108 protein-coding genes and 5 tRNA genes (2 of these 113 running past the window's edge) are annotated in these 115,343 nt (G+C 34.5%); 51 read left to right on the forward strand and 62 right to left on the reverse strand.

Translation table 11 applies throughout. The features are described 5' to 3' along the window. The 7 genes from BW983_RS13390 to BW983_RS13425 form a co-directional block, all read left to right on the forward strand. Positions 1 to 236, forward strand: the 3' end of a protein-coding gene (locus tag BW983_RS13390; RefSeq protein WP_076552418.1) for a cupin-like domain-containing protein. It extends 646 nt beyond the left edge of the window; only the last 236 of its 882 coding nucleotides appear in the window; the start codon falls outside the window, past its left edge; the stop codon is at positions 234 to 236. Between the two features lie 88 nt (positions 237 to 324). Further along, the gene (locus BW983_RS13395) at positions 325 to 1,047 is read left to right on the forward strand and encodes a hypothetical protein (protein ID WP_076552419.1); all 723 of its coding nucleotides are present in this window, start codon (positions 325 to 327) and stop codon (positions 1,045 to 1,047) included. A gap of 390 nt (positions 1,048 to 1,437) precedes the next feature. Further along, positions 1,438 to 4,050, forward strand: coding sequence for a beta strand repeat-containing protein (locus BW983_RS13400; RefSeq protein ID WP_076552420.1), 2,613 nt, complete (start codon positions 1,438 to 1,440; stop codon positions 4,048 to 4,050). 638 nt (positions 4,051 to 4,688) lie between these two features. Then, complete coding sequence (locus BW983_RS13410; RefSeq protein ID WP_139329276.1) at positions 4,689 to 4,988, forward strand: hypothetical protein; 300 nt, start codon at positions 4,689 to 4,691, stop codon at positions 4,986 to 4,988. Between the two features lie 375 nt (positions 4,989 to 5,363). Continuing rightward, positions 5,364 to 5,900, forward strand: a complete 537-nt coding sequence (locus BW983_RS13415; RefSeq protein WP_076552422.1) for a TetR/AcrR family transcriptional regulator — start codon at positions 5,364 to 5,366, stop codon at positions 5,898 to 5,900. A 59-nt stretch (positions 5,901 to 5,959) separates the two neighbouring features. Continuing rightward, positions 5,960 to 6,802 carry a tail fiber domain-containing protein gene (locus BW983_RS13420; protein WP_167369988.1) on the forward strand — a complete coding sequence of 281 codons (843 nt, stop codon included), beginning with the start codon at positions 5,960 to 5,962 and terminating at the stop codon, positions 6,800 to 6,802. 93 nt (positions 6,803 to 6,895) lie between these two features. Then, a complete protein-coding gene (locus BW983_RS13425) occupies positions 6,896 to 12,538 on the forward strand; it encodes a hypothetical protein (protein ID WP_076552424.1) in 5,643 nt (1,880 codons plus the stop codon). Here BW983_RS13425 and BW983_RS24250 read toward each other — a convergent pair. Next, positions 12,468 to 13,220 carry a hypothetical protein gene (locus BW983_RS24250; RefSeq protein ID WP_076552425.1) on the reverse strand — a complete coding sequence of 251 codons (753 nt, stop codon included), beginning with the start codon at positions 13,218 to 13,220 and terminating at the stop codon, positions 12,468 to 12,470. The genes BW983_RS13425 and BW983_RS24250 overlap by 71 nt on opposite strands. 261 nt (positions 13,221 to 13,481) lie before the next feature. Here BW983_RS24250 and BW983_RS13435 point away from each other — a divergent pair, with 261 nt between their 5' ends. The 5 genes from BW983_RS13435 (at position 13,482) to BW983_RS13455 (ending at position 19,189) form a co-directional block, all read left to right on the forward strand. Continuing rightward, positions 13,482 to 13,865 carry a hypothetical protein gene (locus tag BW983_RS13435; RefSeq protein ID WP_076552426.1) on the forward strand — a complete coding sequence of 128 codons (384 nt, stop codon included), beginning with the start codon at positions 13,482 to 13,484 and terminating at the stop codon, positions 13,863 to 13,865. 120 nt (positions 13,866 to 13,985) lie between these two features. Continuing rightward, a complete protein-coding gene (locus BW983_RS13440) occupies positions 13,986 to 16,796 on the forward strand; it encodes a TonB-dependent receptor (protein ID WP_076552427.1) in 2,811 nt (936 codons plus the stop codon). A gap of 1 nt (position 16,797) precedes the next feature. Beyond that, positions 16,798 to 17,835 carry a phytase gene (locus BW983_RS13445; protein WP_084184490.1) on the forward strand — a complete coding sequence of 346 codons (1,038 nt, stop codon included), beginning with the start codon at positions 16,798 to 16,800 and terminating at the stop codon, positions 17,833 to 17,835. Between the two features lie 273 nt (positions 17,836 to 18,108). After that, positions 18,109 to 18,870: a hypothetical protein gene (locus BW983_RS13450; protein WP_076552428.1), complete on the forward strand. Its 762-nt coding sequence runs from the start codon at positions 18,109 to 18,111 to the stop codon at positions 18,868 to 18,870. A gap of 37 nt (positions 18,871 to 18,907) precedes the next feature. Then, positions 18,908 to 19,189, forward strand: a complete 282-nt coding sequence (locus BW983_RS13455; protein WP_076552429.1) for a hypothetical protein — start codon at positions 18,908 to 18,910, stop codon at positions 19,187 to 19,189. Between the two features lie 265 nt (positions 19,190 to 19,454). Here BW983_RS13455 and BW983_RS13460 read toward each other — a convergent pair whose 3' ends face one another. The 9 genes from BW983_RS13460 to BW983_RS13500 all read right to left on the reverse strand — a co-directional run bounded on the left by BW983_RS13460 (position 19,455) and on the right by BW983_RS13500 (position 31,006). Further along, on the reverse strand, positions 19,455 to 20,177 hold the full coding sequence (locus BW983_RS13460; protein ID WP_076552430.1) for a sterol desaturase family protein: 723 nt from the start codon (positions 20,175 to 20,177) through the stop codon (positions 19,455 to 19,457). A 67-nt stretch (positions 20,178 to 20,244) separates the two neighbouring features. Next, entirely contained in the window at positions 20,245 to 20,517 is a 273-nt protein-coding gene (locus BW983_RS13465; RefSeq protein WP_076552431.1) for a hypothetical protein, read from the reverse strand. A gap of 33 nt (positions 20,518 to 20,550) precedes the next feature. Continuing rightward, positions 20,551 to 21,891: a S41 family peptidase gene (locus BW983_RS13470; protein WP_084184492.1), complete on the reverse strand. Its 1,341-nt coding sequence runs from the start codon at positions 21,889 to 21,891 to the stop codon at positions 20,551 to 20,553. A 6-nt stretch (positions 21,892 to 21,897) separates the two neighbouring features. After that, positions 21,898 to 22,638 carry a hypothetical protein gene (locus tag BW983_RS13475; protein WP_228409006.1) on the reverse strand — a complete coding sequence of 247 codons (741 nt, stop codon included), beginning with the start codon at positions 22,636 to 22,638 and terminating at the stop codon, positions 21,898 to 21,900. Between the two features lie 167 nt (positions 22,639 to 22,805). Next, positions 22,806 to 23,720, reverse strand: a complete 915-nt coding sequence (locus BW983_RS13480; protein ID WP_076552433.1) for a T9SS type A sorting domain-containing protein — start codon at positions 23,718 to 23,720, stop codon at positions 22,806 to 22,808. A gap of 79 nt (positions 23,721 to 23,799) precedes the next feature. Beyond that, positions 23,800 to 25,098: a hypothetical protein gene (locus tag BW983_RS13485; RefSeq protein ID WP_076552434.1), complete on the reverse strand. Its 1,299-nt coding sequence runs from the start codon at positions 25,096 to 25,098 to the stop codon at positions 23,800 to 23,802. A gap of 298 nt (positions 25,099 to 25,396) precedes the next feature. Continuing rightward, a complete protein-coding gene (locus BW983_RS13490) occupies positions 25,397 to 26,692 on the reverse strand; it encodes a hypothetical protein (RefSeq protein WP_076552435.1) in 1,296 nt (431 codons plus the stop codon). A gap of 45 nt (positions 26,693 to 26,737) precedes the next feature. Continuing rightward, positions 26,738 to 30,019 (reverse strand): TonB-dependent receptor, encoded by a 3,282-nt coding sequence (locus tag BW983_RS13495; protein ID WP_076552436.1) that lies wholly within the window; start codon positions 30,017 to 30,019, stop codon positions 26,738 to 26,740. Positions 30,020 to 30,055: 36 nt separating this feature from the next. Further along, positions 30,056 to 31,006 carry a FecR family protein gene (locus BW983_RS13500; RefSeq protein WP_076552437.1) on the reverse strand — a complete coding sequence of 317 codons (951 nt, stop codon included), beginning with the start codon at positions 31,004 to 31,006 and terminating at the stop codon, positions 30,056 to 30,058. Between the two features lie 241 nt (positions 31,007 to 31,247). Between BW983_RS13500 and BW983_RS13505 the strand changes: the two genes are divergently transcribed. Then, positions 31,248 to 31,874, forward strand: coding sequence for an RNA polymerase sigma factor (locus BW983_RS13505; RefSeq protein ID WP_076552438.1), 627 nt, complete (start codon positions 31,248 to 31,250; stop codon positions 31,872 to 31,874). A 32-nt stretch (positions 31,875 to 31,906) separates the two neighbouring features. On the opposite strand, the gene hxpB is transcribed toward BW983_RS13505, so the two are convergent. Beyond that, positions 31,907 to 32,548, reverse strand: coding sequence for a hexitol phosphatase HxpB (gene hxpB / locus BW983_RS13510; protein WP_076552439.1), 642 nt, complete (start codon positions 32,546 to 32,548; stop codon positions 31,907 to 31,909). Between the two features lie 16 nt (positions 32,549 to 32,564). Beyond that, positions 32,565 to 33,185, reverse strand: coding sequence for a helix-turn-helix transcriptional regulator (locus tag BW983_RS13515; protein ID WP_076552440.1), 621 nt, complete (start codon positions 33,183 to 33,185; stop codon positions 32,565 to 32,567). 192 nt (positions 33,186 to 33,377) lie between these two features. On the opposite strand from BW983_RS13515, the gene BW983_RS13520 reads away from it, so the two are divergent. The 6 genes from BW983_RS13520 (at position 33,378) to BW983_RS13545 (ending at position 36,981) form a co-directional block, all read left to right on the forward strand. After that, positions 33,378 to 34,004, forward strand: coding sequence for a superoxide dismutase (locus BW983_RS13520; RefSeq protein ID WP_076552441.1), 627 nt, complete (start codon positions 33,378 to 33,380; stop codon positions 34,002 to 34,004). Between the two features lie 31 nt (positions 34,005 to 34,035). Further along, a complete protein-coding gene (locus BW983_RS13525; protein WP_076552442.1) occupies positions 34,036 to 34,536 on the forward strand; it encodes a DUF2480 family protein in 501 nt (166 codons plus the stop codon). A 6-nt stretch (positions 34,537 to 34,542) separates the two neighbouring features. After that, entirely contained in the window at positions 34,543 to 35,112 is a 570-nt protein-coding gene (locus BW983_RS13530) for an NADPH-dependent FMN reductase (RefSeq protein ID WP_076552443.1), read from the forward strand. A 1-nt stretch (position 35,113) separates the two neighbouring features. After that, positions 35,114 to 36,166 carry an NAD(P)/FAD-dependent oxidoreductase gene (locus tag BW983_RS13535; protein WP_076552444.1) on the forward strand — a complete coding sequence of 351 codons (1,053 nt, stop codon included), beginning with the start codon at positions 35,114 to 35,116 and terminating at the stop codon, positions 36,164 to 36,166. Then, positions 36,166 to 36,495: a 2Fe-2S iron-sulfur cluster-binding protein gene (locus BW983_RS13540; RefSeq protein WP_228409007.1), complete on the forward strand. Its 330-nt coding sequence runs from the start codon at positions 36,166 to 36,168 to the stop codon at positions 36,493 to 36,495. Before BW983_RS13535 ends, BW983_RS13540 begins: the two co-directional genes overlap by 1 nt. 135 nt (positions 36,496 to 36,630) lie before the next feature. Then, entirely contained in the window at positions 36,631 to 36,981 is a 351-nt protein-coding gene (locus BW983_RS13545; RefSeq protein WP_065394100.1) for a 4Fe-4S dicluster domain-containing protein, read from the forward strand. 121 nt (positions 36,982 to 37,102) lie between these two features. Here BW983_RS13545 and BW983_RS13550 read toward each other — a convergent pair whose 3' ends face one another. The 3 genes from BW983_RS13550 to BW983_RS13560 form a co-directional block, all read right to left on the reverse strand. Further along, the gene (locus BW983_RS13550; protein ID WP_076552657.1) at positions 37,103 to 38,038 is read right to left on the reverse strand and encodes a ketopantoate reductase family protein; all 936 of its coding nucleotides are present in this window, start codon (positions 38,036 to 38,038) and stop codon (positions 37,103 to 37,105) included. Between the two features lie 341 nt (positions 38,039 to 38,379). Continuing rightward, positions 38,380 to 38,898, reverse strand: coding sequence for a Crp/Fnr family transcriptional regulator (locus BW983_RS13555; RefSeq protein ID WP_228409008.1), 519 nt, complete (start codon positions 38,896 to 38,898; stop codon positions 38,380 to 38,382). Positions 38,899 to 39,099: 201 nt separating this feature from the next. After that, the gene (locus tag BW983_RS13560; RefSeq protein ID WP_076552658.1) at positions 39,100 to 39,894 is read right to left on the reverse strand and encodes a class I SAM-dependent methyltransferase; all 795 of its coding nucleotides are present in this window, start codon (positions 39,892 to 39,894) and stop codon (positions 39,100 to 39,102) included. Between the two features lie 246 nt (positions 39,895 to 40,140). On the opposite strand from BW983_RS13560, the gene BW983_RS24050 reads away from it, so the two are divergent. From BW983_RS24050 to BW983_RS13625, 13 genes are all read left to right on the forward strand, one after another. Then, positions 40,141 to 40,317 (forward strand): hypothetical protein, encoded by a 177-nt coding sequence (locus BW983_RS24050; RefSeq protein WP_167369989.1) that lies wholly within the window; start codon positions 40,141 to 40,143, stop codon positions 40,315 to 40,317. Positions 40,318 to 40,401: 84 nt separating this feature from the next. Further along, positions 40,402 to 40,971, forward strand: a complete 570-nt coding sequence (locus BW983_RS13570; RefSeq protein ID WP_076552447.1) for a GNAT family N-acetyltransferase — start codon at positions 40,402 to 40,404, stop codon at positions 40,969 to 40,971. Between the two features lie 319 nt (positions 40,972 to 41,290). Then, entirely contained in the window at positions 41,291 to 41,674 is a 384-nt protein-coding gene (locus BW983_RS13575) for a hypothetical protein (protein WP_139329277.1), read from the forward strand. A 97-nt stretch (positions 41,675 to 41,771) separates the two neighbouring features. Beyond that, positions 41,772 to 42,125, forward strand: a complete 354-nt coding sequence (locus tag BW983_RS13580) for a hydrogenase maturation nickel metallochaperone HypA/HybF (RefSeq protein ID WP_076552449.1) — start codon at positions 41,772 to 41,774, stop codon at positions 42,123 to 42,125. A 1-nt stretch (position 42,126) separates the two neighbouring features. Continuing rightward, complete coding sequence (gene hypB / locus BW983_RS13585) at positions 42,127 to 42,843, forward strand: hydrogenase nickel incorporation protein HypB (RefSeq protein ID WP_076552450.1); 717 nt, start codon at positions 42,127 to 42,129, stop codon at positions 42,841 to 42,843. Position 42,844: 1 nt separating this feature from the next. Further along, entirely contained in the window at positions 42,845 to 43,321 is a 477-nt protein-coding gene (locus BW983_RS13590; RefSeq protein WP_076552451.1) for an urease accessory protein UreE, read from the forward strand. Beyond that, positions 43,311 to 44,315 (forward strand): ABC transporter substrate-binding protein, encoded by a 1,005-nt coding sequence (locus tag BW983_RS13595; protein ID WP_076552452.1) that lies wholly within the window; start codon positions 43,311 to 43,313, stop codon positions 44,313 to 44,315. The genes BW983_RS13590 and BW983_RS13595 overlap by 11 nt, the downstream gene beginning before the upstream one ends. 2 nt (positions 44,316 to 44,317) lie before the next feature. Further along, the gene (locus tag BW983_RS13600) at positions 44,318 to 45,325 is read left to right on the forward strand and encodes a FecCD family ABC transporter permease (protein WP_076552659.1); all 1,008 of its coding nucleotides are present in this window, start codon (positions 44,318 to 44,320) and stop codon (positions 45,323 to 45,325) included. Beyond that, entirely contained in the window at positions 45,322 to 46,092 is a 771-nt protein-coding gene (locus tag BW983_RS13605; RefSeq protein WP_076552453.1) for an ABC transporter ATP-binding protein, read from the forward strand. The genes BW983_RS13600 and BW983_RS13605 overlap by 4 nt, the downstream gene beginning before the upstream one ends. Positions 46,093 to 46,097: 5 nt before the next feature. Then, the gene (locus BW983_RS13610) at positions 46,098 to 46,619 is read left to right on the forward strand and encodes a GNAT family N-acetyltransferase (protein ID WP_076552454.1); all 522 of its coding nucleotides are present in this window, start codon (positions 46,098 to 46,100) and stop codon (positions 46,617 to 46,619) included. Between the two features lie 24 nt (positions 46,620 to 46,643). Beyond that, positions 46,644 to 49,079: a TonB-dependent receptor gene (locus tag BW983_RS13615; RefSeq protein ID WP_076552455.1), complete on the forward strand. Its 2,436-nt coding sequence runs from the start codon at positions 46,644 to 46,646 to the stop codon at positions 49,077 to 49,079. Between the two features lie 494 nt (positions 49,080 to 49,573). Continuing rightward, a complete protein-coding gene (locus BW983_RS13620) occupies positions 49,574 to 50,329 on the forward strand; it encodes a helix-turn-helix domain-containing protein (protein WP_076552456.1) in 756 nt (251 codons plus the stop codon). A 25-nt stretch (positions 50,330 to 50,354) separates the two neighbouring features. Next, complete coding sequence (locus tag BW983_RS13625) at positions 50,355 to 51,518, forward strand: FAD-dependent oxidoreductase (protein WP_076552457.1); 1,164 nt, start codon at positions 50,355 to 50,357, stop codon at positions 51,516 to 51,518. A 670-nt stretch (positions 51,519 to 52,188) separates the two neighbouring features. Here the strand turns inward: BW983_RS13625 and BW983_RS23725 are convergent. Beyond that, a complete protein-coding gene (locus BW983_RS23725; RefSeq protein WP_084184494.1) occupies positions 52,189 to 53,616 on the reverse strand; it encodes a tetratricopeptide repeat protein in 1,428 nt (475 codons plus the stop codon). 109 nt (positions 53,617 to 53,725) lie between these two features. Further along, a complete protein-coding gene (locus BW983_RS23870; RefSeq protein WP_139329278.1) occupies positions 53,726 to 55,168 on the reverse strand; it encodes a helix-turn-helix transcriptional regulator in 1,443 nt (480 codons plus the stop codon). A gap of 349 nt (positions 55,169 to 55,517) precedes the next feature. Between BW983_RS23870 and BW983_RS13640 the strand changes: the two genes are divergently transcribed. Next, positions 55,518 to 55,994: a GNAT family N-acetyltransferase gene (locus BW983_RS13640; protein WP_076552458.1), complete on the forward strand. Its 477-nt coding sequence runs from the start codon at positions 55,518 to 55,520 to the stop codon at positions 55,992 to 55,994. A gap of 39 nt (positions 55,995 to 56,033) precedes the next feature. Here the strand turns inward: BW983_RS13640 and BW983_RS13645 are convergent. From BW983_RS13645 to BW983_RS13655, 3 genes are all read right to left on the reverse strand, one after another. Beyond that, positions 56,034 to 56,106, reverse strand: a tRNA-Lys gene (locus tag BW983_RS13645). A 75-nt stretch (positions 56,107 to 56,181) separates the two neighbouring features. Further along, a tRNA-Lys gene (locus BW983_RS13650) sits at positions 56,182 to 56,254 on the reverse strand. 76 nt (positions 56,255 to 56,330) lie between these two features. Then, a tRNA-Lys gene (locus BW983_RS13655) sits at positions 56,331 to 56,403 on the reverse strand. Between the two features lie 412 nt (positions 56,404 to 56,815). Here BW983_RS13655 and BW983_RS13660 point away from each other — a divergent pair. Continuing rightward, positions 56,816 to 57,850, forward strand: coding sequence for a S66 family peptidase (locus BW983_RS13660; protein WP_076552459.1), 1,035 nt, complete (start codon positions 56,816 to 56,818; stop codon positions 57,848 to 57,850). Positions 57,851 to 57,933: 83 nt separating this feature from the next. Here BW983_RS13660 and BW983_RS13665 read toward each other — a convergent pair whose 3' ends face one another. The 5 genes from BW983_RS13665 to BW983_RS13685 all read right to left on the reverse strand — a co-directional run bounded on the left by BW983_RS13665 (position 57,934) and on the right by BW983_RS13685 (position 63,833). Further along, the gene (locus tag BW983_RS13665; protein WP_076552460.1) at positions 57,934 to 58,548 is read right to left on the reverse strand and encodes a DJ-1/PfpI family protein; all 615 of its coding nucleotides are present in this window, start codon (positions 58,546 to 58,548) and stop codon (positions 57,934 to 57,936) included. Between the two features lie 102 nt (positions 58,549 to 58,650). After that, positions 58,651 to 59,637, reverse strand: a complete 987-nt coding sequence (locus tag BW983_RS13670; protein WP_076552461.1) for a GlxA family transcriptional regulator — start codon at positions 59,635 to 59,637, stop codon at positions 58,651 to 58,653. A gap of 218 nt (positions 59,638 to 59,855) precedes the next feature. Then, the gene (locus BW983_RS13675; protein WP_076552462.1) at positions 59,856 to 61,448 is read right to left on the reverse strand and encodes an efflux MFS transporter permease; all 1,593 of its coding nucleotides are present in this window, start codon (positions 61,446 to 61,448) and stop codon (positions 59,856 to 59,858) included. Then, positions 61,448 to 62,506, reverse strand: coding sequence for an HlyD family secretion protein (locus BW983_RS13680; RefSeq protein WP_076552463.1), 1,059 nt, complete (start codon positions 62,504 to 62,506; stop codon positions 61,448 to 61,450). Before BW983_RS13680 ends, BW983_RS13675 begins: the two co-directional genes overlap by 1 nt. Before the next feature lie 4 nt (positions 62,507 to 62,510). Continuing rightward, entirely contained in the window at positions 62,511 to 63,833 is a 1,323-nt protein-coding gene (locus BW983_RS13685; RefSeq protein ID WP_076552464.1) for a TolC family protein, read from the reverse strand. A gap of 131 nt (positions 63,834 to 63,964) precedes the next feature. On the opposite strand from BW983_RS13685, the gene BW983_RS13690 reads away from it, so the two are divergent. After that, positions 63,965 to 64,777, forward strand: a complete 813-nt coding sequence (locus BW983_RS13690) for a helix-turn-helix domain-containing protein (RefSeq protein WP_076552465.1) — start codon at positions 63,965 to 63,967, stop codon at positions 64,775 to 64,777. Positions 64,778 to 65,057: 280 nt separating this feature from the next. Here BW983_RS13690 and BW983_RS13700 read toward each other — a convergent pair whose 3' ends face one another. The 9 genes from BW983_RS13700 to BW983_RS13740 form a co-directional block, all read right to left on the reverse strand. Further along, on the reverse strand, positions 65,058 to 68,543 hold the full coding sequence (locus BW983_RS13700) for a glycosyltransferase family 117 protein (protein ID WP_076552467.1): 3,486 nt from the start codon (positions 68,541 to 68,543) through the stop codon (positions 65,058 to 65,060). A 143-nt stretch (positions 68,544 to 68,686) separates the two neighbouring features. Further along, positions 68,687 to 69,475: an SDR family oxidoreductase gene (locus BW983_RS13705; protein WP_076552468.1), complete on the reverse strand. Its 789-nt coding sequence runs from the start codon at positions 69,473 to 69,475 to the stop codon at positions 68,687 to 68,689. A gap of 82 nt (positions 69,476 to 69,557) precedes the next feature. Continuing rightward, positions 69,558 to 70,271, reverse strand: a complete 714-nt coding sequence (locus tag BW983_RS13710; RefSeq protein WP_076552469.1) for an SMI1/KNR4 family protein — start codon at positions 70,269 to 70,271, stop codon at positions 69,558 to 69,560. Between the two features lie 48 nt (positions 70,272 to 70,319). Beyond that, entirely contained in the window at positions 70,320 to 70,910 is a 591-nt protein-coding gene (locus BW983_RS13715) for a hypothetical protein (protein ID WP_076552470.1), read from the reverse strand. A gap of 106 nt (positions 70,911 to 71,016) precedes the next feature. Continuing rightward, on the reverse strand, positions 71,017 to 71,505 hold the full coding sequence (locus BW983_RS13720; RefSeq protein WP_076552471.1) for an SMI1/KNR4 family protein: 489 nt from the start codon (positions 71,503 to 71,505) through the stop codon (positions 71,017 to 71,019). A gap of 64 nt (positions 71,506 to 71,569) precedes the next feature. Next, positions 71,570 to 72,118 (reverse strand): hypothetical protein, encoded by a 549-nt coding sequence (locus BW983_RS13725; protein WP_139329279.1) that lies wholly within the window; start codon positions 72,116 to 72,118, stop codon positions 71,570 to 71,572. 32 nt (positions 72,119 to 72,150) lie between these two features. Further along, on the reverse strand, positions 72,151 to 72,732 hold the full coding sequence (locus BW983_RS13730; RefSeq protein WP_076552473.1) for a TlpA family protein disulfide reductase: 582 nt from the start codon (positions 72,730 to 72,732) through the stop codon (positions 72,151 to 72,153). Between the two features lie 346 nt (positions 72,733 to 73,078). Then, the gene (locus tag BW983_RS13735; protein WP_076552474.1) at positions 73,079 to 73,792 is read right to left on the reverse strand and encodes a DUF6796 family protein; all 714 of its coding nucleotides are present in this window, start codon (positions 73,790 to 73,792) and stop codon (positions 73,079 to 73,081) included. 38 nt (positions 73,793 to 73,830) lie between these two features. Then, positions 73,831 to 74,649 carry a siderophore-interacting protein gene (locus BW983_RS13740; RefSeq protein ID WP_076552475.1) on the reverse strand — a complete coding sequence of 273 codons (819 nt, stop codon included), beginning with the start codon at positions 74,647 to 74,649 and terminating at the stop codon, positions 73,831 to 73,833. 210 nt (positions 74,650 to 74,859) lie between these two features. Here BW983_RS13740 and BW983_RS13745 point away from each other — a divergent pair, with 210 nt between their 5' ends. The 4 genes from BW983_RS13745 (at position 74,860) to BW983_RS13760 (ending at position 79,990) form a co-directional block, all read left to right on the forward strand. Further along, entirely contained in the window at positions 74,860 to 75,843 is a 984-nt protein-coding gene (locus BW983_RS13745) for a helix-turn-helix transcriptional regulator (RefSeq protein WP_076552476.1), read from the forward strand. A 472-nt stretch (positions 75,844 to 76,315) separates the two neighbouring features. After that, a complete protein-coding gene (locus BW983_RS13750; RefSeq protein WP_076552477.1) occupies positions 76,316 to 78,646 on the forward strand; it encodes a TonB-dependent receptor in 2,331 nt (776 codons plus the stop codon). 3 nt (positions 78,647 to 78,649) lie between these two features. Further along, positions 78,650 to 79,462, forward strand: a complete 813-nt coding sequence (locus BW983_RS13755) for a DUF4249 domain-containing protein (protein ID WP_076552478.1) — start codon at positions 78,650 to 78,652, stop codon at positions 79,460 to 79,462. A gap of 129 nt (positions 79,463 to 79,591) precedes the next feature. Further along, positions 79,592 to 79,990, forward strand: coding sequence for a VOC family protein (locus tag BW983_RS13760; RefSeq protein WP_076552479.1), 399 nt, complete (start codon positions 79,592 to 79,594; stop codon positions 79,988 to 79,990). A gap of 682 nt (positions 79,991 to 80,672) precedes the next feature. Here BW983_RS13760 and BW983_RS13765 read toward each other — a convergent pair. The 7 genes from BW983_RS13765 to BW983_RS13790 all read right to left on the reverse strand — a co-directional run bounded on the left by BW983_RS13765 (position 80,673) and on the right by BW983_RS13790 (position 85,754). Further along, a complete protein-coding gene (locus tag BW983_RS13765; RefSeq protein WP_076552480.1) occupies positions 80,673 to 81,326 on the reverse strand; it encodes a response regulator transcription factor in 654 nt (217 codons plus the stop codon). Continuing rightward, positions 81,326 to 82,963, reverse strand: a complete 1,638-nt coding sequence (locus BW983_RS13770) for a sensor histidine kinase (protein WP_228409014.1) — start codon at positions 82,961 to 82,963, stop codon at positions 81,326 to 81,328. The genes BW983_RS13765 and BW983_RS13770 overlap by 1 nt, the downstream gene beginning before the upstream one ends. A 395-nt stretch (positions 82,964 to 83,358) precedes the next feature. Next, on the reverse strand, positions 83,359 to 83,502 hold the full coding sequence (locus BW983_RS24055; RefSeq protein WP_167369990.1) for a hypothetical protein: 144 nt from the start codon (positions 83,500 to 83,502) through the stop codon (positions 83,359 to 83,361). Next, the gene (locus tag BW983_RS24570) at positions 83,474 to 83,599 is read right to left on the reverse strand and encodes a LytTR family transcriptional regulator DNA-binding domain-containing protein (protein WP_084184506.1); all 126 of its coding nucleotides are present in this window, start codon (positions 83,597 to 83,599) and stop codon (positions 83,474 to 83,476) included. The genes BW983_RS24055 and BW983_RS24570 overlap by 29 nt, the downstream gene beginning before the upstream one ends. Positions 83,600 to 83,908: 309 nt before the next feature. Next, a complete protein-coding gene (locus BW983_RS13780; protein WP_076552482.1) occupies positions 83,909 to 84,493 on the reverse strand; it encodes a YdeI/OmpD-associated family protein in 585 nt (194 codons plus the stop codon). Positions 84,494 to 84,805: 312 nt separating this feature from the next. Then, positions 84,806 to 85,042 carry a hypothetical protein gene (locus BW983_RS13785; RefSeq protein WP_076552483.1) on the reverse strand — a complete coding sequence of 79 codons (237 nt, stop codon included), beginning with the start codon at positions 85,040 to 85,042 and terminating at the stop codon, positions 84,806 to 84,808. A 13-nt stretch (positions 85,043 to 85,055) separates the two neighbouring features. Next, positions 85,056 to 85,754: a hypothetical protein gene (locus BW983_RS13790; RefSeq protein ID WP_076552484.1), complete on the reverse strand. Its 699-nt coding sequence runs from the start codon at positions 85,752 to 85,754 to the stop codon at positions 85,056 to 85,058. 210 nt (positions 85,755 to 85,964) lie between these two features. Here BW983_RS13790 and BW983_RS13795 point away from each other — a divergent pair, with 210 nt between their 5' ends. Continuing rightward, positions 85,965 to 86,198: a hypothetical protein gene (locus BW983_RS13795; RefSeq protein ID WP_076552485.1), complete on the forward strand. Its 234-nt coding sequence runs from the start codon at positions 85,965 to 85,967 to the stop codon at positions 86,196 to 86,198. Positions 86,199 to 86,252: 54 nt separating this feature from the next. Here BW983_RS13795 and BW983_RS13800 read toward each other — a convergent pair whose 3' ends face one another. Then, positions 86,253 to 87,182, reverse strand: a complete 930-nt coding sequence (locus BW983_RS13800) for an IS1595 family transposase (RefSeq protein WP_076552486.1) — start codon at positions 87,180 to 87,182, stop codon at positions 86,253 to 86,255. A 483-nt stretch (positions 87,183 to 87,665) separates the two neighbouring features. Between BW983_RS13800 and BW983_RS13805 the strand changes: the two genes are divergently transcribed. Together BW983_RS13805 and BW983_RS24060 are read left to right on the forward strand one after the other, a co-directional pair. Further along, positions 87,666 to 88,037, forward strand: a complete 372-nt coding sequence (locus BW983_RS13805; protein WP_076552487.1) for a hypothetical protein — start codon at positions 87,666 to 87,668, stop codon at positions 88,035 to 88,037. Positions 88,038 to 88,083: 46 nt separating this feature from the next. Further along, positions 88,084 to 88,686, forward strand: coding sequence for a hypothetical protein (locus BW983_RS24060; protein ID WP_076552488.1), 603 nt, complete (start codon positions 88,084 to 88,086; stop codon positions 88,684 to 88,686). Between the two features lie 99 nt (positions 88,687 to 88,785). Here BW983_RS24060 and BW983_RS13815 read toward each other — a convergent pair whose 3' ends face one another. From BW983_RS13815 to BW983_RS13845, 7 genes are all read right to left on the reverse strand, one after another. Further along, positions 88,786 to 88,983, reverse strand: coding sequence for a hypothetical protein (locus tag BW983_RS13815; RefSeq protein ID WP_076552489.1), 198 nt, complete (start codon positions 88,981 to 88,983; stop codon positions 88,786 to 88,788). A gap of 227 nt (positions 88,984 to 89,210) precedes the next feature. Then, the gene (locus BW983_RS13820; RefSeq protein ID WP_076552490.1) at positions 89,211 to 90,155 is read right to left on the reverse strand and encodes a 3',5'-cyclic-nucleotide phosphodiesterase; all 945 of its coding nucleotides are present in this window, start codon (positions 90,153 to 90,155) and stop codon (positions 89,211 to 89,213) included. 57 nt (positions 90,156 to 90,212) lie between these two features. Next, positions 90,213 to 90,297, reverse strand: a tRNA-Ser gene (locus BW983_RS13825). Between the two features lie 375 nt (positions 90,298 to 90,672). Then, positions 90,673 to 94,635, reverse strand: a complete 3,963-nt coding sequence (locus BW983_RS13830; RefSeq protein ID WP_076552491.1) for a hypothetical protein — start codon at positions 94,633 to 94,635, stop codon at positions 90,673 to 90,675. Beyond that, positions 94,635 to 95,654, reverse strand: coding sequence for a hypothetical protein (locus tag BW983_RS13835; RefSeq protein WP_076552492.1), 1,020 nt, complete (start codon positions 95,652 to 95,654; stop codon positions 94,635 to 94,637). The genes BW983_RS13830 and BW983_RS13835 overlap by 1 nt, the downstream gene beginning before the upstream one ends. Positions 95,655 to 95,668: 14 nt before the next feature. Further along, positions 95,669 to 96,508 (reverse strand): hypothetical protein, encoded by an 840-nt coding sequence (locus tag BW983_RS13840; protein WP_076552493.1) that lies wholly within the window; start codon positions 96,506 to 96,508, stop codon positions 95,669 to 95,671. Positions 96,509 to 97,330: 822 nt separating this feature from the next. Continuing rightward, positions 97,331 to 97,415, reverse strand: a tRNA-Ser gene (locus BW983_RS13845). A 184-nt stretch (positions 97,416 to 97,599) separates the two neighbouring features. Here BW983_RS13845 and BW983_RS13850 point away from each other — a divergent pair. The 4 genes from BW983_RS13850 to BW983_RS13865 all read left to right on the forward strand — a co-directional run bounded on the left by BW983_RS13850 (position 97,600) and on the right by BW983_RS13865 (position 100,958). Further along, entirely contained in the window at positions 97,600 to 98,745 is a 1,146-nt protein-coding gene (locus BW983_RS13850; protein ID WP_076552494.1) for an AAA family ATPase, read from the forward strand. Between the two features lies 1 nt (position 98,746). Beyond that, positions 98,747 to 99,361, forward strand: a complete 615-nt coding sequence (locus BW983_RS13855) for an HNH endonuclease (protein WP_076552495.1) — start codon at positions 98,747 to 98,749, stop codon at positions 99,359 to 99,361. Positions 99,362 to 99,494: 133 nt separating this feature from the next. Then, positions 99,495 to 99,707, forward strand: a complete 213-nt coding sequence (locus tag BW983_RS13860) for a hypothetical protein (RefSeq protein WP_076552496.1) — start codon at positions 99,495 to 99,497, stop codon at positions 99,705 to 99,707. Between the two features lie 399 nt (positions 99,708 to 100,106). Then, a complete protein-coding gene (locus BW983_RS13865; RefSeq protein WP_076552497.1) occupies positions 100,107 to 100,958 on the forward strand; it encodes a pepsin/retropepsin-like aspartic protease family protein in 852 nt (283 codons plus the stop codon). 80 nt (positions 100,959 to 101,038) lie between these two features. Here BW983_RS13865 and BW983_RS13870 read toward each other — a convergent pair whose 3' ends face one another. The 4 genes from BW983_RS13870 to holA form a co-directional block, all read right to left on the reverse strand. After that, entirely contained in the window at positions 101,039 to 102,712 is a 1,674-nt protein-coding gene (locus BW983_RS13870) for an alpha/beta hydrolase (protein WP_076552498.1), read from the reverse strand. Between the two features lie 176 nt (positions 102,713 to 102,888). Continuing rightward, positions 102,889 to 103,266, reverse strand: coding sequence for a VOC family protein (locus BW983_RS13875; protein ID WP_076552499.1), 378 nt, complete (start codon positions 103,264 to 103,266; stop codon positions 102,889 to 102,891). Between the two features lie 496 nt (positions 103,267 to 103,762). Then, complete coding sequence (gene trxB, locus BW983_RS13880; protein WP_065394018.1) at positions 103,763 to 104,704, reverse strand: thioredoxin-disulfide reductase; 942 nt, start codon at positions 104,702 to 104,704, stop codon at positions 103,763 to 103,765. Positions 104,705 to 104,983: 279 nt separating this feature from the next. Continuing rightward, positions 104,984 to 106,021, reverse strand: coding sequence for a DNA polymerase III subunit delta (gene holA, locus BW983_RS13885; RefSeq protein WP_076552500.1), 1,038 nt, complete (start codon positions 106,019 to 106,021; stop codon positions 104,984 to 104,986). Positions 106,022 to 106,028: 7 nt separating this feature from the next. Between holA and BW983_RS13890 the strand changes: the two genes are divergently transcribed. From BW983_RS13890 to BW983_RS13900, 3 genes are all read left to right on the forward strand, one after another. Then, the gene (locus tag BW983_RS13890) at positions 106,029 to 106,460 is read left to right on the forward strand and encodes a type I restriction enzyme HsdR N-terminal domain-containing protein (protein WP_076552501.1); all 432 of its coding nucleotides are present in this window, start codon (positions 106,029 to 106,031) and stop codon (positions 106,458 to 106,460) included. A gap of 27 nt (positions 106,461 to 106,487) precedes the next feature. Further along, on the forward strand, positions 106,488 to 107,099 hold the full coding sequence (locus tag BW983_RS13895) for an HAD family hydrolase (protein WP_076552502.1): 612 nt from the start codon (positions 106,488 to 106,490) through the stop codon (positions 107,097 to 107,099). Positions 107,100 to 107,209: 110 nt separating this feature from the next. Then, a complete protein-coding gene (locus BW983_RS13900; RefSeq protein WP_076552503.1) occupies positions 107,210 to 107,953 on the forward strand; it encodes a dienelactone hydrolase family protein in 744 nt (247 codons plus the stop codon). 96 nt (positions 107,954 to 108,049) lie between these two features. On the opposite strand, the gene BW983_RS13905 is transcribed toward BW983_RS13900, so the two are convergent. From BW983_RS13905 to BW983_RS13935, 7 genes are all read right to left on the reverse strand, one after another. Continuing rightward, positions 108,050 to 108,427, reverse strand: coding sequence for a peptidase associated/transthyretin-like domain-containing protein (locus BW983_RS13905; RefSeq protein WP_076552504.1), 378 nt, complete (start codon positions 108,425 to 108,427; stop codon positions 108,050 to 108,052). 250 nt (positions 108,428 to 108,677) lie between these two features. Further along, complete coding sequence (locus BW983_RS13910; RefSeq protein WP_076552505.1) at positions 108,678 to 109,040, reverse strand: cupin domain-containing protein; 363 nt, start codon at positions 109,038 to 109,040, stop codon at positions 108,678 to 108,680. Continuing rightward, complete coding sequence (locus BW983_RS13915) at positions 109,037 to 109,564, reverse strand: GNAT family N-acetyltransferase (protein ID WP_076552506.1); 528 nt, start codon at positions 109,562 to 109,564, stop codon at positions 109,037 to 109,039. The genes BW983_RS13910 and BW983_RS13915 overlap by 4 nt, the downstream gene beginning before the upstream one ends. Before the next feature lie 3 nt (positions 109,565 to 109,567). Next, positions 109,568 to 110,170, reverse strand: a complete 603-nt coding sequence (locus tag BW983_RS13920; protein WP_065394149.1) for a DUF2911 domain-containing protein — start codon at positions 110,168 to 110,170, stop codon at positions 109,568 to 109,570. 29 nt (positions 110,171 to 110,199) lie between these two features. Continuing rightward, positions 110,200 to 110,712, reverse strand: a complete 513-nt coding sequence (locus BW983_RS13925) for a methylated-DNA--[protein]-cysteine S-methyltransferase (RefSeq protein ID WP_076552507.1) — start codon at positions 110,710 to 110,712, stop codon at positions 110,200 to 110,202. A 42-nt stretch (positions 110,713 to 110,754) separates the two neighbouring features. After that, positions 110,755 to 111,303, reverse strand: coding sequence for a DinB family protein (locus BW983_RS13930; RefSeq protein WP_076552508.1), 549 nt, complete (start codon positions 111,301 to 111,303; stop codon positions 110,755 to 110,757). Positions 111,304 to 111,356: 53 nt separating this feature from the next. Continuing rightward, the gene (locus BW983_RS13935; RefSeq protein ID WP_076552509.1) at positions 111,357 to 111,875 is read right to left on the reverse strand and encodes a Crp/Fnr family transcriptional regulator; all 519 of its coding nucleotides are present in this window, start codon (positions 111,873 to 111,875) and stop codon (positions 111,357 to 111,359) included. 67 nt (positions 111,876 to 111,942) lie between these two features. Here BW983_RS13935 and BW983_RS13940 point away from each other — a divergent pair, with 67 nt between their 5' ends. After that, entirely contained in the window at positions 111,943 to 112,797 is an 855-nt protein-coding gene (locus tag BW983_RS13940) for a hypothetical protein (RefSeq protein ID WP_076552510.1), read from the forward strand. A gap of 31 nt (positions 112,798 to 112,828) precedes the next feature. Then, positions 112,829 to 113,833: a hypothetical protein gene (locus BW983_RS13945; RefSeq protein ID WP_076552511.1), complete on the forward strand. Its 1,005-nt coding sequence runs from the start codon at positions 112,829 to 112,831 to the stop codon at positions 113,831 to 113,833. 158 nt (positions 113,834 to 113,991) lie between these two features. Here the strand turns inward: BW983_RS13945 and BW983_RS13950 are convergent, their stop codons facing one another. Together BW983_RS13950 and BW983_RS13955 are read right to left on the reverse strand one after the other, a co-directional pair. Beyond that, complete coding sequence (locus BW983_RS13950) at positions 113,992 to 115,047, reverse strand: alpha/beta hydrolase (protein ID WP_076552512.1); 1,056 nt, start codon at positions 115,045 to 115,047, stop codon at positions 113,992 to 113,994. Continuing rightward, positions 115,031 to 115,343 carry the end of a PepSY-associated TM helix domain-containing protein gene (locus BW983_RS13955; RefSeq protein WP_076552513.1) on the reverse strand. It continues 962 nt past the right edge of the window, so only the last 313 of its 1,275 coding nucleotides appear in the window; its start codon lies off the right edge, out of view; the stop codon is at positions 115,031 to 115,033. The genes BW983_RS13950 and BW983_RS13955 overlap by 17 nt, the downstream gene beginning before the upstream one ends.

The following is a 115,343-nucleotide window of genomic DNA, read 5'->3' on the forward strand; positions in this document are numbered from 1 at the left end:
TTATGCCTACCGGATGGTGGCACTGGATGAAATACCTTGATGGTTCATTCTCTATTTCACTTCGTGCATGGGATAAAAGCTGGGCTGTAAAAGCACATTCTCTTTGGAATCTGGCTGTTCAGCGTAATTTTGACAACTTCATGAAAGGGAGATACAAAAAAAGATATATGGACTGGAAGGAAAGAAAAGCAGTAGAAAATGCCAATATTGCTTTAAAGAAAGGACTTCCAAGATAAAGCTCTCTAATTCACCGGTTTTTATAATCTATGCAATCTAAAAATTATTTAAATTGCATAGTAAACTTGTTCCCTTAACTTCCGGTGTATGTTCGAAAAATTAATTGATAGCTTTGAGAAGCTTTGTCTACAGATAATTATTGAAATATTGCTGGTTCCTGTTACAATTTTTAAACTGTTTCAGGATCCAAAACGTTGTTATGATCTATCCGTTCATGAAATGGAAAAGGAAGAAACGGATCGTTTTCATGATTATCTTTCTCCTATCAAACTGTCTGTATATACTTCCGTGATTGTTTCCGTTCTCTTAATGGATTACAGCGGGGAGCAAAGTTTTATTTCCAAAATCAAGGGGCTAAGCATGGTAGAAAAAGCCTTGTTTATCTTTCTGATGAATAATTTCACTGCCGTAGTTTTCAGTATCTTATTATTAGGGTACAAAAAAGAAAAGGTAAATACAATAACTTTTAGAACATTATTGTTTTCTTTTATTTATACTACTGTGTACACATCTACTCCGTTCTTTATCCTTATCCTTTCTGCAATGTTTTTAGGGCAGACAGTGAACGTGCAATCTTATTTGGATCATCTTGATAAAATTACTATATCGGGAGCTTACAGTGTAAGAGATTATATCTTTTTTATTATTTTCATTGTATTTATTATTTTGGGGGTCATGGGATTGATAAAATTATTCAAAGCTCTTCATTATATTCTCAAGGAAAATTTTCGTTATCATCCTTATGTTGTAGGATTCTTTACGCTGTTATTTTTTATTATACAGGTTTACTATGCAAGAGGTTTCATATAAACCAGCATAAGCTTCTCTTCTTTTACTGACTTTATATTAACTTGAAAAATCATTTATGGATTGAATTTTAATCCATAAAAAACTATATAACCTGAATTTTAAAAATTCAGGTTAAAATATTTAAGAAAATATAACTATTATGCTATCTTAAATATTTTATTTCCTTTTAAATTATTTTCTGCTTTAAAAACCACTTATCAATTTCTCTAAAAACATCAATGCTTCTTCTTTTTATCAGAATAGATAAAAACCACTAATAAACAATGAATTAAACATCAAAAACAATCAAACTGTATACAAATAGAAACATATATGTATACAATTAGTAGCCTCTATTTTTACTTCTTGGGGATGAAAACTTTTTAATATTGTAGCACTAACTACACAATTATGAAATACAATTATTTGTCTTTAGGATTACTTGCTTTATCAGCTAGTGCCTTTGGTCAGGTGGGTGTTGGAACAACAACCCCTGCAGCTACTTTACATGTAGCAGGTAAACCTACAACTGCATCGTCAGCAGATGGAATTATTCCACCGATTATTTCCAGAACAAATTTAATGGCAAAAACAGGATATGCAGCCAGCCAAAAGGGAGCTATTCTATATGTGGATGATATTTCAGGAACAGCTCCTGTTGCAGGCTCTCCTACTGAATTCGTTAATGGGATTGGATATTATTACTTTGATGGCGGAAAATGGATAAAACTAGGCAACCCTGTTAATGTGTATAATACAGATGGATCCTTAACCAGCAACAGAATTGTAACACAAGGTGCTAATACATTAGCTTTTAATAGTACCGCTGTAAATGGTTTTTCTGTAGATGGTACTACTCTCTCTGTAGATGGAGCCAATAACAGAGTTGGATTAGGAACTGCTGCACCAACTAATGCTTTACATGTAACAGCTGCTACTAATCCTGTAAAACTGGAAGGCTTACAAGCTGATGCGACAGCTTCAAATATTGTAATGGCAGATGCTGCAGGGGTTTTAAAAACGATTCCTAAAACAAGTTTAGCATCAACTAATATTTATAATACGGATGGTTCCTTAAGTGCTAACAGAACGGTAACACAAGGTGCTAATACATTAGCCTTCACAAGTACTGCGACAAACGGTTTTTCTGTAGACGGAACCACTTTATCTGTAGATGCAGCGAATAATAGAATTGGGGTAGGAACTGCTGCTCCTACTAATGCTTTACACGTGAATGCAACAACGGATCCTGTAAAATTATCAGGATTACAAGCGGATGCTACGGCTGCAAACATTGTAGTAGCTGATGCTACAGGTACTTTAAAGACTTTACCTAAAGCTACTTTCTCTACCTCAAACATATACACAGCTGATGGATCTCTAGGCGGGAACAGAATTATAACACAAGGTAACAATACTCTAGCATTCACCAATACTGCTGTAAATGGTTTTTCTGTAGATGGTACAACTCTTTCTATAGACGGAGCGAATAACAGAATTGGGGTAGGAACCGCTGCGCCAACTAATGCTTTACACGTGAATGCAACAACGGATCCTGTAAAATTAACGGGACTTCAGGCAGATGCGACGGCTGCAAACATTGTAGTGGCAGATGCTACAGGTACTTTAAAGACTTTACCTAAAGCTACTTTCTCTACTTCAAACATATACACAGCTGATGGATCTTTAGGTGGGAACAGAATTGTAACACAAGGTAACAATACTCTAGCATTTAACAGTACTGCTGTAAACGGTTTCTCTGTAGATGGAACTACTCTATCTGTAGATGCCGCGAATAATAGAATTGGGATAGGAACTGCTGCTCCAACTAATGCTTTACACGTTAACGCAACAGCGGATCCTGTAAAATTATCAGGGCTTCAAGCTGATGCTACAGCAGCAAACATTGTAGTAGCTGATGCTGCAGGAGTTTTAAAAACGATTCCTAAAACAAGTTTAGCATCAACTAATATTTATAATACCGATGGATCTCTAGGCGGGAACAGAATAGTAACACAAGGTAACAATACTCTAGCATTCACCAGTACTGCTGTAAACGGTTTTTCTGTAGATGGTACAACTCTTTCTATAGACGGAGCGAATAACAGAATTGGGATAGGAACCGCTGCGCCAACTAATGCTCTACACGTTAACGCAACAGCGGATCCTGTAAAATTATCAGGGCTTCAAGCTGATGCTACGGCTGCAAACATTGTAGTAGCTGATGCTACAGGTACTTTAAAGACCTTACCTAAAACTACTTTCTCTACCTCAAACATATACACCGCTAATGGATCATTAACTAGTCCAAGAACAGTAACACAAGGTGCCAATACATTAGCATTCACAAGTACTGCTACAAATGGCTTTTCCGTAGATGGAACCACGTTATCTGTAGATGCAGCGAATAACAGAGTGGGGATTGGAACAACAACTCCTACAACTACATTAGATGTACAAGGTAATGTTCGTGTTGCCACAATGCCAAACCAATCTGCGGGAGCTACACCTGTATACTGGAATCCTACTTCCGGGAATTTAGAAGCTCTTACAGGAACACAAAAGTTATTTAACTCCTACAGATATACAATAAATTTGACAAATTCTGATTGGGTAAGCTCTTTGGATACCAACATTCCTATTAATAATTATACTGTTATCGTTACTGCTGCTAATTTCTCGGCCTCAGCTGATGGTGCTACAAACGGAGTGGGCATTAATACTTCTTCCATTGAGAGTACTTTGCCATCTACAACCTTTAATTCTAATCCATCGGTGTATAAAAATGACATAAAAGATCTTGTGATATCTGACAAACAGGTTTCTGCAGATAAAAGTAATGGTACTACCTGGGTTCTAAAAGCCGATTATCCATCCACCGGACCAGTGGTTAATGGTTCATATATGTGGACTATTGATGTACTTGTCATTAATAATTCTGTGGTAAAAGTTGGAACACCTCAGACTGCTACTATACCAAATGGAGGTAATACAGCTTCGGTACCAATGCCTACTGATTTATAACAATAGTATTGATTAATTTCAACATCTATATTGATAAAAATGACAGTGGATTTCACTGTCATTTTTCATTTTATTAAAACATAGAAAGATTTTTTAACAAATACACCAATTTGTTGAATTATCTAAAATAAAACTAATTCCTCTTAAACAGGATAGAAAAGAGAAGACATTCATATGGTACAAGATAAGATATTCCTCAGCATGTTTAGAAAGTACTTGTATATCTTCTATGTAAAATAACAGAGTAAATACTCAATATGTATACAAATAGAAACACTCATATATACAATTAGTAGCCCTTCTTTTTACTTCTTAAAGACAAATGCTTTCTAATATTGTGGCGCTATTTACACAATTATGAAATACAATTATTTGTCTTTAGGATTACTTGCTTTATCAGCTCGTGCTTTTGTCACATGGATGTGGAAACAGCAACTCCAGCCACCCCTTTACACATTACAAGAAAGCCAATAACAACAACAACAACAACAACAACAACAACAACAACAACAACAACAACAACAACTGTGGAAGCAATTCCCTCCTATTTCCCCAGAACAAATTTAATGGCAAAAACAGTTATGCAGCCAGTCAAAAGGGAGCAAACAACAATTCTATGATTACAAAAATTATAATAAATGATGAAAAATTATTTTAAGACTTTTGCAGCCGGAAGTTTGCTTTTCCTATTTTCTCTTCAGGCTTGTATGCATGAACCCTTAGAGACTGAAGTTACTAATATTCAGCAGGACCCCGTGTTTTATATTAGAAATGAATATATGAGGGGAAAGGATATGGTTGCCGGAAAACCCATAGAATGGGATAAAGCCAGGAAATATAAAAATGAGCATGATATTATTTTTATTACAGTGCCTGTGAGAAGCCAGGGAAATAACTTAAAGTATCAGGACACCTTTGGAAATTTAAAACAGATATAACATTTTCTTCCGATGATTATAAACTTACAGCCTATGAGATTATGAACAATATGACCGGTACAGTATCGTATATTGATTCAAAATCCGGAATTTTTGTTTGTAAAGAATAGTAAGTCGGTTTAAACTTTTCGATAAAGAGAATCTGGAATTCAAAAGAAGATAAACTGAAAAAAAAGAAGTTTACCTTATTCAAACAAAAGTAAACAAAGGCTTTCTACTAGACTTGACTATATATAATTACATTGATATAAATGACAGTGAAATTCACTGTCATTTTTTTATTTTATTAAAGCATAAAAAATATTTTTTAAGATTTTTTTAACAAACGTACCAGTCTGTTCATATTTTATTTACATTTGTGAAAAACATAAACCTATGCCTCGACCTCGCGAAAGAATATTAAGCACTTCCCTGCTTTTGTTTCACAGACAGGGTTATAACCGTACCGGTATCAATCAGATTATTGAAGATGCTAATGTATCAAAGGCTAGTTTTTATCAACATTTCAGGTCAAAAGATGATTTATGCATTGAGTTTCTCAACAGAAGATATGAGTATTGGGTATCTGAACTGGAAAAATTTATATCGGGAGCTCAAAACCTTGAGGAAAAAATATTAAAGTCATTTGATTTTCTTATTTACATGAACGAGAAAGAGGATTTTCGGGGGTGCAGCTTTCTGAATATTTTATCTGAAATACCAGCTGAACAGGTAGAAATTCATCATGTTCTCCGCTATCATAAAAATAAACTTCGGGATTTTTTTATGAATGAGATCAAAGATGAGGTCTTATCGGATCATATCTATCTTCTCTTTGAAAGTTCAATATTAACAAGCCAACTTTATAGATCCAATGAATTAATTGAGAAATCGAAAAGCATTATAAAAAGTATACTCACCTCTTCACACTAAGGAAATTAACTATACTCATTTAAAAAGCAATTAAAAAAACTATGCAAAACTCTACTTTCTTGCAGAAAACTCATTCTGCAGTGTTCAGGCTATGCCTAATCGGAAGCACATCTATCAGTTCATTTTTCTACGCTCAAGCAGGCAGAATCGGGATCAATACGCCTGATCCGAAAGCTACTCTAGACATTACAGCCAAAACGGACGGAACGAGACAGGCTGAAGGTCTGATGATTCCCCGCCTTACAGGAGATCAGATCCAAACGATGACGGCAAACATCCAACCCGGAACAGAATCTTTAATGATCTATGCTACTGCTACCCCAGCTTCTCCTACTTCAAAAGTGGCAAAAATTACTCAACCAGGATATTATTTCTGGAATGGAAATAACTGGGAAAGTGTAGGCTTAAATTCTAATCTTTACACCGCCGATGGCTCTATCAACACTCCTTTAGCAGCAAGAAATGTAGATCTTAATGGTAAAAATCTTGTTTTCTCCGGAACTGGAAGTGTTGGAATTGGTACTACTCCATCTGCAACTGCCAAACTGGATGTTGCCGGAACAGTGAAGGCAAGTGCTATAGATTATAATTCTGATGAACGATTAAAACAAAATATCACCGCAATAAAATCTTCCAACGAAATCATCAATAAACTACGACCTGTCTCTTATTTTTGGAATGAAACTGGGAAAAAGAAAGGGGGAAATGCACAGCTTCAATATGGTTTGCTGGCGCAGGAAGTGGAAAAGGTACTTCCAAACATTGTAAGTACAGACAATGATGGGTATAAATCCGTCAACTATAATGAGCTAATTCCTTTATTATTACAAACCGTACAGGAACAAGGAAAAAAAATTGAAGAGTTACAAAAAGAGCTATATCAGTTGAAAAAAACAAAATAATGTCTTGCTGGCAACCTCAGTTCGGGGTTCGTTGTGTTTCGTAAAGGTTGGGATTTTCATCTTAATCTCTTATCAATTTGTAATTCAAATAACATGAAACTTAAATTATACTTCATCCTACTCTTTCTCATCAGTCAGAGTATTTTCGCCCAAAATAATTATTACTGGGTAGGCGGCGCCGGTAGTTGGAGTGACCTGAATCACTGGCGAATAGGCTCAGCATCAGGACAGGCTGCCACGATTATCCCTTCACGGTATGACAATGTTTATATTACTTCAGGGAGTGGCTTTCCTGCCAGTGGAGGTACGCTTGCTATTCCATCATCAGCTACCTGTAAGGATTTTATTATAGACGACTCATTTACGACTAAACTAAGCTTCCCATCAGCAAGTGTTTTTAATGTATATGGAAATCTGAAATGGAAGTCTAATGCCTCTGCATTATATAATATTACCATGAATCTGTTCTCAGACAGTTCTAACCCGACTCCCAACCTGATTGATGTTCCTGATAATATGATTGATCCATCCTATGTAAGTGGCAGCTATCCATCTTATTTCAATCTTAATGGAAACGGAACCTTCAAACTTGTTAAAAACTTTGCCAGTAATGGATTTTTCTTTTTTAACATCAATGAAAATGCTTTTTTAGATACTGATAATAAGAATGTTAATACTATGGTATTTACCCATAGTTCTTCAGCAGCCTCAAATTTCAGATCTTCAACGGTGACTACTACGAGCACAATGACATTAAACTCAGCAGCTAATCTTACCCAAGCTACCATTTCATTTCCTGTTCTGAACATACAGACTACCCAGAATATCAAAAAAATAGTCTTAACTGCTTCTGGCTATTCTCAAATATCAGGAGGTAATCTTCTGACGGTGGATGAAGTAGCAGGAGTAGGTACTGCAGGCGGTAGTTTTACCGGAACTCAGTTTAACTTCAATAAAGTTAATTTATATGCTTGTAGCATTAATGCTAATTTATATAAAGCCAATGATATGGTATTGGGTGATGGAAGTGCTGATCTACAGGGAACCAGATTTGAAGTAAAAAACTTGACTCTCGGGAAGGGAAATAATATCCTTAGAACAACACAGTTTGATATTAATAATCTTACTTTGAATGGTGGACAATACAGCTTCCGACAGACGACTTCCAATCCTTATTTTCAGGTGAACCAAACCCTTATTGCCAATAATTCATGTAACGGAATCATTCCAAAATTTGCAGCTGTAGAACCTACATTACCACTAAACCTGATTCTCCCGGCATCTATTAATGGAAATGGGAAAGCGTCTTTTAATGGTTATAATTTAGCTTCTGTAAGGCTTACAGGAGGAGCTTCTATAACAGCAGGTATAGATGGAGGAACTAATACCGGCAATATTACCTACCCTGGAATCACAGCAAAAACATATTACTGGATAGGCGGTGGTGGTAATTGGAATGATCCGGCACATTGGTCGTTCACATCAGGAGGTCCTTCTGCCAACTGTATTCCTATCATGTATGATGATGTAGTCTTTAATGAAAATTCAGGTTTTACTTCAGGGAATAATATCATTAATAATGGCGGAACAGTTGCTTCAATAAGAAATATGACCTGGAATAATGCTCCAGCCAACCCTGTTTTGAATATCAACACCACTTTGTATGGTAATCTTTATCTACAGAAAGATATGTCTCTTCCTGCGGCGGTTAATTTTATTAAATATAATGCAGGAGATCCGGCAGTCAATCGTTATATGAGTTTTGAAGGTCAGAAAGTCTATCAATTGACTATTTATGGAAATGATAACTTTTATCTCATGCCCTCTAATTCAGGGACTCCTTATGATGTAGAAGTGGGTGGTGTTTTCAATTTTGATAACAATGCTTTGACGAGTAACCTGTATGCTGATGGAAGAAAAATAAAAGCCGGTGAACTTTGGCTTGGGGGTAACAGTGTTAATATAGATAATGCTTTGCTAAGCCAGACTATATTAAATATCTTAACAAAACAGACCATTACCGCACCTAATACCACTGCATACTTCCAAAATTACAACGGACGTTATTATAGCTCTGGAAGTACGAATCATTTTTTTGGTAAAACCTATAAGGAAGGAACCATTACTGGATCTATACAGTATTTGAATACTGAAACTTTTCAAGTGAATAGTGGTGATATCAGATTTTTTGGAATCAATAAGACAAAAAATGCAGTCATTAATGCATCTTCTAATATTACGATGTTTGATGTTACGGCAAAACTGACTATAACTGACAGTTGGCTATTCAATCGTACAGATTGTGATTTGATCCTTAATTTAACAGGTCAGGGTGGAAATAACCTGATCCTGGGAAACAGTATTAATGGTAATGGTTTTGTTGAACTGAACAGGATGAATATTTCAGGAATTAACGCTGGTTATATCACTCCTGTAGCAGGTGCTAAACCCATCAATGCAAACAATTCTATTGACAATGGAAATAATTCCGGAATAAATTTCTTAGCAGCTGCTTCTAAAAACTTTTACTGGAAAGGAGGATATGGAAGCTGGAATGACCTCAGTCATTGGTCTCTAGATCCTTCAAGCGCGAGAACAACAGCAAACTGTGGTCTTCCTACTATCAATGATAATGTTTTCTTTGATCAGCATTCAGGGTTCTTTACCACTGGAATTACAGCTATACAGATGACCAATGATGTTTCAGTAAACGATATTACATTCAGTGGATTAGCTCCCGGAGCAAGATCTTATTTTGCAGGAAATAATAATTACTACAAAATGAATGTTAACGGAAATATGGTGCTACATCCGGGATACTATGATGCCGGATACTTCAGTGGGTTTACGTTTGTTAACATTAATAAACCTGCAGGTACTTTAAAAAATGTAACTCCCAATGGAGCTGCAACTTCTTTAAATTTTTCCGGTGATGCTCAATGGAAAATGAACAGAGGAACGTCACAGTATGATCTTAGTAATAACTCAAATATCTCCCAAGCGGATATTTTAGGTAACATCCTGGATATAAGTGGTACTGTAATGAGTATCTCCAATTTAAATTTAAACGGTTCAAAATTGATAATGGATAATGCTGATCTTACAGTGAACAACAGCTTTGCAATCAATACCAAACAACCCGTTGTAAATACTACTAATAGTGTGATTAAATTATTCAGATCTAGTGGCGGTTCTGATTTTGATATTGCATTCAGTAATCAAAACCATTATTTTGAAAAAATAGAATACACCAATACGACAACTAATACAGATTATATTATTTCTTTTAACTTTCCTGGTGGAGTCATTAATAATTTTATCATCCACTCAGCAATAGCTTCAAGACTTGACAAGGTAAATCCTTCCATTCTTCTCAAAACATCGATGTCTGTCAATAATCTGACTATTGAAAAGAATAACAATGTTTCTTTGGAAGGCAATCTACAGGTAAACCAATCATTGAAAATACTGGGTGATTGTTTAGATCGTATTACTTTAGCATCATCACCCGCTCAGCCGCGAACTTTAACCCTTCCTAATTACAGTACCAATCCATCTAATTACGTAATAGATAAAGTACAGATAAAATCCATCTCTTCTTCTGGTGGACAAACGTATACTGCTACATCAAGTACAGATCTTGGAGGGAATAGTGGAATTAATTTTCAGGATGCAATTCCTTCTGTATCAAGAAATCTTTACTGGATTGGAGGACAGGGATTATGGAGAGATCCTCAACACTGGTCATTAACTTCAGGCGGCATTCCGGTGTCTGCATGTGATATTCCAACTGCAATTGACAATGTATTCTTTGATCAGAATTCAGGGTTTACATCCACTTTGAATAAAATACAGATCAGGGGAGCATATCTTTCAAAAGCCAATAATATCACCTTCAATAATGCAACTAACCAGCCGGTTCTTGATTTTACTACAGATGGCGGGAACCCTTGTTACCTTAGTGTTTATGGAAATCTTACCTTACAAAGTGATGTAAAAGTAGTAGTTCCAATGTCTAGTTTTGGATTGACCCGTAATATCATTATGTTTCCGGGAACTTCTATAGGAAGAACACGATATATTGATACAAAAGGTGCCTTTATTCACCTGAATATTAATGCCCAGGATTATTTTGAACTGAAAAGCCCATATCAGGGAGACATTAATTTTCTGAATGCAGCAGGATTTAAGACCAATAACCATCCTATGACGCTGGTGAATTTCAGCTGGAATCAATCCATCAATAATAATCCGGTTGTAGATCTTGGACAGTCTGTCATTACAGGGACCAGAACTAACAGCGTGGGAACTCCAAACTATTACATGCCTTCCCTTCCTTATTATAATTTTTACAGTCCTTATTTCTTTATCTCTTCTGGCAATAATCCGCTCACTGTAAATGCTGAAACAGCGAAAGCAGATATAGGATATTTTACTACCAATACTCCTACTGGTTTCAATTTTGGAGATTTGACGGTTTGGAAAGACGGAATTGTAAATACAGGAACAAGAGTGTGGAATTTCAACAAAATGACTTTCCTTGGAAGCACCACTGCCAATAGTGTAAGTACATTGAGCTCTTCAGGAAAATACAAAACATTGTATTTCAATCCAGGGTCTTATCAGATAGAAAACAGCCAGACGGTTACTGAGAATTTGTTTATGACAGGAACTCCATGTAACAGAATTTCTGTCATCAAATCAACAGCTGGGCAGAATAATATCAATCTTGATCCTACGGCTACTTACACAATGTTCTATGCGTCTATCAGGGATATGAATTTCTCACGTCCGGTAAGTGCTTTTGGAAACAGTCAGGATCTGGGAAATACAGTCAATCTTTCTATAGTTCCTACAGATGTTCAGGCAGCAGGTTTCGGAGGAAATAAAGTATTATGTGCTTCAGAATTCCCAAAAACCTATGATGCTTCAACGTTATATGGAACAGATCCAAATGCAACTTATACATGGACAAAACTAAATGTTCCTAATGCAGGAGTAATAAGCACTGGTCCCCTAGTTACATTTACACAACCAGGCGATTACAGAGTGAGCGTTACCTACAGCCAGGACGGATGTAATATAACAGAGAATTTTACAATTTCTTCGGTTGCACTACCGGTAGACAGCAGTACATCTTCAGCAACAAGTGTTGTAAAGCAACCATCAGGAGATGTACAGGTAAAATTTAAAGGTTCTCTAGCTCAAAACTATATTTTCACATACAGTGTGAATGGAGGTCCTGATCAAAATATTACTTCCGCAGCTAATGGTGAAGCTATTATTCTTCATCCAAAAGACCAGATTGGAACATTTGTTTATCGTCTGAAAAACATCTTGTTTGCCACAGGAAAATCTTGTCCGGCTGAAATTAATAATAAAGAAATTTCAGTGAATGTAAACCCTGACTGCCCTACTCCAGGTGTCATGATGCTGATGGATAATGTACTAAGAGGCTGTACCGCATCTACGGGAGCAAGACGTTTGACAGAGCTTATGCCTACCATTATATCCAACCCTCCGACGGATATAGGAGTAACCAGACTTATTTCAGGAACGGGAATTGTAGTAAAGGAGAATAATGATGTATTTATGATTCGAAATACCAATGCTTTACCTGAAATCCTTACACTACCAAGCAATAAACCACATATTCAGGGAGCCATTATTTACCATAACGATCATTTCTATGAAGGTATAGAAAACGGTAAATGGATCCGAATAGACAATGACTAGGTGATTTGCACTTTATAAAAACAGACTGACGATGCCGCATTGGATTTATTTCAATGCGGTTTTTTATTGGGAGAAACTTTCTATATATTTTATTTTCATCAAAAAAAGCCCTGATCATTTTTGAACTTTCAACAGGTGTTCTCAAATGAACAAAATTCCCAGCTTCATCTATTGTAAAGTGTCCTTTAAAAGCAGCCGGCATTCTCTCATATTGTTCATTTACCTGTTGTAATATATCCTTGAGACAAGCATAATTATATTTTTCAATTAAGAACGGAAATGCATTCTTCCCTTTTAACAGCTCATATTCCTGATAGTTATAAGGCGTTGTCTGCTCACGTTTCGCCAGGGTAATTTTAAACTTGCTGATCAGTTTCTCAATACTCTTTTTATCTGAAAACTGAGTGAGTTCACGTAATGCATACACTTTCATATCCAGATACCTTTCTTTTTTAAAAGCAAGTTCAAAAAATGAATGAAGCTTAGGATCATTTTGATCATAAAGAAGCTTTAAAATCTTATTCCGATAGTCAATTTGCTTCGTTGTTGTATAAATTTTAATTAGACTGTCAACATTTTCAGGACTGACATCTTTACTTTCAAGACTAAACAAAGCATTTCTAAAGTCTGGATGTTTCTCTTTTGCGTTTTCGTCTGATAAAATTTCCGGAAATTGGCTCATATCCTGATTACTATTAGTGTTGGTTGTTTTCTTGATGCAATTTGGGGAAATAATTTAAAAACAACCTTACAAAAGCTTATAATTTTAGGTTTCAGCTAAAGCTCATTCCTATTGATTTGGATGTACACATGTAAAGATTTCTTACAACAGACATAAACCTATAAGGCTTTTACAATAAATATTTTCTCAGAAAACTGTTTACAAATGTTATCGTTTTTTCCTAAAACATGAATGTAATTTTGTCCTTATAATAATAAACCTATGAAACATTTTATCCAACAGCTTTTCCGTGATGTATTAGAAAATCCTGTATTTGACCAGTTATTGATAGAAAAGTATTTCTCAAAAGAATACCTTCAATTGGTAGATCACCAACAGTTAAATTATGAAGAGTTTATTTTACATATAAAAAAGCTCAAAGAAAAGGTCGCTAAACAAAATATAGAAATCCTCAGCTATGCTGAAAACAAAAATATTATTTTCACTAAACATATTGCAAAATCAGTTTTAAAAGATGGCAGTATTGTTCGCCATAAAGTATTGGCAGAGTTTACCATTGAAGATGAGAAGGTTATAAAATGTGATGAATTAACCTTATTGATTGAAGGAAATATAACAGCAAAAGACCTCGGTTCTGAAATTTAATCTGCTATTGATGTTTTCGTTCATGTATTAACAAATCTTAAAACAATGTTAATTTTTACTTCAAACCTTTTTCCAAACAGTCGTTTAATTTTGTTAAGATTTTAATCTAATCAAAAGAAAGTGAAGAAAATTTTTACATCTGTTTTATTTTGTGCTTCTCTATTTTTCTATGCACAAACCGGTACTCTCTCCGGAAACATCAATGACGACACCAGAATAGCCCTGCCAGGAGCTAAAATCTCCCTGAGCCCAGGAAACATCTATACAACTTCCGATGACCACGGAAATTTTGTTTTCCTGAATGTTCCTCCCGGGAACTACACCATGAAAATTGATTATCTCGGCTATGGAACGCATGAATACAATGTAATTGTAGAACCTGAGAAGAACACAAGGCAAAACATTGTTTTTGATAAAAAAGAAAATAGTATTGCTGAAATTGTGGTTTCAGGAGCTACTTTAAAAAATCAGGCGAGAGCTTTGAACAAGCAGAAAAACAATTCCAATATCACCAATGTAATTTCCTCAGACCAAATAGGACGTTTCCCCGATGCCAATATCGGAGATGCTTTGAAAAGAGTTCCGGGAGTTACCATACAAAATGATCAGGGGGAAGCGAGAAATCTTATCATCAGAGGACTTGCTCCCAACTTGAATTCTGTGACTCTGAATGGTGACAGAATTCCTTCAGCTGAAGGAGACAACCGTAATGTTCAGATGGATCTTATTCCTTCTGACATGATTTCAACCATTGAGGTGAATAAAACTCTGACGCCGGATATGGATGCAGACGCCATCGGAGGTTCTGTAAACCTTATTACAAGGGCTTCTCCTAACGGGCAGAGAATTTCGGCAACACTTGCAGGAGGCTATAACCCGATCCGTGAAAAGGGAAATTATACAGCCGGATTTGTCTATGGAAACCGTTTTTTAGATAAAAAACTGGGTGCTGTATTCAGTTTTTCTTATAACAACAATAATTTTGGCTCAGATAATATAGAACCTGTATGGAGCCAGGCTAATGATGCTGCGAAAACAGTTTATATAAGTAAAATGGGCGTTCGCCATTATAACGAGCATCGTATCAGGCATAGTTTTGATTTGAATATGGATTATGAATTCAATTCCAGAAATAAAATCTATGCTTCAGCCATGTACAACTTCAGAAATGACAAAGAAAATCGTTTTGCGCTGGGATATAAAATAAAGCCTGTTTATAATACTGATGAATCTGAAATCACAGGCTGGAAAGGCAGTATTACAAGGCAAAACAAAGGCGGAGATGCTGATAATGATAATACCCGACTTGAAAAACAAAAGGTTCAGAATTATGCTTTAAGAGGAGAACATTTATTAGGTTCTAAAGTAGATCTTGACTGGTCTATGAATTATGCTATAGCAAGCGAAGATAAACCTCATCAGCGTTATATAGAGTTTGAAAACAGTAAAATGACTTTCTCTCCGGACCTTAGCGACCCGAGAAAACCAATAATCAATCTTCTTGCAACGGATAATTTAGGAAGCTATAAACTAAGTGATCTTTCGGATGCCAACAGTTTTACACAGGAAAAAGAATTTGGAGCTAAAGTAAATATACGTTTTCCTTTCTCTGTGATTGAAGACCAAAAAGGAAGACTTCGTACTGGTTTCCGTATGCGTTTAAAAGAAAAGGAAAGAGATAATGATTTTTATGCTTTCGAGCCTATCAATAATATGGGAAGTCTACTCTCTGTGCCTACAGTGAATCTTGACGGAAAGAATTTCCAGGCACGAAACTATGTTCCGGGAGCATTTGTAGATCCTGCATATTTAGGAGGTCTTGATTTATTTAATTCAGGTTTATTTAAAGGAAAATCGAAGCCATCAAAATTCCTTTCCAATAATTATAGTGCAAAAGAGCAGATCTATGCAGGATATATCCGTTGGGACCAGGATTTCAATGATAAGTTATCCATGATTGTGGGAGCGAGAATTGAATCTACCACCATTGATTATACAGGAAATTATGTTTTGAATGAAAGTGACCTTGTTGGAAAAATCAACAATACCAATACCTATACAAACGTACTTCCAAATGTATCTTTTAAGTATGTTCCGGTTCAGGATCTGGTACTTCGTGCAGCATTTACAACAGCTCTTGCCCGTCCGAATTACTATTCACTGGTTCCTTATCTTAATGTAATTTCTGAAGACGAGGTTATTTCAGCAGGAAACCCGAATTTGAAAGCTACTTATGCTTATAATTTTGATTTTATGGCTGAAAAGTACTTTAAATCTGTAGGTATTCTTTCAGGAGGTATTTTTTATAAAAACTTAAAAGACTTTATTTATACTTTCTCAAGAAGAAACTATACCGCCAATGACTTTGCCAATGATTTTGCAGGGCAATCCAACCCTATTCCGACGGGTGAAAGCAACTGGAAATTTATGCAGCAACGTAATGGAGACAATGTAGATATTTACGGATTTGAAGTAGCTTTACAAAGGCAATTGGACTTTATTCCTGGAGCTTTTTGGAAGGGACTTGGAGTTTATGTAAATTATACTTACACTCATTCTAAAGCTAAGGGAATCACCAATGAAGAAGGTATTGAGAGAACAGATGTGGGTTTCCCGGGAGCTGCTCCTCATATGTTCAACGGATCGCTTTCTTGGGAAAACAAACGTTTTTCAGCAAGGGTTTCTATGAATTACGCCTCTCATTATATTGATGAACTGGGTGGGAAATCCTTTGACGACCGTTATTACGACAAACAATTCTTCCTGGATGCGAATGCTTCCTATAAAATCACAAAACAGCTTAGAATCTTCGCAGAAGCCAATAATCTGACGAATCAGCCGTTAAGATATTATCAGGGAATTCAAAGCAGAACTGCACAGGCAGAGTATTACAGACCAAGATTTACCCTAGGGGTAAAATTCGATTTTTAACATGAAAAAGATAACATATTATATCACAGCACTTGCAGCTTTTCCTTTGGTGATCAGCTGTACAGGGCAGAAACAAATAGGACAAAAATTAAAACCAACCGTTATTACCGAAACAGTAGCTCATGATACCGATGATCCGGCAATATGGATCAATCCGGCAGATGCTTCCAAAAGTATTATCATCGGGACAGACAAGGATACTGATGGCGGATTGTATGCTTTTGATCTTAATGGTAAAATTATACACAAAGTTTCAGGACTTCAACGTCCTAATAATGTAGACATCGAGTATGGTTTTACTTTAAATGGAAAGAAAACAGATATTGCAGCAGTTACAGAACGCGAAACCAATAAAGTAAAGCTTTATTCTCTTCCTGAACTGAAAGAGGTTGGGGAAATTTCTGTATTCGAAGGTGAAACAGAACGTGGACCGATGGGAGTTTCGATGTATAAAAATCCTCAGACAGGAGAAATTTTTGTCATTGCAGGAAGAAAATCAGGACCTAAAGACGGTTATCTTTGGCAATATAAGCTCTCTGAAAAAAACGGGAGCATTACAGGAGAAGTTGTTCGTAAATTTGGGAAATACAGCGGCTTAAAAGAGATTGAAAGTATTGCTGTGGACGATGAAAAAGGATATATTTATTATTCGGATGAACAGTTTGGAGTGCACCAATATTATGCAGATCCGGCAAAAGGAAATGAGGAACTTTTGGTTTTCGGACAAGGCGATTTCAAATCTGATGTGGAAGGAATTTCTATCTATCCTACTTCAGAAAATACGGGATATATTTTGGTTTCCAATCAGCAGAATGATACATTTAATGTTTATTTAAGGGAAAATCCGGCAAAAGGCAGAATTGCTGAAATACCGGTTTCAACGCTTGAAAGTGATGGTTCAGAAGTAACAAACGTTAATTTGGGACCAAAATTTCCTAAAGGTGTGTTTGTGGCAATGAGTAATGGCAGAGTTTTCCATTTGTATGACTGGAGGATGATTGAAGACAGAATTCAAGAGGCTTTAAAAGCTACAAAATAATATTTTTTTAACCATTAAGATTTAATAAGGCTTTAAGGAAAATTAAGAGGCGCTTCGCTGTAAGAAGGATGCTTATTTAAAATCGTAAGATTTTTACCTTAATTTTTCTTACTTTCTAAAACAATATTAATGGTTTATTTTTTATCATACAATAAACTCTCTCTTCTCCTCAGACTTGCATAAACTCTTGGATTTTCCTTTAATTAATTTGTATTTTTGAAGAACAGCAAAATGTTGTAACACTAATTCATTTAAAAAATTAATTTCGATTCCATGAGTGAACTGATTAAACTTTTTCCAGCTTATGAAGATGTATTCTATGACGACCTGGAAAATCACAAAAAATACTTTCTTCCAATTTGTTCTTTTAATCTCAAACTTATTGACCCTTCAAAAAATGAATGGCTTCATATTGTTTCTGTAAAGGAAATTTATGATGGCTGTGTGGGAGAAGAACGTGAAGAATATCATACTCAGTTTACTAAAGCTGATATGCTGGGGTTTGATATCATTGATGGTAAATATAAATTCGATGCAGATTGGAACTACTTCCAGACCTCTACTGAAATTAAACCAGATCAATATAATGAAGCGTTTTCTGATCTCGATATTGAATATAATATGAATGAAGCCATGTACGAGCTGAAAAAAGCTTATTACAACAAACATGGTAAACTGTATGACAAATATTCTTACAGACCCGGACTTACTGTGGATGATATTCGTAGACTTGAAAGACTTCGCCAGTTAACCGTTGAAGATCTGGAGAAAGATGAACATTCTGATTATATGATTGAAAGGGCTAAAAATAAACTGTATGGAATATTTGAGGAGCTTAATACTGAGAAAAACAGTCTTGAAGACAGTAATTTTGGCGGAGAAAATCTTACCAACAAACCTTATCTGAACGAAAAATTATTAGATTATATTGCTAGTATTGAAGGTTATGATTTTCAAGAAAATGCGGCTGATCAGATTTTTTTATTCCATGATGATTCGATTAAAAAGGCAGTGATTTGCTTTGAATACACCTAAGAGCCATAAAATATTCATTCTTCTTTAGCTTTAAAACATGTCAAAAAAATATACTGAATGTTCTTTACATGGAAAACAGGAAATAGGTCTTCTGTGTACTCATCTTGCTCATAGTTTATTAGATCGGATTCCTGTGGGTTTTCATGAGTTTGATCCGGGAGATCTTGGACGACCTGATGCCTGGTGTGATCTGTGTCATGCTGCAGAGCAGCAGATTGAAACGGAGAAAGATGAGGAGGAATGGTTTACCAATTGTGATTATAAAATACTTTGTGTAGCATGTTGGGATGAAGCAAAAGACATGAATAGAAAAATTTAATAAAAACACTTATACTTTTCTTAAACGCAAAGTACAGAAAGAAAAAGAATAAAATGTTTTTTTTCGCTCGCTACGGCACTTCGTTCAGCAAATGAGAATGAGTTTATTTTGCTGAGTGAAACGCCTTTGCGTTCTTATTGTAGGTACTTTTTGTCAACACTTTTGTGATCGTTAGCGTTAAAGATAAATTACAATTATGTTTAAAGATATAATTATATGTTAAAGACTTCCTGAAACGTCCTTCTTCCAGAGGCTAGCGTCCCTTCTATCTATAAGTTCCAAACAGTCTATCCCAGATTGAAGTATAAAACCCAAAATTCTTTGTTTCATCTCTATGGTGGTAATTATGGAATCTGGTAGTCCCGATAAAGAAACGATCAAACTGTGCAGGGAAAAATTCTCTGTTCAAATGTCCGATGGTTCCCCAAATAAGATTGATCAACAAGTAAATAGAAATAGAGACCACAGAAAAGTCATAGCACATCAATAAAACCAGCATCATTACTCCAAAACCGATCGTTTCAAAGGGATGTAATACAAAAAGACTTAGGTAATTGGTACTTACATGTTCATGATGCTTTCCATGCAACAGTTTATATACAAAAGGTAAATGGGAAGCATAGTGAAAGAAATACATCAAAAGATCCATTAAAAGTAATAATGCGACAACTTCCAATATAATAATGCCTGGCGAAAGGCTATTGCTCACTTCGATCCATCCATTTTTCCATAAAAAAACACCGATCAGCATGACCAGACTGTTACAGGCAACTGTAAGAAGACTTATATAAAAATCAGATTTTGTTAAGGGATGGTCTTTCTCCTGTAATGGATTTTTCCGGCAGGTTTTATCAATAAAAAGGTACAATCCAATTGAAAATAAGTATAGAATAACATTAATGACCAGACTGAAAATGATCCATTGTGACCATGAAAACTGCCAAAACAGATCTAAATAACCGGAAAGTTCAGTCTCATTATGATTCATATACTTTTAACCTTTCAACTTGATGTTATAAAAGTATGAATTTCGTATTTAAAATCGGGCATTCTTATTATTTCTCTCTTGCTTTTTTTCTGAGTTCCCTAAGTCTTACGGTAACTTTTCTTTGCAAATCATTATGATATTCACGATAATTCTTAATACTTTTTTCCAGATTCCTTTTGTTGAGCAAATAATCTTTGTACAGCTCGTCAAGTTCTGAAATTTTCACTAGAATATCGGAAGTCTGAGCATCAGCTTCTTCCACAGCTCCTTGTAATAATACGCGAAAGTATTCCATACGGCTCGTCAGATTTGTGTGCACCTTTGGTTCTATTCCTTGCATTGTTTTATTTTTTAAAGAAACTTAAATGAATGATTATTTCTGTCCCTGAATAAAATTCAGGTCACTCTGATACAGAATTTTTACATCTTTATTGAATCTCTCATGATCTGCCGATCTTAGGTAACCTCCATTGAGAACGGAGGAAATCAATGTTTCATTAGAATCACCTAATGGTAATAATGGGAGTTCAGCATATTCATTAACGGCAATTTGTGGTGAAATTCCGTTGCTGTATTCACCGGTACCATCGGCATTAAAAACTTTATAGATTACTGGATGAATCTGCCATGAGATTTTTCTGGGTTTACGTTTATCTTCTACAGAAAATCCTGCCATATCTTTTCCTAAGGTTGTACTTCCGATCTGGATAACCTGTGCATAAGGTTTTAAGTTATTAATTACTATTTCTGCTGCTGAAGCAGTGCTATTTGAAGTAAGAATATAAACTTTATTTAAACCTAAAGCATTTGCACGTAAAGCATTAAAACCAATAGCCTTGGGGTCATAAGCAATCTGTTGGGCAAACGTTCTTTTTACCTGCCCGCCGTTTTTATTTCCTTTAAATGTAATGAATGGGGAGCTTTCCGAAATCCCTGGGGGAATCAGTGAGCAAAGTGCAGCCGCAGCAGACACAGATCCTCCATAATTATACCGAAGGTCCAAAATAAGTTCCTGTACACCAGCAGTTTTAAATTCCGCAAATTTCTGACTGAAAACAGAAGTCATCCCATCTGGAAAATCATAGACATACAAATAGCCCACTTTTTTACCGTTTTTTTCAAATACTTTGGACAAAACAGGCTGTTCAAAGGATAAACCATAATACACTTTTATATCTTTTTCATCAGTTACAGCTTCATTTTTCCAGTTTCCTACGGTAAGGTCTAATACTGTAAGATCTTTCATTGAAGAAGTAAGAGTTTCTGCATTTGCCGCAGTGATATTTTTACCGTTGATCCTCGTAATAATCATTCCTCTTTCCAGTCCCGCATTGAAAGCAGGTGAATTTTTAAGGACTAATTTAATAACAGCTAAAACGTTTCCATTTGTCTGCTGAATAACGGTGTAATCAAAACCATACATGTTTCGGATAGATCGTGGATAGCTGGAAGTATCTTCGGTATTTACAATAAAGGAAAAACGATCCTGAGGAGCCAGCAAACTTTTAAAAAAATCTTTTACAGGAAGATGGTAATCCGGTTTTACAGGCATCTGATCTGCCCAATAATAATACCTCCTCATACTGTCCTGAACCCAGACATTCACAGATTCTGTACTTCCTTCAGGGAAAACAGGGGGATTATCATCATTGTTGGTACAGGACAAGACAATGGTAATAATGGCTATACAATAAAGTGTCAAAAAGCTTTTCATATCTGACTACAAATATTCTGAAACATCAATATCACCTTTTACAACTGGCATTCCATTTTCTGATTTTTCCTGAAGTACGATCATATTGGCTCCGGTATGCTGTTTTAATTTAACCTTGATTATATCAGATCCTGTATAAGGTTCTGTAGTTCCTGGTTTATAAAGTTCAAGATATACAGGTGCTGTAGAGCTGAAGGCACTATAAATTTTTACCGGAGTAAAATTGTCTTTTTCAATATTGTCAAATTCGGCAAGCACTACTCCATTTTCTCTTTTTAAAACACCTTTCACACTTGTAAGAGATGTTCCTGAATATTCACCCAGATTCGGAAAAATAAATACGAAGCCTACCTTTCCAAAACCGACTTGAGGTTTTACGACATCTGTTTGCAGGAAAATTCCTGGCAGATTGAAGAAATTTACTTTTTTATAATCAGCTATGTTATCATAGTTAATCATATATTTTGCTATTTCCTTCCCTGTTTCATTATTATATATTGCCAGTTTGTTGGTTTCTCCCTGATCCACAACAAACTGAATCGTGGTTTCTATTTTATTGGTATAAGAGGTTTTTCCGTCAATCGATATTGGCTCTCCATTGAGTCTCAACTGAAGTACATCGGGCTTAGAATATCCTTTAATAACTACTTCAGCTGGCTTTTGTATGGCATCATATCTTTCCATTATTGTATTGTCTGTACAGGAAAATAATAGAGTCAATAATAGAAATGCAAAGATTTTATTCATCTTTAATATTATTTAAAACTTTAAAAAATTGCCCTGCCTTTTGTACAGGGCAATAATAATTATAAAAAAACTAGTTGGATATGTTCTGGGTAACACCTGAGACTGCTACCCATTATTGTATATTTAAAATTTCATGTATTTCTAAATCAGTTTTTAAATCAGAAAGTCTATTTTTTAATAAAACTCAACGTTTCTGTAGTTTTACCGTCTGTTACTTCCACGATATATTTTCCTGTAGATAAAGCTACTGCACTGATTGATTTTGAATATTGAGTAGCAACTACTCTTTGTCCTACTGCATTATAGATATTAATCATTGTAGCATTCTCTTTTAATGCGGGATTAAGCTGTAACTGTAAATTTTCTTTTACCGGATTTTCAATGATTCTGGTAAGTGTTTTGTTCTTTTTTACATCCTTTGTGCCTAGTGTTGCTGTAGCATAAATCGACATCTCATTAATATTAATATTCGAAGCATTAGTCTCAAAACCAGGAAGTTTATTAGTCCACAGTCCTATATAAATCTTTTTACCGGCAAAAGCAGAAATATCTACAAGAGATTCTACGAACCCTGAAATACTAGGTGGGAAAGGAGTCTGTGTATTTCCTGCTACGATATAGTATTCATTTCCTGCTGGATCTGCAGTCTGTACCTGAAAATCTGATAATGTCGGAACAGGTTTTTCAGGGGTGCTTACATAAATGTAAAGATTTCTGCCTATCATATTATCCTGTACTCTCATTCTTCCAATAGAAGCGACTAGGGTAAGAGTTCCTCCGGCAGAAGATAAATCAATTTCAGGAGAGATCGCCCAGTCATTCTCTGTGTCAAGCCCTTGAACAAACCCTGAAGGAACTAAACTAATAGAATGTCTTAGAACTCCTTCTGTTCCATATTGCATAGTGGTAGTAGGACGAAACATATTCTGTCCCTGAGTCCATTTGTTACCGTTGTTGTTCAGATCATGGAATGTCCAACCCTGAAGATCATCGGGCGTATCAAAAGAATTTGCCCATACAAGGTCCTGTGCTGTAACAGCATGTGAAAGCAATGCAATAGATAATAAAAATAATTTTTTCATAATACTTGTTATTAAGATTTTTAAAAGAATAAAAGCAGGGAAAGCATTAATCTTTCCCTGTTTTTTTTAGAATTTATTCCTAAAGTGAGAAGTTATACTTCGTCCAGATTCCCTGGAAGTTTCCACAGTTTCTAGGAGATACGTTCCAAGATCCTTCGTTGTAGAATGGCTGGCTCATTCCCCAAAGAGCTGCAGAAGTACCTGTTAATAGGTTTGCTGCTGGGATTCCCGCAGTTCCTGCTCCTGTAACAGAAGTTCCGAATCCGTGTACCTGGATTGAACTTAAGTTAGATGCTGCAGAAAGCTCAGAACCTGTATTTTCTACTTTGATTCCTACCGGATATCCTGTAACTACGGCATTATTCAATGTTAATTTTCCGTTTCTTCTGATGTGAATACCGTTTTCATAAGCAAGTCCTTGTCCTGTTACTCCATTTTTTGCCCCGATAATAGTAAGATTGTTGATCGTAGGGTTTGTAATTAATGAAGTTGCAGTACCTGTTGCGTTGTTATCCAATTCGATACCGTTAGAATCAGGAGATCCTCCACTTACGGTATGTGCTGATTTGTAATCTGCTAAAGACAATGCACAAGTAATAGTTCCTGTATATCCATTATCAAAATCGAAATTATCATCTTCAGCTGCAAAAGAAACAAGGTTAGAAGCATTTACAGTTCCACCGAAGAATTCAAAAGAATCATCCTGTCCGTAAGAAACCTGAATATGATCTAAAGTAGTACCATTTCCAACACCAGCTAGAGTTAAAGCATTAACTTCGTTTCCAGAGTTAGCTCCTACGAAATCATAACCTGCAAATTCAATACGAACGTATTTTATCGTACCTGCATTATGTCCGGAAGTTGTTCCACCAAAGTAGAAATCAGGATTATTAGCTGGCAGACCTTCTACAGTTGTAGTAAAAGGTACATTGGTAGGAGCATCCCCTAAAAGGATAATTCCTCCAAAGTCTCCAGGTACAGCCGTAGTAGTATCATCTCCGTCCAATAATCTGTAGCTTGTAAAAACAATTGGTTGAGATTCTGTTCCTGTAGCATTAATTTTACCTGTTTTGGTAATAACAAGAATACCTGAACCTTCTCCTATTGCATTAGGTTTTGCTTTGATGAAAGTTCCTGGCTGAATGGTAAGTGTTGCTCCGTTTTTTACGGCTACAGTACCATCAATTTCTATTACTCCACTCCATGTTGTATTAGAAGTAATATCACCGCTTACTTTAGTTACAGGAAGTGCAGAAGCTGTAAGATATTCAGCTGAAGTAGATTTCATTTCGAAAGGAGTAGAAGAATCTGCTAAATGATCATTTTGACAAGCTGTAAGTGATAATGCAGCAGCTGCAATTAGAGTTAATCTTTTCATTGTTATAATTTTTGATAGATCCGGTTATTTGTTTTTATGACCAGAAATTTTTAATATTCAGAAATATCTGCCTCTATATTTCTGCGATTTGGTTATTGTTTACATCCTACAGATCAGGAGGAGCTGAGCTGTCTGAGTTCCCTGTTTGTTTTCACTATCTTCCGGGAAAAGTCAATAGTGATCGGTTTTTGATTGATTCGGTACTGCTGTGCGCATCATCAGTATTATTCCGGTTCATTTTTCAGGATTCCGAAACCTGTACACTTCTATATCGAGAGCTCTTTTTTATACTCATTATTTATTCCACAATAGTAAAATTGTATTTTGTCCAGTTGCCCTGGAAATTTCCACAGTTTCGTGGAGAAACATTCCAGGATCCTTCATTAAGGAATGGTTGATTCATCCCCAATAGCGCTGCTGTAGTTCCCGTCATAAGATTAGATGTTGGAATTCCTGCAGTTCCTGCTCCTATAACAGAGGTTCCGAAGCCGTGTACAAAGATTGAATTCAGGTTAGAAGCTGAAGAAAGCACTGAACCTGTCGATTCTACTCGGATTCCGGTAGGATAACCTGTAATCGATGCATTATTAAGTGTTAATTTTCCGTATCTTCTGATATGTATACCGTTTTCGTAAACAAGTCCCTGCCCTGCTACTCCATATTTTGCACCAATAATGGTAAGATTGTTTATGGTAGGATTTGTGATTAAAACAGTAGGTGTACCTGTTGAGTTATTGTCTAGCTCAATACCATTAGAATCCGAACTTCCCCCACTTGTGGCATGATATCCGAAGTAGTCTCCCAAAGAAAGAGCACAGGTTATAGTTCCTGTATATCCGTTATCAAAATCGAAATTATCATCTTCAGCTGCAAGAGAAACCAAATTAGTGGCATTTACTGTTCCTCCAAAAAATTCGAAAGAATCATCCAAACTATAAGATACCTGAATATGATCTAAAGTTGTCCCATTCCCAACGCCGCCTAAGGTGAGACCGTTAATTTCGTTACCTGAATTAGCCCCAGTAAAATCATATCCTGCAAACTCGATGCGTACATATTTCATTGTTCCTCCATTGTGATATGGATTGACACCTCCAAAGTAATAATCAGGCCCGTTTAATCCTTCAATATTAGTTGTATAAGGTACATTGGTAGGTGCGTCTCCTAACATAATCACTCCGCCGAAGTCCCCCGGTCTTGCTACTGTATCTTCATTTCCATCCAAAAGATTATAACTTGTAAAAACAATGGGCTGAGTCTCAGTTCCTGTTGCATTGATTTTCCCTGACTTAGTAATTACCAAAACTCCTGTAGCCTGCCATTTAGAATTTGGCTTAGCTTTAATATAAGTCCCTGGAAGAATTGTTAATGTTGCTCCATTTTTCACCTCTATTATTCCGTCCATTTCAATCACTCCGCTCCATGTTGTATTAGACGTAATAGGTCCGCTTACCTGGGTTACAGGTTGTACTGAAACTGTAAGATACTCTGCTGAAGTAGGCTTCATTTCAAATGGTGAAGAAGAGTCCGCCAAATGATCATTCTGGCATGCTATACACAATAAACTGACAGCAATTAGAGGTATTTTTTTCATTTTTAATAAGTTTTATGGGTTGATTTATTAGTTTTTAATGAGATCTTAAAATGTATAGTTAACACTTAGTCCGAATATTCTTCCACTGTAAGCACGGAATAAAATCTTATCAATGTCTTTATCATATTTATTGGTAGCCCCAGGCACAATAGTCTGTAGTTCACGGGCTGTTTTATCCCCGGTATTATCAGTATACCCTAAATAAGAGTTATAGTTATTATAGTATTCCTTTACCCTGTTGAAGAGATTCCTCACACTCAGCTTCACTTCAAGATTTCTGTTCCTTAAAAGCTTATATGAAACCTGCGCATCTGCTACAGCATAAGGGCGTTGGATCTCCTCTCCGTTATAAGAATATCCTACCGTTATATACTGATCTCCTTTTGCATTATATAAAAAGCTGAACCCCAATCTTTCTCCATCATACATTAATCCTAAGTTATAAGCATAAGGAGTTTGCCCGTAAAGAGGTCTGTCTACTTCATAGGTAGCGTCCTGGTCTGTTGTTTTTGCTTTATCTTTAAAAGCAACTACTTTCGTAATGTTATATGTGAAATTTCCATTGATAAAGAGCTTTTCCATGAAAGAATTGGTTGCAATAAATCCCAGATTTTTTCTAAACTCCGCTTCAAACCCTTTCAATTTTGCATTTTTAGAATTTCCGTTATAAAGTTGTAAATTTCCTTCACTGGTAATATATCCTTCTCTTTCAATAGGTCTGTCAATATCTTTATAATACAAGCCTGCTGAAAATATTTCTCCTAATCCCGGAAACCACTCAAACTTAAAATCATAGTTATTAACTACAGATGACACCATATTTGTATTGAAAATCTGCCCGTTGGCTATGGGATCAAAATAAGGTAATCCGGTACGCTCATTAAACTGAGGACGAATGACAGCCTTGTTATAAGCAAGTCTCAGATTTATTTTATTGGTGGGACTATAGGTAAAATTTACAGAAGGCATCCATTGCCATGGTTTATCATCAATTCCTGTTTTTGTAAAATTATTAGAGTCCTTAGTTTCCATTTGCTGAGAAACAAGATCATATTGAAAATACTCAGCACGTAATCCCCACACTAGTCTGAATTTATTTTTCCAACGGTTATCAAACATTACATAAGCAGCATGCTGTTCTACTTCTCCTTCATATTTACCATCTACAAACAATGGTCTGGTTTCCCAACCAATTCCGCCAGGGACATAATGAGAACCATCAAACCAATCTGAAAGAGCTCCATACATTTCCAAGACTTTTGGATTCGGAACATCTCTGTTTCCATCGACTCTTAATAAAAATTTCTGCTGTTGATTTGTATTGCTTTTTGAGGCTCCGGCATATCCTACCTTAATATCATTTTTAAAATTTCCCCTGTCCATGCTCCATTTGAAAGAAGCTCCATAATTATAATCGGTTTCCTTACTACCAATATATCCTCTTGCAAAATCACTTGCAGAATTATTAGCTATATGATAATTCAGAATCTCACGTCCAATGAATTTATATAAAGTATTGTATTGAGTATAGTCCTTAGTATCTGATGAAACTCCCGTTCTGGCAGCAAACCAATTGACTTCCATATTACCAAACTTATGATTTCCTTCCAGCTTATTCTGCAAAAACATTTGATAAACAGGATAATCTGTATTATTTGTAAATGGTTTTTCTAAAGATGAAATTTTTGACGGGTCATTATTGGGAATTATTCCGTAATAAAAATAATTATAGGAAGCTTCTGCGTCAGAACGATTACCACTTCCACTTGTATATTCATCCCAGCCTGTAATTCTTGTGAGTGTGTTATCATAAATATGAGTATATGAATTACGAAGTGAAATTCTGCTTTTTCCTAATTGTAACCCAAAATTCAACATTCCTGCCACTGTAGAATTGTAATTATAAGAAGCTCCTTTATTCTTAAAATTATAAAAAGGCATTTTTCCATTGGCATCAAAAGAGAAATCTGTTGTATCCAGCCAGTTTCCTCTTCCCGTATGATCTATATCCAGCTTATTTTGTTCATTTCTGATAATAAATGCTCCAGCAAAACCCCATTTATTATTATTTTTAAGGGCATAGGTTCTTCCTAAGGCAAGCTGCAAATTGGAACCCATATCACCTTTTGTCCTGTAATTGGTGAAGTTGTCATTTTTAAACTGGCTTGACTGTTCAAAAAACATAGGATTAGTCCAGTTCATAGCCTGAAGCCCTTTTGGGAAGTCTCTTGTTCCGTCATCATACCCGAAATAATCATACTTTCCACGCTTACGGGTCAAAAACTCTTTAAAAGCTGACTGATCATTATAAGAAGTTCCCATGCTTACGGTTGTAAAATTCTCATTAGGAATATCTTTGGTTCTTACTTCCACAAAACCTCCTGCAAAACTTGCATTCATATCAGGAGTTGCAGATTTGCTTACCACAACACTTTCCACCATTGCCGTCGGAATAATATCAAAAGAAAAATTCTGATTATATGCCTCGGTACTAGGAAGATTGATCCCGTCCATTGCCGCTGTATTCCAACGTTCTCCCATTGATCTTACGACAACATATTTATTGTCTATAGTGGTAATTCCCGTTACTCTTTTTAAAGTTCCACCCACATCATTATCCGGAGTTTTCGAAATTTGCTCCGCAGAAATACCATCACTCATCTGGGCTGCTTTTTTCTGTTGAGCCAGTAATCCTGCCTGTGTATCTGCTTTACGGGTTGCTGTAACTACCACTTCTTTGATATCTGTAATTTTATCAGAAGCTCTATTCAAAGCAAATGAAACAGCATTGGTCTCTTTGTTCGCAATAGATAGTTTTTCTACTCTAAGTGTATTATATTTAGATGCTTTTATTGTTAAATTATATATTCCTGACGGCAGGTCCGTTGAAAAGTCTCCATTATTGTCTGTCAATACAGTTTTCCCTGCAATAGTAACTTCAGCACCAACAATAGGATTTCCTACCTCATCAACGATTTTCCCGGAAATGCGTCCGTTTCCCGGTAATGCAATATTTCCGCCTTCATATTTTATCGAAATCAGATCTCCATGTAAACGGAATACAACCGGAAGTCCGTTTGTAATGTCTTTAAGACAGCTATGGATGGATGAATTTTCACATTTTATTCCTTTTACTTTCAGTTCTTTAATATCAACCTTTGAATAAGCAAGCCTCATTCCTGTTTTTCCGGCAAAATCTTCCAGAACTTCTATTAACGGTCTGCTTGAAGGAACGGAAAATGTAACTTTCTGAACCAGCTCCTGTGCTTCTGCTGCAACAGTAAAAAATAAGGCTGCTATGGTAAAACCACATTTCAAACTTTTCATACGTAAGTGTTTCTCTTTAGATTTAAGATTATATGATTATTTATTTTTTAATATATAGGTGTTATCTTTTTTCTCCACTTCGAATCCAAGGATAAAAGCCAGTGATTCAACATTTTCAGCAACGGTTCCTCCTGTAAAATCGGCAGTAATTCTTTTATTTTCAGTTTCTTTCGGATAATAGATCTTCGTATTATAATTGCTTTCCAAAACAGCAATCACTTCATTTAGAGGAACATCATTAAAGCTTAAAGACAGTAATTCTGATCTTGATTTACCGGAAGTTTTATCAGGAGCAAATGAAATAACAGCCGTGGTATGAGCAACTCCGAAATTCGTCCACTTCTGATTAGGTTTAAGAAAAGAAACAGGTGTTCCGACAGAAGATACCGCAACTTTACCTTCATAAAGATCTACCGCTTTGCTCTTCCCGGATTGGGAAATTTTAAACACTGTTCCCAATACCTTAGTACTGAAACCATCTGCATTCACAATGAAAGGATGAATCTTGGATTTTGCAACGGAGAATACAGCATCACCTTTTAAATCGACCACTCTGGTAGAAGCCGGAAATGATTTTGCGACTGTAAGCTCAGCTCCGGGTAATAAGGTAACAACCGATCCGTCTTCAAGATGAATAATTTTTTCTCCGGATTCAGCAATATAGATATCCGGTTTAATGAAAGTATTATAAATAAGAAATCCTCCTAATGAAAGCAGAAGTACAACAGCCGCTGCTACCTGGTAGACGTATTTTTTATAGCTTCTTACAGGAATACTTCTACCCGTTGAATTAAAATAAGACTCTAGTCCTGATAATACTCTTACTTTAGATTCCTGCATATGAACAGCATTCAAATCTTTTTCTGCATTATTATTCCATTGTCTTAAAAGTTCGGTTTCCTTTTCTGAAACTTTTTCCTCTGAAACTTCACGTTCCCAAAGTTTGAAAACAAAGACTTCAATATTTTTGTAGTTAATTTTTTTCATAAATAATTCATAGTATTCACAGATACTTCTATCTATAAGACTATGAAAATGAAAAACTTCCCTAGATGTTTATTAACATTATATTCATATTAGTTCCTAATTTCTGATCATTTTAATCTTTTTTTACATTTACTCAACATTAACGTCATATTCAAGCCTTGTTTTTCAGAAATATTTAACCTTACCATAATTAAAGTTCACAAAAAGTTCATTTTCCTTTAGGTAATTTTGTTGCAACGATATGAGCTTAACAGATTATATATTATTAAAGAAAATAAAATCAGGTGATCGACCTGCATTTATGCTCCTGTACGACCGTTATTGGGATAGTCTGTACCGCTTTGTCTTTGTACGAACAAAGGATAAGGAAGTTTCTGAAGAGTTACTTCAAAACTTATGGATGAAGATCCTTGAAAATACAGATACTATACAAACTGATGATTCTGAAAGTGCAAAAGGCTATCTGCTCAGACATCTTCACTACAGGATATTAGATTATTATAACAGTTTTAAAAAGGCTCCTCCCACATTAAGTATCGACGAGTTTGAAACTCCCGCAGAATTGGAGATCTCCGATACGGAATATTTTGAAATTCTTGAAGAAAACGAAATTTCTGCTTTATTATCTTTGATTGACGAGGTTGTATCACGACTTCCTACCACAGAACAGCAAGTCTATGAGATGAGAATTCGACAGAATATGTCTGTGCACGAGACCGCAGAAGCCTTAGGAATAAGCAATAAAACCGTAAGTAATAAACTGAGTAAAGCATTAGGTGAGATCAGAGAACAACTCAGCCCCGAATATCAATCTTCAAAAAAGTTAATATCTATTATTATGCTGATGGAAATAATGAGTGTCTATTAATGATTACAATTATCATAAAAATATTCAGCAACTTACAGAATGGGTACCTGAACTGATTCAAAGCTCAGGATTTTAAAATCTGCGAGATCAGAATTTATACTTTCATCATTATTGGTAAAAACAATGGTTTTCATTCCTGCTGCTTTTGCTGCTTTCAATCCGGAATGGCTGTCTTCCACAACAATACAATACTCAGGAGAAATTCCAAGTTGCTTGGCTGAAGTAAGATAAACAGCTGGATGTGGTTTTCCCTGCTCTTCAAATTCTGAAGAATGAACAGTATCAAATAGGTCACGAATCTGAAGTTTCTCAAGAACGGCATCAGCAACGCGTAAAGGAGCATTAGTCGCTAGCCCTATTTTATATTTCTTGCTTTTAAGGTCTTTAATAAATGTCTGTACGCCGGACATTGTACAATCTTCGGCTTGTATCAATTCAATAACCTTGGATACAACTTCCTGCTCTACTTTAGGGACATCAAGGTTTTCCCACGGAAATCTTCCATGCCAGAATTCTGTTACTTCTTTCGTTGTCATATATTTGGTTTGAGTAGCCAGATCATCTGTTACCTGAACACCATATGATGAGAAAACATCCAGCTCTGCCTTTGCCCAAAAACCTTCAGAGTCTACAAGAACTCCATCCATGTCAAATATTACCGCCTTTACAACCATATTTTTTAGTAATGAATTACTGACTGATCTTATACACACAACGTTGCCCTCCGGAAATAATATGATCTATCCTTTCCACCGTATATTCTTTCCCAATTAATGACTGAAAATTCGAAAGTTCGGCACGGCAGAATCCTTGGCATTCAGTCGCAGCAGCGCAGATTGGACAATGGTTTTCAATCAGAAAATAGTCTTTGCCTTCTTTCTTCCATTCAGCCATATAGCCTTCTTTAGTTCGTGCCTCGGCAAGAGCTTCCAGGCGTTGTTCAAGATTTTTTGTCTTAGAAAGTGTTTTCTCATACCGCTCATGCGTATTTTTTTCACGATCACTGATCAATAAATCCAGAGCATTTTCTCCTAACAGATTTTTAACAGATTTCAAAAGCTGCACTGTTACTTCGGCATGAGTATCAGGAAACTGAGCCAGTCCCTTTTCTGTAAGTATATAATAAGTAGACGGTCTTCCTACCCCTTCGCTTTTTACTATAGGCTGAATCAGCCCGTCCTCGGCAAGGTTCAGTAAATGCTTTCTCGCACCCTCTTTTGTGATGGCTAATTCTTCAGAAATAAGAAGTGAAGTAGCTTCTCCTCTCATCTTTAAAAACATCAGAATGCGGTCTGCAGCCGGCTTCTTCATTTGACAATATTTAGGTTGTTTTATTTTTCAACAACAAAGATAGTCATTTTCTATAATCTTTAAATAAAAACACCAAACACATCATTTTCAATATATTACAATTCACGTCCCATCAATCTATAAAACAACCAAAAAGTTGTTTTATTCAAATATATTGCTACCTTTGTCTCACATTAATCAAAAATAAATGCAATGAAACCATTTACACTACCCCAATTACCTTATGCTTATGATGCATTGGAACCATTCATAGATAAAAATACAATGACAATCCACCATCAGCGTCATCACCAAGCTTATGTAGACAATTTAAATGCTGCTTTGGAGCAAACCAATGAAACCAATCCTGACCTTGATTCATTACTTCAAAGGGTAAGTGAATACAGTCCTGCGGTAAGAAACAATGGTGGCGGGCACTACAATCACTCATTATTCTGGGAAATTCTTTCACCTCAACCTAAATTAAATCCTGAAGGAAAACTACACGATGCTATCATTTCAACTTTTGCAAGTCTTGAAGATTTTAAAGCTGAAATGAAGAAAGCAGGACTTGGGCAATTCGGTTCCGGATGGGTTTGGTTGTCTGTAAAATTCAACGGATCTCTTATGATAAGTTCTACCCCTAATCAGGATAATCCAATGATGGATGTACTTTCTGTAAACAGAGGTTTTCCTATTCTTGGAATAGACGTTTGGGAACACGCTTATTATCTTGCTTATCAAAACAAAAGAGCAGATTATCTGGATTCATTCTGGTCCGTATTGGATTGGGCTGCAGTAGAAAAAAAATATGATGAAGCTCTTTTAAAAATAAGATAATCTTACAACTTTTTAGTACAAAATAAAAGCAATGGATACACCGATTTTCATCAACAAAGCAGCTGCCTCAGGCATTATAGCCTTAGATCTTCTGAAATACAAACCTACAATGGAAGTTGTGGAACTGGATATTAAAGAACATCTTTTCATGGAAATGATCGTTAAGGAGAAAGAATTCAAGGAATCAATTGCCAGCACTGATTTTTCTTTGTACAAAGGCAAAGCTGTAGCAATCATCTGTTCTACAGAAGCTATTATTCCGCCTTGGGCATTTATGATATTGATGGAAAAACTACAGCCATATGCTGCATACACTGATATAAACAGTTTCGATACAGTTCTATTGGATCTGTGGAAACAAAAACTTTTAAGTGCAGATCTGGAGCAGTATCATGATCAGAAAGTGGTTGTGAAGGCGGGACCTGATATTGCTCCGGCACTTTATCTTTTGGCTACTTCCCTACTAAAACCTTTTGTGAAAAGTCTAATGTATGGCGAAATAGGCTTACCAAAAGTCATTTTTAAAAAATAAACCAATATGAAAGCAATCATATTTAACGGATCACTGGAAAGAAGAACAGAGTCTACTTCCGGGCTTATTTCCAATTATTTATCAGAACGCCTGAAAGAATCAGGAATTCAGACTGATATTTTTACGCTTGCAGATTCAGGAATTCCTTTGTTTGATGTCACTTTAACGAAAACACCTTTGGCTGTGGAACGAATGACCCAAATGTTTCAGAATGCTGATATTCATTTCTGGCTGGCTCCTCTTTATCATGGCAGTATTCCGGGAGTGATGAAAAACTGCCTGGATTGGCTGGAAATTACGGCAAACTCTTATGAGCCTTATCTTACAGACAAAACAGTAGGATTGGTATGCTGGGCAGACGGTTTACAGGCAATGCAGGGAATCAATGCGATGGATACTATTGCAAAATCACTGAGAGCCTGGACGCTTCCCTTCAGTGTACCGATTCTAAGATCGTCATTATTTCATATCGATGATTCAAAACAGATCTCAGAGTTTTATTCAGGGAAACTGGATAAGCTTGTGAACATCGCAACCACTAAGAAAATTGAAAAAACTATAATAAATCAATCATAACATGATAGAAACAGATATACTGATCATTGGTGCCGGTCCTGCAGGGTTATTTACGGTTTTTGAAGCCGGTCTTCTCAAAATGCGATGTCATATTATTGATGCATTGCCACAGATGGGAGGTCAATTATCAGAATTATATCCCAAGAAACCCATTTTTGATATTCCGGGATTTCCAAGTGTACTGGCGGGTGAGCTGATTGACAATCTTTATGAACAAATCAAACAGTTTGAACCAGGTTTTACATTCAATGAAACGGCTGTGCATCTTTTAAAGCTGGAAGAAAATCTATTTGAAGTCATTACAGATAAAGGAACAAAACACAGAGCAAAAGCAGTAATTATTGCGGGTGGTCTCGGAAGTTTTGAACCTAAAAAACCGCCTATTGACAATATTGCATTCTATGAAGATCGTGGAGTAAATTATTTCATCAAACGTCCCGAAGATTATACAGGAAAACATGTTGTAATTGCTGGTGGTGGCGATTCAGCGCTGGATTGGACTATACATCTTGCAGAAATAGCTTCTTCTTTGACATTAATTCACAGAAGAAATGAATTCCGAGGTGCGTTGGATTCTGTTGAAAAAGTAAAAAAATTAAAGCATGCAGGAAAGATCAATCTGATCACTCCCGCCGAAGTTATCGGAGTTAAAGGTGAACATTCTTTACAGGAAATTGTGGTGGAAAAAGAAGGTGCTATTCAGACTATAGAAACAGATCATTTTATTCCTCTATTTGGGCTGGTTCCTAAGCTTGGACCTCTCTCGGATTGGGGTCTGGAACTTGAAAAAAATGCGATCAAGGTAGACAACAGTAAAGATTTTCAAACGAATATTTCAGGGGTTTATGCTGTAGGTGATATCAATACCTATCCTTATAAAATGAAGCTGATCTTATGTGGATTTCATGAAGCAGCCATTGCCTGCCAGAGTATTTATCAACGTCTTAATCCTAATAAAAAATTTGTTCTTAAATATACAACAGTAAGCGGTATTGAAGGTTTTGACGGAACAAAAAAACAGGCAGAAAAACAAGTAGTAGCAACGATTGACTAATGACGATGAAGGATGAAATTACAATTACTGTAACGGATCAATCCGGTACAAAACATACCCTTATCTGCCCGTTAGAAATGGGGCTTACGTTAAAAGATATTTGTAAGGCGTATGAACTTCCCATGGAAGCAATGTGCGGCGGGATGGCAATGTGTGCGACCTGTCATTGCTTTATTCTTAACGAGGAAACTTCATTGCCAGAGAAAGGTGATATAGAAGAAGCTCTTTTGTCTGAGCTCTTTACCTCAAAATCAACCAGTAGATTAGCTTGCCAAATCTATCTGACTGCTCAAATGGATGGGCTCTCTGTAGAAATTGCTGCAAATTGACAGGTTCAAAATACAAGTTTGCACAGTTTATGATGTAATAAATTGTTGGAACTGTTTTAATTAAGTTTAGTAGGGATTTCTAAAACAGTACCATGTTGAAGAGATCCCTTTTTTACAACATTTAAAAATAAAAATATGGCTATAAAAATAACTGATGACTGTATCAATTGTGGAGCCTGCGAACCGGAATGCCCCAACTCAGCCATTTATGAAGGTGCCATCGACTGGCGTTGGCAGGATAAGACAAAACTTTCGGGTCATATTACTTTCCCGGATGGTACAGAAGCAGATGCCGGAGTTTATAATCAGGCGGTTTCGGATGAAGTATATTATATTGTATCCGGAAAATGTACGGAATGTAAAGGGTTTCATGAAGAACCGCAATGTAAAGCGGTCTGTCCGGTAGATTGTTGTATTGATGATCCGGACCATAGAGAAACAGATGAAGTACTGTTAGACAGGCAAAAATTCATGCACGGAGCTTAAAACTATCAATCACAATAGTTATTCTATATTTAAATTAACCACATAGAATATATAGTTTTTTCAGAATCCTGAAATTCAATATATTCTATGTGGTTAATATTGTTTTTTTGATTTCTCTTACCTATTTTCCTTTAATCTCATTATAGATCTTTTGGGTAAAAGGAGTTTCAATAGTAAGCTCTTTTCCATAATTTAAAATGGCTCCGGCAAACAATTCCAATTCGTTTTCCTTTTTCCCGGAATGAATATCCAGCTGTAAAGATGTTGGAGTTTCAAAAGGAAATGTACACGCTTTTTCAAATGTCTTTTCTATAATATCTTCAGGAAGTGGAATTTCTTTTTTATCAGAGATCAGTTTTATCTCCTTCATTATTTCTGTTGCTTCATTTTTTTGCTGTTCATCAGTACATACTGTTCCAATGGATGAATTATGCTTTGCTGTTACCAGCCCGAAGCTTGCAATAAAGAAAAACTTTGTCCATATATCTGCCAAAGAATTATCCTTAAAATCAAAATCTATTTTACTCTCATGAAGCAAATCTGTTATCCATGTTATATCGCTTGAGAAATGCTCAGGATCCCTTCCTACAAACATCTTTCCAGCTTTACCTTTATGTTCCACAGTTCCTCTTTCTTTAATATGAGAAGCTACATAAATACAAGTTGGCAAAATAATATGATCAGGAAGTATTCTTCGGATTCTGTCATAAATATCTGCACCATTCATCATAGGAAGCAATACGGTATCTTTAGTAATAACTTCTGCAAGTTGTCTGCAAACATTTTCAAGATCGTATTCTTTAACGCAGATCAGGACAAGATCAGGATTTTTAAGCTCACTGATATTTTCCACAATGGCATTAGGATAAGTTCTATCGTTTGGATGCTCAGGGGAAATAAGAACTAATCCGTTTTCTTTTACTTTATGATAGGTTTCTCCTCTTGCTACGAAAGAAACAGTATATTTTCCGGAGACTTCATTCTCCTGATTGATTTTAAACCCAAAATATCCTCCTACACCCCCTAATCCTACAACAACAATATGTTTTTTATTCATGAAATTATTTTTGACAAAGATGAATGACATATTTTAATCTATCACTTGACAAATGAAAAGAAATGATCATTTAAATCTAAAATTATAAAAAGGAACCTGATTTTTTTCTTAAACGCAATGGAAAATAAGATATTTTTTATAATGCTTTATTTACGAGCGCAAGGGCACTTCGTTCAGCAGAGAATATCTACTTATAAAAATCTTAGCTTAGTGAAACACCATTGCTAACGGATATAAAGTTTACAATCCAAATCTCTGCGAGCTCTGCGTTTAAATCAAAAATTATAGGAAATTACTAGGCTGACAGTAACTTCCAACTCCCATCTTCCCACTTCCATACATTACTTATTAATATCCCTTCTGATTCTACTCAGTGAACTGTCTTTTATTCCAAGATAAGATGCAATTACCTTTAAAGGAACATGCTGAAAAATATCAGGATCTTTCTTCATTAAATTAAAATATCTTGTGGAAGCCTTCTGACTCGCCATTTCAATCAGCCTGTCATGAATATTGTAATAATTTAATACAAAAAGGAGCCTGCTAAATTCTCTAAATTCAGGAATATTATGAAAATTATATTGTACATTTTCCAAACCAGTTTCCCAAAAGGTACAGTCTGTAATGGTCTGATAAATTTCTTTTGTAGGTTGTTGCCTGAAAAACGATAGAAAATCATTCACAAAACAAGGTGCTGCATAGATATTGGTTGTAATTTCTTCATTATCTTCATTTAAAAGATAGGAACGAACATAGCCTTTTTCCAGAAAATAAGTCTTGGTACTTACGGTATTCTGATCCAGCAAAATTGTATTTGACTTTAAATCAAAATGATTGAAGCTTTCTGTAATTTTTTCCACCACTTCATCTTTTATACTGAATAAAGAATGAAAATAATTATTAATTGAAGATTTATCCATTGAAAATGACAACGCTATCTGTTTTTAGCCGTCTAAAATAGGGATAATTCCGGGAATTTGGATTAAAATATAAATCGAAGGTCTATCAAGTAACTTCCCAACAAATCTTCGATTTTTTCTTTTTCATACGAAGGAAATAGGTTATCTTAATTTAACTGCTTTCGTTGCGATGAAGGTGGGTAAATATTGATCAATTAAAAATCTAGGATGGGGCTGCATTTCCTCTTCAAAATCTTCTATAAGAAAGCCTGCTTTTAACTGCCCTCCAATGAGATCAGAAAGAGTATGCCCGAAAACCAATGCTTCCTGATTTTCTATTTTTCTTGTCATCTGTTCCTTGCTTAAATCTTTAATATCAGCATAAGGCAAAGTATATTTCGGTCTAATAATTCCGTCTGCTATATCCTGAGGATTACGATCTGCAATAAAAACAACAGGATTGAAAAAACTTGCTAGTAAAGTCCCTCCTTTTTTCAAAACCCGATATGCTTCTTTCCAGACAGGATTTACATCTTCCACATAATGGTTGGATATGGGATGAAATACAATATCGAATGATTCATCTTCAAAAGCGCTCAAATCTCTCATATCGCCCTGAACCGTTTTCAAAGATAATCCATCACGATCTGCTACATGCTCATCCTGTTTCAACTGTTCTTCCGAAATATCAAAAACCACAACAGAAGCACCTACTGCCGCCAATACAGGAGCCTGTTGCCCTCCAGCAGATGCCAGACATAAAATCTTCTTACCTCTTACATCTCCTAGCCATGCTTTATTTAAAGGTTTTGGGGTAAGATGAACTTCCCATTTTCCATCCTTTGCATCATTGATCAATTCTGTACTTACTGCTTGAGACCACTCATTCTGTTCCAAAGCCTGTTTATTCCACGCTGATTCATTATGGTGTAAAAAGTCAATTTTTTCTTCTTGCATATTCTTCTTCTTTTTCATGAGACATTATAAAACATTTTGCCATGTATTATCTGGTTCAAATATAGAGACTTTGCTATTCATCAATAAGAAGAAGACTATTCATTTTCGTGAAAAGAGCTGATAAATGGCATCATTTAATTGATAAACCTCTATAAAAACATAGCAATAAGAATCTTATTTTATCCTGATTACCATTTAATTGTAACAAAGCCAAATCATTCTCTACTAATTGATAAACAGAATAATATGAAAAATCTTTTTAACCAATTGAAAAAATTGAAAGCGGAAGAAGTTTTACCGTTTTTAATTGAAAAATCTAAAAACAATCCTACTTTCGGAATTGTATTGATTGCCATTTCAGCCTTAATGATATTTACAGCTGGCAAAAGTTTTGGAAGGTTCTTGTATTTAATTTTAAATTAATTTCAGATAAATTTAAAGAGATCCCTCTAAAAAATATCCCTTCTGAATATTCTTTATATTTGGCAGAGAAAACAAATTATAAACATGAATAACCTTATATTAGAATCTGAACGACTTACACTACGTGCGTTCAAAGAAAGTGATATTCATAATGTACATGAAATGTTGCAAAAACCTGAAAGCACTGTATTCAATCCCTCTTCTTATTCTAATGATAAAAACGAAACCCAAAAGCTGATCAACACCTGGAAATCGGAAGCTGAAGCTGGAGAAAACCGGAAAAAGTTTACTTTCTTGATAGAAACAAATAGGGATCATACATTTGTAGGTATTATTGGCATTGATATTATTAAACCTCATTATAAAAATGCTGAAACTTGGTATAAACTCAGTCCGGAAATCTGGGGAAAGGGTTATGCAACTGAAGCACTTGAAAAGATTATTCAATTTGGTTTTGAAGAGCTAAAACTGCATAGAATTGAAGCTGGTTGCGCTATTGATAATATCGCCTCTTATAAAGTCATGGAAAAATCAGGGATGATAAGGGAGGCTCATCGCAGAAAACTTCTACCATTAAAAAGTGGTTGGAGTGATAATTATGAATATGCTATTCTTGAAGAAGATTATTTTTCAAAACTTAAAATCATTCATTAAACATTATACATTGTTTAAAATCAAGATTTTAAACAAACTTTATTCACATTAAATTATCACTTGTAATATCGTAAGTGATAAAAAAATATCTCATATAGGAAAATCATTTTTTCAACATTTTTATAAATCAAAAAAAACAAAAAGCGGTTCAAACACAAACAACAAGTACTTAATTTACAATATTTTACACAACAAAACATTAAAGAAAACAAATACATTTAGTCGATTTTAGAAAGGAAATTCAGTCCTGATTTTGAACATTTTTAAAAGGTTTTTAGTAAGAATAAAGACTGTTAAAAGGCGTAAATTTGCCCTATCGATGAAGAAGTCTCTTTACATATCAATTACTTTTATGCTTGCTCTGGTACTAACAACAATGTTGGGATGGGCAAATAACAAAAAAAGTAATCTTCATGTAAATTCTTCACAAGATCAAATTGGATTAAAAGCTTCCGAAGCACCTCAACAGCATGATACTTTACTCATAGCCTCTATTGCAGAAAATGATTTAGATCTTGATAAGACCTTTTTTGATTTACCTTTTACCCTTTTTGAAAGGTTTTCTTTTCTTTGGGAATCAAAATTAAATTCTACGATGATGATAAATTCTGTTTCGGAGTTTGCTCATCAGTATCACCTTCCCAAATATCTTTTATTTCATAATTTAAAGATCAATATTCCTTTATTTACAACAAAAAAATAAATCTGTAAACACTATATTATAAGTACTTACAGTAAATTCTCATTAAGATTATCTGAAAATCCCGGATAGTCAGTCTCACCATAAAAATACATAAGCTATGCATGAATTAAGTATAGTGAAGGATATTTTTGACACTTTGGAAGAACATTATGACGCCAAAGTAGAAGATATTCAGCAGGTTCAGGTAACGGCAGGATTACTTTCCAACGTTCAGCCTGTTCTTATTCAGAATGCATTTGATGCATTTATTACGGATCACCCGTACTATCGGGAAATGGAGCTGGAAGTTCTCGTTAATGACATTATTGCCCACTGTGATCATTGTAAAAAAGATTTTCAGGTCAGGTACCACAAATTTGTCTGTGATGATTGCGGAACTCCTTCTGCCAATATCGTTCAGGGGAACGAACTCTTTATTTCAAAAGTAATTTTTAAACAAAAAGAACATTAATATGTCAACAGCTAATCCAAAAAGTTTAGGAAACCGTGTAGGTTCCGTTCAATGTGATAATACCACTCTTCATTTATTAAAGGCTAATGATTTTGTAGCCAAAGCCATCAGAGACCGTTTAAAAGATGTTTGTGTGATCAATGTCTGCTCATCTCCGGGATCAGGAAAAACAACCCTGATGCAGGAAACCGGAAAACGTCTTGCTGAAGAACTTAATATTTCAATTCTAGTAGGAGACCCTGAAACAGAACGTGATGCGATCAGAATGCGTGAGGTAGGAATTAATGCCTTACAGATTGTGACTGGTGGAATGTGTCATATTGAGGCTCAGATGATTCTACAGGCATTGGACCATATTGATCTTGAAGGTGTTGATTTATTATTCATCGAAAATGTAGGAAACCTTCTTTGCCCGTCTGCTTTTGACCTTGGTGAGGATTACCGAGTGACTCTTCTCGCTTCTACTGAAGGAGACGATAAACCTAAGAAATACCCGCGTATGTTTTTAACGAGTGAACTGATGCTTGTTTCCAAAGCAGATTTACTTCCATACGTTCCTTTTTCTGTAGAAGCCGTAACAAAAGATGCCCATGAAGTGAATCCGAATCTTGAAGTAATGACCATCAGCACTTTAAACGGAGACGGAATTGATGAATGGTGTAATTGGCTGAAAGAAAAAGTAAAATTAAAAAAAGAAAGCGCTGCTAAAGAAGCTTAACATGAATACCATACAGCCAATCGTAATTGATGAAGTGAAAACAGCGATCAATCTGAATGATCGTCATTCTGATGTCTTGGAACTCGAATGGTTTGAAAACAAAAAACAAAAACTGACCCGGACTACCAACTCCGGGCTGGTTTTGGAAATGAGACTGGGAAATTTGAAGGAATGGCAACAGGGAGATGAATTATACAGCAACGGAAAATTAATAGCTTCGATTCATTTCAAGCCATGTTTGACCATATGTTTTCCAGCAAAGAATGATGCCGAAGCGGCAGACTTCTGTTACTTTATCGGAAATCAGCATCTTCCGGTTTTTCTGACTCAGGGGCAATCTTTTGCAGTTCCTTATGACGGACGTTTGTATGAACAGCTTTCTTTTAGATATGGAGAACGCATTCAGCTTACAGATTCCCAGCTTTTATCCAATCAATCATTACGTTATCTGGCAAAAAACAGAGTACATGAAAATTAAAAACCTATTCATTACAGGTCTTTCTGTAATCATATTAATATTACAAAGCTGTAATCCTAAAAATTCAAAAGAAACCTCATCTAATGTAGCAGTTACAGCCACAGACAGCAGAGGTAAAACGATTACTCTTCCTCATGAAGCAATGCGTGTGGTTATTTTGTACAACGCCCTTGTTGATGATGTTTATATGCTTCAGGCTGGTGAAAAAATTGTAGGAATTCCACAACAGATCTATGAAATGGAAGACACTTACAGTTTTCTTTCCAAGCTTGATGAGCGTATTAAAAATAAAAGCATTGCTACTCCTACTTTTGGCGGACAATCCAGTAATACTGAGAGTATTGTTGGGCTAAAACCTGATTTAGTCCTGACCTTCAATACTGATGAGGACAATATCAATCAACTTGAAAATCTGGGAATTCCGGTATTTACTTTTTCTTCTTTAAATGACGAAAAAATCCTTGATGAATTAAAAAATGCAGGAAAATTACTTGGAAAACAGAAACGTGCAGAAGAAATTACAGGATATGTAGCAGAAGAAGTAAAGAAAATGAGAGCCTCACAGGCAACTTCTCCTAAGAAAATCTATTACGCATGGTCTAAAGGGCGAATAATGTCTACCTCAGGAAAAGGAAGCCTTATTGATATGGCAATCACTCTGTCCGGAGCTCAGAATGCATGCCCTGTTCCCGTAGAAGCACCCAACATCAGTGCAGAAACTATGTACAAATGGAACCCGGACCTTATCATTTTATGGAATTCAAAATTATCGGATGTATACAGTCTTAAAGAACTGGAAGCACTTCCTGCTGTAAAAAACAAACAGGTATTTGTAATGTCACCATCATTTCCATATGATCCGCATACAGTGAAGTTCATGTTATTTGCCAAGCAGCTTCGTCATTGGTGCATGCCTGAATATACTCAGGAACAACTTGATCAGGATGTAAAAAAAGCATTTGAAATCATCTACGGAAAAAAAGGACTGATCTGATGATGAAAAGTTTTAAAACCTTATCCCTTTTAATCATATTACCTGTCCTATTGGTGTTTATTTCACTGATTATAGGTTCCAGCCAGAATATTGGTTTTGGGGAACTTTTTCATCATATCGCCCTGGAATTGGGAATTTCAAAAGATGAAGCGGTGTTACAGGGAAGTCTGCATACTATTTTGTGGCAGGTTCGTTTACCCAGAATTGTTCTTACCTTTCTGGTGGGTGCTTCCCTAGCCTCTGCCGGCGGTGTTTTGCAATCTGTTTTCAGAAACCCGATTGTTGACCCTTTTACCTTAGGAATCTCATCCGGTTCTGCCTTCGGAGCTGCATTAGCAATGCTTTTTCCTGTAATGGCAGTGAATGTTTCAGCCTTTATTTTTGGAGTTGCAGCTGTAGTGGTCACTTATCTTGTATCCTACGCCGGAGCTAAAACTTCTATCGTAAGTATGGTACTTTCAGGAATGATTGTATCTGGAGTATTTACCGCATTTCTGACGGTTCTTCAATACCTGAGCGATCCTTATAAATTACAGGCAATTGTACAATGGACAATGGGAAATCTTCATACGGCTTCATGGCAGAAAGTTCATACCGCTGTATTTCCAATCCTTATCGGTTTATCTGTGATTGTTATCCTTCGCTGGAAGCTCAACCTTTTAGCTTTAGGAGACCATGAAGCAATGGCTGTCGGAGTAAATCCTACCGTATTGAAACTTGTATTGATGGCAGTCGCTACAATGATTACGGCTTCATCCGTTGCCGCTGTTGGGGTTATCAGTCTATTTGGATTGATTGTACCTCACATCAGCAGAATGATCTTCGGACCGAATAACAATATTACCGTTTGGGCGAATATCAGCATTGGAGGTGCTTTTTTATTACTGATTGATGACTTTTCCCGTACTGTAATGCCTTTTGAAATTCCCATCGGTGTATTTACCATGATCATCGGAGCCCCTATTTTCATCTATTTAATGCGCAGAAATGCAATCAACTGGAACTCATGAACACAATGATTAGTATTGAACAGCTTTCTTTTGATTATGGAAAAGAGCAGGTACTGAAAAATGTAAATGCAAAATTTTCAAAAGGAAAACTATCCGTTATTCTGGGAAGAAATGGAAGTGGTAAATCTACTTTATTTAAAATAATTGCCGGACTTGAAAAAAACTACAAAGGCAGTGTATGGATTGCCAATAAAGAACGCAAAAAGATCAAAATTGGTCCTTCCTCTCCCGTTCGTCTAGGATTTTTAACTCAGTTTCATCAGACTACTTTTCCATTTAAGGTTTTTGATGTGATATTAACCGGACGGGCTTCTTTTTCAAGATTTTCACCCCAAAAGAAAGATTATCAGGAAGTAGAATCTATTTTAAAGAAGTTTAATTTGATTCATTTAAAGGATAAACCTTACACATCCCTTTCCGGGGGAGAACGTCAATTGGTACTATTGTGCCGCGTATTGGTTCAGAAACCAGACGTTCTCATGCTGGATGAACCTACCAATCATCTGGATCTCCATTATCAAGTCGCTGTTTTGAAAGCCATTCGTCAGTTGGTTCATGAAGGAACTACAGTTTTATGTGTCATGCATGATCCCAACCTTGCTTTTCAGTTCGGAGATGAATTTTTTGTGATGAATCATAATGAATTGGTCCCTGTTCAATCTTTAGAAAAAGGTGAATTGAAACAGCTTCTCGAAGACACTTATCAGGTTCCTTTACTGGCTTTGGATCATCAGGAAACTCCCATGTTTGCACCTCAATTAAAATAAAAAATATGAAAAACAACGAAGAAATAACGATTTCTATGGTAGAAGATTATCACGTTTTTGAAGTTCTTCCTTATGTGATGGAATTCAGACGTCAACTCTACCCTTTACTTGATCCTTTGATCGTTCCAAAAGATCTGGTAAATTTTGAACAAAACTATCTGCACGCTCCTACCGGTGCTTTTTTACAGGCTCGGACAGCAGATAATAAACTGATTGGCGTTATCGGAATGATGCCTTTTGACTACCGTTTCCCTCACCTTGATATTGATGAAAAAACTACTGTGGAAGTGGCAAGATTATTCGTCAACCCGGAATACAGAAGAACCGGAATAGCTACCCGGCTCTTTCAGGAATTATTAAAAACAGCTCAACAAAAAAATATAAAACGACTATACCTTCATACCCATCCCTTTCTTCAGGGAGCCTATGATTATTGGCTAAAACAAGGTTTTAAGCTTTTGAAATCCTGCTATGAAGGTACATACCCAACTCTGCATATGGAACTTATGATTCCGACAGAACAATAAATAATACAAAGCGTAGAAGATACAATGAAGCACATAACCAAAAAAATATTATACATTAACGGTATAATGCTCTTACTTCCTTTTGCCTTATCAGCACAGGAAACTCATCCTATTTTCGGAAAAATTCTGAATCAGGAAGGTAAAATAATTTCCAATGCCATCGTTTCCATTAATCACGGAAATTCTACCATAACAAGTAAAGATGGGCAATTTCAGTTTGAAACTCTTTTTCAGTATCCGGCTCAATTAACAGTGGATGCAAAAGGATATTCCAGTTCGGATATTACGCTGGATTCCCTTTCTTATGATGATAAAAACGGAATTATCATTCGTTTGGCAGAACATCAGACCAATCTTCAGGAAGTTCTGATTACAGCCCGCAGAAATAATTCTTATTTAACCAATAATCTGGAATTAGGCGGAAAGTTTTCTGGTAATCTTAAAGACCTTCCACAATCCGTTTCTATTGTCAGCAGTGAATTTATGGAAGACAAACAGGCTTACACAACCCGTGAAGTCGCACAGGATCTTGCCGGAGTAACTACAGCATCTTCTTATGATGACCTTATTATCAGAGGTTTCAAAAGTGGTTATGAAACAGGAATACGCCTTGTCAACGGATTACGTTCAGGTTACAGCTATGGAAACAGTTACTATCGTTCACCCTTAACGATCAATCTGGAAAGTGTTTCTGTTTTAAAAGGTCCCGGAGCCTCATTATTCGGAGATGTTACGCCAGGAGGAACAATTAATATGGTCACTAAAAAGCCTTTAGACAAACAAAAAGGTTCAATTAACTTCTCTGTCGGTAGCTTTCAGACTATCCGTACAAATATTGATCTCACAGGACCTCTGGATAAAGAAAAGAAAATCCTTTATCGTTTAAATGCAGGATATGAAGACAGTAAAACTTTCCGAAATGTCAATCAGCAGAAAAACTTTATGATTGCTCCTTCATTTACCTTCAAACCTTTTGATGGAACTCAGGTTGATATTGATTTGGTATATGATCAGTTTCACGGATATCTGGATCGTGGAATGGGATTGAGAAACAATGATTTTTATGCTTTAGACCGTTCTTTTACCTTAAGCCAGCCATCAGATTTTTATAATACCAAAACCTTGTCATTTAGTGCTCGATTGAGCCAACGCTTGACGCACAATCTTTCTTTGAATGCAAGCTATATGAAATCAATCTATCAGGAAGATGTCAATGAACACAGAACGCTGAACAGTTACGCCGATGCTCCCAAAAACACCATTATGAATATGCGTTTCTTTGACCGTCACGGAAAAGATTACACTGATAATTCCGTAGTATACCTGAAATGGGATCTTACCGGTCATAAAATAGAAAACCACATTGTGGCAGGAGTAGACTATGCTCAATATGAAGGTGACAACAATAATCAGCAACGTGAAGCAAGACAACAAAAGATAGACGGAAAAATTGTTCCTCTGACCTTTGATCTTAACAATCCTACTTATACCACTCATGATCTGAGTAATTATGTATGGCTACCACAGGGAAATTATCCTTTTTTAAGCCCATATAAAACAACAGGAATCTATGTACAGGATCAAATTTCATTTGCGGACAGATTAAAACTTATAGTGGGATTACGCCATGAACATTATTATTCCGAAACAGTAAGTAGTAAAGACCGTTTTAGCGCAACTCAGAATGCATGGCTGCCACGTATTGGGTTAACTTATCAGATCAATGATCAGATCAATTACTTCGCAAGCTATTCCCAGGGATTTGCCCCAGTAGGTGCGAATTTTATCCAGAATTATCAGGATTACGGAGCTGAAAAACCTTTCACAGCAGAACATAGCTTCCAGATTGAAACCGGTCTTAAAACCGGATTTTTCAAGAATCAATTACAAATGGATTTATCCCTTTTCCAGATTGAACGTCAAAATATGCTGATTGCTACAGGAGAAATCAGTACAACAGGTTTCCCGGTATACAGACAATCAGGAGAAGCAGTCTCAAAAGGTGTGGAATTGGATATTCGCGGACAGCTGACCAAAGAGTTCCAGATTATGGGAAATTACACTTACAATCACACTGAAGTAAAATCCTCCTCTATTGCTTCTGAAGTAGGACAGGCATTACCCGGAGCGCCAAAAAATATGGCAAGTATGTGGTTAAAATATGTATTCTCTACTTCAGCTTTAAAAGGTCTTGGATTTGGTGCCGGAGTATATTATGTAGATACAAGACGTATGGATAACAGCATTGGAAAAGACAGTAACGGAACTGCCCTATGGGGAGAATGGCCCTCTTATACTACGGTAAATGCTGCTGTTTATTATCATATCGGAAAAATGAAAATGGCAGTGAATGTCAATAATATTTTTGATAAATACTATTTCCTGGGTGGTTTTGATTACACAAGAGCATTTCCGGGAGCTCCTAGAAATGTAACAGTTTCTGTGGGGTATTGTTTTTAAACTTATTTTTAATCTTGATAGAGCCTGGGAAGTTTTTTTACAACCCGGGCTTTTATTTTGTACATAAAATGTTATGCTGACAAACACAAAGTAGTTATTTTTTTAGATGGTTTCTGTCTTAACACACGAGGATTTTACCTGCTATAAAATTGTTTTTTTTAATTGCCACGAATGCGCGAATTCTTTGATATGTTTTTAATACTTACTATACAATAAATTCTATTCTATGTGGTAAAAAAATAAACCGCATAGATTTGTATATAAAAATAATTCGTGCATTAGTGGCAAAAATTTTGAAAGTGAAATTGATATTAAATTGCTTTTATTTGATGAGAGGATGAAACATCAAAAAGAACAAAGACTTTTAATGAATACGTTTCATTGATGTTCTTAGAATATTGTTTTTAGCTTAACTAATTTATAGAATATTCTATCAGTGATTAGGTCTATTTTTGTACTTTTAATAGCTATAAAGAATATTACTCTCTTTCATTATGGATCATGATTTTCAGTTTCACTTCATTGAACCGGATCATAGTATTGCAGACTTTGTGGAAAATCTTGGCACCTTCCATAATGATTCTGAACAATTTAAGGAAGTGGTTATCATTCCCGATGGACGGATTGATTTATTTTTCATGCATTCACCTTCCGAACCTTTTCACGTTACCCTTGTTGGGCTTGAAACCTATCCGGAAGAACGACAAATTCCTCCCAAAACGTCTGCTTTTGTTATCAGTTTTAAACCTATTGCCGTTGAATATATTTTAAATACAACTATTGCTGATATACTCAATACAGCAAGAGAACTTTCTCCTGATTTATGGAATTTTAAAGTTGATGATTTACAAAACTTTGAATTATGTTGTCAAAAAGCAACACAAAAAATAAAAGAAATTCTCCCTGAAAAAACAGACGAGAGAAAATTAAAACTTTTTGATCTTATTTATGCTTCAAAAGGCGAGATGAGTGTAAAAGAACTTTCAGAAAAAGTAGGTTGGAACAGCAGACAAATCAATCGCTATTTCACAAAACAACTGGGATTGTCATTAAAAGCTTATTGTACCATTTTACGTTTCAGAGCTTCACTGGAACATATTGCACAAGGAAAACTGTTTCCTGAACTGAATTACACAGATCAAAACCATTTTATAAAAGAAGTAAAGAAATTTTCAGGGGTTGCACCCAAAGAATTATCAAAAAATAAAAACGACCGATTTGTACTATTATCAGTATTAAAAGGCAAGTAATTTTGTCCTTTAAAATTTAAATAAAATGCTGATAAATAATAAATCAATAGCCATTATTGGTGGCGGACCAGCCGGACTTACTCTGGCAAGACTCTTACAGTTGAAAAACGCTGATGTTAAAGTCTATGAAAGGGATTTTAATGAACACGCGCGAGTGCAGGGCTCACCTCTTGATATGCACGAAGATTCAGGACTTGCAGCCTTACGTAAAGCAGGGTTGTTAGAAGAATTCAAGAAAACATTTCGCCCCGGAGCAGATAAAACACTCATCATGAATGAACAGGCTAAAATTCTATTCAGTGATCATGAAGCCAAACCTGAGGAAGATTTTGGAGCAGAACATTTTCGCCCTGAAATAGATCGTGGTCCCCTAAGAAAAATGCTTTTACAATCTCTGAAACCCGAAACTGTGGTATGGAACAGCCATTTTATATCTATGGAACCACAAAATGAAGGTTGGTTGCTTCATTTTAAAAACGGAACATCAATGTATGCAGATATTGTTATTGCTTCGGATGGAGCTAATTCTAAAATCAGACCTTACCTCACAGATAATCAACCGGTTTATTCTGGAATAATAATGCTTGAAGGAAATGTAACCAAAGAAAATGCACCAAATATTAATACTTTGATCAATGGTGGTAAAATAATGGCGTTTGGTAACAGTAAAAACATATTAATGGGACAAAAAGGCAATGGTGATCTTGGTTTTTATGCCAGTTTTAAAGCTGATGAGACCTGGGCAATTGATAGTGGATTAAACTTTTCTGATAATACGATGATTCTTCAGTGGTTTAAAACAAAATATCCGGAGTGGGATAAAATATGGTATGAGCTTTTTGAAAATGCACTGCCACCTTTTATTCCCCGCCCTATTTACTTTATGCCTTTAGATCAGCCATGGAAAACCATGTCTAATTCAACATTAATAGGTGATGCAGCCCACGTTATGCCTCCATTTGCAGGTGAAGGAGCTAATATGGCAATGCTTGATGCACTTGAATTAAGTGAACATTTAACAGATCATACCTACAATACATTAAAAGAAGCTATTTCTAAATATGAATTGAAAATGCACAAACGTGCTGCAAAAGCTATAAAGGAATCCTTTGAAAATGGAGAAAGAATGCATTCTGATACAGCACTCTCCACAATGCTGGACTTTTTCAATGGGCATATCTTATCATGATAAAAAAAGACTGCCTCAATTTGAGACAGTCACTTTCCCTCTAAAAAATAAATCTAGTTTCTCCCCGTTTTAGATCCTGATTTTGGAGACTCATTTGTGTTGTTTCTTAGTTGACCTGATGTTATTATTATTTTTAACCTAATTATCAATAACAATGAAAATAATAAATCATATCATGATCAAAACTGATATACAAATCTATATTTTAAACTTTTAAAAAGAAAAAAACCTCCTACTACACACATACAACACGCTTACAAACAACTGTATTACACATAGTTAAAATTGATTCGTATTGATAATTATTCTATGTCTGAAAATATATCCTATAACAACTAAAAGAGATTGTATATAAAAAGTACAGAGTCTGTATGCACAAATAATATTCAAAAATTTTGGACTTTAAATAAAAAATTATATAAAGTAGTATTAGTATTTAGCCATGATCTAAAGAAATTCTCTAAGAAAACAGAAAAAATAAAACACACTGAAATACAGATAGTTAAAATCAGAACATACAGCTGTAGTACATGTGTAGTATCGTTTTTTTTCTTCTTTTGATTAAAAATTTTCAAATTTGACATGAGACCACTAAGGAAATCCGGGTGGTGAAAAAAAAAAATTCGAAAACACTGTCTGACGTAATGCCTCAGACAGTTTTTTTTTTGAATTAAGACAATTCATCAAAGAACTGATAAATATCCGTTTCTGTCGGAATATTGAGCCTTTTCCGGATTCTGTATTTTTTTTGCTGTACGGTTCTGTGCTGAATAACAGTATAATTAGCAATCTCTTTAGAAGTAAAATGTAGTTTTAACATAGCACAGAAAGTAAGTTCAGAGTTTTCCAGCCCAGGATTGATTGATTGAAGTTTATGGATAAACTCAGGATATGCTTCTTTAAAAAGATTCAGGAACTCAGGATTGTTATTTCTCGCCAGCTCTATGAGTTCATCCTGCTTCTTATCATTCATCTTATTTTTGAGCTGTTCTGATTCTGTTCTGAGTGTATTTTTTCTCTCTCTTAAAAGCTTTATGATTCTCCACGAATACAATACCAATAATAAAAAGACAGCAACGGATATAAGGATCACCCATTGTATATTTTTTCTATGGTTTTCAGCAGCTATTTCAGTTTCTGCCATAAAAGATTCCATATCCTGATTGATGGTTTTTAAAGCAGCTGCATTATTTTTACTAATTGCCTCAGTATAAGCATTTAAATAGTAGTATGCTTTTTCATTATCACCTGTGTTTTCGTACACCACCCTTAAATCATTATAAATATATTTCGAATAATAGGCATAAATACGCTTTGTATGACTATCTATTTCTAATGCTTTCTTCAAAACCACTTCTGCCTTATCATATTGTTTATCAGCAATATAATATTCTCCCATAATAGTATTGGCATACAAAGCAATTCCATCTATTTTTCTGTTTTCTAAAGCTTTATTGTAAGCAATGGTCACATACTTTTTAGCAGAATCCATATTTTTATGCATATAGATATAATCACTTATAGCACAGTCTGCATACCCTGAATTGTCTAGTTTTTTAGCATTATGAAAATATTCCAGAGCTTTTTCAGTTTGTTTTTTCTGACTATAAAAGACACCTTGCTTAATATAAATATTAAAAAGTATATTATTTTTCAGCTTTACATCGGTATCTCCGCTATTTTTGATAAAATCTATAGCTTTATTATTATAATCCAGGCACTTATCATATTTTCGCAGTTCGTAATTAAATTTTGCATAATTGCCATAAAATATAGCCTTATGAAGATTATTCTTGGAATTTTCTAAGATTCTATTAGCTACGTCAAAGAAAAATTGGGATTTCCTGTAGTTTTCCAGAGATATATTGACAACCGCTAAATTAATAAGACATAAAGCTTTGCCTTCTTCATACCCTATCTTATCTGCTTTTGCGTAATACCTCTTATTAAGGCTCACGAGAGAATCATATTCCCCAGAAACTCTGAAGTCTTCATTCTTTTCCATCAAAGGAACATCGAAGGATTTTTCAAATTCTTTAGAGTCCTGTGTACAAGAACCTAAAAGAAAAAGTAATGCGAAAAGAAAAATACGTATCATGGTTCTTTCCTGTTAAAACTAAATTTTAATGTAAATTATAATTAAAAAACGACTAAATACATTTAAATATGTTACAAATTCATTAAAATTTGACAGATATTGCTATATACTATTTACCTAGGTTATCAAAAAAAACATAAATATCTTCCTCCCCAGGGATGCCCAATCTCTTTCTGATCCTGTATTTCTTTTGCTGAACAGATCGATGTTGCACAAAGGTATAATCAGCGATTTCTTTAGAGGAAAAACCAAGCTTCAACATCGCACAAAAAGCAAGTTCAGAGTTTTCGAGATCCGGATTAATGATTAACAGAGAATTAATAAAATCAGGATATAATTCCTTGAATTTCATTAAAAAAGAAGAATCATTTTTCTTTGCCAATTCAATCACCTCCTGTAGCAATTTATTATGAACGGAGGTTTTCAACTCTTCAGTTTCTTTCTTAAGGTTTCTTTTTTTAATTTGAAGTAACTTTATAATCCTCTGTGCATATACCCCGGAAACTGTCAGTACAAATATAGATAAAGCAATAAGTAAAGGCAAATAGCTTTTCTGCCAGTCTGATTCTGTTTTCATTTCTGAAATAAAATCATCAGTTGTCTTATTCATACTGGCAAACCTAGCACTTTCCAACCGGTTTTCTTCTTCCATATAGTTTTTCAGATAATAGTAAGCTTTACCTCCATCATTTTTCTTTTTATAAAGCTCAGCCAATGATTTATATACAGCAGCGATATGGGTTGAATACGTCCTTTTTGTTTTTATATTAATTTCAAGGGCTTTTTTAAGGTTTTTCTCTGCTTCATCATTATTATTATTAATCTCATTATAGTAATACCCCATTGTAAAATAAACCCACAATGATTCCACATCACTTGTCTTTTGGCTAAGCATTTTTTCATCTGCCTTGCCAACATATATTGCAGCTTGTTGTAATTGATGAGTGAACAGGTAATACTGAGCAAGCATACAATTACTATATGCGGAATTTTCCAGTTCATTAGCCTTAATAAAAGATTTTAATGAGGTTCCCATCCAGCCTTTAAAGGCAAAAAAGATTCCTTTATTGATGTAAACTCTGGGAATTAATTTATCCTTTATCTTTGAATTCGCCGTACGATGAATATAGTAAAAAGCATTATTGTTGCATTTAATAGCTTTATCATATAATTTCAAATGATTAAAATAGAGGCTATAATCATTGTAAAAAAGGGCTTTATGGTAATTATTTTTTGAATTTTTAAGTTCTTTTTCAGCATTATTAAAGAAAAACAGAGCTTTTTCATAGTTTCCGGCTGAGACATTTACTCCGGCAATATTAAGATAACAAAGTCCTTTACCAGCCTGATAATTCATTTTATCTGCCTTCTTCAGATAGGTCATATTGAGATCCATAAATGCTTCGTATTCCCCTGAAAGTTGCAGGTCATTACTTTTCTTGAGTAAGGAAATATCAAATTCTTCTCTTTCTTTATTTTGAGAAGACTGATCACAAGATACTACAAGCAATAAAAGACATATACAAAACGTATACATCACTATTGCCATCATCGATCTTAAATATTTTTTATTGTTTTTAATAATTATCAAATTTAATTTTCTCTATTTCTATATTCTAAAATTACCTCAACATATATTTCAAGAAATACAGTAAAAAATTAATCAATCCGCTGCTATTATCAGCACTTCTTGTCATAAATATACATAATTTCTCATTTTGTTTATTGAAAATTCTGTTCCAATTTTAAAAAGTCATGATGAATTTTACTAAGTAGAGAATATTTATTCTGTGATTAATTTTTCAAGATTGGAAAATAGAATTACCATTTACAATCAATTCTTTTATCAACCTATATATTTGTACCTTTATGCCATAAGTACAGGAAACTCATCATAAACCATGAATATTAACTATCGCAATCTCTTGCCTGAGGAAAGTAAACTTTACAGAAGTATTCGTTTGGAAAGTCTCTTTGAATTTCCAGAATCATTTTGTGCAGATTATCATGAAGCATTAAAAATTGAAAAATTCAGAATAGAAAGCGATATAGAGCAACAATCATTTGAAAGGTTTGTGTTGGGTGCTTTTTCAGAAGATAACCTTATTGGAATCTGTGTATTTGTTAAGAGTGAGAATAATATTGGTCATATTTATCAGATGTATGTCAAAAAGGAATTTCAGGGGAAAAATATAGGATCTGGCTTAATTCATTCTATTATTAATGAAGCCAATAAAAGATTTAATGATATTGAAATTTTTCTGGAAGTAACGCTTCAAAATAACAAGGCATACCATCTGTATAAAAAAATTGGTTTTGAGGAAATTGTAAACGAGACAGATCCTGAGAACTCTATTGCAATGAAATATATTGGATAAAACAAAAAAGAACGACTGAAATAGTCGTTCTTTTATTTGTGACCCGGCTGGGATTCGAACCCAGGACCCATACATTAAAAGTGTATTGCTCTACCAGCTGAGCTACCGAGTCGGTCACTTATATTTCAAAGTAAATCTCTTTTTCAAGAGAGATAAAATAACTACTGAATGCAGTTTTTTTTATTTGTGACCCGGCTGGGATTCGAACCCAGGACCCATACATTAAAAGTGTATTGCTCTACCAGCTGAGCTACCGAGTCGGTCACTTATTTTTCAAAGTAAATCTCTTTTTCAAGAGAGATAAAATAACTACTGAAATGCAGTTTTTTTTATTTGTGACCCGGCTGGGATTCGAACCCAGGACCCATACATTAAAAGTGTATTGCTCTACCAGCTGAGCTACCGAGTCGGTCACTTACTTTTTTAAGTAAATCCCTTTGTTTAAGGGACTGCAAAGATAGGAAAACCCTCTTAAATTCCAAATTTTTTTGAGATTTTTATCGTAAAATTTTCATCAAAATAATTAAACATCTGTTTATAAATAATTTACGAATATTATTTTTTTCACTTAAAATTTTAAATTTCTGTAAAAACCGATCTTCAAAGGACAAAATCACTGTTGTCATCAATGCTCACGAGTATCATAGTGAATAAAATATTTTTCCTTTGCTAATCATTTTTAGAATTCCTTTTTTGTTTTTACTACAAATAAGTTCTAATTTTGGAAGGAATAGGCAGGAAGAGCCTCTTATCGATTTATCTTTTCAACAGTTAAGTCATCTCAAATCACAATTTTCTGTTTTTATAATAGTTCAATATTTATGAAATTAATTACTCCAAAAAGATTAGTCAGTGGTGATAAAGTAACAACCATATCCATGTCCTGGGGCGGCGCCGGCGATTTACCTCATCGGTATTTAAAGGGCAAAGAGCGTCTGAGCCAAATTTTCAATCTGGAAGTTACCGAAACAAAACATGCCTTACAATCGGCAGAATGGATCTACAACAACCCGGAAGCAAGGGCTAATGATCTTATGGAAGCTTTTTCGAATCCTTCTGTAAAGGCTATTATTTCAAATATTGGCGGAGATGACAGTGTACGAATGTTAAAGTATATTGATTTGGAAGTAATTAAAAACAACCCTAAGATATTTCTAGGGTTTTCCGATAGTACAGTGACTCATTTTATCTGTCTTAAAGCTGGTTTAAGTTCTTTTTACGGTACTTCTCTATTGGTAGGATTTGCAGAAAACGGTGCAATGCATGATTACCAGATCAACGATATTAAAAAAACGCTGTTCTCCTCTGACATCATTGGACAAATTAAACCTAACAAAGAAGGCTGGACCACCGAATTCCTTAATTGGTTTGATGTTTCACTACAGGATATCGAAAGAAAACTAACTCCATCTACGGGATGGCGCTTTATAAGAGGGAGCTCTATTGTACAGGGACCATTAATAGGAGGTTGTATGGAAGTATTGGAAATGCTGAAAGGAACTGATTACTGGCCCGATCTGGAAACATGGAAGGATTCTATTCTCTTTTTTGAGACATCAGAAGATAAACCGAAGCCTGAATATGTACGATGGTGGTTGAGAAACTATGCAGCCATGGGAATCTTGAAAAATGCTAAAGGAATTATTTTTGGAAGACCTTATGATAACTTATATACTGAAGAGTATGAAGCGGAATTGCTGAAAGTTCTTGATGAAGAAGGTTTATATGATCTTCCTGTGATCACTGAGATGGATTTTGGTCATACCTGCCCTACTTTCACACTTCCTTATGGGAGACTTGCTGAGATTAATTGCATTGATAAAACATTTTCAATATTAGAAAGTGGAGTTTTATAATTTTCCTTGTAAATATTTTTCGCGGGCTTACAGCCCGCGAAAAATATTTTATAAAAGTAACTGGGATGTTTCTAAAATGATCTCTATTGATACTCAAAAAGTTCAATAATAGTATCTGCCAACTCTTTCCCGTAATGTTTTCCAACCAGATAAAGGGCTCCGTCTATTCCTGCCGTTATTCCTGCCGTGGTAATTAATCTTTCCTGATCAACAAAACGAATATTTCTGTTCACTATACTTTTTGGATTGTACTCTTCTAACGCGTCTAATAACATTGAATGGGTTGTAATCTCATAATGATCCAAAATACCTGTTCGGGACAAATGCATACTTCCGGTACAAATTGTAAAAACAACGGTATTATCATGATAACAATTCTTTACCCAACCCATTACAGTTTCCTGAAAATCATCATTCTGTAAATATTTCATCACTTGATCCGGATTAGCTCCGGGAATGACTATCATGTCTGGTTTGGGCACAGTTTTCACATCATAAGTTGGAGTAATTTTCATCGTATTGGCTTCTGTGTATACTGCTTCAGAAGATTGTCCAACGGTATAGCAGTTATAACTTCCCGGACGAACAACATTTGCTTTAACAAAAACATCCAAAGGACCGTTTAAATCCAGAACTTCTACCTGATCGTAAATTAAAAATGCGACATTCATTGTTTTGTCGTTTTGCTCTTGCTTCATAATTCTATTTTTAAAGATTAATATTTTAAGATAAAGACATAGGAATAGCATGTTGATAAATACTCATCAACCTTATTTGATACTCAAAAAAGTAAAAAGAAATTATTCTGTACTCTTACTGTTTTTACGGTATTGTGCCGGAGAAAGAGATAAATATTTCAAGAATAGTCTTCGGAGGGAAACAACACTTCCGAAGCCACATTTTTCAGCAACCAGTTCAATACTTATATCATTGTATTCCAACATATTTTTCGCCTGATCAAGCCTCATTTTTTCAAGGAATTTTCCGGGTGTCATTCCTGATTCTTTTAAAAATACTCTTGAGAAATTCCTGACGCTCATATTCATTGATTCAGCAATATTTTCTATACTGATTGGCTGTTCAAGCTTGTCTTTAAGCCAGTCTCTTACTTCTTTTGTAAAGGAGGATAGCATTTGATAATCAGGTAAGGCATTTCCGAATTGTGTTTGTACTCCAGGTCTTTTTAAATGCAGTACAAGATGCTTGGCAACCTCGGAAGCTAATGGTTTTCCAAAGTCTTCTTCTAACAACGCCAATGCAAGATCAATCCCTGAAGAAACTCCTCCTGATGTGTATATTTGCTGATCTTTTATAAAAAATGGATTGATATTTACTTTCAGATCGGGATAGTTTCTCTGTAAAATATCTGCATATTTCCAATGGGTAGTCACCTGCTTTCCTTTTAAAAGTCCGGCTTCTGCCAATACAAATGCTCCCACGCAAACTGATCCAATACGTCTTACGTCTGTAATTCTGTTTTGTAAATAATGATAAAGATCGGAAGTGATTTCGCCTAATACTTTAAGTTCTGTTCCTGCTACTAATAAAGTGTCTATGGGAAAATCAATATCATAAATGGTATGACTACAAATTAAAGGCATTCCTGAGCTTGAGTATATAATTTTTTCTGAAGTACCGGATACCATATGAACTTTATACCCGAATCCAGAGACATTAAGGAGATTGGCTGCTGTAAAAACATCAGTGGGACCGGCAACATCCAATAACTGAACCTCCGGCAATACTAAAAGTACTATATTTTTCTTATGATTATTTTTTTCCTGCATATCCTTTCTCAATGGTATAATGCAAAGGTACCGAGAATGTCTTGTGGCTGCAATGACAAAAAACGAACAGTTTCGGACATAAAAAAAGACTGCCTTAAAAAGACAGTCTTTCCACTCTCACTATAAAATTAGCTATAAAGCTATACTTTTTGTTTGTGTAGGAACTGAAAAAACGTTTGTAAGTCTTTGCAATTCCGGAAATAAATACTCTGAACTCATTACGCAGGTGACAAACTGCGGGATTTTAAGTACAATGCTGTACGGTTCAGATAAGGCAAAAGGATGATCAATAAAAGGAAAGCTGCGAGAAGCCAAACCATTATTTCGTAATAATCCATTGCAAAACGCACGTGATCCTGAACATTCATTCTGCTTACTAATAGTTTGTTTGATGCTTTTACAGCATGATCCTCCAACATTCCACGCGCTGTAAGCTTAGATGTCTGCTTATGAAGATAGTCTTTAACAAAAGGATCTACTGCACTTAAATGATCCTGAAAAGCGTTATAATGACGGCTTTTCTCATAAAGTTCAAAGAAATTAATCAAAGCTATGCTTACACAGAATCCCAGATACCGTATCGCCAGAGCTGTTGCCGCTGCTGATGGACCGATAGAAGCAGGAACTGATGATATGATGAAAATAATCGTTGGAACCATGATCAATCCTACTCCCAGCCCCTGAAGGAATAACGGAATATAGTAATTGAATTCATTTGCCTGTACATCAAAGGAATAATACATCAATGCATGAAACAGAAGCAACATCAGAAATCCGGGAACCCAGACATACTGTATTCTTTTTTTCTGTAAAACCATACAGCAGGCAATGATAACTCCGACAATTAATCCTGAAAGATTAAACACATTGATATAGGAAATATAAAACGGATCCAAATGAAGTTCTGTCGCAAAAAAAGCATTGGTAATCCCTGAAGCAAAACGACATATATACATGACAAAGAGAATCAACAGACCTATTTTAAAGTTTCTGTAGCTGAAAACCCGCAGGTCTATATAAGGTCTTTTAATGGACTTCTGACGAACAACAGATATTCCTGCCAAGGCGATAATTCCTATCACACTTCCCAAAATACGAGGATCTTCCAGCCAATAATATTCCTGCCCGAAAATGGTAATATAGCCTACAAGCACCAGAATCGTACTGAACACTGCAAAACTTTGCCAATCCAGCTTATATAAATGAAATCTTGCATGCGTTCTGTAATTACTCATCGCCAGTGTTAAAAAAATAAGCCCCGGTAAATATGAAAAGATCGCAGTTTTATAGACAATATTAAAATTATACGAGTCTATGAGATCTGCTGTGATCAGGTTATTAAATGGCAACGCACATAAAAGAATACCGAAAAACACTGAAAAACTGATCTCCCGTCCTCTTTCACTGCTCAAGCGAGTAAAAATCAAAGTAAGTGAAAGGTTGACATTTCCTGCAAATAACATTCCCTGAATGAAACGTATCGGAAAGAGGACGTAGATCTCATGGGTAAAATAACATATCAGACACGCTACGATCTGTAATGTTGTAAATAATAGAAAGTATTCTTTAGCGGCAAGAAAGCTGAAAAACCTTCTTTCCAGACTGTAAAAACCTACATATCCTGCATAAAATAGTGCTACGGAAAACTGGATATCAGCCGGCTCACTTCCATAATATCCTGCCGCCGCATTCACATTGGATAATGGCAGAAAGAATATGATGATTCCGGGCAGTGTCATGGAGAAAAGAATAATTTTCACCAGCCATTCCGGAGCCCATCTTTTGAAGTAAGGCATTTGTCTTTTAGCCATTAGGAGTGTTTTTTATTGGCGTATACATTTACGTTCATTCCCATTTTTAGAACGTCAATGTCTTTTCTTTTTCCTTCCACTTTGATTCTCACGGGAATACGCTGTACAATTTTCACATAGTTTCCTGTAGAGTTGTCCGGAGGTAATAATGAGAAACTGGAACCTGTAGCTGGTGATAATGAAATAATTGTTCCCTGAAATTCTCTGTCAGGATAGGAATCCGCCACAATTTTTACACGATCTCCCACATGCATATCTTTAATCTGGGTTTCTTTATAATTGGCAATCACCCATTTGTCTGTTTCATTGTTAACGATAAAGGCAAGGGTTTCTCCGGCATCAATCATTTGTCCTATCTCAACAGTTCTTCGTCCCATTCTTCCATCATACGACGCTACTACAGCGGTATAGCTTACATCCAGTTTATGGCGGTCTAATAAAGCTTCAAGTCTTGCAACTTCTGCACGTACAACTGTTTTTTCTGCCTGAATATCATTTATTTTTGATACGGAAGCGGCGTATTTATCCTGAGAAGACTGATAGTCACTTTCATTGACATCCAACGTTGCTTTTACATCTTCAAGTCTTTGTTTTGTGGCAGATTCTTCGTCATAAAGCTTCTTATAGCGATTATAATCAAGCTGTTGCTTCCATACTTTTGCTTTATTGGCATCTACCTGTGCCTGTGCTGCTGCGGCTTCTTTTTCTGTGGTTCCGGTATTGCTTTCTAGAACCTTTAGCTCAGCACGGGCTTTCTGAAGAGCTGCCTGTGTTTGTTTTTGCTGAAGAACGTATTCACGGTTATCGATCAGTAAAAGGGTATCTCCTTTTTTCACTTCCTGGTTTTCCTCAAATTTTACAGCAACAATGAAACCTCCGGCTCTTGAGATCACTGGATTTACGTATTCCTGTATCTGAGCATCATTGGTTTGTTCATATCTATAATAATTCTTTAAGGTAAAACCGCCCCAGACAGCAAGTGCGGCAACGATTAAAACTGAAATCCATCCTGTGATCTTTGTGATCAGTCTGTCAGTGGGGGTATATTTTTTTTTCATTGTATTATAAAACGCCTGTGATATTTTGTAGTAAATAATAATTGTTTTGTGCCATGATCTTTGCTGCCTCCAATTCGAATTTTGTCTGAAGAAACTGTATATCAGCATCCAGCAATTCTGTTATAAGAGAGGTCTGATTGAAGTAAGTATTTTTAATGATACGTGCATTTTCTTTTGCCTGGGCAACATTCGTTTCTGCCACTTTTATCTGCTCAAGAGCTTCCTGATAACGCAGATAAGCTTCTTTTACCTGTTGTCTCACTTTATCTTCCGTGTCTTTATGTACTTCTTCTTCTTTTTCAAATTCCAGTGCGGCTGCTTTTACTTTCTGAGTATTGTGGTAAAGAGAGGAAATAGAAAATGAAGCTTTAATTCCTACAATTCCCAATGAATACCAATAAGGGTTATAAGGATAAAGGAATATCTGCGGATTGGCATAATAAAATTCTCCGTACATCCCAACTTTAGGACGCACATTGGCTTTTACCTGTTTCAGTTTGATTATACTCAATTCCGTTTGTTGTTCGGAAACATGATAATCGAAAGAGTGATCCAGCGCCAGTTTCAAATACTCTGCATACGTTGTATTTTCATTCCATTGGCTCAAAGGAGTTTCAGGAATTACCACCTGTTCGTCCGGAACACCAAGAATAATATTCAGCTTCTGAGTTACGATAAGAATATCATTTTCAATAGTAATCAAAGTCATTTTACGTTTGGAAAGCTCAAGATCTATTCTTAAAACATCACTTTTCAGTACTACTCCATTTTTATATAAAGCCTGTATTTCTTTAAGCTGTGTCTTTTGATCTTCAATATCCTGTTTGATAAGGTCTCTGAAGATTAACGTTTTCTGTAATTCAAGATAAAGTGCTGCTGTTTTGTAATGGATATCAGAAACAGATTGCTCTTTCTGAATATTTTTTATCTTTTGAAGGGTTTGATTTTCTTTGATCTTAAGATTTAATTTATTTCCGTTGTAAATATTAAGGTAAAAATCTGCTCCCGCTCTGTAAAGGGTATGAATTACTTCATGCTGGGTAGGTTTGGAAAAGATACCGTTTTCGTAGATGGGAATGTTGGAGGCTTTTTCTGCAGAACCTTTTACTTCTATTTCCGGAAGACGTTCTCTTTTGGCGTCTTTTACTTCGGCTTCTGCGATGTCTACATTGATGGTTTTGATCTTAATATGACGGCTGTTTTCTTCAGCTCTTTGCCATGCGTCTTTTAGGGAGATTCGGATGGTATCATTGCTTGGACTGCCTGTCTGGGCTGATATTGTGTAGGAAGCTCCCAGCATCAGCAGTCCGGTGACATAAATTTTCATTTGAATTTTTCGAATTATTGCACTGCAAATTTATTCTCAATCCTGATATTATTTTTACCTAAAATAGTCAACTTTTACATGATTCCAGCCAAATGATTATATTTGCATTTTCATTATTTACGAAGTTTTTTATGGGGTTAATTGCAGCACTTCCGGATATCGATAAACACGACAAAAGTGTGTTTGTCATGCACGAAAAATCAGAGAAACTGATACCTTTTCATAAACATACGAAGGGACAGTTAAGCTATGTAGAAGGCGGTATTGCTTATATCACAATAGACAACCGAACCTATGTAGTGCCAGCCAGACATTTCTTCTGGATACCACAAGGCATGGAGCATATTCTTGAAATCGGACATACAGCTACTGTTCTCCGTTCTCTCTATTTTTATGCTTATGATGATGTTTCAGATCCTTTTTATGGTAAGCTTGGAATTTATCCGGCATCAGAACTTTTAATCCAAATGATTAAATACACAGAAATGTGGGATGAAAAACATGTGACGGAAAAAGATGAGAATTTTGAGTTTCTTGTAGCTTTAAAAAAGATTTTACCTAAGACTCATAAACAGCCTTTACCGATCATCCTTCCTGCTACACATAATAAGCAGATGATGAAAATTGTTTCCTATCTTGAATGGAATATTGGGGAAAAACTTACGCTTTCTAATGTAAGTGCCAGATTCGGGTTGAGTGAACGTTCTATGTCACGTCTTTTTAAAGCAGATATGAATATTTCGTTTCTTCAGTATTTGAAAACGTTAAGAATCATTAAAGCTATTGAGCTGCTTTTAAATACTGATAAGGCAATTAATGAAATAGCAGACGATGTTGGGTACAGTTCGATCAGTGCGTTTAGTGATACTTTTCATGAATTTACGCAATCCAGACCTTCGGATTTAAGGAAAAGTAGTAAGGCGTTTCGTTCTCCTTCTATTTGATCGGAAAGATTATGGTATGTGAGTTTTTTGCTGCGGATATTTTTTGCCACGAATTCACGAATGCTTTTGATTTTATAAACTTAAATGAATGCTTAATAAAAACACCTACTATCCTGAACCTTAAAAATTTAAACAACCTTATTAGTTCGTAAATGTTTTTAAAAACCATTAAGCAGAAAGGTATAAAAGGAGGTAAAATCATGTGATTTTATGACGAAACTATATAAAACAAAAACCTCTTTCTATTCCCTTATCTGCTTGAATGACTTATTTTTTTAAATTACTGTACTGCTTTTATAATGGAGCTGGTAATCTGTTCTTCTTTCTTTTTTGAATATGCAGAATCAAAAGGTTCCATTACATTAAATAGATATTGATAAAAAGGAGTGATTCTCTGAACTTTTTCTGATTCTTTTGTTGCTTTTTCTTTACCCATTTGTTGAAGTTCTTTCATAAAAACATTGAATTTTTTATCAATCGGCTCTATGGATTTCAACAGGTAAGTTTTTGCCTTATCGTTTTGTCCTAATAGTCTGTAAGCATCAGTAACACCAGCAACAACAAGGGCATATTCCATAGGTTTTGGTCTCATCTGTCTTCTGGCTCTTGCCTGAAATTCCGGGGAAAGCTTAAGGTAATAATCATATTCTTCAAATATTCCTTTCTTTAAATTTTCCGCCAGCTGAAGCCCTTTTTGCTCTTCCCCGGCAACAATATATCCTGTTACAATGGAGCTTAACGAACGGGGATCATTATATTTTTCAGCAGGAATTTCCTTTGCAACAAGATCTAAAAGTTCTTTTGCTTTTGCATTTTCTCCTTTGAGAACAAGTGCTGAAACAGCTCTGCTTACAGACATTCTGTAGCTTATGATATTGGAAGTTGCAGTTTCATCATAATGAATATTCAAATCCTTAAAATTTCCCCATTTATAGTTTTTTACAACATTGTAAAGTGAAATAGCATCTACCCTGCCTTTATCGCCATCCGGGCTTTGAGGAGTACGAATAGGGATCAGCCTGTAACTGAATCCGTCAAACTGCAGATACTCATCAAGGTAAAATAAATTCTGACTGTCATAGATCCCAGCTGAAGAGAAGTTTATCGGGCGCTTCCAATCAAAATTTGCTAATACATCCAGCATGATAAGATGACTTTTATAAAGAGTATTCGCTTCATAGTTAATGGTAATCTGATCCACCGTATTCTGAATATCAGAAGGGTTAATGATTCCTGATTTCACGGCATTCTCTTTATTCACAGGAAGAACAAATTTATGTACCGGAATGATATTATACTTTTCATATTCTTTGTCTCCAAAATACATTTTCAACAGCTCGTCTTTAGCCGGTGATTTATATTTTAAAAATTGAAGAGCTTCTTTTACTGTCATCGAATCCTGAGTAAGGAATTTTTTGAATTCCTGAAACTCGGTATCCGGAGCACCTTGATCTTTTAGCATGGCAAACATTCCTTCCCAGTCTTCTTTTTTCATCACGTATACCTGATCATTTACTCCATCTCTGTACTCCTCATGGGTTAATTCCCCGGGAATTGCCACCGCATTGTACGTTTTTCTTTTTACCTGATCTATATTCCATGGAGTAGCAAGCAGGGTGAAATTCACCGTTTTCACATCATCTCTGAATCTTTCGGTTTCCTGAAGACCCCAAACCGGATAGGTATCATTATCGGCATAAGTGAAAATAATACCGTTTTTAGGTAAGGAGGCAAGAAACGAATAGGCAGAATCATAAGCTGCGGATTTTTTGCTTCGGTCATGTGAAACATAGTTCTGAAAGCCCATCATAAAAGGTATTCCCAGCAGAATTCCCCCAAGTCCAATATTGGCAATATTGGATTTAATTTTAGATTGAATGAACCATAGAATACTTCCCGCACCCAATCCGATCCAAATGGCAAAAGCATAGAATGATCCCACCATTGCATAATCTCTTTCCCTTACTTCAAAGGGTTTTACACCTGTATAGAAAACAATCCCCACACTGGTTACAATAAATAATGATAAAAGTGCATAGAATCTCCCAAAATCTCTGTTTAAGTGAAAAAAGAAGCCTATAAGCCCTAAAATGAGTGGTAAAAAGAAAAATACCACCGTACTTTCATTCTTAAATTTAGCCGGCATATGATCCTGATTCCCTAGTAAAGCATCATCAATAAAAGAAAATCCGGAAATCCAGTTTCCATTGGTATTTTCCATATGTCCCTGAAGATCGTTCTGTCTTCCTACAAAGTTCCACATCAGATATCTTACAAAGTAGTACCCATTCTGAAAGGAAAAAAAGTAATCCATATTCTGTGCAAATGAAGGTCTTTGTACGTTGATAAGATCGTAGGGTTTCACCTTCATATAATCGTCAACTGTAATGGAATCATCTTCATATTTTGCTCTTAGTTCATCAAAAATCTGCTTTGCCTGGGGATTATCAGCTATATCTTCATTATCATAATTGAATGTAAAATCCGGAGCTCCGTACATCGAAATATAATTCGCCATTACCTCTTTATCCTCACTAAACATTCTGGGCATAAAGCTTATATGAGATTTATTGTAAACGTAATTAAACCTTTCTCCTGTTTTTCTGTATGTTCTGGTTTTTTCATCCTTTTCATACATTTCCCCGGTTATTTGCCTCTTATAGCTTCCGTCTTCATTTTTTTCCAGCCCTTTTCTGTCAAGAGCAGCTGTATAATTTTGCCCGTAGGTTGTAGGCCAGTCTCCGTACTGTTCTCTGTTGTAATAATCTTTCATCCCGATAGCGGTATCAGGATCATTAAGGTTCATTGGTGGATTAGCATTTGCTCTGATCGGAATCACCATCCAGCAGGAAAAGCCAATAATCATATATACGACAGATAAAACAATGGTTTGGTAAATATTTTTTTTTGTTTTTCTGGCATGTTTAATGAGAAAGAAACTAATCATCACCATTAGAATAAATGCGACAACCGTTCCTGAATGGAAAGGCATTCCCAAACCGTTTACAAAGAAAATTTCTAATCTTCCGAACATTGTCATGATCAGAGGAAAAATAAGTTTAAAAACAAATGCCAGAACTCCAAGTGTTATAAGATTGGCGGCAATAAAACTCTTCCAGGTAAATGAGTAGTTTCTCGCATAATATATCAGACATATTGCCGGAATTGTCAGCATACACATCATATGTACTCCTACTGAAAGCCCTATAATAAAGAATATAAGAATAATCCATCTTTCGTTATCTACAGCCTGATATTCATTTTCCCATTTGGTAATCAGCCAGAGTAAAAGTGCAATAAACAGAGATGCCATTGAATACACTTCCCCTTCTACCGCAGAAAACCAAAAGGTATCCGAAAATGTAAAGCATAAGGCACCAATAGCACCTGCAAAAAGAATTGAAATTTCCTGATGCTTGGTAATCTCTTCTGAATTTTTATTTAAAAGCCTTCTGAACAAATGAGTAATGGTCCAGAACAAAAACAAAATCGTAAATGCACTGAACAACGCAGACATAGCATTGATCACTATAGAATAATTGCTACTGTTTCCCAATGCAAATATACTGGCTACTGCTCCCACAATCTGAAATAAAGCGGCTCCGGGAGCATGTGTTACTTCGAGTTTGGATGCTGAAGAAATATACTCACCACAATCCCAAAAACTCAGAAAATGTTCTATCGTTGAGAGATAGGTAATGAATGCAATAGCAAAAAGGAACCACCCAATAACGGTGTTCCATTGTTTAAAAGACCAATTTTTCATATAATATTTTCCAATAATATCAGTAAGACAACTGAAAAAGAGAATCTATTACATAAAATGATGATTTTTTTTAATAAGAATGAACGTTATGAGATTTAACATTGAAATTACTATTGAAATTCACAATCCTCATTCTTAATTTTTTAATAAACATTACTCAATCCTCCATCTAAAGGAATGCTTGTTCCGGTAAGATAAGCGGAATATTCTGAAGCAAGAAATGCAACCAAATGACCATATTCTTCAGGTTTTCCGAAACGTTTCATAGGGATTTTATTTTCACGGGTCTTTGTGACTTCTTCTACGGAAACATTCATCTTTTCAGCATCGTGGCTGATCAGATTTTGAATACGAGCGGTATTAAAATATCCTGTTAAAATATTATTCACGGTTATATTATGTTCTGCTACTTCATTGGATAAGGTTTTTGCCCAGGCAATGACCGCAGAACGAATAGAATTTGAAAGAGCAAGATTTCCAATCGGTTCTTTCACAGACAGAGAGGAAACATTGATAATACGACCATTCTGCTGCTTTATCATATGAGGCAAAGCTAGTAAGGTAGTTTCACAAACTGTTTTAAATAGGAGATCAAAGGCTTTCTGATAGTCTTCAACATTTTTCTCGATTGCAAGCCCTGGTTCCGGACCATTGGTATTATTAACCAGAATATCTACTGAATGATCATTAAAATACGCTGTAATAGTTTTCTTAAAGGTATCAAAATCAGAAAAATCCACAACAAGGTACTGATGTTTCTGATCATCATGTAAAACAGGTAACAAAGCTACAGCATCTTTAAGTTTTGCTTCGTTACGAGCCATCAAAGTAACATTGGCACCACATTTTGCCAGTTCAAACGCGATTCCTGCTCCTATTCCCTGGGTAGCGCCTCCCACCAAGGCATTTTTTGAAAAAAGCTGAATATTCATGTGTTCTGATTATGATTTTAATCTATTAAAGGTAAGAAAAAACTCCTGCCAATATTGATGACAGGAGTTCTAATTTATAGAATTAATATTCTGTATAATTAAATGTTTTATCAAGATGATCAAAAGCTATTTCTTTACTGAGAATTTCTTTTACCTCATCAAATGTTATCAGACCTTCTGTTTCAAAGGAATTTCCTGCAGATACTTCATAGGTATATTCAAAAATATCACGCTGATAGATATTCTTCAGAATTTCCACCTGTTTTGGGGTTAAGTAAGGTTCGTGTGTTTTCAATTGATTGAGAAGATTTTCTTTCATGTCTTCTTCATCTTCTTCAAAGAACATGGAGTCTTCATCTACTTCAGTCACTGCTTCCAATAGCTGACGGAATATAAAATCCTGAAGATTTCCGGCAAGCACTTCAGCTTCCTCTTCATCATGGAGAATAATTGTCACAGGAACATCACCATCCTTTTCCAGATCATATTGAAATGCGTATAAATCCCCAGCTCCATTAGCCGCAAACGGGACAAATTTATACTTTGAATGAATATTCCTGTAGTCTTCATCATCAGACATTTCTTCAATGGAAGTATCCACAAGTTCTTCATCATTCCAGATTTCAATATCGTATCCAAACAGAAGTAATGGTGGGTTTTCTTTTAATTGCGGAAAGGTTGTAGAATACCAATCACTTCCAGATTCGCCCCAATCCAGCATATTTTTATCATTTAACTGCTTGTAAATTTCCGGATATTGAAAATTGTATTTCTTTTCTAGTTCTGATATATTCATTGTAAATTGGTTTATTTGATATTAAGTATATTTTGATATTACTTTGGTTTATGTATTACGCTCCATACAGAGGTAAGTATTTTCTTTTTTATGATAAAATACTTCTACAAATGGCTCATCCTGTAATCCGATCTGAAACAGAAATTCAAGATCCTCATTCCATTGCATAGGGACATCATCTTCTGGCCAGATCATTGCCCAGCCTCCCATGTAAGCAAAAACGCCATCATTGTTATAAATAGGATGTGAATCCATCCAAAGATCGGTATACTCATCCGGGGCAAATGCCGCTAAACTTGATAAATCATCTTTATCACCGTCATTTTCAATGATCCAGGATTGAGTTTCCTCATCTCCGTAATGCATCAGTGTTTCAAATGGCGGATAAACTTCTGTATCTCTTTCCGTTAAAGGAATGTAAGCGTTTAAATCTATGGATTCTATATTGACTGGCTGAAATATGAATTCATCCTGCTCTTCTATAAGCCCCATCCATTGGTCTGAATATTTTATTAAAAAACGAACAGGTTCATCTTCGTTGGTATATGCTGTTATAGTATCGGAGTCAGCAGCAGAAACAAACAGTGATACCTTTCGGATCATTGGCTGTGCCTTTTCTTTCAATTGGCTTAAATTCATGAAAGGGTGTAAGTATTTAATTCTTAAGACTCAAAAATAGTCTATTTTATCGGGTCTGCAATGGATTTACAAGATGAAAGTAGAAGTCTGAACAACCATTTTATATTCAAATTGTAAACGGATAATTCTGACTCAACGTAGGTTCTATACTATTCAATGCATCACAAAAACTTTGTTTTATAGAGTCTGTAATCTTATCATATTTATCAAAATACTCATCTAACTGTCGAATGAGAAACGCCATTTGCAGCCATTGTCCGAAACTGATCTGCATCGGTTGCAACTTTTCATCATAGTCATGATCGTAAAACAGAACATTTCCCTGCGTGTCTAAAAACCATCGGTCGCCTTGCCCATTTCCAGCAAAGCACCAATAATCTGGTGTTTTAAATTCTTTATTTTCATTGACAGCTTCTATAGAATTGTACAAAATGGTTTCCGAAGAAATTTCAATGGTTTTTATGGAGGTAATCAGCTTTTTATATTGTTCCGAAAAAGGAAAACTGACAGTTTTGGGAAAATTTTGTATGTTCTTTTTCGCCTTTAATATCTCTGCTTCTATAGCTTCAATGGATGCTATTTTAAACGAAATCATATCACTAAAGTTCTGTTTTTTCTATTAATATTCGATATCATCTTCAATTCTATGTTATTGCCATCTATCCATTGAACTGTAATTTACATTCTATAGTAAGATTATTTTTTTCTACCAGCTCTACAAACGCCTGAGTAACGAAATTAATTCCTTTATTTTCATCCTGAACAGCATATTTTGCATTGATAGATACTTCATTTTCAAATGTAAATTTCATTCCGTCAAAATCCTTTACAATAGGTGCTGTCTTTAGAAACAATGCAGCATATACAGGAATAAACTGCCCTTTCAATATATAGGGTATAAACTCTATTTCATTCCTGAGTTCTTCTTTCAGGGCTGATACCGCTTGTTGGGAAAAAAGTTCTCCTACTCCACCTGTATAACATGTATATAGATCATAATTATTTAAAAAAGTCTCCAAATTCAGCTGATACTTTTCTGTAAACTCTTCTTTAATTGGAATATTATTGTTCCTCAGTGGAAAATTTCTGCATTCAGGCAGTTTAAATTTATCGAAAATTTCTCCTTTCCTGTCGATTACAGAGAAATAATTATCTTCTCGTTTATGGAAAGCAAACAAGGTATATAAATTCATTATGTTATTCTTCATTCGTTCAATCTTTCCTAGGTTGTATTTATATTTTATTTCAATAATGCATCAATATCAGCATAAAAAGAATCTTTACTGTAATCTGCTACTCCTGTATGTCGAAGGCGAATTGCTCCTTTTTTATCCAGTACAACAGTGGTTGGCAACGAACCATCATAGATTTCCTTCGGAATAGTGCTTGAAGAAGTTATAAATGGTACTGTAAAACCTTTTTGTTTTAAATATGCTATTCCTGCCGCAGAATCATCATCGAGATTTACAGTCAGAAACACAATATTAGGATTAGATTTGTATTTTTCATAGAACTTCTGAACGGAAGGAAATTCAGCGCGACACGGAGGGCACCACGATGCCCAAAAGTTGATGAATACTACTTTCCCTTTTAAATCTGATACATTAATGAGTTTTCCTGACTCGTCTTTTAAGGTAAAATTGGTATAGGCAGCAGTTTCCTGAGCTTTAGGTTCTGATATACTTGAATTCAGTAATCCTGTAGAAGCAACCTGCCTCATCAACCATGCTTTAGCATCCGGATTCACAAGTAATATGATGAAGAGAATAGCTAAAATCGCCGTAGACCAATTATTTCTGAACCATTTTTTTAACTGTTCCATATTTCTGATAATTCTTTACAGCAATATAAGGCTAATTATTTGAATCAATACCTTGAATGAAATACTTCTTCACAAAAAAAGCCTTTAAATCCTAGGATTTAAAGGCTTCCCTCTACATTAGGTCTTCCTTATTGAAAGGAAAACTGTCACTCATCTTTAGCATACATCAATAGTCTTATCTGAGTTTCTACCTTACAGTTTTTTAGATATTTTAAAGTGATGATGTTCAAAAAAGCTCATGTTTACAATGAAATATCATGGTTATTAGTTGAGTCAAAACACAAGCTTTATAGACATTTATATTGCCACGAATACACTAATAAATAGTCTATATTTTTAAGCAACATTACCTCACCAGTCTTTTTCTGAACATCAACAGCAAGGAACTGAAAAATATCAGATAAGCAATATTGAATATCGCTCCCCCAACCCACCCCGAATAAGGAAGTGGTAAAATATTTTTTATCGGAATGATAAATATGGTTAAAACAAAGGGCGTCAACAAAGCCATCCATCGTGGAAGAAAAGTTTTATTCAAAAGGATACATACTGCAAATGAAATCCATCCAATTGCCAGAACTCCAATAGCTGCTCCCCAGGCAATATTCAGCATTCTCATAAAGCCTCGTCCCGTCTCTAAAAGATAAGGATGTGCAGACGGATCTGTATGATAAACTGCTTTATAGATCTTTCCAACATAAAAGAATCCGGCATGCCCTAAAGGAGACAAAACCGCCCCTGCCAATAGGATCCAATACACAGAAACAGCATACCATGATTTTGTATTTTTAAAAAACTGATATACCAACCAGCTTGCAGGAAGCAATAAAGGACCTGTCAAAGCACCAATCAAAGCACCGAACATCAATCCGGGAGTAGAGCCTTCCAGCATTAAGGTAGCGAATTCGACATTTACCTGATCTGCATAGGTTTTTGAGAATAATGGATAGTCGTCCGGATTCGGATCAAATCCTGCCACAAAAACATCACCGATGATCCAACAAACCGATACAACAATTGCCGCTACAAAAGACCAGTTGATCTTGCTTGAATACTTCATATATTTTCTATAAATAATTAATTTTAATAGGTTTTGAATTATGATTCGCTATCTGCTTTTTCTTTATGTCTTTCCATTGCAGATTTGTCTTCTGTAACTCCCGATTTCCAGTAAGAATAAGCATACAACTCTTCCTGTTTCCATTGTTTTTCTTTTCTGAGATAGTTTCTTATTTCTTTCACTGATGAAAACTCTGCTGCAACATATCCGGATCTGGAGGTCTCTGGTAATATCTGCTGCTTTACAACTTCAGCAATTCTGCTTCCAAGCTGTGGATGTTCATTATGTAACCAAATGAAGTCAATATTGGCAAGCGTCTGTAAATCCTGCTGATCTTCTTCACTATGCACTTCAATAATACAGGTTCCTTTAGCAGTTTCCGGAAGATCTTCAAGAATAGCTGCCAATACGGGAATTCCTGTGGCGTCTGCAACTAAAAGGTAGTTTTCAGCTTTACCATAAAGTTCTGTTTTACCGTCTTTCATAAGTACTCCCAGCAGATCACCTTTCTTAGCTTCCAATGCCCATGCAGAAGCCGGTCCTTCATCTCCGTGAGCAACAAAATCGATCCAGATTTCATTATTTTCAAGATCAATGCCCCGATGGGTGTATGTTCTTATACTTGGACGAATTTCTTCAGGCTGTGGCTTCCACAACATTTTATCATAATCAAACTCAGGAAAGTGAATTTTACTTACACCTCTAGGCGGAATAAGTATTTTGTTATTCACTCCTATTGTTGTATTAGCGATTAAAGGAATATCTTTTCCTGTCAGAAAAACTCTGATATAGTGTGGCGTAATATATTCTTTTCTGCTTACTGTAAGCTCAGTTTCTATATCTTTAAAATTTTTCATAATATTGTTTTACTGGGGGTTATACTTTTTAAGTTCCTACGATCACATCCTTTCTTTCTATAATTTATTCGTAAAAACAAACCTTATTATTAAGAATGATTCTAAATAATCATTACCTTTGTGCAAAAGTAGAGTGTACAATTGACAGTTTGGGTCTGCAAAACGGAATAAAAAGTCCGCAAAAAGGAAATTCTAACTAAAAGAAAGAAAATGACACTACGCCTATACGATGAAAACATCGGAGAAATACTTATTGAAAGGAGCTATCCAAGCACTTATTATGTAAATGACGGAGACATTCAGGAGTGTGTCACGCGTCTTATTCCGCCTTATGGAGACGGATTTTATCATGAAATATGTTTTGAGAATGTTCATATCAGCTTTGGAAATATTTCTTTAGCAGATAAGCTTCAGCTCTATTTTGAAAGTGATTTTGATACAGTGGAAATGCATTTTGCGCTGAAAGGTAAAAGCAGAGCTATTTCAGGGAACTTTGAGAAAACCGTCCAGTTTGACAGTTATCAGCACAATATTATCTATGCTCACCATATGCAGGGAAAAATGGAATTTTACGGTCCCGACCTTCATATACTGGAAATTAATCTGGCTCCTGCGTTTTTCAAAAAATTTCTTCCTGAACAATCAGGATTATTTGAGACTTTCAGAAATGCTATTGAGAAACAGCGCTCTTCACTCATTAACCCTGAACATAATCTGATCAGCCTTGAAATGTATCAAATTCTAAATGATATTATGCATTGCGACCGGAAAGGAATTTTCAAGCGTATCTATCTTGAAGCTAAGGTAAGTGAACTTTTATTGCTACAGCTGGAACAGCTTTTCTGCGATCCGGCTTCCAAATCTTCACTACCAAAGAAAGATGAGGAAAAGATCTATGCGGTGAGAGATTATATTGCGAATAATATGGATGCCAACTGTTCTCTTACTGAGCTTGCTCATCAGGTTGGAACGAATGAATTTACTTTAAAGAAAGGATTTAAAGAGCTTTTTGGGACTACAGTTTTCGGATTTTGGAATGATATTAAAATGGAGCATGCAAAAAAAATGCTTCTGGACAGCAATATGAACATCAGTGAAATTTCTGATATCATTGGTTATAAAAATCCAAGACATTTTTCGGCTGCTTTTAAGAGAAAATATAATGTATTACCGAGTAAAGTCGGAAACAGATAAGATTCGAATTTTCTTTATCATGTACAATATTTTAAACATTCTGCTGTTTTGGTAATGAGTATAATTTAAAAGCAACCATGAAAAACTGTATAACTTCTGAAAAATTAATTCATCACACTCCTATCACCAGTCTTTTCTCTACCATTTTTGATAAGTGAAAGTTTATTTTTCTAAAATTTGAAATAAAATTCATTAAATAAAAAGAAATAATTTATTTTATTCAAATAACAACTCAAACGATATTAATAAATCACTATTCAAAACATAACATTGTGATCTTTACAACAAATTACAATTATCCTTATTTGTATGCTTTTTAAATTTATTCATCAAATGGAGAAAAAATGCTTTTTTGATGGATTTATTTCATAATTAAAGCTTTAGAGTGTAACTAATTCCCTTTCTATTCAACTAATCCGACAAAACTATAATCTATAATCAAGAGCTTTACTACTTTAAAAAAAATAAACTAATGCAAACATCTTTTTTTAAGATTGCTGCTGCTTCGGCTGCACTCTGTCTCAGCAGTTGGGCTATGGCACAGCAAAAATACCAGGTAAGCGGTACCGTAAAAGATCAGAAGAACGGCGAATTACTGATCGGAGTCAATGTGAAAGTAGCTGAAGATCCCTCCATTAATGTAATCGCGAATGAATATGGGTTTTATTCTCTTTCATTGCCTGAAGGAAACTACAAGGTAATTATTTCATATCCGGGATATAAAGATTTTGAACAACAAATAACGGTTAATCAGAATATAAAACTAGACCTTCCGCTTAGTCAGCAGGAACAGATTTCAAAAGCTATTGATGAAGTAGTCATTACTGGTATTAAAAAGGATAAGAATTTAACGTCAGCTCAAATGGGTTCGGAAACGTTGAATATTAAAAATATAGAAAAACTTCCGGTTCTTTTTGGAGAAAAAGATGTCATGAAAACCATCCAGCTATTACCGGGAATCAAAAGTAATGGTGAGGGAAGCAGCGGATTCAGTGTGAGAGGTGGTGCTACAGACCAGAATCTTATCCTGTTGGATGAAGCTCCTGTGTATAATGCATCTCACCTACTGGGATTTTTCAGTACTTTCAACAGTGATGCGTTAAAGGATGCCAGTATTATTAAAGGAAACAGCCCTGCCCAGTACGGAGGAAGACTTTCTTCTGTAATGGATGTGAAAATGAAGGACGGAAATAATAAGGATTATAATATCAACGGAGGAATCGGATTGATCAGCAGCAGGCTGAGTGTGGAAGGACCTATTCAAAAGGAAAAATCTTCTTTCATTGTTTCAGGGAGAAGAACGTATGCGGATCTGTTTCTTAAAACTTCACCGGAATATAAAGACAATAAGCTATATTTCTATGACCTAAATTTAAAGGCAAATTATCAAATCAATGAAAATAACCGTCTTTATCTTTCAGGATATTTTGGAAGAGATGTTTTGGGATTAGGGAATACATTTTCAACTGATTGGGGAAATACTACTGCTACATTGAGATGGAACAGTATTATAAACAGTAAATTATTTTCGAATACTTCATTTATCTACAGCAATTATGATTATAAGATCAGTCTGAGAAGCAATGACAATACTTTTGGACTAAATTCTAAGATCCAGGACTGGAATCTTAAACAGGATTTTACATGGTTTGCCGGAAATAAACATTCGGTTCGTTTTGGACTTCAGTCTATTTATCATACGATTACGCCAAGCAGTGCTTCCGGGACAAGTGTAAGCAGTTTCCCAAGAAACCCAAGAAAATCATGGGAAAATGCATTGTATATCAATGATGATTTTAAAGCAACGGAAGCTCTTACCATCAATTATGGGGCAAGACTTTCTATGTTCAGCGTTTTAGGCGGAGATACATTTAATACTTATGAAAACGGAGTTCTTACCGACAGTCAGTTTCTTGAGAAAGGAAAGTTTGGGAAAACGTACGTGAATATTGAGCCAAGAGTTTCAGCAAATTACCGTATCAATGAAGTAAGCAGTGTGAAAGGAGCTTATTCCCGAAATACGCAGAATCTGCACCTTTTAAGCAATTCCAATAGTGGTAATCCTACGGATCAATGGATAGGAAGCAGCTATACGGTAAAACCGGAGATTGCAGATCAGATCAGTTTAGGATACAGCAGAAATTTCAATAACAATAATTATGAACTGAATGCTGAGATCTATTATAAGTCTATGCAAAATCAGATTGATTTTAAAAACGGAGCTCAGATTACTTTTGATACTGCTGCTGATGTAGAAAGTGAACTTTTATTCGGGAAAGGAAGGGCTTACGGGCTTGAACTTATTGCTAAAAAGAAAAGCGGAAAACTTACGGGATGGATTTCTTATACGTTATCTAAAACTGAGCGAAAAATTGATGGAATTAACAATAATGAATGGTATAATGCCAGAATGGACAAAACCCATGATCTTTCTGTAGTGGCTACTTATCAACTGAATCCTAAATGGTCTTTCTCAGGGTTATTCGTTTACAGCACCGGAAATGCGGTGACATTCCCTACCGGAAAGTATGAACTGAACGGACAAACTGTTTTCCAATACAGCAACAGAAATGCAGACAGAATGCCAGCGTATCACAGAATGGATTTCAGTGCAACCTACGAACCGGAATCTAATAAACGTTTCCGTGGTTCATGGACCTTCGGTATTTATAATATCTATGGTCGTCAAAATGCGTATACCATTATGTTTGAAGACAATCCGGACAATCCGGGAACGACCCGTACCATGCAGACTTCATTATTCCGCTGGGTGCCTAACATCACTTATAATTTCAAATTTTAAATCATGAAAAATACTTTTTTAATCATATTATCTTTGTTTTTAGTCACTTCTTGTCAAAAGGAAATAGACGTAGATCTGGCTGACCAAAGTGGAAAAATCGTTATTGAAGGAAATATAACGGATCAATCAGGACCTTATACGATCAGGATTACAAAGTCTGTCGCGGTTTCCAATCCTAATCTTTATCCAGAAGTAGCAGATGCACAGGTTACTTTAAGTGATAATACCGGACAGACAGAAACATTACAACATATTGGGGATGGTAAATACCAAACTTCAACCTTTATGGGAGTTCCGGGAAGAACATATACCTTGAAGGTTGTGTCTGAAGGACAGCAATATATTGCGCAAAGTACAATGCCTGAGGCAATAGATTTTGAAGGTCTGGAGCAGGATTCTTTTAAATTCGGGGACAGAACCAGCTATACGCTTTTACCGATATATACTGATCCTGTAGCCTTGGGGAACCGTTACTTGTTTAGTTTTACCATCAATAATATGAATAAAAAATATATTGATGTATTTTCTGACAATATCAATAACGGTTTACCTAATCAGCGCCCGATCATGCTTCCTAATGATGACAGAAAAGGTGCAGATCATCAGGTGGTGGCAGGTGATACTATTTATGTGGAAATGCAATGTATCGATACTAAAGTATTCACTTATTACAGTGCGCTTTTAGACCTTTCGAATGGCAGCGGAGTTACTCCATCCAATCCGCCAAGCAATATCAGCAATGGAGCTTTGGGATATTTTTCTGCTCATACACAAAGGAATAAAAGTATTGTGATTCAGGAAGACAACAATCAATAAAAATTTAAAAGGATATTTCAGTATTTGGAATATCCTTTTATTTTTTCACATTATTTCAAATACTCCTGACATTCTGTTGTCATAGCTTGACCTTAGTTTTGTATCAAATTATTTAAATATAAAAATCATATGAAACTAGCATCATTAAGAATCATTACTAAAGACATCAAACAATCTGTAGAGTTTTATGAAAAAGCAACGGGACTCACAGCACAATGGTATACGGAAGATTTTGCAGAGTTTACAACAGATTCAATTACAATTGCCATAGGAAGTACCCGCACCATGAAAATGTTTGGTGTAGAGCAATCAACAGAAACCAAAAGCCATATAAACACAATTATAGAATTCTTAGTTTCTAATGTAGATACTGAATTTGAAAGAATCAAAAGCTTAACGAAACATATTATTCAGGAACCTACAACAATGCCTTGGGGAAACCGCTCTCTCCTGTTCTGTGATCCGGATGGCAATATGATTAATTTCTTTACGCCTGTAAGTGCAGAAGCAATTCAGAAGTTCAGTTAATTTTTTCTAACATAGATCTTTCTAAACCTATATTCTACAAGATTGTTTTTAACCACATCGCAAACAGAAAATGATAGGCAAATGTATAACCAATTCATTTGCGCATTCGTTGCTAAAAAAGTATCCGATATTTTGCCACGGATGCACGAGTATTTTTTGTAATGTTTCTTGTAACCTGTAAAATCTGCGAGAGTTAAATAATAAGTAGTTTTATATTAAATCTATTCGTGAATTCGTGGCGAAAAAAAGTATAAGATATTTTGAAAACCAAGACATAAAGCAATAAAAAAAGGAGGTCATGTTGCCTCCTTTTTTATTGTACTAATAACCTACCAATTGAACTTCCTTATAGTAATTTGTGTTTTTTTTCTTATCGATCATTTGGTTTTTTCAAGAAGTTCTCGCTAAAAGGTATTCATACTTTTCTTATTTATTTTCATCACTTGCGTTTTATATAACTATAGTTTATTATTTGTATAGTTGTCTCATTTACCTTTTGTTATGAAGTGAAAAAGCTAAAAAAACATTTACATTTCATTTGGTAAATTTTATACTGCAAAGTAACGACATTGAAGAATATTATCATCTATAAAACCCGTAGATACAAATCGGACACGTTATAGATATTTATCGATAGTTTCTTTCAATGTTAAAAAAAGCGAAGAATAGACCTTAAAAAACGTTATATCTTGTGATGTGTTTTGATCAGATCAATCAGTTCAACCAGGTTGTCTATTTTTAATTTTTCGAAGATATTTTTTTTAATGGTACTTACTGTATTTTGCTTTATATCTAAATTATTCGCAATTTCCAGATTACCAAGTCCTTCTGCGTATAATTCTGCAATCTGAAGCTCTCTTTTGGTCAAAGTACTAAGAGGGCTTATCAGGGACGGATTGTAAACAAACTGTACCAATAAGTTTCTTACAACATCGGAAAGATACTCTCCTTTCTGTACAAAATTGATGATGGCATCTCTTACTTCTTCTTCCTCACTCAGTTTACTTAAATATCCGTTTGCACCTGCCTTGATGAATTTAAGTGCATACAAATCTTCTTCAAGACCTGTAAAGATCAGAATTTTTAAATCAGGATTTGCATTTTTAAGCTGTGGCAAAACATGCAGACTGTTTCCTTCCGGAAAGTGAGCATCAATGATCGCCATTTCTATTTCCTTAGACTCTACCAGCTCTACAGCCTGTTGTAAAGATGAAGTGTGATAAATTTTAGCATTGGGAACGATATCGGTAATGACAATCTCCATTCCCTGTCTTACAATACTGTGATCATCTGCTAAAAGGAATGTGATCTCTCTGTTTTCAATTGGCGTTTCCATTATTTATTATTGATATTTAAATTTATCCTGAATGTTACTTTTGTTCCTTTGTGAAGCTTACTTTCAACGGAGATATTCCCATCGAAAAGCTCTACAATTTCTTTAACAAGGTTCAGCCCAAGTCCGGCACCAAGATTATCTACCTCATCAGATACTGTTCCCTGGTAATAAGGGTCGAAGATCTTTTTCAGATCAGATTCTGATATTCCTACTCCTGTGTCTCCTACGGTTGTGATCAGGGTAATTTTATCCTTACCAGCAGGTTCAGTGAACATCACAAGATCAATCTGCCCGTTTTCTGTAAATTTATTAGCATTTCCAAGGATATTCATAAAGATCTGATTGATTCTTATATTATCCGAAAATACGACCACATCCTCCGGAATCCTGTCCGTTACTGCAAACTTATTATTTCTTGTCTCCAAATATGGAGTGATCACTTTTACAATGGAACCTACCTCATCTTTAAGATTAAAAACCGACTTGATTAGTTTCTTTTCTGCCTCCTGATTCTTTGTGTATTCCAAAATCTGGTTAGACTGAAGAAGCAAGGTACTGTTCGTAAACTTAATAGACTTCAGGTAATCCTTGATGGTTTCGTCTTCTGTTGTCCTGTGAATCTTATCAATAAAGATATTAATAATTTTTAATGGTGATCTTAAATCGTGGCTTAACATTCCCAAAATCCTGTTTTTGAAATTCAGGTTGTTTTTGATTTCATTATTCGCTGCATCCAGTTTTCTTTCATAGATAAATGCAACTCTGGTAAAGTACATGATCAGGATTGATACAATAAACATTAAAACCATCAATCCTAATACAAGGTATCTTCTGATTTTATTATTATCAGAGCTTTGTTTACTGTATTCTTTTTCAAGTTCGGTCTTGAAGTCTTTAATGGCACTTTCATACACATCAATCAGTCCGTTACTGTAAACCAAAAGCTTATTAAAGTTACTGTAAAACTGCAGATTATCTTTCTGTTTCCTTGCTGCATCCTGTTGAACTTTTTTTACCTCAGCGGCATAATGCTTGTCCATAGACTTCAACGTGTTATCCATTTTGGATTTTACCTGGGAAATATCTATGGTTTTATTATTCGTTAAGGTAATTACAGTACTTTCTTTCTGAACATCTACTTTCCCTGTTACAGCATCTTTTAAACGACCGAAAAAACCTTTCTTCTTAATGGTGTCAGCATAGGTACGGGTTTGTATATTGAAATCATAGAAGTCATTTTTATACTTCTGTGGCTCATATTGCTTCTCCTCTATCTTTGCTGGCTGGTTCAAAGAAGTTTCATATACGGAATCAATCAATGTTTTGAGCTTATTGACTTTCACTGTATCTTGCTTATGAAGCGCCAGATTCTTTTTAAGTCTCGGGCTTGTATTTTCATACTCACCGATCTTATCAAAATTCAGCTTAAGTTTTTTAAGGGATTCAAAGTATAACTGTAGATCTTTATTATCCTGAGTCACCATATATTTCTGAAGATGTCCCTGCGCGTCCATAAAATCTTTCCTTGAATTATCAGTTAAGCCACCTAAAGCTCTACTTTCTTCCAATTGAGTCTTAATAAACTGTAGTTTCTTCTCATTAACGACCTCGTTATAAAAAAATATCCCGATAATCACCTGTATCAATAAAATACAGATAATCAACGAATAATGAACAACCTTCCTTAATCTAAAATTTAAGAATTTATATCCCATATCATCTAGCACCTAAATTAATACCTGAATTCTTTAAGCTTTTATTTATCATTAGTCTTAACCTATATAATATTATTACCAAAAATATAATAATTGGCTCATAACATTCAATTAGCAAAGTTAAAGTAAATTTTGTCTTCTTGATAATAGTAAATTCCCGGTAAAATTGTCGAAATAGAATCCTAATTTACATTAAAACAGCTATAAAACCTTAGCTTTTCATTAAAGTAAATATATTTTTTTGGATTAGATGTAAAAATTGAAGATAATGCAAAAACTCTTTTATTTTAAAATCATCAATAAATTCATATGTTTTTTCATTCTTCAATCCATTTTCGAAAGATTGCCGTATTGCTTTGACTGTTGATAAGATGTCCATTCACTCCTTTTACTTTAATAGATAAAGTATTTTTATTGTAACGTTCTATTTTTTCAACATGTTTTTTTATGAACAAGCTCACTTCTGTTGATTCTGAAGAACTCAGAGGGATGAAGATTATTCTCAATTTCCTTTAAAGTAGATTCACTCAGCAGATATTTTTTCCCTGCTGTATCAATAGCGAAAACAAATTCACCGTACCATCCTTTTCCACAGTATTGATTCTTTCAATATCTATTTCGGTAAATTTCTGGAGACCGTCTGTACTGAATGCAAAAGACATTAAAAAGATGATCCTAATAACCAAATGTTCTAAAAAAAGAGTTCCTTATTCATAATTATATTGTTTTCTATTGTTGGTTTTGATACGTCAAAGCTAACGCAATCACTTTAACTGCTCAAGCAGAAAACAATGAACTAAGGAAATAAAGAAATGAATGAAGAATTTTTACAGATGAATGTTTGGAAAGCTTATCTAAGATTAAATTCTACTGAAAATGTTTAGGTTTTTCTTTTCTTACTGCATGTGTTACTATCTCATCAATACGTTTTTGCCTGGTTTCGGGTCTTTTAGCAAACACAATCCAATGCAGCATCATTTTTTTCATTGATTTACTCAAACTTAAGAAATAATCCTTTGAGCCTATATTAATTTTAAACGCTTCTTCTAAATCATCAGGAATAATAAGCTCTTCTACACTATCCAGAATATTCCACGAACCATTTTCCTTTGCTCTCCTGATAGTTTCATATCCAGCTTCTTGCATCAGGTTACCTCCTATGAGTCTTTCAATTTTTTCCTTATTTATCTTTGACCAGGTACTCTTAGGCTTACGTTTACTGAACAATTGCATGAAAGAATACTGATCTATGGGCTTTCTTGTGCTGTCTATCCATCCGAAACAAAGTGATTCATCTACAAGGTCACTCCAGCGAGCAACAGGTAAATTTGATTTCACCGTATTACAAATAACCCAAATGGATTGCTCTGTCTGATGATTTTCTTCCAGCCATGTTCTCCATTCTGCACTGGAATTGATGAATATTGTTTTTCTTTCGTTTACGTGTGCCATGTGTCTTTGTTTTACGTAAAATTATGGAAAATGGATGACAACTGTTTGTCAGTAGTTTGCCACGGATGCACGAATGAAATGATTATACGTTAGCCTATCAGCCTATGTCGCTATGTGTTTTGACAAAAAAAGATGAAACATTATCTGTCTCATCTTTTATATATTAGGCACCTACATACAATGTTACACCGACTTAAAAAGTGTATAGGTTTTAAAGTTTATATTATACCTAGCTTCTCTTACTTTTAAAAAATAAGAAGAAGACTAAAATAAATTAGTCTTCTTCTTATTTAATTTTCTTTAGTAAAAGAATTAAACTAATTCTTCAACATATTTAATATTATTTTTTTGTTCTTCAATTTTTAGTTCAAAAAGGTAATCTTCTTTAGTTTGAACAAATACCCAACCATCTGTATATAATGTCAATATTGTATTTTTACAAATTGGACAAATTATATTATCAGCTTTTTTTTCTTCAGGAAAAAATAATGAATTTTCAATTATAATACTTTCAGTATTACAGCATTTACATAAAATAGTCTTTTCCATCTTTATTGATTATTTAGTTATAAAATAGTCTTCTTAAATCATTTTGGTCTCGTTGATGTAAATAATTACTTCTACAATAACATCCATTACATCTTCTAACATCTAGTCTCCCATTAAACGGATGATTATTTACAATAATTTGATCAATTCTATTTTTTGCATGATTAAACAAATGAACCTCTTGTCCATTTTCTTCTATACTTCTTTGAGGGTCATCAACAATAATTCTTCTAACACTGTTAAATAAAATTGGTGAAGTATTATTCCTAATTGTAATCATGATTCTTTGTCTCTGTATAACATTCCATAATTGTCTTAGTTCGGCAACACTTTGAAAATAACGATCATTATCTGGCGTATTCGGATTCCAATAGATAGGATTATTTTTTGTAATCCAAATCTCTAAAGTTTCATCTCTTACCAATTCTATATTAAATTCAAATAATACAGGTCCATAATAATTTTCTCTCCTAAATGCACTGTGTAAATCAGCTGTATCTAAAAACACATCATTCCATACATTTACTTCTTTATCCTTAGCATCTGATGACTGAGGAGTTTGAAATAAGCCTCGGGTTTCTACAGCTCCCCTAGAAAGTAAACCTCCATTTTGAAGATACGTAATAGTTGTACCAACAGTGTTAGCATGATAAAGAGCTAATATTTGACTTTCAACAAAAAAGTCATAAAGTTCATGGTTATTTAATCTCATTTAAATCATTTGTGTTAAACAAAACTATATTGTATAAATATAAGAAAAACAAATGATTTAACAAGAATCTTAATTTTAAAATTAAAACTCTAGATAACTTAAGTTTATTTAAAGTCTTAGAAAAATTAATACATCCTTATACTAATACATAAATCTAGATATTTTTTAAATTTTGAATATTTATATATAAACAATAAAAATATTCAAAAAATGGAAAATAACGAAAGGTTAATAACAGCTTGTATAAAAGACGAAAATGATAACATCACAGCTAAATGCATTTTCTTTGATACAGTAGAGAATCTTATTAAAGAACTTGATGATTATATTGCCAACGAATTAGATTTACAAAATTCAGAGATTTATATTGATAACCAAGAAATCTTTTCAGAAGATGAGTTGAAAATTTTAACAGAAAAAGGGTATCAATTTGACCAAATATAATGGTAATAAAATTCAATATTGTTTTGAAAATAGTCTTCCATTAGGGAGACTATTTTATTTTGCTGTTAATTTCTGATAAGTCAAATTACAACCTTTAATATTTGAAATCAAGTGCATAAATCTTTCACTTGGGCTCATCTCTCTTGTATTATGTTTAAAGACAAATTCATTAACATATAATTGTAGATGCTTCTTTGATGTTACTCTATAAACACCAATAATAGCACCTTTTACGCGCGTCCAGAAATTCTCAATACAATTTGTGCTTGCATTCCCATTAACATACTCCTTCTTTCCATGATTGACAATTGAATGATTATAAAATTTATGTAATCCATTATATGCTTTCCATTCATCAGTGAAAACTGTATCATGTAAATTAACTGTTCTAAAAATGAATGGTTCTAAATCTTCTCTACTAACAGTTGGAACTACTCTTGCTACTACTTTTCCTCCTCTTTGAATTAATCCCAATACAGGAACTTTATCTTTGAAACTTCGTCCCTGTGAATTTTTTACTTTCTTATCTGCATGACGATTCTTGTTCTTTCCCCCTACATATGTTTCATCTATTTCTACTTCGCCAGATAATAAATGATTGTTTTCAAACTTTGAACATGACCTTAATCTTTTAAGGATAAACCATGTTGTCTTCTGTGTTAAATTAAGGTCTCTTTCTAATTGTTTAGATGATAAGCCTCCTTTGTGACTTGTAAATAACCAGATAGCAATAAACCAGTCTTGAAGCTTAAGATTTGAGTTCTTAAATAGCCCTATATTTCTTATAGTGAAATATTTACCTGTATTCTTACACTTGTATTTATTCTTACATTTATACACTTTTGAAGTTTTATCAAACGGTGAAATAGGCTCTCCATTTGGCCAAAATATTTGCTCTAAAAATTTGATACATTTTTGTTCAGTATTGAACGTATTCATTAATTCTCTAATAGACTTAAACTTCGATTGATTGAAAATATCCATATGTTCTCATTTTGAACATATAGTCCGGAAAATGAAGATTTTATAAGGTTTTTCACTGAGTGTAACGCTAAAGATTTGCTAAAGTTTGAACTTATTGGGTTTCTTATAAAAAACTCTTTATATTTGCTTAAAATTATGGATATATAGTATCCTAAGACATCTTCGACGTAAACACGATTGTGTGATAACAAATTCCTCAGATAGAAACTGGTAATTTTAATAGGAGGGAATATGTTAGCAACTCTCATGTCATTATATGGCGTGAGGGTCTGCTGCTTATTTACTCCTGCGGTATACCAGTGCCCTATCTGATAAATAAGTTAGTAGTCCTCACGCTTTCTTTTTTATCTAATAACAACTCTTCTAAGGGACTCAGAAGAATTTAAAATCAATTTTTATGTTCAACCAGATTACGGATTTCCGTATGGAAATTAACACTTCACAGAATAGTTTTGTGGAGTTTAAATCATTAAACTTTAACCTATGAAGAAAATTGTTTATTTATCAGTTTTACTTTTTGGTATGTACGTTTCAGGTCAAAAAACATATCAACAATATAAACAAGAAAGAGAATACTCTCAAAGATATGCTAATGAACAAAGGCAAAAGTTTATTAATGATGTTAACAAAGCCTTAAACCAGTACAGTTCATTAACAGATCAATATTTAACTCTTGTTAAAAAACATAAAAGCACAACATATGTAGAAAAAAATTATCCTAAAATATGCAAGCCAATGTATGATGTGCAATTAAGATTATTATCTGCTGGAAAATCTATGACTTGGAATCAAAGTGATAAATATAATGAAATACACCATAAATGGTTGGTTATTCAAGATAGTTACGGATATTAATAAAAATATAAATATTTAAGTGTAAACAAAGAAAAGTTTAAAAACTATGAAAAAAATCATTTATTCATTAATAGTTGTAGGACTATTAATTTCATGTGGAAAATCAATTGAAAGTGATGCTAAAACCATCGCAGATTTAATGTGTAAATCACAAAAAGATTTATCAAATACATCTGAAAATTTAAATTACGTTGAAGAAATAGAAAAAATAGAAGCTAAGTACGAAGGTGAAGAAAAAGAAAAACTTGAAAAATTAGCAGAAGAACTTTATATTAAACAATGTGGTAACAATGCTGTTTCAGATTTTTTAAAATCTTCAGAAAAGGATACATTACAAGAAGGAGAAACTGTTCTTTCAAGTGATCCAAATTTAAATGAAGATGATTATAATATTCAATCTTCTACAAATAATGATTATGACAAAATGTTAGATGACTATGAAAAATACGTTGACCAATATTTAGTTGTTTATAAAAAGGCCATGAATGGTGACCAATCAGCAATGATCGAATATCCTGAACTTTTAAGTAAAGCACAAGAGTTCGAAAAAAGTATGCAATTAGCAGATAGAGGTGGGGATTTATCAGTTCAACAACTAAAGAGAATGAACGATATTAATTTCAAAATGCTTGGAGCAATGCAAAATTAATGGAGAAATAAATCGATTTTATAACTGTTTTAAAAAACGGATATATAATATGTATCAAATAAACAAAAGGGAGAAATCTCCCTTTTGTTCGCAATGTAATTAATTTTTCTTTTTCACTAATGTTAGCATTTCCGGTGGAAAACTGCGAAGACTATAACGAGAACCATATTTTGATGTAAATCTTTTAGATTCCACAGAGATTTGTCCGCTTGGGGTTACACCATTAACTGTATATTGTATTTTTTGATTAGATGTCACATATACAGCATCCCCCATTTTAAATTTATGGTTTTGCATAATTTTAAAATTTATAGGTTAATAAAAAGTTATGGGAAGACCGTATTTAGTCTAATTATTGTATTGTTATAAGTTTCTTTATCAATTGTGTTGAATACAATTAATAGAGAATATGTTTTACAAAAATAATCAAAATTTGATACAAAAACAAAAGAGAATGTCAATTTATGACATTCTCTTTTAATTAAAATAATTGGTGTAACATTGTATGTAGGTGCCATATATTATTAAGGTAAGCTAATTTTTTTGCCTTGCTCCGGGAAAATATAATTAACCTTTAAAGGATTATTCTTTAGTAATTCATCTTTAATGATCTCAGGGTTATCTCCTGTAGGTTTTCTGTGTGTCACTACAATATTAAGTCCTTCCAGATTTTTCTGTTCTGTCTTTTCTTTCAGTTTGGTAAGCTCTTCTGTTAAAAGATTTGGAGTAAGGTGACCAAATAAAAGCTTTTCAGACTGGCTGTTTGGGAAAGAAACCTCTATCAGTATTGTTTTCAGTTGTTTTTTCTTGACAAGTGGTGCTATATTTTTCCACAGAAGATCTAGCTTATCAGATTTTTCTACTCTGTCAGCTCCTGTATCTCCCAGGTAAAGTAAATAATCATTTCCTTTTCTTACCAATGCAGCACTGCTTTTATAAGGGTTTACGTGGCTTAATTCGTAACCGCTTACAAGCATTGATGTATTTTGTATTGGAGTTTCTACACCTTCTTTAAGTTCATTATAATGATACTTTCCTAAGATTGGCTTTTGCCCCTGATCTGCAAAATTGATCCATGTATCGGTGATAAAGTAATGATTTTGCAGGATTTGAAGTACGGGTGCGATACCAAAAATATCTTTCTTAGAATCTGCCGGAGAATTGATGATCAATCCAGCCAGGTGATCCAGGTGACCATGGGAAATAAAATATCCTTTTACCTGATCTTTCAGAACTTCCTCTGCAGATCCGTTAAGACTTTTTAATTCAATAGCTTTTCTGATACCTGCATTTACGGTTCCTGCATCAAGGCAGAAGAATGCATTTTCATTAGGAACTCCCACTAAATAGGCTGATAGATTGTCTTCATGCTCGCCACCATAAATTCCCAGTGGAATAAGATCAAAGCTTTGTGCCTGTGAAGCGGTATATACACAAAGGGCAAATAAGGAAAGTGCTATTTTTTTCATGATGAAAAAGATTACTTATAAATAAAAAAGAGAATCTTCAGTTGAAGATTCTCTTTGCGGAGAGTGAGGGATTCGAACCCCCGGACCTGTTACAGTCAACAGTTTTCAAGACTGCCGCAATCGACCACTCTGCCAACTCTCCCGAAACTCCGATTGTATCGTTGTTTTCAGTGGTGCAAATATAGAGCGATTTTTAATTTCTACAAAATTTTTCAGACCATTTTATAAATTTTTAAGCCAATTAATTGTCTCACAAAAAAATAAATTCGCAGAAAGTCTAAAAAACAATTAAAATTTGAGAACAAATACTCCTATTTTCCGGATCCAAAAATAAAAACAGAGAAATTATTCATTCGGAAAGAAGTTTATTTTTAGAAAAGAATACAGAATAAAAGAAAGCATCATTGTAGTCAATGATGCTTTCTAAACTTGCGAAAAGTAAAAAATGTGAACTGTGTATGTATTAAAAAAGTCCGTAAATTTTATATCCCCCAACTTTTAATATATACTCTTCTGTTTATACATGCATTTGATTTTCTGCGTATTTATAAACAGTCTTTCCATCCCAAGCAAATAATTGTATAGCACTATATGGAGGTATTCTATATTCAAAACTTGCACTTTCTATTCTAAATGACTGTGGTTCTTTAAAGTGTGTATTTGATACCAATATTCGTTGCCCCTCAAAACATTCTTTTAATACAAAAAGCTGATTTGGATTATCACATCTAATGACCAACATTCTATTATCAGACTCATAATCATAAACGTATTGTTCTTGCTTAATCATTCTATGAGACAACCTCATTCTATTCTTTTCATGGGTAATCTCATCTTCAAGGGTCGCTAATTCTCCATTCGGAATAAATAAAGTATTAGGGTCTTCATTTGCTGATTTAAAGTTTGATTCAGCTTTTACTGATCCTAAAACATTTACAGAACCTAAAACATTCAGTTTATGAGCATTATCAGCTTCTATGCCTATACCAATATTTTTGCTTTCTCTGTTAAAGTTTATCCCTTCCCATTTACCATAAGCACTTGAATACTTATAGTATTTGCCTTCTAAACCAGCTAAAGAAACTCCTTCTTTTACATTATACAAACCAGAAGCTACTCCATTATAGGAATCTACAACAGCTAATCCGTTTCCTGTCTGATTGGTAAACTGATTGTTTACCGAGATGGCATTATTCCATTGGTTGATATTGTTTTGGTTAAAATGTCTGTCAGTCCAGATCATTCTTTCATCCATCCATGTACCATTTTCAGATGTTGACTGACTTAAATAAAAATCTTGTTCTGTATTGGATTGAGTCGCTGGACCTGTTATTCTCCATGCCTTATAAGCATCTTTCCAGCCTTTTAAGATCAAGGATGACTGCCAGTCTCTTCCCGGAACATGGTGGAATAATGGTAATAACTTACTATTAAGCTCTTTATTGTGGGTATTAGGAACAAATGTATCTGAACCATTTGAGCCTAAGCCATTGTCTTTTATCCTGGTATCAATTACACTTATCCCTCTTCTGACTCTGTCAAAAGATGACCCGTCATTTCTATAATATCTGGTATAATCTCCATTGGCATCACCATAAGTCTGTACATCGGATAATATATTTTGATAAGCAAGGTTCCATTGTTGAGCATTACCATAATTTTGTGTAGTAATATTACTATCTGTATGTATTCTTACCTTTTCTTTATATGTTGCTCCTCCATCTGTAGAAAATTCAAAATTGTATCCTCTTGAATCATCACTTCCCCCTCTCATATTACCCACTTTCCAGGAGGTATTATACCAGTTCAAAGTATGACCTGCCACTATTTCATCAACATTCTGAACAGATACATAAGTTTTAACAGAGTTCCTCTCATTACCTCTGGAAACAATCCTACCATTTGTCTGAAATTTATCATTATGATAATCCGTCTGATTATATCCGACAACTACATTACCACCACTCGGCTGTAAAAATAAATCGTAAGCATGAGGTGTACCATCAAATCTTTGCTGCTGTATATAACCCTGTCCTGAACTTACGATCCCCATACCCATTCCATAAGTTTCATCAATTGACGAAATCTTAGAAGGTATATTATTCGCATCTCCCACTATTGGTAAGCCTGCCTGGTCGGTATTCACAGTGACTCCTTGTGTGAAATTCTTTTTAGCTTTAATAATCTGAGCGTCATATAAGGTGACATAATTTTCTAATATGGACGGCGACACAAAATCTGAAGCTAATCTATGACCTCCACCTCCGGTTAAAAGATAGTTGTCATTAGAACCCGTTTTATTAAACCCTTTTGATGAAACCTGACCAGCATCCGTGAATTGTACACTATTATTAAAATCCCAGTCTTCAGCATTCTTTGTAACAGATGGTGCAAATACTAAATTGTTGTTGGTAGGCTTTTGAATTGCCCAGGATTTATAAGCCCCGTTTTTGAATTTAAAAGGTATTCTGTTGTAATAGGATTTGGCTGCAGATATAATTTCGTCCGTATTTCTTGTCTGGTAATCGCCGGGTTTGAAATTAACATTATCCCAAGCTACCCTCCAATTGGTCCAATTCCCCAGATATCCTCCTCGATAGGCTAATTCTCCTGCAGCTGTACTACCATCATTATGTTTTATCTGTAATTGCGATGTGGCTTCCTGTGCCCCCAGATGTAACATTGTACTTTTTAAATACTTTACCCCTCCTCCATCATTATCTGCTCTATAAACTCCAGAAGTGGAATTTCCTCCCAGACTATTGAAATTATCATTCGGTTGAACCGTTCTAGGGATGTAGTTATTATTAGCAAAATTAGTAAACCAGCTTCTTGTAGCTACCACATCAGAAGGTAAAACAATGATATTGGTATTATATTGGTCAAAATTCGACTCTATTGCATGAGACCATCCTATATTCCAGTCTAAATTATAGTATCCATATTTAGTTTCTACTTTCGCTACTTCAAATGAAAGATATCCGTTCCATAATGTATCTGCTTCTCCCAATAGGATACTCACATATCCATCGGCTCCTATTCCAACCCTTGCTGTAGTTGTAGGAAAATTGTCTGTTACTTCCCATATAGCTCTTGAGCCATTAGTTATTATAGTCCCTGATACATATTTGTAAAAAGCTACATTTACCTTTCCTAAGTATTGATTTTCATACCCATAAATATTAATATCAATATTAAACATCGCTTGTTCTGACGAAGCTTGTGGCATTTTGATAGCTAAAATACCGGTATGTCCTCCATCTCCATAGTAGCCTTGATATACTTTATTAAATATTCTCACCTCATTCTGGAGCTTACCAATAGATCCTCCGCCCTCGAATTCCAAATCTTTTGTCCCAATATTAACGTCCTTTGTTGCTCCATTATAAGGGATAAAGTTTTGTGATTGATCATAAATCTGAGAAGTAACCCAATCTCTGTATGCAAATTGTTTCCAGTCTCTGAATTTTCCTCCTGAAACATTTCTTACAAAAGAACCTTCATTACCATTAAACCCGAGCTGAACTCCATACCCTCCAGGATGCGATGCAATACTTACAATAGAATTTGCATTATCCGTCATCGAAAACATATGAGTAGAGTCATTATCTATTTTTTGACTGAATTTTAATTTATTTTCTTCAAATAATGAATCTGCATCTACAGTGCCAACCTCCGGACTTTGTAAAGACCGATGGCTATGATTAGTTGGTGAAAAGCCAGCAGGATTAAAATTACCGCTATGATAAACTTCATTGAAAGAAGAATCATCATTTCCATGATTACCTCTAAATAACAACTGAGATTTGGAAATAAGCAACTGAGATTTATGCGCCTGGTTATTTCCACCTACAGACAGATAATTACCTACCCATGAATTGATCCCTCCAGCTCCGGTTACAGCTCCATTTATCCAACCAAATTTATTTTCTTTAGCATATAAATCTGTTGGGGTTTGGTCATTAGTGATTAGATTAACAGAATCAATGTTTCCGGTATGTAAAAGTTCCGACCATTTTCTTACACCATTTATCCCTTCTTTCGTTCTGAACCAAAGTCTTGGGTCAGTTCCATCATGTCCGTTATTATAATATAGGTCTAAGTTATTTATATCAGTCGAGTACCCTTTAAACTTAATATAACCTCCATACGAAGCACCCTCAGGTCTGTCAGCTCCTCCCCAACCACTGGTATTATAAGATGAAACAAAACCACCATTTGGCAATTCAGCATCTAATGTAGTTGCCACATTTCCGACTGTACGGGCTAAAATATTATTATTACTGAAAAAATTTTCGTTGGAACCTGTTATCAAATTCAGGTCGGCAATAATCTCTGCATTTGTTCTTTGAGATATTTTTTTTGTTGTGGGATTCCATACCAAAACAAAGCCCTTATCATTTGAAACTGTCTTTACAATAATCTCACCTTCTACAGCGATATGATTATTAAAATATTCGGGCGCTATTAGTGATGCCATTAGTTAAGTCTTGCGGTTAAAGTAATTCTATATTCATTCAGGGTAAGCGGTGCCAAAACATCTATCTGTACTTTATTTTTAGATACAGGCATGCAGCTTACATTTATTTTTCTGTTATCAGCAATACGGTAACAGATATAATCAACATTCTGGGTATCCCAATCGTGAGTGATTGTAAAACTTGTGGAAAGACCATCTCCAATTTCTAATGTTTTGGATCTAATTTTTGCGTCCAAAGCAGCTTTTGTAGAGCTTGGTGTCATTGCTTTAGTTGTATCAACCCCCGCAATAGCTTCATTATTTGTAGCCAGTTGAATAATTCCCTTCACCGCATCTGTAGCATCTACAATGTCAGGAATTCCTTTTTCTATAATCTGATAATTTTTAGGTACATTGGAAGCATTATCGGTATTGGCAATAAGATGATCACCGGCAGAAACCGGCTCGTTACCTACCCATCCATTGGATGTAATCACCCACACCATCCCTGTTTTGATGTTAGCCGATGTAACTGGCGTAGGAGCCGTCATTGAACCTTTAGTACCAGAAGGAATATAGCCGCCCGGCTGATAGATCAATGCACCTGTAAGGCTTTGTCCCACCAGGTTTTCAATATAGGTTTTAATCTTATTGGATGACCAGGTATAGGTACCGGATTGCGTTGCGTCATTCAGGAAAATAGAGACAATATCTGCGTTGGTAAGATTTCTGCCTGCTACTTTAATAACATGTCCTGAGCTATTAGTCAGAAGCTGACTTAACAATAGAAGTCCGCTTGTCTGATCTGTCTGAAACGGATTATTAGTAAGCGGATAATCAGGATGTACATAATTTTGAGCCAGATTAATCCACTGGGTTCCATTCCACTGATGCAGCTCGTTTCTATAATCAATGATCCAACCCGGAAGTGCTTTATCCGTATTGGGAAATGTATCAAAATATTGAAAACGGGTGTTCTGCAACTCCCCAAAAAAATTATCCTGATGTGCGTTATTACTTATTATTGCGTTATTATTCATAGTTTTTGATTTTTTTATAGTTTAACTTTTAAAATGAGAATATTAATAGGATTATCAATTTCGCCAAACATCCTAATCTCTATGATTTGGTTGGTTGCATAGTCATCGACATTTATTTTTTTGCCTGTAACACTATCTCGAGCCTGAATGATCACATTTTCAGTTTCAAAAGGATTAGGAAATGTTGTACTTTTTGTAACCTGCACCACTGCACTGGTAGGAGTTTGTGATATCAGCAAAATCTTATCATAAATTTGCTTATTGAATTCCTGTTGATTTTTCGGACTTCCCAACCAATTGTAGTCAAGTATCAGCTTTACTTTGTCCTCTCTTGATTCTCCGGAAATAGCTTTTAGAGCCTCAATATCATTACGATTATTTTTAATGAAGTTGACAATTTCCTGAAGCTCATCTAACGACAAATCATTTGATGATAGTAGTTTTTTAATCTTTTCTATCTCTGATGCGAAGCCTTTATCTGCATCTTTCAACCCATTCACAAAGCCATCTACCTGTATTTTAGTATACACATTCCCGGGCTGTCCAGAACTGTCGATTGTAGCAACATTGCTAATTCCAAGTTTACTTTTCCAGTTATCAACATGAGTTGCAGTTAGATTACTGGCATTCAGTAAAGCCAAATATCCTGAGTGAGCTGCCGGGTCTTTTAAATGCTTTTTAAAATCTTCCGCACTGGCAAATAAGTGAGATAGATCCTCAAATCCTTCAATATTTTTGATAGGGATGATGTCATCCTTGTGATAAAAAGATAAAAACGTGGCTTTAAACTGCGCTTCTGTTGGAAAATCTCCAGTCTCAAACCAACTGAAAATTGTATTTAATGGTGTATTCATTTGATTATTAATAATTAGTTTTGATAAAATTGATATTACGGGGAAGGTTTATGAGCTTATTATCTTACAATGGAATGATATATTTTTTGAGCCTTTTTAATGTTACCTCCCTTTTATCATACTATGAACTAAGTGAATTACTTACTGGATGATTACCTAAGAAAATCATGGTTTGTATATTATTTTGGAATAGAGTTCCATATCAACAACATCACTTACCAATATTTTGGTTCGTGTAAATTGATAGAGTACCCCAGAGTTTTATAAGATCACATAATTTTGTTTTAATCATTTGGTTTTCGTGATCAAATTTTGCCATTTACAGCCTTTCTTTTCAAAATGAGATATATTTCCATCACCTTCCCCGTCCCAGCCATCGCTTCAGCTTGCTGCTTTTTTATAGCTCAAATTTCATCTTTCTTAAGCTCTTACAAAAGTTTATTGCCCTATCTATTCTGTAGTTGCAGTAATCTTTATATTTCTTAATTCAGATGATATTACTTTGTAATTTCAAGGTTCAAAATTCTATTTTTTTCAGTTCCTGTGAAAGTTTTTCGCCTCCTCTATTCTGTAGTTGCAGTAAGTCTATAGTTCATAAAAAAATATAAATGGGGAAGAAATAGTTTATAAAAGTATAGCTACTAATACACGAATGAATAAAAATCTAAGTATTAGTGATAAGAAAAGATAACCTCAACGGTTAGAAAACATCTAACCATTAGTTTTTTTAAGAAGATAAATACAATATGATATTTTCTGTGAGAGAATATTGGATAAGAAAATAAAAAAGCCTTAGAATTTTCATTCTAAGGCTTTTGCTTGCGGAGAGTGAGGGATTCGAACCCCCGGACCTGTTACAGTCAACAGTTTTCAAGACTGCCGCAATCGACCACTCTGCCAACTCTCCTGAAGTGCGACTATACCGTCGTTTTCAGTGGTGCAAATATAGAACGATTTTTAATTCCTGCAAAACTTTCGTAACACAAATTTTAACGAAACTTAATAATAGGCTAGAAATCAAGGGAATTATTTTATATTTTTACTAATCTTATCTTTTTAATTAAAAAAAACTTTTAACCATTATATAAAGTATGTTTCAATTTAATAACGAAAATTTAGAATTATTTAAAAAATCAAAGTCTGATGAAGATGTAAATATTATTGTTGGAGTAAATGGAAGTGGGAAGAGCACTTATCTTAATGAAATAGCAAAATATCATTTAAAAGAAGGGAAAACAGTAATTGGGGTTGCAAATACCATATATGATAAGTTCACAATAAAAGGAAAAGCAAAATTACTTAAAAGTTCAAGAGGTAAAAATATTGTAAAAAACTCTTTTAAAGAAATTATAAATATTTTAGAAAAACAAGATAATAGTAAAGCATTTTTTAATCTTTCTAGTCTTTTCACCTACATTAATTTTCGACCAAAGATTGAATTTAAAATTCAAAATTTAAATCCCAATTTTGAAAAAATAATTACTAATTCTCTTGATATTGACAATCGAGTAAAAAGTGATATTATTATTTCTCTTCAAAGAGCAGCTGATATTAGTTGGGGGGATATTCGTGTTTTTTTAGATTTTAATAAACATTATTTACAGAATATTCAACAAATTGAGTTCATTTTTCAAATTTTAAAATTTGAAAATAAACTTAAACAGCACAAAATTTTGCGAAGTGTTGAAATAAAGTTATATAAAGAATCCTCTTCTTTCCCTTTAAACAATTCAAGTTCAGGAGAATTAACATTGATTGCTTCTTTAATGTATATTAGTGTTAATATAGATGAAAACTCAGTTATCTTAATTGATGAACCAGAAAATAGCCTTCATCCTAATTGGCAAATGAATTATGTTAAAAAATTAAATGAACTATTTTATTTTTATCAAGCAAAAATAATTATTGCAACTCATTCTCCATTAATTATTAATGGTGCAGAGTTAGAAATGGAAAATGTTAATATTTTCAAAGGTATATCTTTTAAACGCTTTGTAAAACAATCAAAAGAATTAAAAAATGTGGAAGAAATTTATACCAATTATTTTGATGTGACTACTCCAGAAAACAGATACCTCTCTCAATTTATTATTGATAAATTCAATTTATTATCAAAAGAAAAGATGCTATACAATGATTTCAAGAATATGATAAATGAATTAATAATTAAATCATACGATAATAGGCAAAAACAAGCTCTTACTGGTATTCTTGAACTAGCTAATAATTATTCTTGATATGATTTATACAGAAGATGAATTAAACACCATCAAACAGGCAATATCTGAAGGGGGTGACATTTGGAATAATAAAATACTTACTCCACTTAAAAGGAAAATAAAAGATTATTATAGAAAAAAAGGTAAAGAACAATGTTGTTATTGTAAGAGAGATTTTGAAAATGAATTTAACATGATAATTGATATAGAGCATATTTTACCTAAAAGTCATTTACTATTTAAAGATTATATGTTTGAGATTAAAAATTTAAATATTTCCTGCAAAAGATGTAATATGAATATTAAAAAGGATCGAACTGATTTTATTGTAGACATAAGTACTATAAAACCAGATTATCATATCTCTAATAAGTATCACTTCATACATCCTAATTTCGATAGTTATTTTGAACACATTAGTTATAACATTCATATTATAGATGATAAAAAGCTAATTAAGTACATAACAAAAACAGAAAAAGGAAATTATACTTATAAATATTTCTTACTTGATAAAATTGAAATAGATACATTAAGTACAGCACAAGGAGTAAAATCAAATAATATAGAGCTAAATCCTGATTTACCTGCCGAAATAAAATTTAATCTCGAAAGTTTATTAAATCAACTATAACATCATATACAATTCGAAAAATAATTATCATTTGTAAAAATATAGGTATCTTTAAGAAAGCAGAAAAGAGAGTGGAGATGTAAGAATATATGATGAGGAATGGGAAAAACTAGCTAAAGCATTAGACGTTTCAGTGGATGATATTAAAGAGGAAAGAAATGCTCAGAATAATCAGAACACTGCCCTTAACGATAGCGCTAGCTTTAATGACAATGCAAGTATAAACTATAATCAGTTTTGCAATATTCCAAATTATCTATTAGAAAATCAGCAGGAATACATCAACCTTTTAAAGGAACAAATTGAGATTTTAAAAGCTGAAAATGCTAAATTAAAAAAGAAATAGTCTTTACAAAAATATACAGAAACGGCTGCCAAATGGCAGCCGTTCTTCGTTTAATACAACTAAAAAGCCACTACCCTTTTCCATAACTCCCTCTCACCACTTCCATAAGTATCTGAAGACCGTTTATACCCCCCGACACCCCCTTACCCAAGGGGGGTAAAACCACTTCAACAAGGGGCATTATCTACTTATGAAATGGCTAAAGACAGTATAAAAACTACCTTTAGAGGCTTCAGTAAGTACCTAAAGACGGTTCCGTAAGTGTCGCCAGCCCCTCCGTAAAGTACCAAAGAGGGCTGAAAAGTACTGATAAACTTAGTTTTTTTACTTTAAGAATACATTATATTTGCAATATTCATCAATTAATGATGGAGAGTATTAAAAACAATAACTATTTCAATGTTTACACAATCATTTATTAAAAAGTCGGTTCTTGCTGCATCTTTATTTCTATATTCTTCAGCTGTTTTTGCACAAAAAACACCTGTCAACATACTACCATCCGGACACCTTATTGTACAGGCTGAAGTGGAAGGTAAAAAAGGAAACTTTATTTTTGATACCGGCGGCGGGGTCAATCTTTTTCTGAACAACTTCTCCAAAGATCTTAGCCAAAAGGAATCATATAATTTCCTTACCTCTTTCCGTGCTACCGGAGAACAAATTACTGTACCCATGTTCAAATCAAAAGAGATCACTTTTAACGGTAAAAAGTTTAAAGATATCTGGTATGCTACCCACAATATGGAGATCAAGGGAATAGACGGGCTTATTTCCCTGCCAATGCTTTATGATACGGAATTTATTATAGATTACACCACCAAAGAAATTGTGTTTCCAAAAGAAAAATTAAGCGGAAAGAAAGTGGTAGATATTCAGCTTTCAACCAATGCTGACCAATCACTGGACATTACCACTTACATTCAGGTAAATGATATTAAAATCAATGTATTGCTGGATTCCGGTGCCGGTAATGATTCTTTCTGGCTGAGTGAAAGACTGATGAGTACTTTAGGGATAAAAAAAGAAGGGCTACAACTTATGGAGAAGAAAAGTGAATTTAATCCTGCCATTATCAATAAATTCTATAAGGGAAGCGTAAATTCTGTTTCCAATTCTTTTGCGAAAGTAGATAAGCCAAACGTATTTTTTGTGGAAGGGTTAATCTATGAAGGAAAAACAAGTATTAACTGGCTTGGTAAGAAACTGGGCTTTAATCTTAAGGAAAAGAAAATCTATATTTTGGATTAATAACTCCTCAATTATATAAAAACAAAACCTGTCCCAAAAAGAGACAGGTTTTTACTTTACCGGAGATTATCAGTAGGATCTTATACTTTCACATCAATGTGATTGATCCAGACTTGTTCCCGGTCTTGAGTTTTATTAAAATTCTCAAGTAAGTATTCATGGTTATAGTTTATTTTTTCGTCGAAATAGAGTTTCCCGTTGATATATACTTTTACTTTTTCATTCAAATCCACTGCTTCTGGTGAGATATTGATTGAAAACGATTGAATATTAGAGGTTTCAGCGCGGAAAACATTATTTCTATATTCTGCTTTTATTTTACCCGATTTTCTTGGAAAATCGAATGCATTTTTATCTACATCTTTCACCTTCAAACTATCATTATCATCATACACCAGCCATTTATTAATCTTAAAATTCAGTTCTTTATTCGCTTTATAATTTTTGCTTAAAGTATCTAATTTTATATTGGAAATCCAATCAACATTTCCATTCTTATTGTCATCAAATTCCCATGAAATTTCTTTTGGAAACGGATTTCTTTTCCTGTTTTTCAAATCATTAAAAATGATGTTGTAAGCCGGCTCCGATGCATCAAACTGAGGAAACCAATGTGGAAATCCATTATAACGGTATTCCTGGTAATCGGCGGCAAAACTTTTCATCAGTTTTGTGAAATCATCATTGGCATTTGACGGATAATAATAATCTTCATCCGTAGAAAAATTGATGAACGACCTGTTTTTAATATTCTCTACAAACGTTCCTCCGGTAAATACTTTTGGATACGTATTAAATCCATAAAATCCTGCAAACTGCGTAGATTGTTTCATCAGATAAGAGAAAGAACCTGTTGCCCCATTGGAATGCCCTGCTACAAAAACTTTATTATCATCAATATTAAGCGCTCTTTTAATCTGCTTAAGCATTTCCGGAATCATAAAAAAACCATCATCAGACAACATCCAATTGTATTGTTTATCCGCTCTTGGAAAAACCAGAATCACATCATTCTGATCTGCATATTTTGTGTAATATCTGTTCCATCCGCCTAAGTTCCATCCAGCCAACTGATAATCTATCAACTCGTTGTTTCTTACTGCCCCATGAAGAAAAAAGAGTAATGTATATTTCTTTTGAGGGTCATAATGCTGCGGCAGATGAATAAAAAACGAAGTCTTAGCCGAATCATTAATCTTGAACGGAATAGAATAATCACGATCTTTTTTAGATTGATAAGGATTAAAGTTTCTTATTTCCTTGTAAAGTTCTGCAACATTTCCTTTATTTTTCAGTGTATTTTTATTGATGCTGAAAAACTCATTTTCTTTTTTTTGCAATTCTTCATAAAACTGCTTTTTATATCCTGTAGCCTTCTGTTTTAAGGTCTTCCATCTTGGATCGGATAGCAGATTTTTATATTCTTTTTCTGCATCTTCTTCAAGAATGTAATTCCAGCCAGGAAAATTGTACCCTTCTCCCTTTATAGAAGAGAGTGACATAAGATATTGAAACGCTTTATCATTGTTTTTCAGTTTTGAAGCGAGAATTGATGCATTATATACCCCTTCCCCATCCTTATTTTCAGGATACATTCTGAATGCTTCTTCATACAGATCAAGTGCTTTTTTGTATCCTGCTTCGTCTTTAGCATTATCCATTAGCTCTGACGCTTTATCTGCTAATACGGAATAATTCTGCGCTTCTGCACAATAGCCTAACAAAACCAACAACATCGTCATGCAATATCTCATCAATACAATTTATAATACAAAACTAATAACAATGCATCAAAAAAACTTGTAAAAATGGGACATTACTGTTAAAATTGAAGGCAAATAAATATTATTAAATATTTTCAGATTTAAAAACAAAAAAACCGCTTCCATTCAAAAGCAGTTTCTCTATTTATTTTTATACAGGCAGGCTTTTATTCTCCCGCTGGCTCAAACAGTTCTATTTTATTTCCTTCCGGATCCATGATATGTACAAACTTCCCATATTCATAGGTAGCAATCTCATCCAGAATAGTTACCCCTTCCTTTTTTAATTCTTCTACCAATACTTCAATATTCTCTACATGATAATTGATCATAAAGTCTTTTTCAGAAGGTTCAAAATATTGAGTGGATTCTTTAAACAGACTCCATAAAGTATATCCTTTTTTATCAGAATCTACTTCTTTCCAATCGAATTTTGCTCCGTATGGGCTGGTTTCTACGCCAAGATGGGTTTTATACCAATCATTTACCTGCTCTGGATCTTTGCATTTAAAGAAAATACCACCGATTGCTGTTACTTTTTTCATGTCTATTGTTTTGATAATTTTATCTTAATGAATATAACTTCAAATTATTTTGAAACTTCACAAATATATTAATGTTTTCACTACATTTTTATAATGCTAATGCAAATTTTATTGGAAATAGCAAAGACGCAAGATGATATTAGATAAAGACTGTTTTAAGGCTTAAAGATTTTATCACCTATAAAATTATATACTTCTAAAAATATACTTTTAAATTACCATTCCTACACATAAAACACCAACTAATCTTATTTAAACAAAGAATAGTATTTCTATGATAAGCAGGCGTTTAAAAGACTAAGTAAATATTTAAAATTCGTGTATTAGTGGGAAAAAACATAGTGGATCATTGTTGAAGTCATCTATGGAGCAAACTCAAAATATTCTTGTGCTTTTACGGTTTTCCCACAATATTCCGGAGTATCCATACAAGCCTCAGCTCAAAATAAAAAAGCGCACCCTAAGGCACGCTTTCGTTTTATTGAAAAACTGAATATTAGTGTAATTCAGCTAAATATTTTTCTGCATCCATTGCAGCCATACATCCGCTTCCTGCAGCTGTAATAGCCTGTCTGTAGATATGATCCTGAACGTCACCAGCAGCAAAAACTCCCGGAAGATTCGTTCTTGAAGAACCTTTTTCTGTTAAAATATATCCGTTCTCATCAAGATCTACCTGACCTACAAAGATATCAGTATTCGGTTTGTGACCAATAGCGATAAAGATACCTTCAACATCCACTGTAGAAGTTTCCTGAGTCTGGTTATTGATGATTACCGCTCTTTCTACCAAGCTGTTCTCCCCTTCAATCCCGATTAGCTCATGGTGAAATTTCACTTCAATATTCGGAGTGCTTTCTACTCTGTGTACCATCGCTTTTGAAGCTCTGAACACATCTTTTCTTACTAATAATGTTACTTTTCTGCATAGTTTTGCAAGATAAGTAGCTTCTTCAGCAGCTGTATCTCCTGCTCCTACTACTACAACGTCTTTTCCTCTGTAGAAGAAACCATCACAAGTAGCACAAGCGGAAACTCCACCTCCTGCATATTTTTTCTCATCTTCAAGACCTAAATATTTTGCTGTAGCTCCTGTAGAAATAATAACCGATTTAGCAAGGATCTCTTTGTTACCTGCATATAATTTGTGAACACCACCTACTTCTTTAGAGAACTCAGCTTTAGTGATCATTTCGTAATGAACCTTAGTTTCAAATCTTTCTGCCTGTTTTTGCAGATCCATCATCATTTCAGGACCTGTAATACCGGCTGGATACCCTGGAAAGTTATCTACCTCAGTAGTTGTAGTTAATTGTCCACCTGGCTCCAAACCTGTATATAATTCAGGTTTAAGGTCTGCTCTTGCTGCATAAATAGCAGCTGTAAAACCAGAAGGTCCGGATCCAACGATCACACAATCTAAAATGTTTTGCTCCATAATCTATTTGTTCAAAAAAGATTTAATTAAATTAAGACTGCTAATTTCGTGATTTTTGCCGTCTTTTTAAAGTTATTTTAATGATAGTTGTCAATAAGAGATATGCGGATTGTCAATGAGGGTACGAGATGCGGGTTTCGAGACGCGGGATGCGTGTTCAGGTTTAGAACAGGTTCTATATATTTAATAACTATATTCCTTGTCTATTATCTATTCCTCTATAATTCAGCATTCGTTTTACCCTTTCAATCTAAAACACTCTTACGCTCAAACATAAAATCAAACCTTCATTTTAATCTTATCTACGTTAATAATTTTATATACCAACTCTTTAATCAACTCAGCCTCTCCCATATTGACAGCTCCAAGCCCCTTTCCTTTCATGTCAAATTCTCTTAAAATAGAAATGACTCTTGTTGCATGTTTTAAAGGATATAGTCTTGCACTTTCTGCATAATCTTTAACGAAATAAGGATTTACCCCCATTTGTGAAGCAATAGTCTGAGGAGATTGCCCTGGCATGGTCTGATAAATGATAACACTGGAAAAATAGTTGTAAAGGCTTGCCAGCATCATTACAAAAGGATTGTTCTTTGGATTCTTCCCCATAAAATGAGCAATCTTAAAGGCTGCATTGGCATTTTTGGTACCCAAAGCTTTCTGAAGTTCAAAAATATTGTATTCCTTGCTGATTCCGATGTGGTTTTCAACGATAGTTCCGTCCAAAACTTCTCCTTCTTTAAGGATAATTTTCAGCTTATTCAACTCATTAGCAATTCTTGAAAGATCATTTCCGAGATATTCTGCTAAAAGATGAGAAATATTGGGTGCTGTTTTGATATTAAGCTTGATACATTCGTCTGAGATCCACTTGGGAAGATTACTTTCCTTCACAGATTCACTAAGGAAAAGAACTTTGGCTTTATCAAGAGCTTTGGCTGCTTTTTTTCGGCTGTCAAGCTTTTTATGTTTATGGGCAAAGACCAGTACTGTAGACGGAACAGGATTTTCTACATAAGCTTCAAGAATTCTGTTTTCATCCTCATTGAATTTCAGATCCTGAGCTTCTTTTACGATGATCACCTGCTTGTCTCCCATCATCGGAAACTGCCTTGCCAAAGAAAGAACTTCCTGATATGAAGTATCTTTTCCATAAGTAACAGTTTGGTTAAAGGCTTTTTCGTCCTCCTCCAAAAAGTTATGTTCAAGGGCTTTTACAGCGACATCAATAAAGTAGGCTTCTTCTCCGTGAAAAAAATAAATAGGTAAAACTTCTTTATTTTTAATATTTTTGAGGATTAAATCTAATTCTTTCATCTTATTAATGGAACTTCCAAAACTGAATTTTCAGGAAACTTTTGATTTTAAATTCAAGAAAGACAAAGATAAGTTTTTTATTTATGATTTGGTTCGCAAAACTTATCTTCTGCTCACTCCTGAGGAATGGGTAAGACAGCACTGGATACATTATTATCTTACAGTAAAATCCTACTCTACATCGGCATTGATCACTGAAAAAAAGATCATTCTCAATGGTTTAACCAAAAGAATTGACCTTTTAGTCACCGAAAAAACTGAACCTGTAATTCTTATTGAATGCAAAGCTCCACAGGTAAAACTTACGGAAAAAACATTTGAACAGACCGCAAGGTACAATTCTGTTATCGGGGCTAAAGAAATTATTCTTACCAATGGATTACAGCATATTAATGCATATTATGAAGATGAAAAATATGTGTTTTATAAACCACAATAAAGGATAAAAACAGATACTACAATATATATGAAAATTAAAAATATTATATTCGATTTCGGAGGAGTTTTAATGGACTGGGATCCTAGATATTTCTTTAAAGATTATTTCAAGGATGATGAAAAAATGGAATATTTCCTTGAAAACATTGCTCAGGATGAATGGAATATTGAACAGGACAGAGGAAGAAGTCTTTCAGAAGGAACAGAAATTCAGGTAAAAAAGTTTCCTGAATGGGGAAAAGAAATCAGAGCTTTTTATGATAACTGGACCGTAATGCTGAAAAGCGATATTCCTCAGAATGTTGAAATTCTTAGAAAACTAAAAAACACTGATTATCATCTATTTGGACTAACCAACTGGTCTGCAGAAACTTTTCCTTATGCTTTAGAAAATTATGATTTCTTCCAAATTTTTGATGGAAAAATTGTGGTTTCAGGAACAGAAAAATTAATCAAACCAGATCCTAAAATATGGCATGTTTTATTAGAAAGATACGATATTCAGGCAAGCGAGTCAGTTTTTATTGATGATAATTCGAAGAATATTGAAGCAGCAAAATCTCTTGGTTTCAATACTATTCATGTTTTACCTGATACCGATCTAAAACAAGAACTTGTACATCTGGGCGTAGAGTTCTAATTCTTGTAACATCTTATTTAAAATCCTCAATTAAGTTATTTTTATTAATTTGGTTGAGGATTTTTCATGAATATGAGAGAACTTTTTAAATCATCACAAAATAAAAAAATATGATACGTTCAATCTTACTTACCGCATGTATTATGGCATCAGGAACCCTTTTAAGTCAAAATCTTAAAACGGTTTCCTATCAGGATGGTTCACAAAAACTGAATGGTTTAATCACTTCTAATGCAGGTAAAAAACTTCCCGGAGTTTTAATCCTTCCTGCCTGGAAAGGAATTGATGAAGAAGCTAAAACTGCAGCTCTTGAACTTGAAAAACAAGGCTATATTGCTTTTATCGCTGACATTTATGGTGAAGGAAAAATCCCTGCAAATAATGAAGAAGCAGCCAAAAGTTCAGGATATTATAAAAAGAATTATGCAGAATATCAAAAACGAATTTCTCTTGCTTTAGACCAGTTAAAGAAAAACGGAGCAATTTCTGATAAAACAGCCGTGATTGGATACTGTTTCGGAGGAACGGGAGCTTTAGAATCAGCAAGAGGAAATTTACCCGTTGCAGGAGTAGTTTCCATTCATGGAAGTTTGGGAAGAGATCAAAACCGAAAAAATGAAAAATTAACAGCTAAAATATTGGTTGAGAATCCGGCAGATGATAAAAGTGTAACTCCTGAAGATTACAATAACCTCATCAAGGAAATGAACGAAGGAAATGCAGACTGGCAAATCATTACCTATGCTCATTCTAAACATACCTTTACAGACCCAAAATCACAGGATTATAATGAAGTAATGGCTAAAAGAGCCTGGAATCATACCCTATTATTCCTGAAAGAGCTATTAAAGTAATGTTTTATGTAATGAAACAATCTGACAGTTTAACAATGTACCAATAATTGATATATTCAGAAATTGGTACATTGTTGTATTGATCAATGATCAGAATTATTTTGCTTCCAGTTCAGCAGTATATGCTTTTGGAGAATATTTAGTTAAAGAACCTGTAGCCGCATCAATTCCCACACCGATAGCTCCACCAAAAAGAATGTTCAGTAATGTCACCGGATTGAAGTTTTTGGTCAATTTTACTTCCTTATCATTAAATCCTTCTTTCTTAAAAGTAACAGTTTGTTTGCTCAGTGACCTTGGAATAGGCATTACGCAAGGAGTAACACATTTTTCAATTCCTTTATGGAGTACCGTAGCACCTTCTGGAGTTGAATTGAAAGTAATTTTATCACTGGTTCCTGTAAAAATAGAGGCACATGAAGTTGTAGAAAGTGCGATTCCCAGTAATAATACGATTGATAATTTGTTTTTCATATATCTTAATAAAAGTTTAATACGCTAGTAGTTTTCAGCGCGCGAACTTACAAAATAATTGAAAACTACGAGCATGGATATCTGATGATATAATAACCAAATATCTAACTAGTTGATTCTCCAATCCATTTTTTTAAGATTATATAACTCTATTATTCTTAAACAAAAAAATAACCTTATTTCTAAGGTTATTTTTCATTTATATCATTAAAATATTATCGTTTTGATAGACGACTAATAATTAATTACCTCACTCTTCTTCCCTGTTGACAAGTTCCATGGAAAATGCAGGAAGACAAATCGCAAGGTATTCACAAGCATCTGAAAACGGATTGCTGTAACGGATTCTTGCTCCTTTTTCGATAAGGATACTTTGTCCTTTCTCTAAAACCACAATCTCACCGTCTATTTCAAACTGTTTTTTCCCTGAAATAATATAAGTAAATTCATCAAATTCCGGTGTCTGATGTGGTTCACTCCAACCCGGAGGTGCTACCATATGAGCAATGGAAACATTTGAATTACCTGTAGAGTTTCCCCAATGTTCTTCAATGAGTTTTCCATCATTGGTAGGAACTACGAATGGCGATTGCTGAATTTTATATTTTTTCATATCCAGTTTTCTTTTTTGATCTCGTATACAAAATTTGTTCTCGTGGGTTCTGCAAAGTAGGCAACTTCCTCTTCTGCTATTTTTTCACCACCTAATTTTTCCAACGCCTTTTGTGAGCGATAATTTTCTTTCCCGATATGGAAATGAACCTTATCTACGAATTGGAAAATATAATCCAGCATCAGTTTTTTTACTTGTGGATTGATTCCTTTTCCCCAGGATTTTGTTCCGTAGAAGGTATATCCTATGAAAATATGATTATCATCTTGATCAAAGTTGTAATAACGGCTGCTTCCTAATACATCGCCGGTAGATTTCTCAACGATTTTGAAAGCTCCTTTACTTTCTATAGCTCCTCTAAAAAAGTTTTCAAAAATTTCTCTTTGATAACGATCTTTGTTTGGATGCTGCTCCCATACTTTTGGATCGGAAGCCACTTCATATAAAGATTCAAAATCCCCTTGTTGTAAGGGGATTAATTGAAATTCTTCATTTTCTAAAACAGGTTGAACAGAAAAATCCATTTCTTATCCCTTTTTGTTAGAGTCTGATTCTATCTTCTTGATTTCTTTTAATTTATCAGAAATCTTGATTACAGTATCTAATTTTGTTGGTTTCAATGGAATTTCAGCCTGAGCCATATCCCACTTGATTACCAAATTTCCTGAGTTTTCATCTGTAGGATTCAGGGTGATTTCAAACCATTCCTGCTTGTCTGCTAACTTATTTACCGGTACAGTAACGTCTACTACATCCTGTTTAGGATCATAAGTATACGCTCCCCATTGTTGGAAGTCTTTATTAAGAATTACTTTCCATTCTTTTTCAGTAGGAACAATGAATAATCCATAAGTACCTGCAGGAACATTTTTCCCACCAAAATTAACTGCCTGTCCGAAGGTTACTTTTGTAGACGAGTTAGCTCCTGCTCTCCAAACCTGACCATAAGGAACCAGTTCTCCAAAAATCTTACGCCCTTTTACTCCCGGTCTTCCATAGTCTACAGAAATTTTAGACATAGAAAATTGTTGTTCTACCTTCTGGCGCGGGCTTGCCGCTGGCACAGAATAATCCTGTGCAAAAGTGAATGCTGAAACTGAAATGCAAACTGCTATTAATAACTTTTTCACGTGTAAATTTTTGCTTAAAATTACGAAAATCAAAATAAAATAGCTTTCTCCAGCTCCAATAATTTTTGTTTTCTCCAGATTCCTCCTGCGTAGCCCACCAATTCTCTACTAGATCCAATAACACGATGACACGGAATTAAAATGGCTATTTTATTGATCCCATTGGCTGTTCCAACAGCGCGTATTGCTTTTGGATTTCCTAAAAATTCAGATTGTTGTTTATAGGTTCTGGTTTCTCCCATCGGAATCTCACGAAGCAACTGCCATACTTTCTCCTGAAATTCCGTTCCTGTAGTAAATAAAGGAACATTAAACTGTGATCTTTTCCCTTCAAAGTATTCTTGCAGTTCTTCTTCTAACTGCTGAAAATGTAAATGTTCTTTTTCTACTATTTCCGCTTTTAAAGTTTTGGACAGGGCTTTGAATTGTTTCTCAATATTTTTCCTGTCTGTAAATTCAAGCAAACATATTCCCTGATCTACGGCACAGGCTATCATTTCTCCCAATGGAGTTTGTATTGTTTTTTGGTATATGATTTCCATTAATTTAAAATTACTACTTTTTTGGAATTCATGTATTGAATTTTATATATTCTTTAAAACCTGAACAGCCTGAACGATGTGTCTCTCATTATGATGGATTACAAACCTAAAAGTATCACCCAGTTTTAATGTGATCATTTTTGAGATACTGATTGCCGTTTTTGTTTTTTCAAGATCAATTTGTTCTGCTTTGTTTAATAACTCAAGCCATTGCTTCTGCTGTTGAATAAACGTCTTCACAACTTCTTTATTCAATTGGCTGTGGATCGGATTCATTGTCTTAAGAGTTTTCATCTTATTGAGTTTTTCTTTTGGAAGCATACTTTTAGCAAAATAGTTTCCAAGAATTCCGGGCTTAAAATCTGATTTGAATGAGGTTTTGGAGGAAGAGATTCTTTGGGTAACTTCCGGGATATAAAAATCTCCGTAGCGATTCAAATGTTCAAAGCATTCCAATACGCTCCAACTGTCTTCGGAAACTCTGAAATTCAATTCATTTTCGGGTTTGAGTAAAAGTGATTCAGCATATTGTAAATGGTCTTCAGTTTTGCCTTTTAATTCATTTAACAATTGTATGGTTGAAATTTTCATTGTTGTTTTTTGACAAATTTCCGGATCATTTTGCTATTAAATATTGATTGAACTCAAGATTTTTTAAGCCTTGAAAGGGTTTCGGGTGACATTCTCAGATAGTTGGCAATATATTTATTGGGAATTTCCTGAAATAGCTTCGGACTTCTTTTCAATACTCGGGCAAAACGTTCTGAAGGCGCGTTGATGAGTAAGTCTTTTTCTCGTTCCAATTGTTGTAATACCAAATCTTCTAAGGTCTGCATCCAGAATTTCATATGTTCTTCACTGGCGTTAATAAATTCATAGAAATTCTTTTTCGGGACTATTTTCACTTTAGTTTTTTTAATTGCCTGAATAGAAAGATCTGATGGTTTTCCGGAGAGAAATGAATCAAGGGAAACAATAATATTCCCTGTGTACCCAAAACGAATGATTCTTTCTTCACTTTCATCAGTCATGAAGATTCTTACGCTGCCTTTTTCTATAAAATAGATATGAGTATCTGTACTTCCAGGGATTTTCAGGAATTCATTTCGGCTGAATTCTTTTTCTTCCCAAGAGATTCCGCTTTGAAGTAAATGTTCAACCATCTCATTTTATTTTTGGTGTTCCAAAGATAATGGGTAATTTTAAAGGTTTAAACACCAATCGCGAATAATGCTTAAAAAAATCAACATCTTATTTCTGTTATCTATAGGATTTTCAGGAGCAAAGGCTCAGCAAACCATTCCTTTTCGGGTTACAAAGTCTAATAATATCATTGTAAAAACGCTTGTTAATAAAAAAGATTCATTGCATCTTATGTTTCAGATTGCAATGAAAGACGGTGCTATTTCTCCTGATAAGCAACATAAGGCAGATCATATTATCTTCAATAAAGAAGAAATAAGTGATAATAATACGGTTGATATTGGAAATCTCAGTTGGAAAAACATCAGCTTCATGGATAACCAGTTAACAGGTCCTGAAGCAGACGGAAAAATAGGAACTGCTCTTTTTGAAGGTAAAACTTTTAAAATTGATTATGATAACAATGAATTTGTGATTTACAATGAAAAACAGCCGGATTTAACAGGTTTCCAACCGATTAATATTATAATGGATCATGAAGCTTTTTATATTCCAGCAGATAACGTAGTGGACGGTGTTCAGCAACAGGAAGCTTATTTTGCTCTTCAATCTGGTTATTCAGGAGGAATACTATACAGTAATGATTTTACGGAAAAGTACCAATTGGATAAAAAATTAAAGGTTCTGGGAGAGAAAGCACTGAAAAACTCAAGAGGGGAAAGTCTAATCACGAAACAAGCTGTCCTTCCTTTTTTTAAGCTTGATCATTTTGTCTTTAAAGATCTTTCCATTGGATTTTTTGCCGGAGATCTTAAAACTCAAAATGTAAGTTATTTTGGGGCAGACATGCTTCGCAGGTTTATCTGGATCTTTGATTCTAAGAGAAATATAGCTTATATCAAACCTAGCAAATACTATTCACAACCTTATTATAAAATATAATTCAAAAGATAAATTCAAATATTCTTAAATAATGAAGATTAATACAGCCATAGCGCTATTATTTTTACCACTGGTAATTATCAGCTGTAAAAAGGATGAAAAAAAACCGGTTCAGAATCAACCAACAATTACAAAAGATTCTGTACAAACGGTAAAGACTGAAGAGGAAATAGATTTTAAGAATTTCAACGTTTTCAATATTTCTACCATACAGCGTAACGAGCTTATGGATTCTTTCATTTCTGTATCAGATATTTATAAAGATAAACAGGCAGTTCCTATAGAATTCCTAAAAAAACAAAAGGAAGTTCCTTTTTCCAACATGGGACATGTAGAACTGGATAATCAATACAGAAAAAAGCTACTGAATGGGAGTCATATTGCCGAAAGTGATACATTATATCTTTATAACTACGGTGCGAATAAACTACAAAAAATCCCGGTAAATAAACTGAAAACTGTAGCTTATCTTTCTCCATATACCACAGAAGGAGAAGAAATTGATTCGGATTCTTATATGGTAGGATTCCAGATTGACAATCAGAAAAGTATGGATATTTTTGACAAGTACACCAATTCTTTAGCTTACTTTGGGAATAGAAACCCTTTTGTAGAGAATAAGATGAAAATGATCAAATGGGAAAAAGCGGGTAATGATGTTCAGAAAAAATATTTTTCAGGATCCAAGCTTAAATATGGTGGTATTTATCAATCCAAATATGATAACCTGACCTACTATGTGCAGGATCTTCTTGAGGAGTACGGAACGCAGGAACGTAAACTGGTTGTCATTAATGAACATCATGAAAAAGTGTTTGAAAAAACATTTATCAATGACGATGGTGTAGAATTCTATCCGCTTGAAAAAACGGAAAATGATGATGCCAATTATTCTGCTCAATGGACGGGTATTCTTTTTAAAGGAAAGGCGCCTGTAGTCTTTAATTTTTCTTCTGCTTCTTTTGGATGCCCAATAATTACCTTTATAGACAAGGATAAAACGGAACTTGAAATAAAGTGTGATAACAGACATTAAAGAGCAGCAGAATCTTTAAATATGATAAAAAGCAAACCTATACATTCACAGGTTTGCTTTTTATTTTCATACAAATGAGGTTTGAAATTGTATAAAATGAGGTGCATTGAACATTCATCAACACACCTCTATTTTCATCCTTTTATATTATATATCAATTATTTAACCTTAGGATAAAGTTTGTTTTTCAGGTTCATAAAATAAGTTTCAGGTTCTTTGAAATCATTGCCTTTCATAAACTTAAGAACTACATTCAGATAAGATTCTGATGGAACGAATTCTGTTCCCATTTTCTTTGAAAACTGCTTGTAATCTTCTTCCAGCAAACCAGGATTTTTTGCCAACTGTTTAATATCCGTTCTAAAGCCTTTGAATATAAATTTTAAAGCTTCATAATTTCCCGGATAAGAAACTGTTCCGTGAACTTCTCCCGGAAAAAAGGTGTGTTTGTAATTCAGAGAGCCATTTTTCTCTACAATTCCTTTGAATTTATCAATAGCCTGTGTCATATCTGAATTCCAGTTTTTCTGCTTTTCTTCATTGTCTGCCTGAGAAACATACAGCATTTTATGAGCAGGAAATTTTTTATTCTTTTCCAGATATTCTTTGGTTCTCGTAATACTTACTTCATTGTCCCACCATAAGCTTGGGTCATTTGCTACATAAGCATTGAAGTAATCCGGATGCATAAGAAAAGTATTGATGGTAAATAATCCTCCGAATGAGTGCCCTACCAATATAGAATAATCCTGAGTTCTGTAATTTTTATTGATAAAAGGTTTCAGTTCTTCCTGTAAAAATTTCACAAAATTTTCACCGCCACCGCTATCTGCGAAAAGAGTTACCTCAGGATTTACCGGACTTTTCTTTTGAGATTTTGTGGGTGTAAGATCTCTTGTACGCTCCGTATTTTTAATGCCTACAACAATACATTCTGGGATGTCTGCGTAAGGAGTTCTGGCAATAAAATCAGACAGTCCCGTATAATATTCAAAATTAATTTCTCCGTCTAACAGATAGATTACCGGATATTTTGCGGGATTGATTTCTTTATCATTATAAGTTTTCGGAAGATGAATCCATATTTCTCTGTTTTCATTTAAAACTTTCGAAAATACGTTCTGCTTCTCTCCTATGGTTACTTTTTCCTGAGCTTTTCCAAGGGTGAAAAATGATAATCCTGATAAAAGTAAAATTTTAAACCAATTGTTCATGATGCGATTCTTTTCTGTGTTGATGAATATTTTTAATTTCTTTGTTCTTTTTTGGTGATTTGTTTCTTCTTCCCCACCAGATTAAAAATCCTGTAATAGGAAGGCTGGTACAGATAATTCCGATCACGAAAGTGAAGATTTTCCCAAACATTCCGCCCCAATATCCCACATGCAGGTCAAAGTTCATGTGTTCAATCACTTCATGCATCAGGACTTCTTTTGGATAATTGATCTCATCACCGGTATATTTATTGACTTCTTTACTTTTTCCGTCAATAATGCTTTTCAATCCGATA

This window comes from Chryseobacterium ureilyticum (assembly GCF_900156735.1).
GTDB lineage: Bacteria > Bacteroidota > Bacteroidia > Flavobacteriales > Weeksellaceae > Chryseobacterium > Chryseobacterium ureilyticum.

Coding starts and splice junctions, on each gene's coding strand:
- BW983_RS13545 (WP_065394100.1), top strand. CDS start 36,631: ATGGCTATAAAAATAACTGATGACTGTATCAATTGTGGAGCCTGCGAA.
- BW983_RS13935 (WP_076552509.1), bottom strand. CDS start 111,875: ATGGTTGAACATTTACTTCAAAGCGGAATCTCTTGGGAAGAAAAAGAA.
- BW983_RS13760 (WP_076552479.1), top strand. CDS start 79,592: ATGAAACTAGCATCATTAAGAATCATTACTAAAGACATCAAACAATCT.
- BW983_RS13850 (WP_076552494.1), top strand. CDS start 97,600: ATGTTTCAATTTAATAACGAAAATTTAGAATTATTTAAAAAATCAAAG.
- BW983_RS13560 (WP_076552658.1), bottom strand. CDS start 39,894: ATGCAAGAAGAAAAAATTGACTTTTTACACCATAATGAATCAGCGTGG.
- hxpB (WP_076552439.1), bottom strand. CDS start 32,548: ATGGTTGTAAAGGCGGTAATATTTGACATGGATGGAGTTCTTGTAGAC.
- BW983_RS13505 (WP_076552438.1), top strand. CDS start 31,248: ATGAGCTTAACAGATTATATATTATTAAAGAAAATAAAATCAGGTGAT.
- trxB (WP_065394018.1), bottom strand. CDS start 104,704: ATGGAGCAAAACATTTTAGATTGTGTGATCGTTGGATCCGGACCTTCT.
- BW983_RS13680 (WP_076552463.1), bottom strand. CDS start 62,506: ATGAAAAAAAAATATACCCCCACTGACAGACTGATCACAAAGATCACA.
- BW983_RS13755 (WP_076552478.1), top strand. CDS start 78,650: ATGAAAAATACTTTTTTAATCATATTATCTTTGTTTTTAGTCACTTCT.
- BW983_RS13820 (WP_076552490.1), bottom strand. CDS start 90,155: ATGAAAAAAATAGCACTTTCCTTATTTGCCCTTTGTGTATATACCGCT.
- hypB (WP_076552450.1), top strand. CDS start 42,127: ATGTCAACAGCTAATCCAAAAAGTTTAGGAAACCGTGTAGGTTCCGTT.
- BW983_RS13540 (WP_228409007.1), top strand. CDS start 36,166: ATGACGATGAAGGATGAAATTACAATTACTGTAACGGATCAATCCGGT.
- BW983_RS13865 (WP_076552497.1), top strand. CDS start 100,107: ATGTTTACACAATCATTTATTAAAAAGTCGGTTCTTGCTGCATCTTTA.
- BW983_RS13940 (WP_076552510.1), top strand. CDS start 111,943: ATGCTTAAAAAAATCAACATCTTATTTCTGTTATCTATAGGATTTTCA.
- BW983_RS13590 (WP_076552451.1), top strand. CDS start 42,845: ATGAATACCATACAGCCAATCGTAATTGATGAAGTGAAAACAGCGATC.
- holA (WP_076552500.1), bottom strand. CDS start 106,021: ATGAAAGAATTAGATTTAATCCTCAAAAATATTAAAAATAAAGAAGTT.
- BW983_RS13720 (WP_076552471.1), bottom strand. CDS start 71,505: ATGATTTCGTTTAAAATAGCATCCATTGAAGCTATAGAAGCAGAGATA.
- BW983_RS13425 (WP_076552424.1), top strand. CDS start 6,896: ATGAAACTTAAATTATACTTCATCCTACTCTTTCTCATCAGTCAGAGT.
- BW983_RS13930 (WP_076552508.1), bottom strand. CDS start 111,303: ATGAAAATTTCAACCATACAATTGTTAAATGAATTAAAAGGCAAAACT.
- BW983_RS13785 (WP_076552483.1), bottom strand. CDS start 85,042: ATGGAAAAGACTATTTTATGTAAATGCTGTAATACTGAAAGTATTATA.
- BW983_RS24250 (WP_076552425.1), bottom strand. CDS start 13,220: ATGAGCCAATTTCCGGAAATTTTATCAGACGAAAACGCAAAAGAGAAA.
- BW983_RS13740 (WP_076552475.1), bottom strand. CDS start 74,649: ATGAAAAATTTTAAAGATATAGAAACTGAGCTTACAGTAAGCAGAAAA.
- BW983_RS13615 (WP_076552455.1), top strand. CDS start 46,644: ATGAAGCACATAACCAAAAAAATATTATACATTAACGGTATAATGCTC.
- BW983_RS13500 (WP_076552437.1), bottom strand. CDS start 31,006: ATGAAAAAAATTAACTACAAAAATATTGAAGTCTTTGTTTTCAAACTT.
- BW983_RS13495 (WP_076552436.1), bottom strand. CDS start 30,019: ATGAAAAGTTTGAAATGTGGTTTTACCATAGCAGCCTTATTTTTTACT.
- BW983_RS13400 (WP_076552420.1), top strand. CDS start 1,438: ATGAAATACAATTATTTGTCTTTAGGATTACTTGCTTTATCAGCTAGT.
- BW983_RS13665 (WP_076552460.1), bottom strand. CDS start 58,548: ATGAAGCAAGAGCAAAACGACAAAACAATGAATGTCGCATTTTTAATT.
- BW983_RS13705 (WP_076552468.1), bottom strand. CDS start 69,475: ATGAATATTCAGCTTTTTTCAAAAAATGCCTTGGTGGGAGGCGCTACC.
- BW983_RS13480 (WP_076552433.1), bottom strand. CDS start 23,720: ATGAAAAAATTATTTTTATTATCTATTGCATTGCTTTCACATGCTGTT.
- BW983_RS13745 (WP_076552476.1), top strand. CDS start 74,860: ATGACACTACGCCTATACGATGAAAACATCGGAGAAATACTTATTGAA.
- BW983_RS13780 (WP_076552482.1), bottom strand. CDS start 84,493: ATGGCACACGTAAACGAAAGAAAAACAATATTCATCAATTCCAGTGCA.
- BW983_RS13870 (WP_076552498.1), bottom strand. CDS start 102,712: ATGAGATATTGCATGACGATGTTGTTGGTTTTGTTAGGCTATTGTGCA.
- BW983_RS13610 (WP_076552454.1), top strand. CDS start 46,098: ATGAAAAACAACGAAGAAATAACGATTTCTATGGTAGAAGATTATCAC.
- BW983_RS24050 (WP_167369989.1), top strand. CDS start 40,141: ATGAAAAATCTTTTTAACCAATTGAAAAAATTGAAAGCGGAAGAAGTT.
- BW983_RS13805 (WP_076552487.1), top strand. CDS start 87,666: ATGAAGAAAATTGTTTATTTATCAGTTTTACTTTTTGGTATGTACGTT.
- BW983_RS13800 (WP_076552486.1), bottom strand. CDS start 87,182: ATGGATATTTTCAATCAATCGAAGTTTAAGTCTATTAGAGAATTAATG.
- BW983_RS13730 (WP_076552473.1), bottom strand. CDS start 72,732: ATGGAACAGTTAAAAAAATGGTTCAGAAATAATTGGTCTACGGCGATT.
- BW983_RS13925 (WP_076552507.1), bottom strand. CDS start 110,712: ATGGAAATCATATACCAAAAAACAATACAAACTCCATTGGGAGAAATG.
- BW983_RS13855 (WP_076552495.1), top strand. CDS start 98,747: ATGATTTATACAGAAGATGAATTAAACACCATCAAACAGGCAATATCT.
- BW983_RS13910 (WP_076552505.1), bottom strand. CDS start 109,040: ATGAAAAAATATAAAATTCAGCAATCGCCATTCGTAGTTCCTACCAAT.
- BW983_RS13530 (WP_076552443.1), top strand. CDS start 34,543: ATGAAAGCAATCATATTTAACGGATCACTGGAAAGAAGAACAGAGTCT.
- BW983_RS13620 (WP_076552456.1), top strand. CDS start 49,574: ATGGATCATGATTTTCAGTTTCACTTCATTGAACCGGATCATAGTATT.
- BW983_RS13580 (WP_076552449.1), top strand. CDS start 41,772: ATGCATGAATTAAGTATAGTGAAGGATATTTTTGACACTTTGGAAGAA.
- BW983_RS13595 (WP_076552452.1), top strand. CDS start 43,311: ATGAAAATTAAAAACCTATTCATTACAGGTCTTTCTGTAATCATATTA.
- BW983_RS13415 (WP_076552422.1), top strand. CDS start 5,364: ATGCCTCGACCTCGCGAAAGAATATTAAGCACTTCCCTGCTTTTGTTT.
- BW983_RS13605 (WP_076552453.1), top strand. CDS start 45,322: ATGAACACAATGATTAGTATTGAACAGCTTTCTTTTGATTATGGAAAA.
- BW983_RS13410 (WP_139329276.1), top strand. CDS start 4,689: ATGATGAAAAATTATTTTAAGACTTTTGCAGCCGGAAGTTTGCTTTTC.
- BW983_RS23870 (WP_139329278.1), bottom strand. CDS start 55,168: ATGATGGCAATAGTGATGTATACGTTTTGTATATGTCTTTTATTGCTT.
- BW983_RS13895 (WP_076552502.1), top strand. CDS start 106,488: ATGAAAATTAAAAATATTATATTCGATTTCGGAGGAGTTTTAATGGAC.
- BW983_RS13455 (WP_076552429.1), top strand. CDS start 18,908: ATGTCAAAAAAATATACTGAATGTTCTTTACATGGAAAACAGGAAATA.
- BW983_RS13520 (WP_076552441.1), top strand. CDS start 33,378: ATGAAACCATTTACACTACCCCAATTACCTTATGCTTATGATGCATTG.
- BW983_RS13750 (WP_076552477.1), top strand. CDS start 76,316: ATGCAAACATCTTTTTTTAAGATTGCTGCTGCTTCGGCTGCACTCTGT.
- BW983_RS24060 (WP_076552488.1), top strand. CDS start 88,084: ATGAAAAAAATCATTTATTCATTAATAGTTGTAGGACTATTAATTTCA.
- BW983_RS13945 (WP_076552511.1), top strand. CDS start 112,829: ATGAAGATTAATACAGCCATAGCGCTATTATTTTTACCACTGGTAATT.
- BW983_RS13450 (WP_076552428.1), top strand. CDS start 18,109: ATGAGTGAACTGATTAAACTTTTTCCAGCTTATGAAGATGTATTCTAT.
- BW983_RS13625 (WP_076552457.1), top strand. CDS start 50,355: ATGCTGATAAATAATAAATCAATAGCCATTATTGGTGGCGGACCAGCC.
- BW983_RS13725 (WP_139329279.1), bottom strand. CDS start 72,118: ATGAAGAATAACATAATGAATTTATATACCTTGTTTGCTTTCCATAAA.
- BW983_RS13715 (WP_076552470.1), bottom strand. CDS start 70,910: ATGAATTTAAGCCAATTGAAAGAAAAGGCACAGCCAATGATCCGAAAG.
- BW983_RS13795 (WP_076552485.1), top strand. CDS start 85,965: ATGGAAAATAACGAAAGGTTAATAACAGCTTGTATAAAAGACGAAAAT.
- BW983_RS13950 (WP_076552512.1), bottom strand. CDS start 115,047: ATGAACAATTGGTTTAAAATTTTACTTTTATCAGGATTATCATTTTTC.
- BW983_RS13815 (WP_076552489.1), bottom strand. CDS start 88,983: ATGCAAAACCATAAATTTAAAATGGGGGATGCTGTATATGTGACATCT.
- BW983_RS13790 (WP_076552484.1), bottom strand. CDS start 85,754: ATGAGATTAAATAACCATGAACTTTATGACTTTTTTGTTGAAAGTCAA.
- BW983_RS23725 (WP_084184494.1), bottom strand. CDS start 53,616: ATGATACGTATTTTTCTTTTCGCATTACTTTTTCTTTTAGGTTCTTGT.
- BW983_RS13690 (WP_076552465.1), top strand. CDS start 63,965: ATGGGGTTAATTGCAGCACTTCCGGATATCGATAAACACGACAAAAGT.
- BW983_RS13445 (WP_084184490.1), top strand. CDS start 16,798: ATGAAAAAGATAACATATTATATCACAGCACTTGCAGCTTTTCCTTTG.
- BW983_RS13685 (WP_076552464.1), bottom strand. CDS start 63,833: ATGAAAATTTATGTCACCGGACTGCTGATGCTGGGAGCTTCCTACACA.
- BW983_RS13460 (WP_076552430.1), bottom strand. CDS start 20,177: ATGAATCATAATGAGACTGAACTTTCCGGTTATTTAGATCTGTTTTGG.
- BW983_RS13915 (WP_076552506.1), bottom strand. CDS start 109,564: ATGGATTTTTCTGTTCAACCTGTTTTAGAAAATGAAGAATTTCAATTA.
- BW983_RS13735 (WP_076552474.1), bottom strand. CDS start 73,792: ATGAAGTATTCAAGCAAGATCAACTGGTCTTTTGTAGCGGCAATTGTT.
- BW983_RS13675 (WP_076552462.1), bottom strand. CDS start 61,448: ATGGCTAAAAGACAAATGCCTTACTTCAAAAGATGGGCTCCGGAATGG.
- BW983_RS13765 (WP_076552480.1), bottom strand. CDS start 81,326: ATGGAAACGCCAATTGAAAACAGAGAGATCACATTCCTTTTAGCAGAT.
- BW983_RS13905 (WP_076552504.1), bottom strand. CDS start 108,427: ATGAAAAACAAATTATCAATCGTATTATTACTGGGAATCGCACTTTCT.
- BW983_RS13485 (WP_076552434.1), bottom strand. CDS start 25,098: ATGAAAAGATTAACTCTAATTGCAGCTGCTGCATTATCACTTACAGCT.
- BW983_RS13835 (WP_076552492.1), bottom strand. CDS start 95,654: ATGAATAATAACGCAATAATAAGTAATAACGCACATCAGGATAATTTT.
- BW983_RS13660 (WP_076552459.1), top strand. CDS start 56,816: ATGAAATTAATTACTCCAAAAAGATTAGTCAGTGGTGATAAAGTAACA.
- BW983_RS13435 (WP_076552426.1), top strand. CDS start 13,482: ATGAAACATTTTATCCAACAGCTTTTCCGTGATGTATTAGAAAATCCT.
- BW983_RS13395 (WP_076552419.1), top strand. CDS start 325: ATGTTCGAAAAATTAATTGATAGCTTTGAGAAGCTTTGTCTACAGATA.
- BW983_RS13550 (WP_076552657.1), bottom strand. CDS start 38,038: ATGAATAAAAAACATATTGTTGTTGTAGGATTAGGGGGTGTAGGAGGA.
- BW983_RS13710 (WP_076552469.1), bottom strand. CDS start 70,271: ATGAATATATCAGAACTAGAAAAGAAATACAATTTTCAATATCCGGAA.
- BW983_RS13490 (WP_076552435.1), bottom strand. CDS start 26,692: ATGAAAAAAATACCTCTAATTGCTGTCAGTTTATTGTGTATAGCATGC.
- BW983_RS13570 (WP_076552447.1), top strand. CDS start 40,402: ATGAATAACCTTATATTAGAATCTGAACGACTTACACTACGTGCGTTC.
- BW983_RS13830 (WP_076552491.1), bottom strand. CDS start 94,635: ATGGCATCACTAATAGCGCCCGAATATTTTAATAATCATATCGCTGTA.
- BW983_RS13525 (WP_076552442.1), top strand. CDS start 34,036: ATGGATACACCGATTTTCATCAACAAAGCAGCTGCCTCAGGCATTATA.
- BW983_RS13465 (WP_076552431.1), bottom strand. CDS start 20,517: ATGCAAGGAATAGAACCAAAGGTGCACACAAATCTGACGAGCCGTATG.
- BW983_RS13535 (WP_076552444.1), top strand. CDS start 35,114: ATGATAGAAACAGATATACTGATCATTGGTGCCGGTCCTGCAGGGTTA.
- BW983_RS13470 (WP_084184492.1), bottom strand. CDS start 21,891: ATGAAAAGCTTTTTGACACTTTATTGTATAGCCATTATTACCATTGTC.
- BW983_RS13575 (WP_139329277.1), top strand. CDS start 41,291: ATGAAGAAGTCTCTTTACATATCAATTACTTTTATGCTTGCTCTGGTA.
- BW983_RS13900 (WP_076552503.1), top strand. CDS start 107,210: ATGATACGTTCAATCTTACTTACCGCATGTATTATGGCATCAGGAACC.
- BW983_RS13670 (WP_076552461.1), bottom strand. CDS start 59,637: ATGCAGGAAAAAAATAATCATAAGAAAAATATAGTACTTTTAGTATTG.
- BW983_RS13640 (WP_076552458.1), top strand. CDS start 55,518: ATGAATATTAACTATCGCAATCTCTTGCCTGAGGAAAGTAAACTTTAC.
- BW983_RS13700 (WP_076552467.1), bottom strand. CDS start 68,543: ATGAAAAATTGGTCTTTTAAACAATGGAACACCGTTATTGGGTGGTTC.
- BW983_RS13515 (WP_076552440.1), bottom strand. CDS start 33,185: ATGAAGAAGCCGGCTGCAGACCGCATTCTGATGTTTTTAAAGATGAGA.
- BW983_RS13475 (WP_228409006.1), bottom strand. CDS start 22,638: ATGAATAAAATCTTTGCATTTCTATTATTGACTCTATTATTTTCCTGT.
- BW983_RS13890 (WP_076552501.1), top strand. CDS start 106,029: ATGGAACTTCCAAAACTGAATTTTCAGGAAACTTTTGATTTTAAATTC.
- BW983_RS13840 (WP_076552493.1), bottom strand. CDS start 96,508: ATGAATACACCATTAAATACAATTTTCAGTTGGTTTGAGACTGGAGAT.
- BW983_RS13600 (WP_076552659.1), top strand. CDS start 44,318: ATGAAAAGTTTTAAAACCTTATCCCTTTTAATCATATTACCTGTCCTA.
- BW983_RS13875 (WP_076552499.1), bottom strand. CDS start 103,266: ATGAAAAAAGTAACAGCAATCGGTGGTATTTTCTTTAAATGCAAAGAT.